This is a genomic window from Burkholderia sp. Nafp2/4-1b, from assembly GCF_003635165.1.
Taxonomy (GTDB): Bacteria; Pseudomonadota; Gammaproteobacteria; order Burkholderiales; family Burkholderiaceae; genus Burkholderia.
Genome location: NZ_ML058619.1, coordinates 227,738 through 330,654, shown reverse-complemented (window position 1 = coordinate 330,654; position 102,917 = coordinate 227,738). Strand labels below are relative to the sequence as shown.

At 67.5% G+C, this 102,917-nt stretch carries 86 protein-coding genes and 1 pseudogene (1 of these 87 cut by a window edge); 50 read left to right on the top strand and 37 right to left on the bottom strand.

Annotated features, from left to right (window positions below; translation table 11 throughout):
- From C7H84_RS28150 to C7H84_RS28130, 5 genes are all read left to right on the top strand, one after another.
- Nucleotides 1-506 (top strand): 4Fe-4S dicluster domain-containing protein (locus tag C7H84_RS28150; RefSeq protein WP_205611468.1); only part of this gene is annotated, 506 nt, incomplete at its 5' end.
- Between the two features lie 48 nt (nt 507-554).
- Nucleotides 555-1,748, top strand: a complete 1,194-nt coding sequence (gene bktB, locus C7H84_RS28145) for a beta-ketothiolase BktB (protein ID WP_121861836.1) — start codon at nt 555-557, stop codon at nt 1,746-1,748.
- A gap of 37 nt (nt 1,749-1,785) precedes the next feature.
- A complete protein-coding gene (locus C7H84_RS28140) occupies nt 1,786-2,637 on the top strand; it encodes a 3-hydroxybutyryl-CoA dehydrogenase (RefSeq protein ID WP_121861835.1) in 852 nt (283 codons plus the stop codon).
- Between the two features lie 459 nt (nt 2,638-3,096).
- The gene (locus C7H84_RS28135) at nt 3,097-4,416 is read left to right on the top strand and encodes a hypothetical protein (RefSeq protein WP_162999381.1); all 1,320 of its coding nucleotides are present in this window, start codon (nt 3,097-3,099) and stop codon (nt 4,414-4,416) included.
- Nucleotides 4,413-7,277 (top strand): tetratricopeptide repeat protein, encoded by a 2,865-nt coding sequence (locus tag C7H84_RS28130; RefSeq protein WP_121861833.1) that lies wholly within the window; start codon nt 4,413-4,415, stop codon nt 7,275-7,277. The genes C7H84_RS28135 and C7H84_RS28130 overlap by 4 nt, the downstream gene beginning before the upstream one ends.
- A 161-nt stretch (nt 7,278-7,438) precedes the next feature.
- Here C7H84_RS28130 and C7H84_RS28125 read toward each other — a convergent pair whose 3' ends face one another.
- The 5 genes from C7H84_RS28125 to C7H84_RS28105 all read right to left on the bottom strand — a co-directional run bounded on the left by C7H84_RS28125 (nt 7,439) and on the right by C7H84_RS28105 (nt 13,525).
- On the bottom strand, nt 7,439-9,046 hold the full coding sequence (locus tag C7H84_RS28125) for an efflux transporter outer membrane subunit (protein ID WP_121861832.1): 1,608 nt from the start codon (nt 9,044-9,046) through the stop codon (nt 7,439-7,441).
- The gene (locus C7H84_RS28120; protein WP_121861831.1) at nt 9,043-10,119 is read right to left on the bottom strand and encodes an HlyD family secretion protein; all 1,077 of its coding nucleotides are present in this window, start codon (nt 10,117-10,119) and stop codon (nt 9,043-9,045) included. The genes C7H84_RS28125 and C7H84_RS28120 overlap by 4 nt, the downstream gene beginning before the upstream one ends.
- A gap of 12 nt (nt 10,120-10,131) precedes the next feature.
- Nucleotides 10,132-11,718 (bottom strand): MFS transporter, encoded by a 1,587-nt coding sequence (locus C7H84_RS28115; protein WP_121861861.1) that lies wholly within the window; start codon nt 11,716-11,718, stop codon nt 10,132-10,134.
- A 284-nt stretch (nt 11,719-12,002) separates the two neighbouring features.
- The gene (locus C7H84_RS28110) at nt 12,003-12,302 is read right to left on the bottom strand and encodes a helix-turn-helix domain-containing protein (RefSeq protein WP_121861830.1); all 300 of its coding nucleotides are present in this window, start codon (nt 12,300-12,302) and stop codon (nt 12,003-12,005) included.
- A gap of 11 nt (nt 12,303-12,313) precedes the next feature.
- Nucleotides 12,314-13,525: an MFS transporter gene (locus C7H84_RS28105; RefSeq protein WP_205611467.1), complete on the bottom strand. Its 1,212-nt coding sequence runs from the start codon at nt 13,523-13,525 to the stop codon at nt 12,314-12,316.
- Between the two features lie 134 nt (nt 13,526-13,659).
- On the opposite strand from C7H84_RS28105, the gene C7H84_RS28100 reads away from it, so the two are divergent.
- Complete coding sequence (locus tag C7H84_RS28100; protein WP_121861829.1) at nt 13,660-14,583, top strand: LysR family transcriptional regulator; 924 nt, start codon at nt 13,660-13,662, stop codon at nt 14,581-14,583.
- Between the two features lie 59 nt (nt 14,584-14,642).
- On the opposite strand, the gene C7H84_RS37235 is transcribed toward C7H84_RS28100, so the two are convergent.
- The gene (locus C7H84_RS37235) at nt 14,643-14,792 is read right to left on the bottom strand and encodes a hypothetical protein (RefSeq protein ID WP_240462114.1); all 150 of its coding nucleotides are present in this window, start codon (nt 14,790-14,792) and stop codon (nt 14,643-14,645) included.
- A gap of 103 nt (nt 14,793-14,895) precedes the next feature.
- Here C7H84_RS37235 and C7H84_RS28090 point away from each other — a divergent pair, with 103 nt between their 5' ends.
- The gene (locus C7H84_RS28090) at nt 14,896-16,059 is read left to right on the top strand and encodes an aldose epimerase family protein (RefSeq protein WP_121861828.1); all 1,164 of its coding nucleotides are present in this window, start codon (nt 14,896-14,898) and stop codon (nt 16,057-16,059) included.
- A 96-nt stretch (nt 16,060-16,155) separates the two neighbouring features.
- Here C7H84_RS28090 and C7H84_RS28085 read toward each other — a convergent pair.
- Nucleotides 16,156-16,560, bottom strand: a pseudogene (locus C7H84_RS28085) (PhzF family phenazine biosynthesis protein); the annotation flags it as partial.
- 127 nt (nt 16,561-16,687) lie between these two features.
- Nucleotides 16,688-17,659, bottom strand: coding sequence for an AraC family transcriptional regulator (locus tag C7H84_RS28080; protein WP_121861827.1), 972 nt, complete (start codon nt 17,657-17,659; stop codon nt 16,688-16,690).
- Nucleotides 17,660-17,752: 93 nt separating this feature from the next.
- Here C7H84_RS28080 and C7H84_RS28075 point away from each other — a divergent pair, with 93 nt between their 5' ends.
- Together C7H84_RS28075 and C7H84_RS28070 are read left to right on the top strand one after the other, a co-directional pair.
- Nucleotides 17,753-18,586: an oxidoreductase gene (locus C7H84_RS28075; RefSeq protein WP_121861826.1), complete on the top strand. Its 834-nt coding sequence runs from the start codon at nt 17,753-17,755 to the stop codon at nt 18,584-18,586.
- Nucleotides 18,587-18,785: 199 nt separating this feature from the next.
- Nucleotides 18,786-19,622, top strand: coding sequence for an alpha/beta hydrolase (locus C7H84_RS28070; RefSeq protein ID WP_121861825.1), 837 nt, complete (start codon nt 18,786-18,788; stop codon nt 19,620-19,622).
- 87 nt (nt 19,623-19,709) lie between these two features.
- Here C7H84_RS28070 and C7H84_RS28065 read toward each other — a convergent pair whose 3' ends face one another.
- Together C7H84_RS28065 and C7H84_RS28060 are read right to left on the bottom strand one after the other, a co-directional pair.
- Nucleotides 19,710-20,417: a DUF3142 domain-containing protein gene (locus C7H84_RS28065; RefSeq protein ID WP_121861824.1), complete on the bottom strand. Its 708-nt coding sequence runs from the start codon at nt 20,415-20,417 to the stop codon at nt 19,710-19,712.
- Between the two features lie 7 nt (nt 20,418-20,424).
- The gene (locus C7H84_RS28060; protein ID WP_121861823.1) at nt 20,425-22,596 is read right to left on the bottom strand and encodes a hypothetical protein; all 2,172 of its coding nucleotides are present in this window, start codon (nt 22,594-22,596) and stop codon (nt 20,425-20,427) included.
- 446 nt (nt 22,597-23,042) lie between these two features.
- On the opposite strand from C7H84_RS28060, the gene C7H84_RS28055 reads away from it, so the two are divergent.
- The 3 genes from C7H84_RS28055 (at nt 23,043) to C7H84_RS28045 (ending at nt 26,094) form a co-directional block, all read left to right on the top strand.
- On the top strand, nt 23,043-24,545 hold the full coding sequence (locus tag C7H84_RS28055) for a hypothetical protein (RefSeq protein WP_121861859.1): 1,503 nt from the start codon (nt 23,043-23,045) through the stop codon (nt 24,543-24,545).
- A 31-nt stretch (nt 24,546-24,576) separates the two neighbouring features.
- Nucleotides 24,577-24,903, top strand: a complete 327-nt coding sequence (locus C7H84_RS28050; RefSeq protein ID WP_121861822.1) for a hypothetical protein — start codon at nt 24,577-24,579, stop codon at nt 24,901-24,903.
- A gap of 135 nt (nt 24,904-25,038) precedes the next feature.
- Entirely contained in the window at nt 25,039-26,094 is a 1,056-nt protein-coding gene (locus C7H84_RS28045) for an AraC family transcriptional regulator (protein WP_121861821.1), read from the top strand.
- Between the two features lie 53 nt (nt 26,095-26,147).
- Here C7H84_RS28045 and C7H84_RS28040 read toward each other — a convergent pair whose 3' ends face one another.
- Both C7H84_RS28040 and C7H84_RS28035 read right to left on the bottom strand, forming a co-directional pair.
- The gene (locus C7H84_RS28040; RefSeq protein ID WP_121861820.1) at nt 26,148-27,554 is read right to left on the bottom strand and encodes a 3-deoxy-D-arabino-heptulosonate 7-phosphate synthase; all 1,407 of its coding nucleotides are present in this window, start codon (nt 27,552-27,554) and stop codon (nt 26,148-26,150) included.
- Nucleotides 27,555-27,749: 195 nt separating this feature from the next.
- The gene (locus C7H84_RS28035; RefSeq protein WP_121861819.1) at nt 27,750-28,511 is read right to left on the bottom strand and encodes a fumarylacetoacetate hydrolase family protein; all 762 of its coding nucleotides are present in this window, start codon (nt 28,509-28,511) and stop codon (nt 27,750-27,752) included.
- 262 nt (nt 28,512-28,773) lie between these two features.
- Here C7H84_RS28035 and C7H84_RS28030 point away from each other — a divergent pair, with 262 nt between their 5' ends.
- From C7H84_RS28030 to C7H84_RS28015, 4 genes are all read left to right on the top strand, one after another.
- Nucleotides 28,774-29,250, top strand: a complete 477-nt coding sequence (locus tag C7H84_RS28030; protein WP_121861818.1) for a universal stress protein — start codon at nt 28,774-28,776, stop codon at nt 29,248-29,250.
- A 13-nt stretch (nt 29,251-29,263) separates the two neighbouring features.
- Nucleotides 29,264-29,455 (top strand): DUF2964 family protein, encoded by a 192-nt coding sequence (locus C7H84_RS28025; RefSeq protein WP_121861817.1) that lies wholly within the window; start codon nt 29,264-29,266, stop codon nt 29,453-29,455.
- A 344-nt stretch (nt 29,456-29,799) separates the two neighbouring features.
- A complete protein-coding gene (locus C7H84_RS28020; RefSeq protein WP_121861858.1) occupies nt 29,800-31,536 on the top strand; it encodes a site-specific integrase in 1,737 nt (578 codons plus the stop codon).
- 142 nt (nt 31,537-31,678) lie between these two features.
- Nucleotides 31,679-32,590: a hypothetical protein gene (locus C7H84_RS28015; RefSeq protein WP_121861816.1), complete on the top strand. Its 912-nt coding sequence runs from the start codon at nt 31,679-31,681 to the stop codon at nt 32,588-32,590.
- A gap of 30 nt (nt 32,591-32,620) precedes the next feature.
- Here the strand turns inward: C7H84_RS28015 and C7H84_RS28010 are convergent, their stop codons facing one another.
- Both C7H84_RS28010 and C7H84_RS28005 read right to left on the bottom strand, forming a co-directional pair.
- Nucleotides 32,621-33,772, bottom strand: coding sequence for a branched-chain amino acid ABC transporter substrate-binding protein (locus C7H84_RS28010; RefSeq protein ID WP_121861815.1), 1,152 nt, complete (start codon nt 33,770-33,772; stop codon nt 32,621-32,623).
- Nucleotides 33,773-33,808: 36 nt separating this feature from the next.
- Nucleotides 33,809-35,038 carry an FAD-dependent oxidoreductase gene (locus C7H84_RS28005; protein WP_121861814.1) on the bottom strand — a complete coding sequence of 410 codons (1,230 nt, stop codon included), beginning with the start codon at nt 35,036-35,038 and terminating at the stop codon, nt 33,809-33,811.
- A 231-nt stretch (nt 35,039-35,269) separates the two neighbouring features.
- Between C7H84_RS28005 and C7H84_RS28000 the strand changes: the two genes are divergently transcribed.
- Both C7H84_RS28000 and C7H84_RS27990 read left to right on the top strand, forming a co-directional pair.
- Entirely contained in the window at nt 35,270-36,682 is a 1,413-nt protein-coding gene (locus C7H84_RS28000) for a PLP-dependent aminotransferase family protein (RefSeq protein WP_121861813.1), read from the top strand.
- 764 nt (nt 36,683-37,446) lie between these two features.
- Nucleotides 37,447-38,871 carry a PLP-dependent aminotransferase family protein gene (locus C7H84_RS27990; RefSeq protein ID WP_121861811.1) on the top strand — a complete coding sequence of 475 codons (1,425 nt, stop codon included), beginning with the start codon at nt 37,447-37,449 and terminating at the stop codon, nt 38,869-38,871.
- A gap of 66 nt (nt 38,872-38,937) precedes the next feature.
- On the opposite strand, the gene C7H84_RS27985 is transcribed toward C7H84_RS27990, so the two are convergent.
- Complete coding sequence (locus C7H84_RS27985; protein WP_121861810.1) at nt 38,938-39,555, bottom strand: LysE family transporter; 618 nt, start codon at nt 39,553-39,555, stop codon at nt 38,938-38,940.
- A 67-nt stretch (nt 39,556-39,622) separates the two neighbouring features.
- Here C7H84_RS27985 and C7H84_RS27980 point away from each other — a divergent pair, with 67 nt between their 5' ends.
- A complete protein-coding gene (locus C7H84_RS27980; protein WP_121861809.1) occupies nt 39,623-40,552 on the top strand; it encodes a LysR family transcriptional regulator in 930 nt (309 codons plus the stop codon).
- 119 nt (nt 40,553-40,671) lie between these two features.
- Here the strand turns inward: C7H84_RS27980 and acnB are convergent, their stop codons facing one another.
- On the bottom strand, nt 40,672-43,257 hold the full coding sequence (acnB, locus tag C7H84_RS27975) for a bifunctional aconitate hydratase 2/2-methylisocitrate dehydratase (protein ID WP_121861808.1): 2,586 nt from the start codon (nt 43,255-43,257) through the stop codon (nt 40,672-40,674).
- Between the two features lie 629 nt (nt 43,258-43,886).
- On the opposite strand from acnB, the gene C7H84_RS27970 reads away from it, so the two are divergent.
- Nucleotides 43,887-44,978, top strand: a complete 1,092-nt coding sequence (locus C7H84_RS27970) for a branched-chain amino acid ABC transporter substrate-binding protein (protein WP_240462115.1) — start codon at nt 43,887-43,889, stop codon at nt 44,976-44,978.
- Nucleotides 44,979-45,189: 211 nt separating this feature from the next.
- On the opposite strand, the gene C7H84_RS27965 is transcribed toward C7H84_RS27970, so the two are convergent.
- From C7H84_RS27965 to fdhD, 8 genes are all read right to left on the bottom strand, one after another.
- Nucleotides 45,190-46,119, bottom strand: coding sequence for an asparaginase domain-containing protein (locus C7H84_RS27965; protein WP_121861806.1), 930 nt, complete (start codon nt 46,117-46,119; stop codon nt 45,190-45,192).
- A gap of 12 nt (nt 46,120-46,131) precedes the next feature.
- Nucleotides 46,132-47,277: a threonine synthase gene (locus tag C7H84_RS27960; protein WP_121861805.1), complete on the bottom strand. Its 1,146-nt coding sequence runs from the start codon at nt 47,275-47,277 to the stop codon at nt 46,132-46,134.
- A 138-nt stretch (nt 47,278-47,415) separates the two neighbouring features.
- The gene (locus C7H84_RS27955; RefSeq protein WP_121861804.1) at nt 47,416-48,045 is read right to left on the bottom strand and encodes a PAS domain-containing protein; all 630 of its coding nucleotides are present in this window, start codon (nt 48,043-48,045) and stop codon (nt 47,416-47,418) included.
- Between the two features lie 214 nt (nt 48,046-48,259).
- Nucleotides 48,260-48,517 carry a MoaD/ThiS family protein gene (locus C7H84_RS27950; RefSeq protein WP_121861803.1) on the bottom strand — a complete coding sequence of 86 codons (258 nt, stop codon included), beginning with the start codon at nt 48,515-48,517 and terminating at the stop codon, nt 48,260-48,262.
- Between the two features lie 51 nt (nt 48,518-48,568).
- Nucleotides 48,569-49,132, bottom strand: coding sequence for a molybdenum cofactor biosynthesis protein MoaE (locus C7H84_RS27945; protein WP_121861802.1), 564 nt, complete (start codon nt 49,130-49,132; stop codon nt 48,569-48,571).
- A gap of 45 nt (nt 49,133-49,177) precedes the next feature.
- On the bottom strand, nt 49,178-50,299 hold the full coding sequence (moaA, locus tag C7H84_RS27940; protein ID WP_121861801.1) for a GTP 3',8-cyclase MoaA: 1,122 nt from the start codon (nt 50,297-50,299) through the stop codon (nt 49,178-49,180).
- A 193-nt stretch (nt 50,300-50,492) separates the two neighbouring features.
- Nucleotides 50,493-51,707: a gephyrin-like molybdotransferase Glp gene (glp, locus tag C7H84_RS27930; RefSeq protein WP_121861800.1), complete on the bottom strand. Its 1,215-nt coding sequence runs from the start codon at nt 51,705-51,707 to the stop codon at nt 50,493-50,495.
- Nucleotides 51,707-52,576 carry a formate dehydrogenase accessory sulfurtransferase FdhD gene (gene fdhD, locus C7H84_RS27925; RefSeq protein ID WP_121861799.1) on the bottom strand — a complete coding sequence of 290 codons (870 nt, stop codon included), beginning with the start codon at nt 52,574-52,576 and terminating at the stop codon, nt 51,707-51,709. The genes glp and fdhD overlap by 1 nt, the downstream gene beginning before the upstream one ends.
- Nucleotides 52,577-52,985: 409 nt before the next feature.
- Here fdhD and C7H84_RS27920 point away from each other — a divergent pair, with 409 nt between their 5' ends.
- From C7H84_RS27920 to C7H84_RS27880, 8 genes are all read left to right on the top strand, one after another.
- Nucleotides 52,986-54,386 (top strand): cytochrome ubiquinol oxidase subunit I, encoded by a 1,401-nt coding sequence (locus C7H84_RS27920; protein WP_121861798.1) that lies wholly within the window; start codon nt 52,986-52,988, stop codon nt 54,384-54,386.
- Nucleotides 54,387-54,389: 3 nt separating this feature from the next.
- Nucleotides 54,390-55,397: a cytochrome d ubiquinol oxidase subunit II gene (gene cydB, locus C7H84_RS27915; protein ID WP_121861797.1), complete on the top strand. Its 1,008-nt coding sequence runs from the start codon at nt 54,390-54,392 to the stop codon at nt 55,395-55,397.
- A 160-nt stretch (nt 55,398-55,557) separates the two neighbouring features.
- Nucleotides 55,558-56,478: a bestrophin family ion channel gene (locus C7H84_RS27910; protein ID WP_121861796.1), complete on the top strand. Its 921-nt coding sequence runs from the start codon at nt 55,558-55,560 to the stop codon at nt 56,476-56,478.
- 158 nt (nt 56,479-56,636) lie between these two features.
- A complete protein-coding gene (locus C7H84_RS27905; protein WP_121861795.1) occupies nt 56,637-57,239 on the top strand; it encodes a DnaJ domain-containing protein in 603 nt (200 codons plus the stop codon).
- A gap of 213 nt (nt 57,240-57,452) precedes the next feature.
- Complete coding sequence (locus tag C7H84_RS27900; protein ID WP_162999380.1) at nt 57,453-57,947, top strand: hypothetical protein; 495 nt, start codon at nt 57,453-57,455, stop codon at nt 57,945-57,947.
- Nucleotides 57,948-58,635: 688 nt separating this feature from the next.
- Nucleotides 58,636-60,024 (top strand): MFS transporter, encoded by a 1,389-nt coding sequence (locus C7H84_RS27890; protein ID WP_121861793.1) that lies wholly within the window; start codon nt 58,636-58,638, stop codon nt 60,022-60,024.
- 28 nt (nt 60,025-60,052) lie between these two features.
- Nucleotides 60,053-60,886 carry a ThiF family adenylyltransferase gene (locus C7H84_RS27885; RefSeq protein WP_121861792.1) on the top strand — a complete coding sequence of 278 codons (834 nt, stop codon included), beginning with the start codon at nt 60,053-60,055 and terminating at the stop codon, nt 60,884-60,886.
- A gap of 106 nt (nt 60,887-60,992) precedes the next feature.
- Nucleotides 60,993-62,216, top strand: a complete 1,224-nt coding sequence (locus C7H84_RS27880) for a multidrug effflux MFS transporter (RefSeq protein WP_121861791.1) — start codon at nt 60,993-60,995, stop codon at nt 62,214-62,216.
- A gap of 64 nt (nt 62,217-62,280) precedes the next feature.
- Here C7H84_RS27880 and trpS read toward each other — a convergent pair whose 3' ends face one another.
- The 3 genes from trpS to C7H84_RS27870 form a co-directional block, all read right to left on the bottom strand.
- Nucleotides 62,281-63,294 (bottom strand): tryptophan--tRNA ligase, encoded by a 1,014-nt coding sequence (gene trpS / locus C7H84_RS27875; RefSeq protein WP_121861790.1) that lies wholly within the window; start codon nt 63,292-63,294, stop codon nt 62,281-62,283.
- A gap of 207 nt (nt 63,295-63,501) precedes the next feature.
- Nucleotides 63,502-63,657: a hypothetical protein gene (locus C7H84_RS36575; RefSeq protein ID WP_162999379.1), complete on the bottom strand. Its 156-nt coding sequence runs from the start codon at nt 63,655-63,657 to the stop codon at nt 63,502-63,504.
- A gap of 530 nt (nt 63,658-64,187) precedes the next feature.
- Entirely contained in the window at nt 64,188-64,472 is a 285-nt protein-coding gene (locus C7H84_RS27870; RefSeq protein WP_121861856.1) for a hypothetical protein, read from the bottom strand.
- 501 nt (nt 64,473-64,973) lie between these two features.
- Between C7H84_RS27870 and C7H84_RS27865 the strand changes: the two genes are divergently transcribed.
- The 4 genes from C7H84_RS27865 to argE all read left to right on the top strand — a co-directional run bounded on the left by C7H84_RS27865 (nt 64,974) and on the right by argE (nt 68,736).
- The gene (locus C7H84_RS27865; protein WP_121861789.1) at nt 64,974-66,320 is read left to right on the top strand and encodes an NAD(P)/FAD-dependent oxidoreductase; all 1,347 of its coding nucleotides are present in this window, start codon (nt 64,974-64,976) and stop codon (nt 66,318-66,320) included.
- A gap of 136 nt (nt 66,321-66,456) precedes the next feature.
- Nucleotides 66,457-66,894, top strand: coding sequence for a RidA family protein (locus tag C7H84_RS27860; protein WP_012337533.1), 438 nt, complete (start codon nt 66,457-66,459; stop codon nt 66,892-66,894).
- A gap of 8 nt (nt 66,895-66,902) precedes the next feature.
- Nucleotides 66,903-67,580 (top strand): DUF1028 domain-containing protein, encoded by a 678-nt coding sequence (locus tag C7H84_RS27855; protein WP_121861788.1) that lies wholly within the window; start codon nt 66,903-66,905, stop codon nt 67,578-67,580.
- On the top strand, nt 67,573-68,736 hold the full coding sequence (argE, locus tag C7H84_RS27850) for an acetylornithine deacetylase (protein ID WP_121861787.1): 1,164 nt from the start codon (nt 67,573-67,575) through the stop codon (nt 68,734-68,736). The genes C7H84_RS27855 and argE overlap by 8 nt, the downstream gene beginning before the upstream one ends.
- Before the next feature lie 73 nt (nt 68,737-68,809).
- Here the strand turns inward: argE and C7H84_RS27845 are convergent, their stop codons facing one another.
- A complete protein-coding gene (locus tag C7H84_RS27845) occupies nt 68,810-69,733 on the bottom strand; it encodes a LysR substrate-binding domain-containing protein (RefSeq protein WP_121861855.1) in 924 nt (307 codons plus the stop codon).
- Nucleotides 69,734-70,121: 388 nt separating this feature from the next.
- Here C7H84_RS27845 and C7H84_RS27840 point away from each other — a divergent pair, with 388 nt between their 5' ends.
- The gene (locus C7H84_RS27840; RefSeq protein ID WP_121861786.1) at nt 70,122-71,543 is read left to right on the top strand and encodes a cytosine permease; all 1,422 of its coding nucleotides are present in this window, start codon (nt 70,122-70,124) and stop codon (nt 71,541-71,543) included.
- 152 nt (nt 71,544-71,695) lie between these two features.
- Here C7H84_RS27840 and C7H84_RS27835 read toward each other — a convergent pair whose 3' ends face one another.
- The 5 genes from C7H84_RS27835 to C7H84_RS27815 form a co-directional block, all read right to left on the bottom strand.
- Nucleotides 71,696-73,975, bottom strand: coding sequence for an FdhF/YdeP family oxidoreductase (locus C7H84_RS27835; protein ID WP_121861785.1), 2,280 nt, complete (start codon nt 73,973-73,975; stop codon nt 71,696-71,698).
- A gap of 124 nt (nt 73,976-74,099) precedes the next feature.
- Nucleotides 74,100-76,928 carry an AAA family ATPase gene (locus C7H84_RS27830; RefSeq protein WP_121861784.1) on the bottom strand — a complete coding sequence of 943 codons (2,829 nt, stop codon included), beginning with the start codon at nt 76,926-76,928 and terminating at the stop codon, nt 74,100-74,102.
- Nucleotides 76,929-77,531: 603 nt separating this feature from the next.
- On the bottom strand, nt 77,532-77,801 hold the full coding sequence (locus tag C7H84_RS27825; RefSeq protein WP_121861783.1) for a hypothetical protein: 270 nt from the start codon (nt 77,799-77,801) through the stop codon (nt 77,532-77,534).
- A 102-nt stretch (nt 77,802-77,903) separates the two neighbouring features.
- On the bottom strand, nt 77,904-78,719 hold the full coding sequence (locus tag C7H84_RS27820) for a family 1 encapsulin nanocompartment shell protein (RefSeq protein ID WP_121861782.1): 816 nt from the start codon (nt 78,717-78,719) through the stop codon (nt 77,904-77,906).
- Nucleotides 78,712-79,797, bottom strand: coding sequence for a Dyp-type peroxidase (locus C7H84_RS27815; protein ID WP_121861781.1), 1,086 nt, complete (start codon nt 79,795-79,797; stop codon nt 78,712-78,714). Before C7H84_RS27815 ends, C7H84_RS27820 begins: the two co-directional genes overlap by 8 nt.
- Before the next feature lie 416 nt (nt 79,798-80,213).
- Between C7H84_RS27815 and C7H84_RS27810 the strand changes: the two genes are divergently transcribed.
- The 3 genes from C7H84_RS27810 to C7H84_RS27800 all read left to right on the top strand — a co-directional run bounded on the left by C7H84_RS27810 (nt 80,214) and on the right by C7H84_RS27800 (nt 82,961).
- Complete coding sequence (locus C7H84_RS27810; RefSeq protein WP_240462113.1) at nt 80,214-80,630, top strand: LysR family transcriptional regulator; 417 nt, start codon at nt 80,214-80,216, stop codon at nt 80,628-80,630.
- Entirely contained in the window at nt 80,627-81,100 is a 474-nt protein-coding gene (locus C7H84_RS27805) for a phosphate-starvation-inducible PsiE family protein (RefSeq protein WP_121861780.1), read from the top strand. The genes C7H84_RS27810 and C7H84_RS27805 overlap by 4 nt, the downstream gene beginning before the upstream one ends.
- 325 nt (nt 81,101-81,425) lie before the next feature.
- Nucleotides 81,426-82,961 carry an FAD-dependent oxidoreductase gene (locus C7H84_RS27800; RefSeq protein ID WP_121861779.1) on the top strand — a complete coding sequence of 512 codons (1,536 nt, stop codon included), beginning with the start codon at nt 81,426-81,428 and terminating at the stop codon, nt 82,959-82,961.
- Nucleotides 82,962-83,126: 165 nt separating this feature from the next.
- On the opposite strand, the gene C7H84_RS27795 is transcribed toward C7H84_RS27800, so the two are convergent.
- The gene (locus tag C7H84_RS27795; RefSeq protein WP_121861778.1) at nt 83,127-83,345 is read right to left on the bottom strand and encodes a DUF6566 family protein; all 219 of its coding nucleotides are present in this window, start codon (nt 83,343-83,345) and stop codon (nt 83,127-83,129) included.
- A 337-nt stretch (nt 83,346-83,682) separates the two neighbouring features.
- Between C7H84_RS27795 and C7H84_RS27790 the strand changes: the two genes are divergently transcribed.
- Nucleotides 83,683-84,888: a zinc-dependent alcohol dehydrogenase gene (locus C7H84_RS27790; protein WP_121861777.1), complete on the top strand. Its 1,206-nt coding sequence runs from the start codon at nt 83,683-83,685 to the stop codon at nt 84,886-84,888.
- 29 nt (nt 84,889-84,917) lie between these two features.
- The gene (locus tag C7H84_RS27785) at nt 84,918-85,250 is read left to right on the top strand and encodes a four-helix bundle copper-binding protein (protein ID WP_121861776.1); all 333 of its coding nucleotides are present in this window, start codon (nt 84,918-84,920) and stop codon (nt 85,248-85,250) included.
- Between the two features lie 4 nt (nt 85,251-85,254).
- On the opposite strand, the gene C7H84_RS27780 is transcribed toward C7H84_RS27785, so the two are convergent.
- Nucleotides 85,255-86,844: an ATP-binding protein gene (locus C7H84_RS27780; protein WP_121861775.1), complete on the bottom strand. Its 1,590-nt coding sequence runs from the start codon at nt 86,842-86,844 to the stop codon at nt 85,255-85,257.
- A gap of 299 nt (nt 86,845-87,143) precedes the next feature.
- Here C7H84_RS27780 and C7H84_RS36570 point away from each other — a divergent pair, with 299 nt between their 5' ends.
- The 11 genes from C7H84_RS36570 to C7H84_RS27725 all read left to right on the top strand — a co-directional run bounded on the left by C7H84_RS36570 (nt 87,144) and on the right by C7H84_RS27725 (nt 99,588).
- On the top strand, nt 87,144-87,509 hold the full coding sequence (locus tag C7H84_RS36570) for a chemotaxis protein (RefSeq protein WP_162999378.1): 366 nt from the start codon (nt 87,144-87,146) through the stop codon (nt 87,507-87,509).
- Between the two features lie 241 nt (nt 87,510-87,750).
- Complete coding sequence (locus tag C7H84_RS27770) at nt 87,751-88,719, top strand: BON domain-containing protein (protein ID WP_121861774.1); 969 nt, start codon at nt 87,751-87,753, stop codon at nt 88,717-88,719.
- A 181-nt stretch (nt 88,720-88,900) separates the two neighbouring features.
- Nucleotides 88,901-91,624, top strand: a complete 2,724-nt coding sequence (locus C7H84_RS27765; RefSeq protein WP_162999383.1) for an ABC transporter transmembrane domain-containing protein — start codon at nt 88,901-88,903, stop codon at nt 91,622-91,624.
- Nucleotides 91,566-92,093 carry a hypothetical protein gene (locus C7H84_RS27760; protein ID WP_121861773.1) on the top strand — a complete coding sequence of 176 codons (528 nt, stop codon included), beginning with the start codon at nt 91,566-91,568 and terminating at the stop codon, nt 92,091-92,093. The genes C7H84_RS27765 and C7H84_RS27760 overlap by 59 nt, the downstream gene beginning before the upstream one ends.
- A gap of 178 nt (nt 92,094-92,271) precedes the next feature.
- The gene (locus C7H84_RS27755) at nt 92,272-93,021 is read left to right on the top strand and encodes an SDR family oxidoreductase (protein WP_121861772.1); all 750 of its coding nucleotides are present in this window, start codon (nt 92,272-92,274) and stop codon (nt 93,019-93,021) included.
- Nucleotides 93,012-93,623 (top strand): HAD-IIIA family hydrolase, encoded by a 612-nt coding sequence (locus tag C7H84_RS27750; protein WP_121861771.1) that lies wholly within the window; start codon nt 93,012-93,014, stop codon nt 93,621-93,623. Before C7H84_RS27755 ends, C7H84_RS27750 begins: the two co-directional genes overlap by 10 nt.
- Complete coding sequence (locus C7H84_RS27745; protein WP_121861770.1) at nt 93,620-94,828, top strand: glycosyltransferase family 9 protein; 1,209 nt, start codon at nt 93,620-93,622, stop codon at nt 94,826-94,828. Before C7H84_RS27750 ends, C7H84_RS27745 begins: the two co-directional genes overlap by 4 nt.
- Before the next feature lie 3 nt (nt 94,829-94,831).
- Entirely contained in the window at nt 94,832-96,577 is a 1,746-nt protein-coding gene (locus tag C7H84_RS27740; RefSeq protein WP_121861769.1) for a carbamoyltransferase C-terminal domain-containing protein, read from the top strand.
- A complete protein-coding gene (locus C7H84_RS27735; protein ID WP_121861768.1) occupies nt 96,574-97,575 on the top strand; it encodes a glycosyltransferase in 1,002 nt (333 codons plus the stop codon). The genes C7H84_RS27740 and C7H84_RS27735 overlap by 4 nt, the downstream gene beginning before the upstream one ends.
- A complete protein-coding gene (locus tag C7H84_RS27730) occupies nt 97,572-98,648 on the top strand; it encodes a glycosyltransferase family 9 protein (RefSeq protein ID WP_121861767.1) in 1,077 nt (358 codons plus the stop codon). Before C7H84_RS27735 ends, C7H84_RS27730 begins: the two co-directional genes overlap by 4 nt.
- A complete protein-coding gene (locus C7H84_RS27725) occupies nt 98,638-99,588 on the top strand; it encodes a glycosyltransferase family 4 protein (protein ID WP_121861766.1) in 951 nt (316 codons plus the stop codon). The genes C7H84_RS27730 and C7H84_RS27725 overlap by 11 nt, the downstream gene beginning before the upstream one ends.
- 53 nt (nt 99,589-99,641) lie before the next feature.
- On the opposite strand, the gene C7H84_RS27720 is transcribed toward C7H84_RS27725, so the two are convergent.
- Entirely contained in the window at nt 99,642-100,712 is a 1,071-nt protein-coding gene (locus tag C7H84_RS27720; RefSeq protein ID WP_121861765.1) for a sigma-54 dependent transcriptional regulator, read from the bottom strand.
- 355 nt (nt 100,713-101,067) lie between these two features.
- Here C7H84_RS27720 and C7H84_RS27715 point away from each other — a divergent pair, with 355 nt between their 5' ends.
- Nucleotides 101,068-102,444, top strand: coding sequence for a sigma-54 dependent transcriptional regulator (locus tag C7H84_RS27715; RefSeq protein WP_121861764.1), 1,377 nt, complete (start codon nt 101,068-101,070; stop codon nt 102,442-102,444).
- A 16-nt stretch (nt 102,445-102,460) separates the two neighbouring features.
- Here the strand turns inward: C7H84_RS27715 and C7H84_RS27710 are convergent, their stop codons facing one another.
- Nucleotides 102,461-102,917: the final stretch of a glycosyltransferase family 2 protein gene (locus C7H84_RS27710; protein WP_121861763.1), read on the bottom strand. 467 nt of this gene lie beyond the right edge of the window; the window shows 457 of its 924 coding nt (coding positions 468-924); its start codon lies off the right edge, out of view — the gene reads right to left on this strand; it ends in the stop codon at nt 102,461-102,463.

The window sequence follows — 102,917 nt, the reverse complement described above, 5'->3', positions numbered from 1 at the left end:
AGCTGTATCGCGCACGCAACTTCAAGCAGTGGATGGCCAAGGGCCTGTACTTGGGCACGCTGATGGTCGGCCTCGAGCAAAAGGTAATGGGCGGCAACGTGCCGTGGACGCTGCATCACAAGCATGCGGATCACGAGATGCTGAAGCCGGCGTCGCAATGCACGCCGATCGAGTATCCGAAGCCGGACGGCAAGCTGACGTTCGACCGGCTGTCGTCGGTGTTCATCTCGAACACGAACCACGAGGAGCACCAGCCGGCGCACCTGACGCTGAAGGATGCGAGCGTGCCGGTAAACGTGAACCTGCGCACCTACGCGGGCCCGGAAGCGCGCTTCTGTCCGGCCGGCGTCTACGAGTTCATCAAGAACGACAGCAACGAAGATCGCTTGCAGATCAACGCGCAGAACTGCGTGCACTGCAAGACCTGCGATATCAAGGACCCGACGCAGAACATCGTGTGGGTCACGCCGGAAGGCGGCGGCGGGCCGAATTACCCGAACATGTAACGCAAACGCACCCCGCGCCCGCGGGCGCGAACGAACCGGAGTGAGACGATGAGCAATGCAGCGAAGGAAGTCGTGGTGGTGAGCGGTGTCCGTACCGCGATTGGCGATTTCGGCGGGAGCCTGAAGGATTTCTCGCCGACCGATCTCGGCGCGAAGGTCGTGAGCGAAGTGCTGTCGCGCGCGAACGTGCCGGGCGATGCGGTCGGGCATGTCGTGTTCGGCCATGTCGTGAACACCGAGCCGAAGGACATGTATCTCGCGCGTGTCGCGGCGATCAACGGCGGCGTCGCGCAGCATGCGCCCGCGCTGACCGTGAACCGTCTGTGCGGCTCGGGCCTGCAGGCGATCGTGTCCGCCGCGCAGACGATCATGCTCGGCGATGCCGACGTCGCGATCGGCGGCGGGGCGGAGAACATGAGCCGTGCGCCGTTCAGCGTGCCGTCCGCGCGTTTCGGCCAGCGCATGGGCGACGCGAAGCTCGTGGACATGATGCTCGGCGCGCTGCACGACCCGTTCGAGGCGATCCACATGGGCGTGACGGCCGAGAACGTCGCAAAGAAATACGGCATTTCGCGTGACGCGCAGGATGCGCTCGCGCTCGAATCGCATCGTCGCGCGGCGCGCGCGATCGCCGAAGGCCGCTTCAAGGATCAGATCCTGCCGATCTCGATCCGCTCGAAGAAGGGCGAGGTCGCGTTCGACACCGACGAGCACGTGCGTCACGACGCGGGCTCCGACGATTTCACGAAGCTCAAGCCCGTGTTCGTGAAGGAGAACGGCACGGTGACGGCCGGCAATGCGTCGGGGATCAACGATGCGGCCGCCGCGGTGCTGATGATGAGCGCGGATGCCGCGCGTGCGCAGGGCGTGAAGCCGCTCGCGCGTCTCGTCGCGTATGCGCATGCGGGCGTCGATCCGGCGTACATGGGCATCGGCCCCGTCCCGGCCACGCAGAAGGCGCTCGAGCGCGCGGGCCTGAAGATCACCGATCTCGACGTGATCGAGGCGAACGAGGCGTTCGCGGCGCAGGCTTGCGCCGTCACGCAGGAACTCGGCCTCGACCCGGCCAAGGTCAACCCGAACGGCTCCGGCATTTCGCTCGGCCACCCGATCGGCGCCACGGGCGCGTTGATCACGGTCAAGGCGCTGTACGAGCTCAAGCGCATCGGCGGGCGTTACGCGCTCGTGACGATGTGCATCGGCGGCGGCCAGGGCATTGCGGCGATCTTCGAGAACATCTGATAATCGACGGCTCAGCACCGGAACACACAGGAATCGTATGGCTATCGAAACCGTCGGCGTCGTAGGCGCCGGAACCATGGGCAACGGCATTGCGCAGACCGCCGCCGTTGCAGGACTCAACGTCGTGCTGATCGACGTCACCGATGCGGCGCTCGACAAGGGCGTCGCCGCATTGAAGGGCAGCCTCGAGCGGCTCGTGTCGAAGGACAAGCTCGACGCCGGCGCGCGTGACGCGGCGCTCGCGCGCATCACGACGTCGACTGATTACGCGAAGCTCGCCGCGGTCGACATCGTGATCGAAGCCGCGACCGAGAACGTCGAACTCAAGGGCCGCATCCTGAAGCAGATCGAGTCGGTCGCGCGGCCCGACGCGATCATCGCGACCAACACGTCGTCGATCTCGATCACGTCGCTCGCGGCGCTGCTCGCCGATCCGTCGCGCTTCGTCGGCATGCACTTCTTCAACCCGGTGCCGCTGATGCCGCTCGTCGAGATCATCCGTGGTCTGCAGACGAGCGACGCGACCGCGTCGGCCGTGCGTGCGCTGACCGAGCGTTTCGACAAGTCGCCGATCGGCGTGCGCAACGCGCCGGGCTTCGTCGTGAACCGGATCCTCGTGCCGATGATCAACGAAGCGTTCTTCGTGCTGGCCGAAGGCATCGCGTCGGCCGAGGAGATCGACGCGGGGATGAAGCTCGGCGCGAACCATCCGATCGGGCCGCTCGCGCTGGCCGATCTCGTCGGGCTCGACGTGTGCCTCGCGGTGATGGACGTGTTCCTGAAGGACTTCGGCGACACGAAATATCGTGCTTGCCCGCTGTTGCGCGAGATGGTGTCGGCCGGGCGGCTCGGGCGCAAGACGGGGCGTGGGGTGTACGACTACAGCTGACGTACTGCAAGGTACGCCGGTTTTCAACGCGGATGACGAGCCGCGCCGGATGTTGCATCCGGCGTGGGTTTGTCATCCGCGTTTTCTATTTGGAGTCGGCCGAATACGCATTGCTGAATTTTTGACGCGACTACCTCTGGCGTTGTTTTATCGGCTGGATCGTGGGTGGTGTGTACGGAAAGAGACACGCGGACGCAATTCGGCGCGAGTATCGGCTTTCAGCGCGGGGCTGCAAACAAGCACGAACGATATTGACAACGCGATCGCGAACCGCGAAGCTGCGGCCGACCGGTCGCACGTGCACCGTCCCGCGGTGCGCGTCTGGGGCTCCGGTCGATTGTCCGCGGCAGCATCGTAGCCGACTGATCCACACGATCGAATTTCGACAAAATGAAAATAAAGACTGGCCTTTTTGGGGTGGTGTTGTCCGTTGCGGCCGCAACAGCTTACGGATTGGGCGTGCAGAGCGCCCCTGCGGAGCCGCCGGTCTCCGCGTCGCTAGCGAACCCGGTGATCAACCTGTCGCCGGCACAAATCAACGAACGGGCGCGCGCATTTGTCGCGCAAGCCGGTGTGGATCCCGATTCGGAAAACGGCCAGATCATGGTCGCCTGGTTCGCCCAGGTTGCGCAGAATCCTGGCTATCTCGCACGAATAATCAGCTTGCGCGGCAAATCGGCCGTGGGCACGGACATGATGTTGTCCCCGGCCGACCGGCTGCAGTTCCTGCGGCTGATGAAGGACATCGCGGGCGAATCGCACGATGGTTGCGAGATGTCGAAGCTGACCGGCCGCGACTTGGTGTCGTTGGCGAAGACATCGTCACCGAAGATGCTGCGCAGCATCTTCGCGTTGATGGATCTGATCAGCGAGCGCAATGGGCCGTCGCCCGGCAACGACGAGCATTACACCGTTGCCGAATTGCTCGACCTCGACGCGCGCCTCGATGCGATCGACGTGCCGCCATCGCTGCAGGAGGAGGCCAAGCCGACCATGTGCGCGCAGCTTCAGTTTGCAATCGACGCGCTCGAAAAGTTGCCGGAGCCGGACCAGCGGCGCGCCACCTACGAGCTTTTCAAGGTGATCGCCAACGGCAAGCCGGCGGCCGAGACGGTTCTCGCCGATCCGTACGCGTATCTGGACGAAGTGTTTGACGAGCGCCGCCTGCCGGAGCCGCTTCGCAACCAGTTGCCGCCCGACGGCAGCCGGCCGCTTCCGTATGCGCGTCTGGTCGTGGACGGCGAATGGGTGAACAAGACGACACCGAAGGACTCGGGGCCGTACGTCGACACCTACGTCAATCGACGCAACAACGGCGTGGTCATCGAGTTGATGACCACGAAGGACGCATCGGGGAACCCGCACTTTTCGTATTTCGACATGGGCTACGGGCTGGCTGACCTGATGAGTCAGAGCGTCAGAGCGCCCCGCCACGCGACGATGCTTCGCATGCAAAAGGACGCGGCGGCGATCGCGATGGCGAACGAACCGATGACGGCAGGCAGGCGGTTCGAGATTGCGCTGCCGCAACCGTCGAGCGACGGTCAACTGACTCGTCGCTGCGAAATCGGCAAGACGGAGCCGGCATCGTCGATCTTCGGCACGTTGACGGGCAATGCGATCAACCTGGATTGCAGCGAGGTGCACAAGGACGGGAAGACGGTGCGCGTCCGATCCGTATGGCTCGTCGACTACGGAATCGAACTGAGCAAGTCGATCGACGATGAGGATGGCCGGACCGACGTCATCATCAAGAACGTCACGATCACGAAGTCATGAAGCCGAGCGGTGAACATCGGCAGCGCGGTTACGTCGGCCCCGCGCTGAAATCATCCATCGGAGCCGCGGCGCTGATGGCGGTGCTGTCCGCTGCATCCGGCAGCGCCGCCGCGCCGCTGCCCGGGTCGCCGCCGGTCGCGGTGCCGGCCATTGACCGCGGCATGACCGTTCCGGTCCTCGATGACACGACGCCATGCGTGCTGGCGCTGAACGCGCAATTCGGCAGCATTCCGCTGAAGGACAAGCCCGCGCGGATCCGCAGCCTGTGCAGGCAGGACGCCGGAACCGGCAACCTCACGGCGCGCGCACTCTACGGGCAAATGGTGCTGCATGGCTACGCGGCGCGTCCGGACCCCCAGCGCGGGATGATGATTCTCGAATCGGCGGCGAGCGACGGTTCGACGGTGGCCAAGCGCGCGCTGGGCTATCTCTACTACGATGGTGTCGCGCAGCCGCGCGACCTGGCAGCGGCACACGCGTGGTTCGTGTCGGCGGCACGCGACGGCGATGCGGCGTCAGCGAACCAGCTCGGCGGGATGAGCGCGGACGGCGACGGCCGACCTGCCGACGATGTGGCGGCCTACCGCTACTTCGTGATGGCCGCCGAAGCTGGATCGCCGGCGGGCGCGACCAACGCGGGGAAATTTGCGCTGGCCGGCCGCGGCGTGGCGCGCGATCCGGTCGTCGCGGCGGCATGGCTGTCGCGCGCGGCAGCGGATGGCGAGCCGAACGGACAGTTCATCCTGGGCCTGATGCTCGTCCGGGGCGACGGGGTGCCGCGCGATGTCAGCGAGGGAACGAAGTGGCTGCGCGCCGCGGCGGACCAGAACCATGCCGAAGCGCAGGCGGTGCTGGCCAGTCTCTATCTGGCGGGCATCGGCATGCCACAGGACGCGCGTCGTGGCTTCAGCCTGATGTCGACCGCGGCCCTCGCCGGCTCGCGCTACGCGCAGCGCCGGCTCGGCGATCTGTACAACAGCGGGACGGGCGTACCGCGCGATGCTGCGAAGGCGCGTGATTGGTACCGGAAGGCCGCGCTCGCCGGCGATGCGCAGGCACGTTACGCGTTGGCGAACCTCTATCTGTTCGGCCGGGGCGGCCCGGTCGACAAGGAAGCGGCACTGGGATGGATGCAGGGCGCGGCGGATGCGGGTCTGGCCGTTGCCCAGAACGATCTCGGCGCGATGCTGCAGGACGGCCTCGGGACGCAGCCGAATCCGGCCGCCGCCAAGCCGTGGTTCGAAAAGGCCGACGCGCAGGGCAATGGCGCCGCGGCAGCCAACCTGTCCCGCTACGCGGCGCGCGGTGACGGTGAGCCGGTGGACATGCGCAAGGCGTTTCGGCTGGCGAAGCGCGGTGCGGATCGCGGCGACGGCGCGGCCGCGCTGATGGCCGCCGGCATGGCGTGGCGCGGCGAAGGCACGAACGTCGACCGGGCGCAGGCGATGCAATGGTCCCGGTACGCGGCGGATCACGGCAACGTCGAGGCGGCGCGCTGGGTCGGCTATCAATATCTGTCGGGTACCGCCGGTGTGCCACGCGACGAACAAACGGGCTTGCGCTACCTGGCGCAGGCGGCCGACGCAGGCGATCATGCCGCCGGTGTAGCGGTCGGCTTCTACCTCAACGAACACCATATGTCGTTCGCGGGCAGGACGGGGCTCCAATGGCTGGAGGATCTCGCGAACCGCAAGGTTCCCGCCGCGTATTCGGTACTGGGCGCGGCCTATTGGCGCGCGCAGCCGGCGATCGCATTCAACTGGTTCACACGCGGCGCAATGCTGGGCGATGCCGGCTCGCAAGCGATGCTGTGCTCGATGTATCTGGACGGCAATGGTACGCCGCGCAATCCGGTCGATGCCGCGCGCTGGTGCCGCGTAGCGGCTGCCCGCGACAATATCGGCGCGATGCGCGTGCTCGCGTCGGTCGACAGCGGCTTCGTGTCTGCCAACGAGCGAGCGTACTGGCAGTGGAAACTCGCGGATCGCGGCGAAGCGACGTATCAGTCGACACTCGGCGATGCGTACGACCTCGGGGACGGCGTACCGGTGGACTTCGATGCGGCGACGTACTGGTTTCGCCGCGCGGCAGAGCAGGGCAACGTGTCGGCACAGGGCTCGCTCGCGTGGCACCTGTCGACCGGGCTCGGCGGACGCGCCGACGACTACGAGGCGTTCGCATGGGCGCTCCGTGCGGCGCCGTCGAGCGCGGAGGCGAAGCGGATGGTGGGCGTCGCGTATCTGCACGGACGCGGCGTCGCGCGCGATCCCAAAGCAGCGTCGACGTGGCTCCAAAGCGCGGCCGCAGCCGGTTCGCAATGGGCGGAAAGCGATCTTGCGCTGATGTACGAAACGGGCGACGGCGTGACAGTGAACGAAGCCGCCGCCCTCGATCTTCATCGCCGCGCCGCGCGACGAGGCTCGGCGGTGTCCGAGATCGCACTGGCGCTGCGCAGTATCGTGGCGGGAACGGAGGCGGGGCTGTCCGCCGGCGAGCAGCGCTGGCTGGTACCGGCCGACCCGGTCGCCACGTTGTGGAGCGATCCGCCTGTGAACGCAGCCGCGGCGGCCAATCGCCAATGGGAAGGCCTGTCCAGCCTGAACGAGGCATTGCTCGGCGATCCGTTCATGCAATATGCGGTCGGCATCCGGTTTCTGACTGGCAACGGACTGCCCAGAGACCGGGCGCTCGGCGCGGCATGGATCGAGCGTTCGCGCGCGAGCTTCGATGCCGTAGCCGGTTTTCGGCAATACGGTGCCGGTGCGGCGCGCGTCGCGGCGAGAGTTGCCGGGCGGCTGGACGACGCGGAAAAGACGCGTGCCGCCGATATCGCCGGGAACCTGAACGCGACACTACATTGAGCATGGCCTACGGCCGGATGCAGCCAGCTCGATCGCGCATCCGGAAGCACGGAGCCGCTCGCCATCTCGTCGAATGGCTGCGGGCGGACGTCGCGCCGCGCTGGCCGAGTGGGCCGCGTCGGCGCGGCCGACCGCGCACAGGGATTGACGATAGTGATCGATCAATTGGTTGCGTTCTGTCCAGCGTCGGTCTGCTCGATCGCGCCATGAGCCGCCACCGTCGCCGTACCCGCGTGTGCGCCGTTCGTGAGGCCTCCGAAGCGGCTTTCCCAGCCGCCGCCGAGCGCCTTGCACAACATCACGAGATGCGTGGCCGCCTCGGCCTCGCTGGTCTCCTGTTGACCCTGCGCGTCGAACAATTGCCGCTGCGCGTTGAGCACGTCGAGATAGTCGGCCGTGCCCGCACGGTACCGTTGCCGCGCAATGGCCAGCGCGCGCTGGTTCAATGCGACGATCGCGACGAGCCGATCGTGGCGCTGCTGTTCGGCGTGGTAGATCACCAGTGCATCGTCGACCTCGCGCCAGGCCTCGAGCACGGTGCGCTGATAGACGAGCGCGGCTTCCTGCTGCTGCGCCCGACGCAGGTCCAGCATGCCCGTCAGGCGGCCGCCCTGGAAAATCGGCAGCGAGATCGACGGCCCGGCCACGAACTGCCCCGACGCCCAACTGGCGAGACTCGAGAGTTGCAGGCTCTGGAAACCGGCGCTGCCGTTCAGCGTGATGCGCGGATAGAAGTCGGCCTGCGCGACGCCGATCGCGGCGGTGGCAGCATGCAGCTGCGCGTCGGCCTGGCGGATGTCCGGCCGGCCCTGCGCGAGTTCCGACGGAAAGCCGATCGGGACACGTGCGGGAAGCGCCGGGACCGCGCGCGGTGCGGCGAGTAGCGGATCCAGCGCGCCCGGCGGTTGGGTGAGCAGCACGCCGATCGCATTGATGCGCGTGTCGCGGCGCGATTCCAGCATCGGCAGCCGGCTTTCGATCGACGCGACTTGTGCGGCCGCGTTGGCGACATCGAGGTCGGTCGTCACGCCATCCCTGCGGCGGATTTGCGTGAGCTTTTCCAGGTCGTGCGCAATCGCGAGGTTTTGCCGGGCGATGCCCACCTGCGCCTGCGCGTCGCGCAGCTCGAGATAGTCGCGCGCCAGCTCGGCGCGCGCCGACAGCAATACCGCATTGCGTGCTTCGGACGAGGCCAGGGTCAGCGCATCGGCCGCCTCGACGCCGCGCCGCACGCGCCCCCACAGGTCGAGTTCCCACGAAGCGTCGAAGCCGGCCTGGTAAACGTTGTAGGCCGGCGAGCCGGATGAGCCGGGCATGGCGGCGACGCCGAGCGGCGCGTCGCCCGAGGCCGACTGCGTGGGCGTCGCGCTCGGCGTGACGCCAAGCAGCGACAGGATGCCGTTCTCGCTGCCGCGCTCGCGTTCGTACGAGCCGGCGGCGGCTACGGTCGGCAGCGCGGCGGCGCCGGCCACGCGCCGCGCGGCGCGGCTCTGCCGCAATCGCGCCGACGCGGCGGCCACGTCGAGGTTGGCGTCGGCCAGACGCTGCTCGAGTGTATTCAGTACGGGATCGTCGAACAGTGTCCACCAGTCTGCGTTGAAAGCGGCCTCGACCGGCTGGCTCGCGTCCTGCAGTGTCCGCGTGCGTTCGAACACGGGCGGCACCGCGCTGGCCGGCGTCGCGAAGTTCGGCCCCACCGTGCAGCCCGTCAGCGCGGCGCTGGCGAGCAGCATCAGCATCGACGCACGCAGCAAACGGTTCGTTTTCATCGTTGTGCCTCCGCTGCGTTCGCGCCGTCGCGATGCGCGCCGGTATCGACGCTCGCTTCCACGGACAGCCCCACGCTGAGTGCGGCAGCTTGCTCCCGAGACCCATCGATCGCGATCTTGACCGGCACGCGCTGCACGATCTTCGTGAAATTGCCGGTGGCGTTGTCCGGTGCGATCGGCGCAAAACTCACGCCGGTGGCCGGAGCAAGACTGTCGACATGGCCCGCGATGTCGACGTTCGGCTGACTGTCGATGCGGATGCGCACGCGGTCGCCCGGCCGCATCGCACCGATCTGGTTCTCCTGGAAATTCGCGACCACGTAGGCTTTCGCGAGCGGCACGATCGCGAGCAGCGGCGCGCCAGGCGTGACGAACGCGCCGACGCGGGCGCTGCGCCGCCCCACCTTGCCGTCGACGGGTGCCCGCACTTCGGTATAGGACAGATTCAGCTTCGCCTGTTCGAACGCGGCCTCGGCGCGTGCCAGCGCACCGTTCGCCTTGTCGCGCTGGGTGCCGAGCACGGCGAGATTCTGGCTGATCGACGCCAGTGCGGCTGCGTCGCCCGCGCGTTTGGCAAGCTGTCCGGCGAGCGCGCTGGCGGCGCGCTGCTGATCCTGTGCGGTGCCGGCGCCGTTGTCGGCCAGGTCGCGAAAGCGTGCGTCGTTGGCCTGCGCGAATTGCAGCGCCGCGTCGTCGGCGCGCAACGCGGCGCGCGCCTGTTCGACCTGCGCGGGCTGGCGCGCGATTTCCGCCTCGTCGTGGGCGACCGCGGCGCGCGCGGCTTCCACGTCGGCCTGCGCGCTCTTCAGCGCCGCGCGGAAGTCGCGGTCGTCGATGCGCAACAGCAGCTGGCCGGCATGCACGATCTGGTTGTCGTCGACCAGCACCTCGACGAGCGGCCCGGCGACGCGCGGCGCCACCAGGGTGAAGTCGGCCGCGACGTACGCGTCGTTGGTCGTTTCGGTATGCGAATCGATCAAGCGGTGCGTGCCGGCGCAGGCCGCAACGCCCAGGGCGATCACCAGCGCGGCTGCCGCAAGCGCCTTGTGTTTGGAGGGAATGGCGAATGACATGACTATCGTCTCTCAGTGCGAGGAAGGAGGTTGGGGTGCCCACGGCGGTGCGATGCGCACCGGCAGCAGCGGCACGAGCAGCAGCAGCGCGACGGCGACGCACGCGGCGAGCAGGTACAGGTCGGCCGAGGCCAGCACGAGTGCCTGCTCGTGCAGCCGGTGCGCGAGCGGCGCGAGGCCGGACGCCGTATCGAATCCGCCGCCCGCCACGAGTTGCGCGCGGTTGCCGAGCTGGTCCACCAGCCGGTCCGAATGCAGGTGCTCGCGAGACGTGCCGAGCGCGTCGAGCAGCCCGGTGGCGAGTGCCGCCGCAAATGTCTTCAGCGAATTGAACATCGCCGAAGCGAACGGCCCTTCGGCGGGCGGCAGTCCGGTGGTGACGCCCATCAGGATCGGCAGGATCATCATCGGTTGCGCGATGATTTGCAGCGACTGCAGCCAGTAGAAATCGTCACGGATCCACTCGGCAGTCAGCCGGCTTCCGGCCACGCAGGTGAGCGCCATCAACAGGCAGCCGGTGGCCAGCACCCAGCGCGAGTCCACCCGCAGCAGGTTCAGGAGCGCGGCCGTCAGCGGGAGGCTCAGCAGCAGCGGCAGCGCCACCAGCAGCGACAGCGGTGCGGTCTGCAACGGCCGGTAGCCGTGCACGCCCGCGAGGTAGTGGCCCGGGATCGCGGCCACCGCGGTCAGCAGCATCACGGCGCCCGCCAGCGTGAGCAGGCCGTGCGTGAAGTTGCGGCGCGCCAGCAACTGCAGCCGGAAGAACGGCAGCGGATGAAGCCACTCGTTGACGAGGAAGGCCGCGAGCAACGGCAAGCCGCCGGCGACCAGCGCACGGATCGTCGCCGATTCGAACCAGTCGAGGCGATCGCCCTGCAGCAACGCGACGACGAGCATCGCCACGGCAGGGAAACCGGTCAGGAACCCGATCCAGTTGAACGCGCGCAGCCGTTCCGGCTTGGGCGTATCGGCGGGCAACCCGTAGCCGATTGCCGCGCAGCACGCGAGGCCGAGCGGCACGATCTGCCAGAACGCCAGGCGCCAGTCGACGAACTCGGTCCACAGCGCGGCGAGCGGCGTGCCGAGCGCGGGGCCGAAGGTGGCCGTCATCGCATAGCCGGCGAGCCCGTACAGCTTCGCCTTCGGCGGCAGGTAGCGCAGTGCCACGATGATCAGCATCGGTGGCAGGCAGCCGCCGGCCACGCCCTGCAGCACGCGCAGCACGGTCAGCGCGGTGACGCCGGGCGCGAACGGACACAGCATGCCCAGCAGCAACGTCGCCAGCACCGCGCCGATCGTGAAGCGCTTCAGCGTGAACGTGATGCCGAACCACGGCGCGAACACCATGGTGGCCACGTTGGCCGCTTCGAACAGCGCAGTGAGCCAGCTGCCGTCGTCGCGTCCGATCGACAGCGCGCCGCGAATGTCGGTCATCGCGGCGGCCGTGACCTGTTCGTTGAGGATCGCGAGCAACGACGCGAGCAGCATGCCGACGAGCCCGGTCACGAGCCGCGGCGTAAGGACGGACGCCGCGGCGGTACCGGCCTGCGGCGAGGGTGTCGCGATCGCCGGGATGGCCGGCAAGGAGACGGGATTCATGATGTCGAGCGGCTCCAATGGGTTCGGACGAAACGGAATCGATGCGGATGGCGGGGTGCCGGCGTGTCGCCGTCACACTGCTGCCGTCGTGAAAGCACGATACATCCTTCATGATTTGCCGATAATTGCGCTTTATCGGGAATCATGTTCTCTAAAAATGAGAGGGTGGGTCGTTAAAAAGCCGACGGAGCAGCCGTCGGCGTACGTATCCGATGAGCGCGCGACGCCCGTTTCACGAAGGCGCGTGCCGCGGCCCGCCCCGCGACGGGGCGCCGTCGACCGCGTCACAGCTCGCTGGCGACCCGGGCGACGAACGTGGCGATGGCAGCGTCGTCGCGCGCAACGAAGATCCACTGGCCGACGGGTGTCGCGACGATCAGGCCGGCATCGCGCAGCAGCGCGATATGGGCCGACACGGTCGATTGGGACAGCCCGCTGCGCGCCACGATCGACGACAGCGGTGCACCGTGACACGAGTGGAGGCGCGCTGCATCGGGAAAGGTCTCCGGCGACTTCAGCCAGCGCAGCACGTCGCGCCGGAACGGATGCGCGAGCGCCTTGTGGGCGCGATCGAGATCGATCATTGCGCGCGGTCTCAGCGCCGCCCGACGCAACGGTGCACGACGGCGGCGGCGACGGCGGCCGCGATGCCGAATGCGACCACGCCGTGCCAGCCGAAGCGGGCCATCAGCGCGCCGCTGACGGTTGCGCCGAGCGCGCCGCCGATGAACGTGGCGGTCATGTAGAGGCTGTTGATGCGGCCCTGTGCTTTCGGATCGGCGGCGAACGCGCGCGTCTGGTTCGCGACCAGGCCGGCCTGCACGCCGATGTCGAGTACGACCACGCCGACCACGAGCAATGTGAGTGAGCTGCCGGCGCCGATCAGGATCAGGTACGCGAGCATGACGATCGCGATGCCCAGACCGATCACGCGCCGCGTGCCGATCCGGTCCGACGCCCGGCCGCCGATCGTGGCAGCCAGTGCGCCCGCCGCGCCGATGAGGCCGAATCCGCCGGCCCACGCGCTGCCGAGGCGCCAGGGGCCGTCGGCGAGCAGCGTCGCGAGATTGACCCAGAACGCATTGAACGCGGCCCACAACAGCGCCTGCACGATCATCGATTCGCGGATCGGGCGATGCGTGCGCGCCAGCGTCCACAGCGACACGAGCAGCCGGCCATAGGACAGCGTGGTGCTCGGCACGCCACGCGGCAGCAGTGCGGCGGCGGCGATGCCGACCGGCACCATCGCGGCGGCCTCGACGCCATACACCGCGCGCCAGCCGTAGTGCGCGGCGATCAGGCCGCTGACCGCGCGGCCGAGCAGGATGCCGACCATGATGCCGGTGACGACCGTGCCGACATTGCGGCCACGTTCGTCGGGCGTCGACATCACGGCCGCGAACGGCACCAGCTGCTGCGGGACGCAACTCACCACACCGAGCGCGAACGCGGCACCGATCAGTGTCCAGACACCCGGCGCCAGCGCCGCGGCGACCGCGAACGCGAAGGCGAGCGCGATCTGGCCCAGCACCAGGGCCCGCCGGTCGTAGCGGTCGCCGAGCGGCAGCAGCAGCGCCAGCCCGGTCGCGAAGCCGAACAGCGCCGCGCCGGCCACCAGCGCGGCGGTCGCCGGGGCGGCATGCATGCCTTCGGCGATTAACGGCAGGATCGGTTGCGTGCAATAGATGTTGGTCACCACCGCGCCGGCGATGGCGGCCATCGCGACGATCCTGCCGCGCGACGCGGCGGCATGCGGTACGGCCGCCGCAGTGTGCGGCATGCCCGAGGCGGCGGGTAATTCGTTCATGGCGGACTCCTTTCGTGGCGGTCGGGCATCGCAGGTGGCGGTTGCCGTGATCGTCGAAAGGAGCGTATCGCCTTGCTCGTAGAAAGATAATCCAGCAGAATCTGGAATCATCTTTCCGAAATTCGAGAGGACGCATGAACCGTCTGGAGGCGATGTCGCTGCTGGTGGCCGTGATCGATGCCGGAAGCATGTCGGCCGCCGCGCGGCAGCTCGGCATTCCGCTGGCGACCGTCAGCCGCAAGATCCAGGATCTCGAGTCCTACCTGAACACGCGGCTGTTGCATCGCACCACACGGCAGCTGTCGTTGACCGAGGCGGGCGAATCGTATGTGGCCAATTGCCGGCGCATTCTCGACGACATCGCGGAAACCGAACGCGCGGCTACCGGCGAGTACGCGGCGCCGCGCGGCGAGCTGATCGTCACCGCGCCGATCGTGTTCGGACGCCTGCACATCGTGCCGGTGGTGGCTGCGTTTCTCGCCCACTATCCAGCGATCGACGTGCGGCTGGTGCTGACGGATCGCGTCACGCATCTGATGGAAGAGCAGATCGACGTTGCGCTGCGGATCGGGGAACTGCCCGACAGCAGCTTCATGGCGACGCGAGTCGGCAGCGTGCGTCGCGTGATCTGCGCAAGTCCCGCGTACCTCGCGGCGCATGGTGTGCCCGCCGAGCCCGCCGATCTGGCGCGGCATCAATGCATCACGTTCGAAGTGCTGGCCTCGCGGCGCGCGTGGGTGTTCGACGGCGAGAAGGGCGAACTCACGGTGCCCGTCCATTCGCGCTTCGCCGTCAACACGGCCGAGGCGGCCATCGATGCGGCGGTGCTTGGCGTGGGGCTGATCCGCGTGCTGTCGTACCAGGTCGCGCAGGCGTTGCGCGATCGCACGCTCGACGTGGTGCTCGATGCGTTCGAATCGCAGCCGCTGCCGGTCAGCCTCGTCCACAAGGGGCAGGCGCCGATGCCGTTGAAGCTGCGCGCGTTCCTCGATTTCGTCGCACCGCGGTTGCGCGAACGCATCGCGGCGCTGACTCCGGGTGCGAGCGGGGCGCAATAGGCGGGCCGCCGCGCGTCATTGAGCGAATCGGAGAGCTGCGCGGCACGACCCGATGTGGGTCAGTACGCGCCTTCGTTCATGTGCTGACCGGTCACGATCGCCATCCCCGAGCGCGTCCCTAGCCGCGTCGCGCCGGACTCCAGCATCGCGAGCGCGATCACGCACGCACTCTCGATCGATCGAGCGATCGAGCGATCGCGTCGACGCACCGAGCATCGATATCCCCAAGCCGTTTGCTCGACGTTTCGCCGCGCATCGCGCAGGCATACAGATTGCGCGTCGCCACGAACGAACCCGCTTCCGAGGCTTCCCATGAACCGACTCAGGCTGTGGCACCCGGTGCTCGCATTGTGTGCATGCACAACGTTCTGCGCGCTCGCGCGTGCCGCATCTGCATCACCCGACGTATCGATCAGCCGCGCGGATTACGGCACGACCGCGGCCGGGCAAGCGGTGAGTCAGTACACGCTGGCCAATGCGCGCGGCGTGACGCTGAAGGTCATCACGTACGGCGGCATCGTAACGACACTCGAGGTACCGGATCGCACGGGCAAGGTCGCGGACATCGTGCTCGGCTTCGATCCGCTGCGCGACTACGAAGCGCACAACGGCAACATCCATTTCGGCGCATTGATCGGCCGCTATGCGAACCGCATCGCACATGGGCGCTTCACGCTCGACGACAACACATGGACGTTGCCCGTCAACGATCCGCCGAATACGCTGCATGGCGGCCCCGACAGTTTCGACGCGAAGGTGTGGACGGTGACCGGCACACACCGGGACGGCAACGGTGCGAGCGTGACGCTGCGCTACACGAGCCCGGACGGCGAGAACGGCTTCCCCGGCACGTTGACGACGGACGTGACGTACACGCTCACCCGCGACAACCTGATCCGCATCGACTACCGTGCGACCACGGACAAGGACACGGTGGTCAACCTCACGAACCACAGCTATTTCAACCTGGCGGGGCAGGGCGCCGGCAGTATCGAGCGGCAGTTGATCGAGATCGCCGCGTCGCGCTTCACGCCGACCGACGCCGCGTCGATTCCGACGGGGCAACTGGCGAGCGTGACGGGCACGCCGATGGACTTGCGCGAGTTGACGCCGATCGGCGCACATCTGCGCGACGGTTATGCGCAGCTCGTCAGCGCGCACGGCTACGACCAGAACTGGGTGCTCGACCAGGGCGGCCAAGCGGCGCCCGCGTTTGCCGCGCGTGCGTACGATCCGGCGTCGGGGCGGCTTCTCGAGGTGTACACGACGCAGCCGGGGCTGCAGTTCTATACGTCAAACGGGCTGAACGGCAGCGTCGCGGGCAAGGGCGGGACGGTTTACCGGCAGACCGACGCGTTCGCGCTGGAAGCCGAGCATTTCCCGGATTCGCCGAATCATCCGTCGTTCCCGACGACCGTGCTCAAGCCGGGGCAGACGCTGCACGAGGTGACGGTGTGGAAGGTCGGCGCGCGGTGAAACGACGGCCGCCCGGATTGCGCATGTCGCGCGGGTAGTCGCGTACCGCGTGTCGCGAGACGCGGGTACCGCGCCCGGCGCGGCGAACACCTCCCGCTACACGTTGATCACGCCGCGCCCGAGCTCCACCACGCGACCGCCGACGCTGATCGCGCCCCGCTCGCTGACCGACAACCGCAGCAGGCAAGGCCGGCCGACGGCTTCCCCCTGTTCGATCCGAAACGTGGCGGGTAGCGTATGACCGGCGGCAAGCAGCCAGCCGCCGAGGTTCGCGCAGGCCGACCCGGTGCCCGGGTCTTCCGACATGCCGCCATCCTGCTTCGCAAAGAAATAGCGGGCCACGACGGTATCGGGACGATGCCTGTCGAAAGCGAACACATAGGCGGTCTTGCGACCGAGGCTGCTGGTCGGCCAGATATCGAGGAGGGCGCTATTGGGCTGGGCACGGCGTGCGGCCGCGGGGTTCTTGACGGCGACCAGCAGTTGGTCCACGCCTGTATCGCATCCGTCGCGTATCGGGATGCGTCGGCACGATCCTCCATTCTGCCGGACACATTGCGTCGAATACGCGTCTGGGCAGCAGGCATCGGGCCGGCGACGGACACACCGGTGGCTCGCGGCTTGCCGCTCAATGCGACGACACGAACACCGCACCCTCGAACGCCGCCGGAATCGCGAACTGCGCGCGCATGCGCTTTGTCTCCTGCGCGGGCGTGAGCCCGAACAGCCGCTTGAATTCCCGGCTGAACTGCGACGGGCTTGTATAACCGACCGCATACGCGGCCGCTTCGGCCGTCAGGTCCTGACGCACCATCAACAGGCGCGCCTGATGCAGCCGCGTCGACTTCAGGTACTGCATCGGCGATACCTGCGTGACCGCCTTGAAGTGGCTGTAGAAGCTCGGTGCGCTCATGCCGGCTTCCGCCGCCAGTCGCGCGATGTCGAGCGCTTTCGCGTAGTCGGCGTGGATCAGGCGCAACGCGCGGCCGATCCGGCCGAACTGGCCGCGCATCGCCAGCGCGCTGCGCATCGCGCTGCCCTGCGCGCCGGTGAGCACGCGGAAATAGAGTTCGCGCAGCAGCCCGGGGCCGAGCACCGTCGCCTCGAGCGGCCGCTGCATCGCCTCGACGAAACGCAGCACGGTGGCCTGCATCGCGTCGTCCATCGGCGTCGACATCATGCTCTTCGGCGCCTGCACGGGCTCCGCACAGCCTGCCCTGTCGATCTGCGCGGCCAGTTCGGCGGCCAGCGAGAAGTCGAGGTGCAGATACAGTGCGAGCAGCGGGTGCTCCGCCGTGGCGTCGGTTTCCATGCTGAACGGCACGGGCACCGACACGGCCAGATAGTGATTCTCGTCGTACAGATAGCATTCGCCGCCGAAGTAGCCGCGCTTGCGGCCCTGGCAGACGATCACGATGCCCGGGTCGTACAGCACCGGCGTGCGCGACAGCGCGCGGTTCGACCGCAGCACGCGCACGCTCGGCAGCGCGGTCAGGTTGTAGCCCTCGTCCGGCGCCAGCGCGTGCAGCAGCGCGATCAGGCGTTCGCGCCGGCGCGCGGGCAGCGACTGCGCTCGTGACGGGGAAGGTACGGCGCTCATAGTTTTGTGCAAGGAAATCAGCGGAATCGGGCTTAATCGGCGTAGTTCGTCAGACTAGTATGCACCTTCGATCGACATTCGGGAGAAGTGCACATGGCATCCGGCAACATCATGCTCATCACCGGCGTCAGCAGCGGCTTCGGCCGGGCGCTTGCGCGGGAAGCGCTGGCCGCGGGTCATACGGTGGTCGGCACCGTGAGAAGCGAAGAAGCAATGCGCGCATTCGAAGCGCTGTCCGCGCAGGCGGCCATCGGGCGCGTGCTCGACGTGACCGACTTCGATCGCATCGACGGCGTCGTCGCGGACATCGAGGCGACCGTCGGCCCCGTCGACGTGCTGGTGAATAACGCGGGCTACGGGCACGAAGGCATCATGGAGGAGTCGCCGCTGGCGGAAATGCGCCGACAGTTCGACGTGAACGTGTTCGGCGCCGTCGCGATGATGAAGGCCGTCGTGCCGTTCATGCGCGAACGCCGGCGCGGCCGCATCCTGAACATCACGTCGATGGGCGGTCACATCACGATGCCGGGCATCGCGTACTACTGCGGCAGCAAGTTCGCGCTGGAAGGCATTTCCGAAACGCTCGGCAAGGAGCTCGCGCCATTCGGCATCGCGGTGACCGCGGTGGCGCCGGGCTCGTTCCGCACCGACTGGGCCGGCCGCTCGATGACGCGCACGCCGCGCTCGATCGCCGATTACGACGCGCTCTTCGATCCGATTCGCCGGGCGCGCGAGGAGAAGAGCGGCCGGCAGCCGGGCGACCCGGCCAAGGCCGCCCACGCGATGCTGGCGGTGATTGCGGCCGAGCATCCGCCGGCACATCTGTTGCTTGGCAGCGATGCGCTCGGGCTCGTGCGGGCCAAATGGTCGGCGCTCGAAGACGAGCTGGGTGCATGGGAGGCGGTGACCGTGTCCACGGACGGTTGACGCGTGTCCAACCGGTCATGCGCCGGGCCGCGAGCAAGCCCCCTCATCAACTTCATGACACCGTCGCGGTTTTCCGCTACAACGTGGGGTGCTGGATCGACCGACGCGGTGTGCCGCCGCGTCGCGGTTCGTCGCCGGCGCCCGTCCGGGCGGCCGGCCGGCACGCGATGTTCACCTACCTCAACAGGAGCCTGCAGCCATGCCGACCATCACCACGAAGGATAACGTCGAGATCTTCTACAAGGATTGGGGCTCGAAGGATGCACAGCCGATCATGTTCCATCATGGCTGGCCGCTGTCTTCCGACGACTGGGATGCCCAGATGCTGTTCTTCGTCCAGAAAGGCTATCGCGTGATCGCGCACGACCGCCGCGGCCACGGCCGGTCGTCACAGGTTTCGGACGGCCATGACATGGATCACTACGCAGCCGACGCATTCGCGGTGGTCGAGGCGCTCGACCTGCGCAATGCCGTCCACATCGGCCACTCGACCGGCGGCGGCGAAGTCGCACGCTACGTGGCTCGCCACGGCGAGCCGGCCGGCCGCGTCGCGAAGGCGGTGCTGGTCAGCGCGGTGCCGCCGCTGATGCTGAAGACGGACGCGAACCCGGAAGGCCTGCCGCTCGACGTGTTCGACGGCTTCCGCAAGGCGCTCGCCGACAATCGCGCGCAGTTCTTCCTCGACGTGCCGTCGGGCCCGTTCTACGGCTTCAACCGTCCGGGCGCGACGGTGCATCAGGGTGTGATCCAGAACTGGTGGCGCCAGGGCATGATCGGTAGCGCGAAGGCGCACTACGAGGGCATCAAGGCGTTCTCGGAAACCGATCAGACCGAAGACCTGCGTTCGATTTCGGTGCCGACGCTCGTGCTGCACGGCGAAGACGACCAGATCGTGCCGATCGCCGATGCGGCGCTGAAGTCGATCAAGCTGCTGAAGAACGGCACGCTGAAGACGTATCCGGGCTACTCGCACGGGATGCTGACCGTCAACGCGGACGTGCTGAACGCCGACCTGCTCGCGTTCGTTCAGTCGTAATGCCGTAACGCCGGGCGGCGCATGCCCGCTGCGGCGGGCTGCGTCGCCGTGGCGCGGGTGGGGGCGCGGTTGTTGCGATTCCGCCCGCTAGTCGTTGCGCAGGAACACGACGTAGCCGCGGAACCACGGATTCGCCGCGAGGTACGGCGGCGCGTTCCACTCGCCACCCTGGATCACGCCGATCCGAAACGGCAGTTGCAGCCGCGCGACGCGCGGCAGGTAGGCCGCATAGTCCGGGATCGTGCTGCGCCCCTGGTAGGTCTGCACGACCACTTCGTCGACAATCCCCCTGAGCGCGTTGACCTGGTCGGTATCGATACGGCTGCTCCAGTCCAGCAGCCCCGTGATGCTGAGCCGGCAGTCGGCGGGCAGCGTCTCGCGCAGCGTTCGCAGGAATGCAAGGTAGTCCTGCAGATGGCGGGTGCGCGCGTCGAAGTCGATCTGGATACCGGTGATCGTGCGGCCCGACGCGCGCCAGCGCTCGAGCTGCGCGAGCATGACCTGCGTGACGCGCGGCGTCCAGCGCAGCGTATGCGCACGATAGACGAGCCATACGCGGGCGTTCGGCGCGGGCGGCAGCGCGACGCCCTGCGCGATGATGCGTACCTGCGATTCGTCGCGCGGCGACGCTTCGATCTGCCCCTGCAATACGTAGACGGTACGCGCATCGCTGACCACCTGCTGCGGCTTCACGCCGGCCCACAGCCAGAACGCGTCGTAGCGCGCGGCATCGACGGTGCCGGCCAGCGCGACGCGGCTGGCCAGCAGCAGCGCGATACACGCGATGCGCTTCATGCGACGCTCACCAGTAGTAGCGCAGTTTCTGCGCCCACGGGCTGCCGGGATAGGCGGTCTTCAGCGTGTCGAACCAGCGCTTGCGGATGTTCTTCGGCACGTCCTTGCCGCCGCATTCGCTATAGCCGGACGGCTCATAGCATTTGATCGCGCGGTACAGCGCGTACGCGCGGTCGTTCGGGGTTGCCTGCGCATCGCCGATCACGGTCACGTAGCTCGACATCCGCTCGTACGGCTTGCCCGCGAACTGCGACGACGCGCCGCCGAGCGTCGGCGGCACGCGCGTAGCGGCCGCCGCCGACGCGTTGCGCATCCACGGCGGTACCGGGTCGCCTTCGACACCGGCCGCGGGCGGATGAAGGCGCACGAAATCGGCGAGGCAGTTCAGCCCTTTCGCATCGCCGGGATTCTGCTGCAGCGCCGCGGCGATGTCGCGCGCGGACGGGCACGCATAGCCATCTCCATTCCGGGCGCCGGACGCGATGAACGGTTTCAACGGATCGGCGGGCGTGCCGGACACCAGCGCGGTATCGGCGATGAAGTCGGCGTAGCGCGAGCGCGTGAGTTCCTTGTACAGCAGCGTGTACAGCGCGGTGTCGCGCAACGCGCCACCGGTTGCCGGGTTCTGCGCCTGCGTGCGCAGCAGCTCCGCATTGGCCGCGCGTTGCAGCAGCACGGCCCGGATCGCGGCGTTCTGCACGGGCGAATCGTCGGCGAACACGTCGTCGACGCGCCCGGCCTGCTCCAGGTTGATCGCCAGCGCGAGCTCGAGCGCTTCGCGCTGGAAGCGCAATTTCGCGAGCGGGATCAGGTCGCGCCACAGCTGGCGGGCATGGTCGCCCTGGCCGCTGTCCTCCAGCGCGAACGCGCGCAGTGCCTGCTGGCTCAGGCCGAAGTAATCGAGCGGCGCGGCGGGTGTCTGCGGCAGCAACGCGAGCGCGGCATCCGGCTGGTGCCCGATCTGCACGTACCAGGTCGCGAGCAGGTAGTCGTACAGCGCGGGCGCGTTCGCGAAGCGCGGCTTCTGCGCCTGCAGATCGTCCAGCGTCAGCGGCTTGCCGCGGCTCGAATCGGTGCTGTCCGACGTACGCATGCGCAGCAGGTCGACGGTCGCGAGCACGGTCGGCGACTGGATCTGGCTTGCGTCAAGTTCCGATCCGAACAGCAGCTTGCTGTCGAGTTCGTTCGCCAGTTGCATCAGCGGCACGTTCGACGTCGCCGGCGACCAGCGCGCGAGCGCGTGACCGTAGAGGTCGGCCTGCTGCGTGACGTTCCCGCCGAGCCACGCGACACGCCGCAACAGCCCCGTTGCGGAAACCGCATAGCGTCCCTGCGGATACACCTTCAGGTAGGTGCGAAACACGGTGTTCGCGGCATCGAGCGACACCTTCGTCACACGCGCGCGCGACGGCGTCGGGTTGTCGTTCTCGAATGCGTTGGCCTGCGCGGCGTTCAGTTGCGCACGCCCGGCCATGTAGAGGCCGGTTTCCTTCAGCCACGGGTTCGGGCTGTGCGATGCGCTCGCGAACGCCTGGGTCGCGGCGAGGAAGTCCGCGCGGTAGAAGGCGTTCGTGCCGTCGAGATACGCGGCGAACTGCTGGCCGAGCGGCGACTTGACCGGCGGCCTGGTCCATGCGGCGCGTGCGCCGCCCGCGGCACAGGTCTTCTGCGCGATGTCGGTGCGCGCCGCGCGCAGGCGCGCGGCTTCGTCGGCGGGAAGGCCGCCGGCACTGCCCAGCGCGTCGTTGAACGCGTCCGCGCCGGCGTCCATGCTGCGGCAGATGCTGCCTTCGCCGTCGGCGTACCGGTTCGACGACGCATCGCCATCCAGTGCACCGGCGGTCTTGTCCGGGGCCTTCTGGCCGATATCGATCCATCCGGAAAAGTCCATCGGAAACGGCACGATGATCTGGTTGATCCGCTCTTTCGCCGGGATGGTCTTCGGGTCCGGAAACAGCTGCGCGACCTTGCTGCTGTCGACCATCATCAGCATCGCGTTGACCCGCGTGTCGTTGGCGGGGCTCAGCATCGGCACGTTGCCGCACGAGTACGTACGCTGCCGGAGCGTAGGCGGCACGTTGCAGCTGTCGTCCGAGCTGGCGTGGGCGGCGGGGAGGCAAAGCAGGCTGGCCGCCAGCGCGGCGAACAGGTTGCGATGGTGCGTCGGGTTCTTCGGCATTTTTTCTTGTGCTGGGTAGGGCCGCGGGGGCCGGGTCTCTCAGGGGCGTGTCGGCCCGGCGCGTATCGTACCTCACGTGCCGCCGGGGCGGCTGTCGCGCGCAGGATGGCCCGTCGCGCCGAGCGCCGGCGCGGCGAAATGGAAGTCCACTCACTGTAGACGCAACGCCACCTTGAATCCGGCATGCGTGAATTAAGATGCAGCCGGCAGTGACGGACATCCGACGATAGACGACATGCCGTCGTCTGCGTCGTCCGACCGGGGGCTGGGGAAGGCGGTGTTCGCGTCGATCCGCACGGCGAGATCGATCCTGACGGGGCTTGAAACGGCGCCGGTTTCCATGCCTGTTGAATAGTTTTACTAACTAAATGGCCGATCGACATCATGCGTCGTTTCGGCGAACGGCAGACGAGAGCATGCCGGACCACGAAAACAAGAGGATTCCGATGAAACCCATTACATGGATCGTCATGTCGGCCGTTCTCGCGCTGACAGCCTGCGGCGGCGGCGACGTCACGACCAAGAGCCCGTCGCAGTCGACGCCGACCAATCCCGGATCGCCTTCCGGTCCGTCGTCGCCCGGCGGCGGCTCGAGCGGCGGCCCGACGGGTGGCGGCCCGACGCAGACGCCGGCCGGCTGGTCGGCGGCCGTCGCGGTCGACGGCAAGGGACCGGAAGGCGATCCCAGCGTGACGATCGACGCGAGCGGCAATGCGCTCGCCACCTGGATGACCTACGGCCCGACCGGCGCAACCGGCAACGAAATGTGGGGCGCGCGCTATGTCGCGGGCTCCGGCTGGCAAAGCGCGACACGGCTCGACACGGGCGACGGGTCGCACTCGATGAACGGACTGACCGGCGTGACGCCGCAACTGGTCGGCAACGCGAGCGGGCAGGCGGTCGCGTTCTGGACCGAATGGATGCCGGGCCCCAACACGTATGCACTGTGGGCGCGTCCGTACAGCCCCGCTACCGGATGGGGCACGGCGTCCGAACTCGCGCCGGACATGAGCGGCTCGTCCTATACGGCCGGGATCGACGGCCAGGGCAACGCGCTCGTCGCATGGACGCAGTCGATCAGCCTGCTCGACACGCGCATTGCATGGACGCGCTATACGCAGGCGGGGCAGTGGTCGCCGACGGCGCTCGTCCAGATGCCGGTGCAGACGGGGCCGGGCGCGGTCACTGGCGACACCGACAACGTGGGGCCGAGGCTGTCGGTCCTGTCGTCGGGCCGCGCGGTGCTCGCGTGGCGGCAGACCAACCACACGCAGTCGGCGCTGTGGACGGCCACGTACGACGCGACCAACGGCTGGACCGACGTCAACCAGGCCGTATCGGACACGAGCCTGTTCACGACCATCATCTCGCCGGTCGCCGGCATGGACGCGAAGGGCAACATCACGCTGGTGTGGGGCGAGCTCGACGTGACCGGCGGGAAGCTCACGACGACCACGATGGCGCAACGCTTCGTCGCCGGAACCGGGTGGCAGGCGGCCGTGCCGGTGGCGCCGGCGATCACCGAGCCGACCGGCTTCATCGCGGCGCCGATGCTGACCGTCAACGACAACGGCATCGCGGCCGTGATGTGGGCGGAGGGCGGTGCGGTGCTGCAGGCGAGCGTGGCCGATGCGAGCGGCAACTGGGGGCCGCTGCAACGGCTGACGGAGCACCTGAACGGGGCGGCCGCGCAGTACCCGCAACTGGTGATCGACGCGGCGGGCAATGCGACGGCTGCATGGCAGGACACGGGCTTGCCGGGCGCGTCGGCCGTCATCGCGGCCAGCTACCGGAACGGTGCGTGGAGCGCGTCGACCGTGGCTGCACAGAGCGCATCGTGGCCGGTGCTGGCCGTCAACGCGACGGGCTCGATGGCGCTCGTCTGGCAATCGTACGTGCCGAGTATCGGCAGCCAGCTGCAGTCCAGTTTCTATACCCCGGGCGCGTAATCGCGCGGCGCGGACAACCGAAGGAAAAGCGATGAAGAAGACCCTGCCATTCACGGTGCGGACCGCGCTCGGCCTGTCGTTCGCCGGCGTCGTGCTGGCCGGCTGCGGCACGACGCAGATGAACATGACGGACGTGCAGACGTCGACCGCGAAGACGATCGGCCTTGCGTCGTCGGACGAAATCACGATCGCCAACGTGCAGTACGGGAAGAAGAACGGGCTCGGCGGCCAGCAGGTGAGTTACGACGCGACCACCGGCAAGGGGCGGCGGTTCACCTGCACCGTGTTCATGATTCCCGGCCTCACGCCGATCGACCGGCCGACGTACAACGACTGGGAATGCCACCCGCGCCGCTGATGCGGGCGCTGCCCGCCGCACGTCGCTCGACGGCGCGGCGGGCGATCCGACGAACCCGCTGTGCGCCGCCGCGATTTGATCCGATAATCGACGAACCGATTCCTCCCTTCCCGTCGGCTCGAACAAGAAACTGTCATGGACCAAGCGGATGCCATCCCCGTCTTCAAGTTTCGCACCACCGACTATCCGGTGCGGGACCGATTCCACGTGTGGGTCAAGGACATGCTGTGCGACTACCGGCTCGACGATCCCGGCGGCCACGGCGCGTTCGACGCGGAGGCGACCGGCGCGGCGCTCGGCCCGCTGATCTTCTCGGGCCGGCGCTGGCGCTCGCGCGCGCCGACCTACTCGGTGCACCGGACGACACGGCGGATCCGGCTCGACGGCCAGGATTCGATCCGCTTCACGCTGCTGCTGGGCGGGCATCTGACGTGTCGCACCGGCGGGCCGGAACTGGTCAAGCGCGCGGGCGACCTGTTCGTGTACGACGTCGCGCAGGTCAACGACTGCCGGGTCGAGGCCGGCGACGTGATCAGTCTCGTGGTGCCGCGTCACCTGCTGCCGGCCCATGCGGCGAACGCGCATGGGCAGACGCTCGCGAGCGGGGTCGGGCGGCTGCTCGGCGACCAGATGCTGTCGTTGTTTCGCCATCTTCCGGACCTGCGCACGCACGAGGTGCCGAGCATCGTGCAATCGCTGCTGCTGCTTCTGGCTGCAGCGGTCGCGCCGAGTGCCCAGGCGTTCGACGATGCGCGCGGCCCGATCGACAATACGCTGGTCGAACGCGTGCGGCGCTACCTCGACGCGCACCTGCTGGAGCCCGACCTGTCGCCGGAGCGGATCTGCAGGGACATCGGCGTGTCGCGGGCGCGGCTCTATCAGCTGTTCAAGGAAGAGGGCGGCGTGATGCGGCAAATCACGCGCAGGCGGCTGCGTCATGCGTACCACGTGCTCGGCGATCCGCGGCGCCGGCATCAGCGCATCGCGGAGATCGCATGGGCGCACGGCTTTCCGGACGAGAAATACTTCCATCGGCTGTTCAAGGCCGAGTTCGGTCATACGCCGAAGGAAACGCTGGCCTGCGCGGCCGCGCCGATTCTGCTGCCTGTCGGCGCGGATGGCGAGAATCGATGGGGCGACGGCGCGCGGCTGACAGGCTGGACGCTGCCGTTCGGGGTGCTCAACAACTGAGCGGCCGGCGCGCGGTGATGCGACGTGGAAGCCGGCCGGTCCTCGCGTGCACGTCACGCATCGTTTGCCGCGCTGTCGCCCACATCGCCCTCGATCGCGGCAAGCAGATCGTCGACGCCCACCATCAGCGCCCGCACCTGCCGCAGCGATTCGTACTGATACAGCACCGCGCGCCATGACGGCAGTTCCAGCAGCGCCTGCCAGACAACCGCGAGGCGTTGCGGATCGGCGTCGATGCGCTGTGCCAGCGCGCTCGCGTACTCGAGGCTGGCCGGCGCCGACAGCAACTGCATGCGGCTCGCGGCGCCCAGCAGGCGCGGTGTCGGGTCGGCCGATGCATCGCAGCAGTACAGCACTTCGCGTTGCAATGCCGCGTCGTCGGTCGCCAGCGCGTGCAACGACGCACCGTGCAGGCGCACCGCGCCTTCGCGCGCGTCGAACGTGTAGACGGTGTCCGGATCCGCTTGCGCCAGCAGGCTCAGGCCGCGCAGCAGGCGCGGCAGATCGGTCGTCGCGGCATCCGCGGAGGCTTTCGCCTCGACCAGAAACCGGACGTGCCACGCGGCCGACGGGTCGTCGCCGCGTGCGCGCTCGAGCAGCACCGCATCCCATTCGGTTTTCGCGCGATCGTGCTTGCCGGGTATCGATGACGGCACGCGCATCGACGTGACCACGCGATACGTGCGGTGCGCGTCGCGCGCGTCGAGTTGCGCGGCCAATGCGTCGAGCGCCTGCGCGGCCAGCGCTTCGACGGCCGCGCCGCGCTGCTGCGACGTGACGCCCTGCGCGACGGCGAGCGCGCTGCCTTCGAGCGGACCCTGGCGTTCCCAGAGCGCGCGGTACCGCCGCACGTCCGGGTTCGGCGCCAGGGCGTCGAGACGCTGCAGCCGGGCGAGCGCCGGGCTGTCCTTCAGTCTGACGATGTCCTGTTCGAACGCGCTGTCGGTCGTCATCTCCGGCTGCGCGAGCAGGTGCTGCAGCGTCGCATCGAGCTCGCCCCACGACGCGCCGGCCGCGGCCGCATGCAGCCGCGCGAGCGGCTCGCGTTGCCAGGCCTGCGCATGGCGTTCGCGCCGCTCCGGATGCGCGATCGTGTTGACGGCCGAGCGCAGCGTGCGCCGATCCTGCTCGGCATGCGCGGCGAGTGATGCGTATTCGCGCACGGCCGCCGCGCCGTGTCGAAGCACCGCGGCCTGGAACGCCGGATCGCCGGATCGTGCGTCGATCGCATCGCCGATCATCCGCGCGAGTGCGTCGATGAAGCGGCGTTGCAAAGCCGGGTCGGGCGTGCGGCCGGCCGCCTGCATCCGGCGCGCTTCCTCGATCACGATCGCGATGACGGTGGCCGGGTTCGCGCCGTCGGTCAGCAACGCCGCGCGCCCGAGCGGCGGCAGCCGGTAGCGGCGATCGACGGTGCGCAGGACTTCGTCCAGCAGGGCGGGCAACGGTGTCGGCGGCATGGCGTGTGGCGGGAATGGACGCGGTTCACGTGCGTGACGGGCTAGGTGCAACGGTATCACGCAGTGCCCGAAGGCTGCAGCGCCTGCCGCCGAAGGTGCGCGCGGCCGTCGCCGCGCTCCTGAGTCGGCTGCCGGCGCGGCTGGCCGAGGTGGAGGCGCGGGCGTAGCGCGCCGCGCCGCCCCCACCCGTGACCGTCAGGCCGTCAGCGTCACCGAAAGACTGCCGAGTTCGCCGAAGCGCACCGTCAGCGCGTCGCCGAGCGGTACGTCGATCGCGCCCGCATACGAGCCGGTCGTCACGATCTGGCCGGCGCGCGCGCCTTCGCCGCGCGATGCGAGGAAATTCACCAGCCACACGAGCGGCTTGAGCGGATCGCCGTCCGGATGACGGCCGTCGATCGTGCGATTCAGCGCGCCTTCGAACGACAGCGCGAGCGTTTCGAGCGGCACGTTCAATCCGTCGGGCACGACGGGGCCCACGCACAGCCCCTGGTTGAACTGCCCGTCGGCGAGCAGTTCGAACTTCGACGCGCGCGCGGGCTCCGCATAGCGGCAACCGAGCACCTCGAGCACGATGCGCACTTCGCGAATCGCGCCGCGCACGTCGTTCTCGTCGTACGGCTGCGCGCGGGCCGGCAGGTCGCGATCGAGCACGAACGCGATTTCCGGCTCGATTCGCACGATCGGGCCGCCGACGACGCGGTACGGCGCATCGGCTTCGCGGATCGTCGACGCGAAGATCGGCGCGACGATCACGCGGTCGGGCGGCGGCAGCGCGCATTTCCATCCGCCGATGGTCTCGCCGAGCAAGTCGGCGACGCGATGCTGGATCGCGAGCGCGGTGTCGACGTTCTCGGGGCGGAAGGCGTCGGGCAGCAGCGGGCCGGGCACGCCGGCATGGCGGGCGGCGACGAGATGCTGGGCGGCGCCGTCCACGCGTTCGGTAGTCGTTGTCATGTCGGTTGAGCGAGTTGAAAGTGAGCCGGCAAAAAAGGGCCGGACGAAAGTCGCATCTCTGATGATAGCGCCTTCGGCGGCCCGGCCGCTCGTAACGGCGCGACGCGGCAGGTGCGATACCGCGATTGCCTCGCGCGGCGCTTTGCCGCACGCCCGGTTTCCGGCAACGCTTGATCGCCGTCAAGCTCCGAACCCGCCGTCGGCCGATGATGGGGACATGGCCGCGCGCTACCGCGCGGCAACTCACCCCAGCGAGGTTCGCATGTACAAGAAGATCATGGTGGCCGTCGACGGCAGCGCTTCGTCGCAACAGGCGCTTGCCGAGGCCGTGAAGGTGGCGCTGGCGGGCGACACGCACGTCAGCGTCGTGTATGTGGTCGACAAGTCGGTGCTGTTCACGTACGCGGGCCGCTTCGACCCGCACGCGCTCATCGAGGAAATCCGCGATGACGGCCGCAAGGTGCTGCGCGCAGCCGAACAGGTGATCGCGCTGGCCGGCGCGAAAGGCGAGGCCGAACTCGTCGAGACGGAGAGCATCGGCGAGGACATCGCGGAACGGCTGCAGCGTTACGTGAAGGAGCGCGGAATCGATCTCGCGGTGGTCGGCACGCACGGGCGGCGCGGGATCCAGCGCGTGCTGCTCGGCAGCGTCGCCGAACGCTTCGTGCGCGGCGCGACGTGCCCGGTGCTGCTGATTCGCGGCGACGACGCCAACGTGCCCGCCGCCGCGGCAGCCTGACGCGGCGGGCGAGATGATACGTCGCCAGTACCGAATCGTCGTCGCGGCGATCGCCGTGTTCGTGTCGCTTGCGGGGATGATGGCCGTCGTCACCGGGCTGCTGTTCGACGAAACGATCGCGCTGCGCGGCGGCGCGCTCGCATTGATTCTCGGCGTGGCCGGGTTCGTCGTGATGCTCAACCCGGGGCCGAAGGGCGAGGGGTGACGCGCGGCGATCCGGTTGCTCCGTTTTCCTCGGCTCGCCGTGCCCGGCGCATTCGCGGTGTAGTGCGCGAGCGCGCCGTCTCCGGCCGCGTCGCCGCGTCGTTCGGCACCGCGCACATTGCGTACATCGCGTACATGAGTCGCGCATGCTGCTCGACCTGCTGCGCGTGCGCACGACCTGCTTCATGTTCCTGTACGGGATCGGGCGCGTGTCGCTGATTCTCATCTACCTGTCCGAGGCGCGGCGCACGCCCGTCGCCGGCTGATCGCTGCCGCGCGATGCCGGTGCGCCCGGCATCGCGCGAGGCGTTTTCGAGCGTCCGCAGTTCTGTCAAACTGGCGCCCATGACTCCGCGCCTCGCCTTACCGCCTTCCTCCGATTCCGCGCCCGCGCTCGCGGGCTTTCCCGATGCAGATGAACTCGCCGCGCTGCGTGCGTGGTACGCAGGCATGACCGTGCGCCAGGCCGTCGAACGCTACCTGCCCGATCGCCTCGGCGACGGGCGCTCGGCGCGCGGCGTGCTCGGCGCGATTCGCCGCCGCCTCGTGCGCGTCGCGCGGCAGGGCGGGCGCCCCGATCTCGCGGAGCAGCTCGGTCATCCCGACAGTGAACGCCTGCGGATCGCGAAAGCGGCGACCGATGCGATCGGCGTGCTGCGCCACGCACGCCCGCCGGTGCCGCAGATCGGCGACGACGTCGGCCTGTGGCTGCCGGCGCGAGCGGTCGTCGCGCTACGTGCGCACGGGATCGCGACGCTCGCCGAACTGACCGTGCGGATTCCGCGCCGGCGTCAGTGGTGGCGCGCGATCGCGGGGCTCGGCATCGCGAGCGCGCGGCATGTCGAGGCATTCTTCTCCGCGCATCCGGACCTCACCGAGCGCGCGCGTGCGCTGATCGCCGCGACGCCGCGCAGCGGCATCGTGCCGTGGGAGCAGTTGAAGCTGCCGCACGAGGTCGACGGCTCGGCCGGCACGTTCCGCGCGCCGCGCGCGACCAGCACGCTCGATGCGGACAACGATTACGCGGCCGTGCATGCATGGCTGTCGCTGCACGAATCGGCCGCGACGCGCCGCGCGTACCGGAAGGAAGCCGAGCGGCTGATCCTGTGGGCGATCGTCGAACGCGGGCGCGCGCTGTCGTCGCTGACGACCGAGGATGCGGTCGCGTATCGCGCGTTCCTGCGCAACCCGTCGCCGCACGAACGCTGGGTCGGCCCCGTACGGCCGCGCGGCGCGCCGGACTGGCGGCCGTTTTCGGGCGGACTATCCGCGCGCTCGGCCGCGTATACGTTGTCGGTGCTCGGCGCGCTGTTCCGCTGGCTGATCGAGCAGCGCTATCTGCTCGCGAATCCGTTCGCGGGCGTCAAGGTGCGCGACACGCGCGGCGCGAATGCGCTCGACACGTCGCATGCATTCACCGAAGGCGAATGGCTGCTCGTGCGCACGATCGCGGACGGGCTCGAGTTTCGCAAGGAGAAGGCGCCCCGTGCGCCGCAATCCGGCTGGACGCCGGCCGCCGCGCAACGGTTGCGCTTCATTCTCGATTTCGGCTACGCGACCGGATTGCGCGCGAGCGAGCTGGTCGGCGCGACCCTCGGCGACATCGACACGGATGCGCACGGCGACACATGGCTGAAGGTGATCGGCAAAGGCAGCAAGGCCGCACGCGTCGCGCTGCCGCCGCTCGCGCGCACGGCGCTCGACCGGTATCTGGTCGCGCGGCGGCTGCCGGTGACGCCGGTGCGCTGGCGGCCGGACACGCCGCTGATTCCGAGTCTCGCGGAAGACGGCGCGGCCGGGATCACGAGCGTGCGGCTGTGGAAGGTGATGCAGCGCTTCTTCGCGCAGACGGCCGCGCTCGTGGACGACGACAACCCCGCGCTCGCGCAGAAGCTGCGGCAGGCGAGCCCGCACTGGATGCGTCACACGCATGCGACGCATGCGTTAGCACGCGGCGCGGAGCTGACGACGGTGCGCGACAACCTGCGGCACGCGTCGATCTCGACGACGTCGATCTATCTGCACGGGGACGATGTGAAGCGGGCGCGGCAGATGTCGAGTGCGTTTGCGGCGGATAAATAGGGACGCACAAAGGGTCGTTCGAAGGGACGCACGAACGGTTGCGTACGAATCGAACGGAACGACGCGTACTGATGGCGGTCAGACGGTTTATCCGGTAACGGCACGGGCCCGCCACTGCCGCGCACCCCGTTGGAGAATACGAATGGAGACATCCGCACCCCCGCGAGCACGGCAACGTGCCCGCCGCGCATGGCGCACGCTCATTGCGGCGTGTTGCGTGGGCTGGAGCGCACTGGCGTTCGGCGCGGACGGCGCCGCGGCGCTGCTCGACCGCTATCACAGCCTCGGCGAGCAGCTGAAGAACAACCCGTTCCACCGCCCGCTGTACCTCGAATCGGCCGAGGCCTCGTCGTCGCTGAAGGGCGATATCTACGCGGTCGTCGACTATCCGTTTGCCGTCGTGAACGGCAAGCTCAACGATCCGGCGCAAGGCCCCGCGAACTGGTGCGCGGTGCTGATCCTGCACCTGAACACGAAATACTGTCATGCGTCGACCGGCAGCGACGGCCCGGTGCTCGACGTGAATCTCGGCCGCAAGATCGAACAGAAGCTGACGGATACCTATCGCGTGCAGTTCCGCTATCGCGTGGCCGCCGCGACGCCCGACTACTTCCAGGTCGATCTGACCGCCGATAGCGGCCCGATGGGCACGAAGGACTACCGGATCGCGCTGGAGGCCGTGCCGGTCGGCGCGTCGCGCACGTTCCTGCACCTCACGTATTCGTATGGCTTCGGCACGGTCGGCCGGATGGCGATGAAGACCTACCTCGCGACGGCCGGCAGCGACAAGGTCGGGTTCACGGTGGAGAGCGGTGCATCGACCGCGCAGCCGCAATACGTCGGTGGCGTGCGCGGATTGCTGGAGCGCAACACGATGCGCTACTACCTTGCGATCGACACGTATCTCGCGACGCTCGACAAGCCCATCGACCAGCGCCTCGCGCGCTGGTTCGATGCGACCGAGCAGTATTCGCGGCAGTTGCACGAAGTGGAGCGGGGCGCGTATTTGCAGATGAAAGCGCAGGAGGTGCAGCGGCAGCAGACGGCGCGATAACGCCGCCGGCCGCCTGCCCCCCGGCGTCGATCAGTTCGACGCGCCGCCGACCGTGCGAATGCTGTGCCACTGTCCCTGTTCGACGCGGAACAGCGTGTAGGGCGGCTTGATCAGGTCGCCGCGCTCGTCGAACGAGATCTTCCCGGTCACGCCCGTGACCGACACGCCCGGCAGGCTCGCGACGACCTTGCCGCGATCGACCGAATCGGCCTTGCGGATCGCCCCGATCATCGCGAGCGCCGCGTCGTACGCGAACGGCGCATACAGCTCGACGTCCTGGTTGAAGCGGGCCTTGTAGCGCTGCGCGAACGCGACGGCGGACGGCAGCTTGTCGAGGGCCGGCCCCGGCTCGAGATCCTGCGTGCCTTCGCCCGCGTTGCCGGCGATCTTCAGGAACGCATTGCTTTTCAGCGCGCCCGCGCCGAACAGTTGCGCGCGGATGCCGAGCGAGCGCATCTGCTTGACGAGCATCGCGCCCTGTTCGTCGAGGCCGCCGAAGAACAGCAGGTCGACGTTGTTGCTCTTCATCGTCGTCAGGATGCCGCGGAAATCGACCGCCTTGTCGTTCGTGTATTCGCGGCCGACGATGCTGCCGTGCGCGTCCTTCACGCCTTTCTCGAATGCGTCCGCGAGGCCCTGGCCGAATGCGGTGCGGTCGTCGATGATGCCGATCCGCTTCGCCTTCAGCTGCTCGACCGCGAAGCGTCCGGCGACCACGCCGCCGACGCCGTCGTGTCCCATCGTGCGGAACACGTTCTTGAAGCCCTGCATCGTCAGTTGCGGATTGGTCGAGCCGGGCGTGATCATCGCGACGTTCGCCTGCTTGTAGACCGCCGACGCGGGAATGCTGCAGCCCGAATTGTAGTGACCGATCACGCCGACCACGCCGTCGTCGACGAGCTTCTGCGCGACCTGGATCGCGATACGCGGATCGGCCTGGTCGTCCTGCACGTCGAGCACGAAGCGCACGGGCTTGCCGCCGATGGTCGGATGCTTGGCGTTCTCCTCGTCGAGCGCGAGCTGCGCGCCGTATTGCAGGTCCTTGCCGACGCGCGCGACCGGCCCCGTCAGCGGGCCGGCGAAGCCGATCTTGATGGTTTCCGGGTCGGCCGCCTGCGCGGACGCCGCGGCCGTGCCGATCGAGCAGACGGCCAGCCATGCCAGCCAGTTACGACGATTCATGATGCCTCCTTGCAGGGATGAACGATGCCGCGCACGTCAGAAGCGCGCGGCCCGGTAGGGTGCGAGGTCGAGCGGCGGCGAGCGCTGCGCGACGAGATCGGCGACGAGCCGCCCGGTGATGCCGGCGAGCGTGACGCCCAGATGCTGGTGACCGAAAGCGTGAATCACGCGCTCGCTGTGCCGTGCGCGGCCGATCACGGGAACGCCGTCCGGCAGCGTGGGCCGAAAGCCGAGCCAGCTGCGCGTCGGCGTGCCGAGCGACGGCAGCGCCTCGCGTGCGGAACGCGTGAGCAGTGCGATCAGCGAGCGGTTCATGCCCGCATCGAAGCCGCCGAGCTCGACGGTGCCGGCCGCGCGCAATCCTTCGTCGAGCGGCGTCATGTAGAAACCGCGTTCGGCCCAGCCGACCGGCCGCGTGACGCTCTCCTCGAGCGCGGCGAATTGCACGTGGTAGCCGCGTTCGGTATCGAGCGGCACGGTGTCGCCGCACGCGGCGGCGAATGCGCGCGAGCGAGCGCCGGCGGCGATCACCACCTGATCGAAGGTGCGCACCGCGCCACCCGCATGCAGGTTCACGCCGTCGCCGGCGGGCTCGATCCGTTCGACCTGCGTGCGCTCGAGCGTCGCGCCGCCGGATGCCAGATGCGCGAACAGTTCGCCGAGAAAACCGCACGGGTCGGAGAAATGCCAGCTTCCGTGGAACAGCACGCCGCGCGTAAAGATCGGCGCGAGAGCGGGTTCGAGCCGGCGGATTGCGTCGGCGTCGAGCGTGTCGAACGGCACGCCGAGCCGGCGCCGCAGCGCTAGCGACGGCTGCGCGGCGTCGAATGACGCCTGCCGTGCGTACAGGTACAGGCATTCGCGCGGCCGTACGAATGCCGCGAGTCGTGCGGTCGCGAGCAGCGGCGCATAGCCGTCGGCGGCGCGTGACAGCAGCGCGGCGAGCGCGCCCGCGCTGCGTACGTGCCGCGCCGGTGTCGACGCGGCAAGGAACCGCGCGAGCCACGGCGCGCCGCGCAGCAGGTACGGCCAGCGGATGCGAAGCGGGCTGTCGGCGGCGAACAGGAAGTGCGGCATGTCGCGGAACACGGACGGGCCGTTGACCGGTACGCAGCCATACGGCGCGAACGTCGCGGCGTTGCCGAACGACGCACCGCGGCCGACGCCGGCCGGATCGAACAGCGTGATGCGATGCCCGTCGCGCTGCAGCCATGCCGCTGCGCCGAGCCCGATGAAGCCTGCACCCACGATGGCGATGTTCGCCATGACCGTTCTCCTCCGGCAGACCGGATTCACACAAAGATGGGATTAAGAATCACACAGTAATTTTTTGTGTGCAATCAAAAAACAATTGTGTGGCGCTAGCGTTTACCCGCTTCCAGTCGGCTGATTCGGTAGACTTTTCGGCAGAGGTTTGACCGGAAGGGGATGTCGGATACAATCGCCGGGCAGGCCAAACCGGCAGACAAACGATTTTTGTGTGGGCACAGGCGATACATGGCAGCAGACAAACTTTCCGGCGAGCGCGATAGCGGTGCGCCAGCGCAGGCGAAGCGGCCGACCTATGTCGAGGTATCGAGCTCGATCGAGGCGGAAATCCGCAACGGCATGTACCCGCCGGGCAGTCGTCTGCCGCCGCAGCGCCAGCTCGCGACGGAGCTCGGCATCAACGTGTCGACCGTGTCGCGTGCCTACAAGGAGCTGCAGCTGCGCGGCCTCGTGATAGGCAGCAAGCGGCGCGGGTCGCTCGTCACCGGCGGCGCGATGCCGAGCATCGAGCCCGCCCGTGCGTCACTCGCGGCCGGCAACGGCGTGATCGACCTGACGGTGAACCGGCCTGCGACCGGCGAGTTTCTCGCGAGTCTCGCGCAGACGTTCGGCACGCTGCCGGCCGATCCGCGCTTCGCGTCGCTGCAGGAATACCAGCCGCCGCAGGGTCCCGACTGGGCGCGCGCGGCCGGTGCGCAGTGGCTCGCCGCGCCCGGCTTCACGCCGTCGCTCGACCAGGTGGTCGTGACGAGCGGCGCGCAGCACGGGCTTTACGCGGTGCTGAACAGCCTGATCGGCACCGACGGCGTGATCGTTGCCGACCGGCTCACGTATTACGGGCTGAAGGCGCTCGCGCCGGTGTTCCAGTTCGAGATCGTCAGCGCGCCGGCCGACGACGACGGCCTGCTGCCCGACGAGATCGAACGGATCTGTCAGCGCATGCCCGTCAAGGCCATCTTCGTCGTGCCGAACCTGCAGAACCCGACCGTGACGACGATGAGTCTCGCGCGCCGCATGGCGCTCGTCGACGTCGCGCGTCGCCACCACGTGACGATCATCGAGGACGATGTGTACGGGCCGCTCGTGCGCGACCGGCTGCCGGCGATCGCGGGCTTGTGTCCCGAGCTCACGTTCCATATCGGCGCGACGTCGAAGATCCTCGCGCCCGGGCTGCGCCTCGGCTACCTGAGCTGCCCGCGCGACAGCGTCGCGCTGTGCGCGGAAGCGGTGCGCACCACCGCATGGATGCCCGCGCCGACGTCGATGCTGATCGCGACGGTATGGATCGAGAACGGCACCGCCGAGCGGATCATGAACGCGCAGTTGTCGGAGATTCGAGCGCGCGTCGATCTTGCGCGGGAACTCCTGCCGGCCGGTCAGTTGAAGGCCGATCCCGCGTGCATGTTCGTGTGGCTGCGGCTGCCGCCACCGTGGCGCGCCGACGACTTCGCCGCGAACGCGAAAGCGCGCGGCGTGATCGTGATGCCGTCGTCGACGTTCGCAGTGGATCGCGCGGAACTCGAGCACGGCGTGCGCATCAACTTGGCGTGTCCCGCGACGCGCGACGAACTCGTGAACGGGCTGCGCATCCTGGCCGGCACGCTGAAGGACCGGCCGCGCGCACTGTTCGGGTCGATCTGACGTTCGACGTTCGCGTCGGGTTCTCCTCGACGATCTCGGCGGTCGGCCACAGCAAGGGGTTCGTCGTGAGACGGGCCATGCCACCCAGCGCACCGGCGGTGGTCACCGGTTCGCCGCTCGTGTCCGGCAGCGCCGGCATTTACTTTTCACACCTCGGGCGGCCAGCCGGAGCGCCATGCTCCAACGAACGGCGTCCGCGCGCGTCGCCCCCTTCATCGTCAACGCCCCTGACACCACGTGGCAGTGGACAGCTATCGCGCGATCGTCGCGCTGATCGGGGTCGCGCGCTCGCCGGCTCGGGCCGCAATGTCCGTCCGACGCCATTTTCATGGCCACGCGGATCGGCCGCCGCAGCCGATCTGATCCCTGGCGGGCCCGTGCACATGGGCTGACCGTTCCGCGGCCGCGCGCTGACTGCCTGCTGCCAGTCCATCGGCCGCCGGCCCGCCGCGCCCATTCCTAAGACGTACAGTTCGTCGAAACTCGCGAATCGGCGCCGAACTGTACTCTTTCGGGCGTCTCCGATGTGTGTACCCTTCTCGAACTGTTCTGCTTATAAGCTCCATCCATCAAGTGCACAGTGCCGCCGGCCCAGTCATCACGGGCCTCTCGGCGCATCTTTATAAGCGAGCCACTGCGATGGAAAAGGCAAAACCGGAGGGAGCAATCAGGCGATACGACAGCCCGGTCTGCGGGCAGACCACGCGCGCATCGGACGCGCACGGGGCGGCGGCGCGCATGCGCAGGCCGGCAGGGAGCGCGCGATGAAGCTCTACGAAAAACTCGCGGACGATATCGAGCGCCTGATCCGCCAGGGCGTGTACCGGCACGGCGACCGGATTCCGTCGGTGCGGCAGGCAAGCCAGCAGCACCGGATCAGCATCACGACCGTGCTGCATGCGTACCTGCTGCTCGAAAGCCGCGGGCTGCTGGAAAGCCGCCCGCAGTCGGGCTACTTCGTGAACCTGCGGCGCGACGACAACCACGCGCCGGTGCGCGAGCTGCGGCCGTCGAAGCCGATCGCGATCTCGACGTCGGTCGACATGAGCCGGCTCGTGCTGTCGACGCTGCGCTCGATCGGCACGGACGACGCGGTGCCGCTCGGCTCGCCGTATCCGGACCCGAGCCTGTTCCCGTTCGAGAAGCTGAACCGCTACGCGTATGCGGCCGGCCGCGACAAGGCGCTGTGGGGCGTGACCGACGGGCTGCCGCCCGGCCATCCGCGCCTGATCCGGCAGATCGCGCGTCGTTACCTCGAAAACGGGATGTCGGTCGATCCGAACGAGATCATCGTGACGGTCGGCGCGACGGAGGCGATGAACCTGTGCCTGCAGGCGGTCGCGAAACCGGGCGACACGATCGCGGTGGAATCGCCGACGTTCTACGCGATGCTGCACGCGATCGAGCGGATGGGGATGAAGGCGATCGAAGTCGCGACGCATCCGGAATACGGGATCGACATCGCGGCGTTGGCCGCGATCGCGAAATCGCAGCCGATCGCCGCATGCATGGTGATGCCGAACTTCCAGAACCCGTTGGGCTTTCAGATGCCCGACGAGCGCAAGCGGGAACTGGTGGAATTCGCGACGCGCGTCGACATGCCGATCATCGAAAACGGTGTGTATAACGAACTGTATTTCGGCGAGTCGCATCCGAGCACGCTGAAGTCCCAGGACCGTAACGGCATCGTGCTGCACTGCGCATCGTTCTCGAAGAGCCTGACGGCGGCTTACCGGATCGGCTGGGCGTTGCCGGGCCGCTATCGCGATCAGGTCGAGAAGCTGAAGTTCCTGAACACGCTGGCGACGCCGTCGCTGCCGCAGCTCGCGATCGCCGAATTTCTCGAACGCGACGGTTACGAGCATCACCTGCGGCGCTTGCGCAAGGCGTATGCGCAGCAGGCGAACCTGATGCGCGCGATGGTGTCGCGGTTCTTTCCGGAGGGCACGCGCATTTCGAGCCCGGCGGGCGGCTACGTGCTGTGGGTCGAGCTGCCGGCGCAGGTCGATGCGATGCGGCTGTACCAGCTCGCGCTGGAGCAGGGGATCACGATCGGGCCCGGCTACATGTTTTCGATCACCGACAACTACCGGAACTTCATCCGGCTGAACTACAGCAGCCCGTGGTCGCCGGAGATCGAGCAGGCGGTGATTGCGGTCGGCAAGCTCGCGGCGTCGTGCATGCGGTGAAGCAAGGATAGCGACGGGATGAGCGGGGCGTTGCCGCCGGACCGATGCCGGCCGGCAACGCATCGCTCAGCGACCGCCACGCGCAATGGCCAGCATCACGCCGAAGCCGACGAGCAGTGCGCCGAACGTGCGGTCGATCCAGTGACGCAACGACAACAAGCGATCGCGGACGGCGTCGGCGGAGAAACACAGCGCCACGAGACTGAACCAGCCCGCATGGGCCAGCGCGATGAACGCGCCGTAGCCGATCTGCACGATCAACGGCGTGTCGGGGCGGACCGCCTGCATGAACAGGCTGACGATAAACACGGTGGTTTTCGGATTCAGCGCATTCGTCAGAAAGCCGGTGCGGAGCGCGGCGAGATCCGACAGCGGCGCCGCCGCAGTCGCGGGGCGGCCGTCCTCGGGTTTGGCCGCGAGCATCTTCGCGCCGAGGTAGATGAGATACAGCGCGCCGACGAGCTTCACCGCATTGAAGAGCCACAGCGACTGGCGGACCAGCAGACCGACGCCGAGCAGCGTGTAGCTGACGTGAATCGTCACGCCGAGTCCGATTCCGCACGCGGTGAGCAAGCCTGCGCGGCGCGACAGCATCAGGCTGTTGCGGGTGACCATCGCGAAATCCGGCCCGGGGCTGATGACGGCCAGTAAAGTGATGGTGACTACGACTATCCATTCGGTCATTGCATCGTCCTTTTGATTTTCGTCGTGATGAGCGAATATTACGGACCATGATTCGCCAGGAAAAACGATGATTTCTGACCAGAATGGTGAGCCTGACTCACATGAGATGCGTGCCAGTATGCCGTCGTTGATGGCGCTGCGCTGCTTCGAGGCGGCGGCGCGCCATGAGCATTTCAGCCGGGCGGCCGACGAATTGCATCTGACGCACGGCGCCGTCAGTCGCGCGGTGCGTCTGCTCGAGGACGAGCTGGGTGTGGCGTTGTTCGAGCGGCGCAGCCGTCGTGTGTTCCTGACCGATGCGGGGCGCAAGCTGGCGCGGGCCGTCCACGACGGCCTGCATTTGATGAAACAGGCCGCAAACGAGTTGCGGGCCGACGCGGCCCGTGCGCAGCGCTGGATGCTGTCGTGCGAGCCCACGTTGCTGATGCGCTGGCTGATTCCGCGCTGGCCGGACTTCCAGGCGACTCATGCGGGCGTCGATATCCATCTCGCGGCGGCGGGCGGCCCGTTCTCCTTCGACAACGGCATCGACATGGCGATCCGGCGCAACGATTTTGCGTGGCCGGCCGGCTATCACGCGGAGAGACTGTTCGCGGAGAGGGTGGGGCCGGTGTGCCGGCCCGACAAAGTGGCGACGTGGTTTGCCGACGGTCGGAATGGCCACGCGCTGAAGCGCGGTGCGCCGCGACTGCATACGCGCACACGCCCGCACGCATGGACGGAGTGGGCGACGGCCGCGCGGCAGTCGCCGGGAAGCGGAAGCGGGCGCGGGCAGACGTTCGATCATTTCTATTTCAGCCTCCAGGCGGCCGTCGCGGGGCTCGGTGTCGCGATCGGCCCGTGGCATCTCGTTCGCGACGATCTCGAAAGCGGTGTGCTGGCCGCGCCGATGGGCTTCATCGAGGACGGTTCGCACTACTGTCTGTTGACGCCGGAGCCCGTGACGGCCGGCAGTGCGCAGTCGAGTCTGCTCGACTGGCTGAGGAAGATGGCTTGATGCGTAAGCCGGCTCGTTGCGCGCGGCCGGCGACATAAAAAAGCGCCGCAGGCATTCAGCCTGCGGCGCCATTGTGTGTCGCCACGACGGATACGATCCGCCGCAGCGCGACAGCCTGCTTAGACCTGCACGGTGTCGGCGACTTCCTTGAAGTCTTCGATCTGGTCGAAGTTCATGTACTGGTAGATCTTGTCGCCGTTCGCGGTGAGCACGCCCATGTCGGCCATGTACTCTTCCTTGGTCGGGATCTTGCCGAGACGCGAGCAGATCGCCGCCAGTTCCGCCGAGCCGAGATACACGTTCGTGTTCTTGCCCAGGCGGTTCGGGAAGTTGCGGGTCGACGTCGACATCACCGTCGCGCCTTCGCGCACCTGTGCCTGGTTACCCATGCACAGCGAGCAGCCCGGCATTTCGGTGCGTGCGCCGGCCGTGCCGAACACGCCGTAGTGGCCTTCTTCCGTCAGCTGCTTCTGGTCCATCTTGGTCGGCGGCGCGACCCACAGCTTGACCGGAATGTCGCGCTTGCCTTCCAGCAGCTTCGACGCGGCACGGAAGTGACCGATGTTCGTCATGCACGAGCCGATGAACACTTCGTCGATCGCAGCGCCTGCGACGTCCGACAGCGTCTTCACGTCGTCCGGGTCGTTCGGGCATGCGACGATCGGCTCGTGGATGTCGGCGAGGTCGATCTCGATGACCGCCGCGTATTCGGCGTCGGCATCCGGCAACAGCAGTTGCGGGTCGGCCAGCCACTGCTCCATCGCCGCGATCCGGCGCTGCAGGCTGCGCGGATCCTGATAGCCCTGCGCGATCATCCACTTGAGCAGCGTGACGTTGCTGTTCAGGTACTCGATGATCGGTTCCTTGTTGAGATGCACCGTGCAACCGGCAGCCGAACGCTCGGCCGACGCATCCGACAGTTCGAACGCTTGCTCGACCTTCAGATCCGGCAGGCCTTCGATCTCGAGGATGCGGCCCGAGAAGATGTTCTTCTTGCCTTGCTTCGCGACGGTCAGCATGCCCTGCTTGATCGCGTACAGCGGAATCGCGTTGACGAGGTCACGCAGCGTGACGCCCGGCTGCATCTTGCCCTTGAAGCGAACCAGCACCGATTCCGGCATGTCGAGCGGCATCGTGCCGGTGGCGGCTGCGAAGGCGACCAGGCCCGAGCCTGCCGGGAAGCTGATGCCGATCGGGAAGCGCGTGTGCGAGTCGCCGCCGGTGCCGACGGTGTCGGGCAGCAGCATGCGGTTCAGCCACGAGTGGATCACGCCGTCGCCCGGGCGCAGCGCGATACCGCCGCGCGTGCTGATGAAGTTCGGCAGCGTCTGGTGCGTCTTCACGTCGACCGGCTTCGGATAAGCGGCGGTGTGGCAGAACGACTGCATCACGAGGTCGGCCGAGAAGCCGAGGCACGCCAGGTCCTTCAGTTCGTCGCGGGTCATCGGGCCCGTGGTGTCCTGCGAGCCGACCGAGGTCATCTTCGGTTCGCAGTACGTGCCCGGGCGCACGCCCTGGCCTTCCGGCAGACCGCACGCGCGGCCGACCATCTTCTGCGCGAGCGAGAAACCCTTGCCGCTGTCGGCCGGCTGATGCGGCAGGCGGAACAGCGTCGACGGTGCGAGGCCCAGCGCTTCACGCGCCTTCGCGGTCAGGCCGCGGCCGATGATCAGCGGAATGCGGCCGCCGGCGCGCACTTCGTCGAACAGCACGTCGGACTTCACCTGGAATTCGGCGATGACCTTGCCGTCCTTCAGCGCCTTGCCTTCGTACGGGCGCAGTTCGACCACGTCGCCCATTTCCATCTGCGACACGTCGAGCTCGATCGGCAGCGCGCCGGCATCTTCCATCGTGTTGTAGAAGATCGGGGCGATCTTGCCGCCGAGGCACACGCCGCCGAAGCGCTTGTTCGGGACGAACGGGATGTCTTCGCCGGTGAACCACAGCACCGAGTTGGTGGCCGACTTGCGCGAGGAGCCGGTGCCGACCACGTCGCCCACGTACGCGACCAGGTGACCCTTTTCCTTCAGCGACTCGATGAACTTGACCGGGCCGCGCTTGCCGTCTTCTTCCGGCGTGATGCCGGGGCGTGCGTTCTTCAGCATCGCCAGCGCGTGCATCGGGATGTCCGGGCGGGTGGTGGCGTCCGGTGCCGGCGACAGGTCGTCGGTGTTGGTTTCGCCCGTGACCTTGAACACGGTGATGGTCAGGCTTTCCGGCACTTCCGGGCGGCTCGTGAACCACTCGGCGTCGGCCCAGCTCTGCAGCACGGCCTTCGCGTGTGCGTTGCCCTTGTCGGCGAGTTCCTTCACGTCATGGAACTGGTCGAACATCAGCAGGGTTTTCTTCAGCGCGTCGGCGGCGACGGCCGCGACTGCGTCGTCGGAGAGCAGCTCGATCAGCGGCTGGATGTTGTAGCCGCCGAGCATCGTGCCGAGGAGTTCGGTCGCGCGTTCGCGCGAGATCAGCGGGCAGGCCGTCTCGCCCTTCGCGACGGCGGCCAGGAAGCCGGCCTTCACGCGAGCGGCTTCGTCGACGCCGGCCGGGACGCGGTGGGTGATCAGCTCGAGCAGCGTCTGCTCTTCGCCGGCGGGCGGGTTCGCCAGCAGTTCCACCAGTTCGGCGGTTTGCTGAGCCGTCAGCGGCAGGGGAGGGATACCGAGCGCGGCGCGGGCGGCCACGTGAGCACGAAAGTTTTCAAGCATGGGGGGACCTGCTGAGATTGCGTTTCAGGGGAAGGGCTTTCCAGGCACGCCGAGGCTGCTGTTCCGGACACTGCTTCACTGCTTGAGCGGGATTCTAGTCGCAATATGGTCAGGCGTCAAATGTCTTATGTCTTATATAAGAGTTGGGCGTTACGAATGCAGTGGATGGTAGCTCGTCTCGCGTTGGCCGAGCCGGCGTGTCGTTGGGCAAGGGTGGGCGGGAATCGCGGGAAGCATGCGGAGGCGAGGCGAGGCCATGCGGTTTGAGCGCGGAATCGCCGGTTCGGCCGTGGTCGAAAGTCGGGTCGATACTACGCGTTTACCCCTACAATACATTTTATTTAATTCTAGATAATCTTTCTAGAACCGAGGTCCTGATGGAGCACGAGGACCCCGACAACCTCAGTGTGCCAATTGCCACGCTAAGGACTGCGAACCGGGTTATCCGCTTCCTCGGTTGATGGGCTGCTCTGACGAATAACTGCCTTCGAAATATCGCCAACGTCCATAACGTCGACAGGAGACGCCGTCCGCGTTTTTCAACAGCAACCCAGCTCAACAAGAGGCTCGAACATATGAAATTTCAACTCAAACCCAGCAACGCCGCGCTGCCTCTCGCCTGCATCGCGATGGCCTGCGGTCAAGCCGCTCTCGCCGACGTGATCGTGAAGATCGGCAGCGCCGAACCGCTGACCGGCAACATTGCACACATGGGCCAGGATGCGGCCGACGGCGCCAAGCTCGCCGTCCAGCAAATCAACAAGGCCGGCAATCTGGTCATCGGTGGCCAGAAGGTCGTCCTGGAAGTCGAATCGCTGGATGACCAGGCCGATCCCCGGATTGGTACGAACGTCGCGCAGAAGCTGGCCGACGACGGCGTCGTGGCCGTGATCGGCCACCTGAACTCCGGCGTGTCGATTCCGGCGTCCAAGATCTACCGCGACAACGGCGTCACCCAGATCACCCCGGGCTCGACGAATCCGCAGTACACGCTGCAAGGCTACAAGACCGCCTTCCGCGTGATCGGCACCGACGCGCAGCAGGGCCCCGCGCTGGCCAAGTACGCTCAAAGCCAGAAGGTCAAGACGGTCGCCATCGTCGACGACGCCACGGCATACGGGCAAGGCCTGGCGGACCAGTTCGAGAAGACTGCCAAGGCCGCGGGCATCCAGGTGCTGTCGCGCGACGCGACGAACGACAAGGCGACCGACTTCAAGGCCATCCTGACCAAGATCAAGGCCGAACGCCCCGACGCCATCATGTATGGCGGCGAGGACGCCACCGGCGGCCCGTTCGCCAAGCAGGCCATGCAGCTTGCAGTCTCCGCCAGGATTCTGGCAGGTGATGGTGTCTGCACCACCGACCTGGCCAGGCTCGCCGGCAGCGCCGCCGACAACCTGGTGTGCTCGGTCGCGGGCGGCGACCTGGCTGCAATGGCCGGCAGCGCCGAGTTCGGCAAGGAACTGAAGGCGGCGTACGGTCACGATCCGGTGGTCTACTCGCCGGTTGCGTACAGCGCCGTCTACGTGATCGTCGATGCCATGAAACGCTCGAACTCGATCACGCGCGCCGGTATCCTGTCCGCCATGCCCTCGACGAATCTCAACACCCTGATTGGCAATATCCGGTTCGACGAGCACGGCGACCTGAAGGACAGCTCCATCTCACTCTACAAGTATGTGAAGGGGAAGCGGACGCTGATCCAGGTCGAGAAAATGTAATGGAAGCGAGGCTGGCGCGGGAGCCGAGAAGTCCCGCGCCCGCACGCGATCGAGTGGATTTTTGCTGAAATCCTGGAATGGCCGCCGCCCCCTTGGGCGGCGTTTTTCCTTGTGCGCTCGGCATGAGGGCGCTGCAAGCGGGGCATCGCGATCGCGACCGTGATCGACAGAGAAAGATGCTCAAACGGGCCGGAAGGGGACGAGGCGCCGATCAGCGCCCTGCCTTGTCGCTGCGATTTGCGCGACCCAACTCGGCTATGAGCCGAATGCGTGCCTTCGATGCATTCAGACCGTCATAGCCCGCCGTGATCAACCCGAGCTCATGGGCGTGATCATAGGCATATTTGGTTACGGCTGGATTGACCTGGAAGCCGTGAGGGCAGCGCGTCGACAGCACCACCGGGATGCGCCGTGCGGCTTCGCTCAGAAGTATCTGCGACTGCGCGGACAAACCGCCTGCGCCCTTGCCTGCCACGACGATGCCGTCGAGTTCGGAGATATCCGGGAAGCCGACGAGTAACCCGAAGGTCTCCATGACGATCGCAACGCGGGCACCGAGATCGGATACATCAAGTTCGGCGTAACCCTCGCCAACGAGTCCCGATCCTGACAGCGTGACGATATCGGCGTCTATCGAGCCGCGGATCGCTGTTTCCGGTCCGAACGGCTGAATGGCCTGCGGCCATATCTTGACGATCGAGACCGGATCGAAAATCCGTCCCGCGAAGGCGACGAGGGCGCTCGTGCCCTTCGGCATGACCCGTGCGAGATTCGAGGAATCCGCCAGATTGCGCGGACCATCGGCATTGGCATTGCCGCCGGGGATCGCCGCGCCGGTCAACACGACCGGTCGGTCACGATCGAACAGCAGGGCGGCGGCATAGGCGACATCTTCCATGGCGTCGGTGCCGCAGCAGATGACAAAAGCGTCGCTCTCTCGATCCTGCCGCATGACGTCACGCGCCCGGCATAGCGACGCGAACGTCAGGTCGCAGCTGTCGACAGGATCGATGTCATGCCCGATCCAGTCTGCTTGCCCGCTCAATGCGATCAGATCGCGAGCCAATAGGCGCTTTATCTTGCCGTCAGGCTGATAGTCTTCCGTGATCGTGCCGCCGCAATTCAGGAGTCCGATTTTCATTGGGGTTCGCCTCTAGGCACGATCTTCGTGAGTTACCGAGTACATATCCGCGATGGCTTCGGCGTTCTTGATACCCGTGCCCGTCAGGAGCACAACGGTCTCCTCTTGCGCCCGAATCGCCCCTGTCCGTGCAAGCCGATCGAATCCTGCTACCGCGGTCGCCGAAGTCAGTTCAGGCAGAAGGCCCAATCGCGCGATCCGCCTGAGCGCTGCAACGATTGCTTCTTCTTCCACGGCCACGGTCGTGCCGCCCGTCTCCCTGACAGCATTGACCACTTGCGCGAGCCGCAGAGGATGCGAGATCGCCGTCCCCTCGGAGACTGTCTTTCGAACCTCACGCGGAACGGGACTCGTGACGCCCGCCTGAAAGCTGGCATCGATCGGAGAGCAGTTCAATGGCTGGCAAACGAAGAGCTTGGGCATTTTATGAATCTGACCCGCGCGCATCAGTTCCGAGAACGCCAGGTAGCAGCCGAGTACGTTGCTGCCCGCGCCTGCCGGCATGACGATGTTGTCCGGCGCCTGGAAATTGAAGTCCTCCCAGATCTCGTAGCCGATCGACTTGGTCCCTTCGAGGAAGAAGGGCTGCCAATTGTGGCTGGCGTAGAAGATGCTCGCGGACTGCCGTACTGCCTCGTCCTCACACGCCTGTCGTGGCCCGTCGACCAGTTGTACCTCGGCCCCGTAGGCGCGCATCTGGGCGATTTTCGCGGGTGACGCGTATGCGGGCGCCAGAATCTTCACGCGCATGGCGCCTGCCGCGCCATACGCCGCCACCGACGCGCCGCCGTTGCCGGAGCTGTCCTCCAGGACGGAAGTGACACCTTGTTGCCGCAGCATCGACAGCATCACCGTGGTGCCGCGATCCTTGAAGCTGCTCGTGGGGCTGAACCACTCCAGCTTGAAATGCGGCCGATGGTCGTCCCAGGTCTTCTGGACCAGCGGCGTGCAACCTTCGCCCATGGAGATGGGAGAGACGATCTCGACCGGGAGCGATGCGCGATAGCGCCATTGGGAGCGCAGGTGTCGGTCGATGTCATCCCGGGAAATTCCGGCCTGCGGCGAGATCAGGAGCGGTCTGCCGTCGTCCGAACACCACCGAGGCGTGTCCAGGGGGTACGTGGCGCCGCTGAGCGGCTCGACATAGTGCGATTTCACGTTTCAGACTCCTCGTTCGCGCACAGCGCGACCCGCGCGCAGCCGGTGTAATTCGGAAGCGTCCGCACGGCCACGATGACGCCATCCGGAACGGGGAATGGTGCGCCGACGTGCTGGTCGACGCGGACGAGCGCGGCGTCACTTGGCATCGCTGTATACCGTTGCGCGTGAGACGCCCAGGTGGACGGCAATGGTGTCCATCGCGCGACGGACCTCGAGCAGGCCAGCCGCCTTGAGCTCCTTCAGAAGCGAGCGACGTTCCTCCGGCTTGAGCGAGCGCGGTGTCGACGCCATGCGTGCGGCGAACTCGTCGATACGGGTGCGAAGGAGGTCGGTGCTGGCAGGGTCCAGCGATTCCCTGGCTGGCGTGGTGCCCTCGACCGCCATGAACCCGCTCAGCATGTTCTGAAACCCTCGGAACAGGGTGAGGTCGACGTTCATGCATAGCGCGGCGATGTAGTCGCCCTTCGCGTCCTTGATGCCGATGGAAGTGCTCTTTACCTGTCGGCCATCCGCAAGCTGGTTCGGATAGTTGGCGATGATCTGCTCGTAGGCCGGGTCCATGATTCGCGCAAGCCCGAGTTCGGTCGCCGGCTGTCCGACTTTTCGGCCGGACAAATTGTTGTGAATCGCGAGCACCGCGTGCTCGGGGTCCAGCAGGTCATGGACCACGACCTCGGTAAATGGCGCGAAGGTCTGTGCCAGCCCTTCGGCAACCTGTTTGATCTGACTGAGCAGGAGTTGCTGGTCGGAAGTCTTCTTCGGCATGTCGGGGGCAATGGTTTGCTTTGGGATGCCGGAAAGTTTGGCTAATGTTGGATATTTTGTCAAATACCAACAAATAGTCCAGGTGGAGATCCGGGGCGCTCTTCGGCGAGGCGTTGCCCACGCTTATCCGATGCTTCCGTGAATGGGTCTGACATGACACCCGCCGGAACCCGTCCTCGTCATGCCCGGCCGCCGACGCGCCGATCCCTGCGGATTACCCGCCCGTCACCGGCGGAAAGAACGCGACCTCGCTGTCCTCCCGCACGACGAAGCCGCCCGTCACCATCTCGAGATTGACGGCCGCGCGCACGGGCCGGTCCATCCGAAGCGCTTCGCCGCTGAGCGCGTCGCGCGCAGCGAGCATGCCGCGCAGTGCGTCGATGGTGATCTCGTTCGCATCGACATCGACGACTTCCGTGTCGATGTGCAGCTGTTCGCGAATGCTCGCAAAGTATTTGATCGTCAGTTTCATTGCGTTATCCAGAGCGAAATCGCCGGAATCGAAACGGCATGTCGGGCACATTCACCCCCAGCGCCGCATCGCCTGATCGTCGAGCGCCTTCGGCTCGACCCACCCGGCCATGCCGTCGTGGCGGATTTCCTTCTTCCAGAACGGCGCATGCGTCTTCAGGAAGTCCATGATGAACTCGCACGCATCGAACGCCGACGCCCGATGCGCGGCAGCCACCACGACGATCACGACTGCGTGGCCGAGCGGAATGTGCCCGACCCGATGCACGATCTTCACCGCTTCGAGCTGCCAGCGCGCGCTGGCTTCTTCGACGATGCTCCATAGCGCCTGCTCGGTCATCGTCGGGTAGTGCTCGACTTCGAGCGCGATCACATCGTCGACGTCGCCTTCGTTGCGCACGACGCCGAGGAAATTCACGACCGCACCGACCTTCGGATTGCGAATGATCGGCGCTATCTCTGCGCCCGCGTCGATCGCCGCATACTGCACACGCACCTCGAAGCCGGCGACAATCGCCGGCGGCGGTTCGGCATGGGGTTCGGCGGGTTCCGCATGATTGACGTCACGCGACGGATCGTCGGGTGACGCGGCGCGGGATTCGGTGAAACTCGTCATGACGATTCTCCAGTAAGCGATGCGCGACGCTTCGCACGGCAGCCGTCAGCCGCCGACGAGCGACATGCGCACGGTCGGATAGGTCTTGCCCGACGGCCGGGCCGCACGCGTGGCCCGCCGCTCGGAATAGCGATCGTCGCGCCGCGCCCATCGCGCGCGCACGGCGTCGGCGAGGCGGTCGATCGCGGCATGCTCGTCGAGCCACGAGCGAAGATCGGTGCCTTGCGTCGCGAACAGGCACGTATAGAGCTGGCCATCGGCCGACACGCGGGCGCGCGAACACGTGCCGCAAAACGGGTGCGACACGCTCGCGATGAACCCGACTTCGCCCGCGCCGTCGATGTGCCGGCAGCGGATCGCGGTGGCGTCGTGCGCCGGTTCGCCGACGAGCACGAGCGGATAGCTGGCCTCGATGCGTTCGCGCATCTGCGCAGCCGGCACGACCTTGTCGCCGGACCACGCGCTCGCGCCGCCGACGTCCATGTATTCGATGAAGCGCACGGCCACGCCGCTATGACGGAAGTGACGCACGAGCGGAAGAATCTGGTCGTCGTTCACGCCGCGCTCGATCACCGCGTTGACCTTCAGCGGTGCGAGCCCGGCCGCCTGCGCGGCCTCGATGCCGGCCAGCACGCGCGCGACGGGCACGTCGGTGTCGGTCATCCGGCGGAACACGGCGTCGTCGATCGCGTCGAGGCTCACGGTCACGCGCGACAGCCCCGCGTCGCGCAGCGAACGAGCTTTTGCCGCAAGCAGCGAACCGTTGGTCGTCAGTGCGATTTCGACGGGTTTGCCGTCGACCGTCGTCAGTGTCGCGAGTCGTTCGATCAGCGCTTCGAGATTGCGGCGCAGCAGCGGCTCGCCGCCGGTGAGGCGGATCTTCTCGACGCCGAGCGAGACGAACGCACGCGCGATTTTCTCGAGCTGCGCGAACGACAGCCGCTCGGACGACGGCATGAACGCGTAGTCGGGCCCGAAGCTGTCGCGCGGCATGCAGTAGCCGCAGCGGAAGTTGCACTGGTCGATGACGGACAGGCGCAGATCGCGCAGCGGCCGCGCGAGCGTGTCGAGCGGGCGGGAGAAGGCGTGGGGCGATACGCCGCCCGATGAGGCGACGGCCGGCGCGGCGGAAACGAGGGCATTCATGATCGGTTCGTCGACCTGCATGAAGTGAATGGAGCGGCGTCGCCGATTGGTCGCGCGTGCATCGACGTGTCGGCGCACCGGTCGTGACGAGCCTCATCGTGAGGATAGTTCGCCGGATTTTTTCGGCAGAGACACAATCGCACCCGAAATGCAGGAATACAGTTCGCGATCGTGCATGCACGAACGGCGGGCGCGCGCGTGTCCGTGTCGATGCTCACGCGAGCCACTGCGCGAATTCGTAATACGGGACCGCGTCGCCGCGCGCGATGCGCCGCCCGGCCGGCAGCCGCGCGAGCCCGCTCGCCTGCACGAGCGATTGCAGCGTGCCGGCGCCTTGCTGCCGCAGCGTATCGAGCACGGGCGCACCGTTCGCGTCGATGGTGCGGCGCACGCGCATGAACCGTTCGCGCTGCGCATCGGGCTCGACGTCGATATCGATCGGCAGCGACGGCACGACCGGCAGGCAGTCGTCGCGGCCCTGCAAGCGGCGGATCAGCGGCGCGACGAACAGCGCGAACGCGATCGTCGCGGCGCCCGGATTGCCGGGCAGCAATACCACGGGCCGTTCGTCGAGCCGCGCGAGCGCGACGGGCTTGCCCGGTTTCATCCGCACACCGGCGACGACGAACGACGCGCCGAGCGCACTCAGCACGGGGCGCAGCAGGTCCTTGTCGCCGACCGACGCGCCGCCGACGCAGACGACCAGATCGCAACGCGCGGTCATCGCGCGGAGTGCCTTGTCGACGGCGGCCGGCGTGTCGGCGGCGTGCTCGCTCGCCGCGACGCTGGCACCGGTTGCCGACACCAGCGCGGCGAGCATCGGCGCATTGCTGTTGTAGATTTGCTGGGGCGCACGCGACTGGCCGCACGGGACGAGCTCGTCGCCGGTCGTCAGGATGCCGACCCGCAGTGGCGGCCGCACGTCGATGTGCGCGCAACCCTGCGCGGCGGCAACGCCGACGTGCATCGCACCGAGTCGCACGCCGGCAGGCATCAGCGGGTCGCCTGCGCGTACTTCTTCACCGCGGCGGCGGATATGCGATCCGCTGCGCTGCGGTGCGTCGAACGCCACCCAGCCGTCCTGCTCGTGTGCGTGCTCCTGCATCACGACGGTGTCGGCGCCCGGTGGAATCAGGCTGCCGGTGAAGAGTCGCGCGGCCGTGCGCGGTGCGAGCGGCGCCGGCGCGTCGCCCGCATAGCACCGTTGCGCGACCAGCAGCGGCTCGCCGCGTTCGAGATCCGCGTAACGGATCGCATAGCCGTCCATCGCGCTCTGGTCGGCGGGCGGCTGGTCGAGCACGGCGGCGAGCGGTGTGGCGAGCACGTGGCCGGCCGCCTGCGCGACCGGAATGGAAACGCTCGTTTGCGTCGGCGCGAACGTGCCGGCGAACTGCCGTTGGGCGGTATCGAAATCGGTCAGGGGTTTCATCAAGCGGTGAGCGCATGGGCTTGCACATGCGTCGGTTCGGGTAACGGGGGCGCGTCGGGTGACACGTATTCGACGAAGCCGTCGTTGCGGCAGAAGCCGAGCAACCGCACGCCGGCTTCACGCGCGACGTCGATCGCGAGCGACGTCGGCGCCGAGATCGTCGCGATCATCGGAATGCCGACGCGTGCCGCCTTGCGCACGAGCTCGTAGCTCGCACGGCTGGACAGGAACACGAAGCCCGCACTCGGGTCGATGCGGCGCCGTGCGAGGCGGCCGATCAGTTTGTCGAGCGCGTTGTGGCGGCCGACGTCCTCGAAGACTTCCAGCACGGTGCCGTCGCGGTCGCACCATGCGGCTGCGTGGATGCCGCCGGTCGCGCGCATCAGCGGTTGCCGCGCCGGCAACGCGCGGGCGGCGCGCGAGACGGCGTCGGCGCCGATGCCGGCCGCCGCGCCCGCGGCCGCGATGCGCGGCGGATGCAGGTCGAGCTGCGCGATGCTTTCGATTCCGCACACGCCGCAGCCGGTGCGGCCGGCCAGCGCGCGCCGGTGCGCCTTCAGCGCCATGAACGCCTGTTGCGACACGGTGAGCCGCACTTCGGCGCTGCCGGGCCGGCATTCGGTTTCGATGTCGAAGACATCCGACGCACGCTCGACGATCCCTTCGCTCAGCGCAAAGCCGAGGCCGAACGCGTCGAGGTCGATCGGCGTCGCCATCATCACCGTGTGCGCGATGCCGTTGAACACGAGTGCAACCGGCGTCTCGTCGACCACGCGATCGTCGGTGTCCCGCGCTTCGCCGGCGCGATGACGCGTGACCTGACACATGCGCGTGCCGGCCGGATCGTCAGTGCGGTCGCTGGGCTTCATGCGGGTTTCTCCAGAGGCTCGGCCGGCGCGACGGCCGGACGATGGGAACGGAATCTGCGAAGGGCGGCGCGCGGTGCCGCGCTCGCTCGCCTCGGGCAGGCTGCGAGCCGATGGTAAGGGCGTTCGCACGCTCGGCGGATACACAGCGTTGCCGCGCGGAAAGCAGTACAGCTGGCGGCCTCGCGAGCACGAAACGGGTTTTCCGTACACACATCTTCGGCCCCCGGGAAAGCACAGTTTCAGCGCACGTTTGCGCGATTGCGGGTATCGTCGGAAACGCGATATCGTCATTCACGCTTCGTTGCCGTGCGCCGTGCGATCCGTCCATGTTTGCACGTGCCGTCGCGAAGCCGTCGCGCGATTTCCCGCTTCGAGCCGACGTCCTCACAACCACGAGCAAATTACGGTCATGGAAATCTTCGATGCGTTCCATCTCGCCCGATTGCAGTTCGCGTTCACGGTGTCGTTTCACATCGTGTTTCCGGCGATCAGCATCGGCATGGCGAGCTTCCTGGCGGTGCTGGAGTGGCGTTATCTCGTCACCGGCGACGCAGCCTATAAATCCATGTTCCAGTTCTGGTCGAAGATCTTCGCGATCGGCTTCGGGATGGGCGTCGTCTCCGGCGTCGTGATGGCCTACGAGTTCGGCACGAACTGGGCAGGTTTCTCGCGCGTCGCGGGCAACATCACGGGCCCGCTGCTGACGTACGAGGTCCTGACGGCTTTCTTCCTCGAGGCCGGCTTTCTCGGCGTGATGCTGTTCGGCTGGCAGCGCGTGAGCCCGCGCGCGCACTTCTTCGCGACGCTGATGGTCGCGGTCGGCACGCTGATCTCGACGTTCTGGATCCTCGCGTCGAACAGCTTCATGCAGACGCCGCAGGGCTACCGGATCGAGAACGGGCTCGTTGTGCCGGTCGACTGGTTCAAGATCATCTTCAACCCGTCGTTCCCGTATCGACTCGTGCACATGACGATCGCCGCGTTCATCGTCGCGGGCTTCATCGTCGCCGCGTGCGGCGCGTGGCACCTGCTGAACGGGCGCCGCGACGAACCGGTGAAGCGCAGCTTCTCGATGGCGTTGTGGATGCTGTTGCTGCTCGCGCCGATCCAGATCGTCGTCGGCGATGCGCACGGGCTGAACACGCGCGAATACCAGCCGGCGAAGATCGCGGCGATCGAGGGGCTGTGGGACACAGAGAAGGGTGGCACAGCGCTGAACCTCGTCGGCCTGCCCGACATGCAGGCCGAGACGACGCGCTATGCGATCCAGGTGCCTCATCTCGGCAGCCTGATCCTCACGCACAGCTGGAGCGGCGAGATTCGCGGCCTGAAGGAATTCCCGCCGCAGGACCGCCCGTATTCGCCGATCGTGTTCTGGACCTTCCGGATCATGGCCGGCCTCGGGATGCTGATGCTGCTCACCGCGTTGCTCGGCCTGCTGCTGCGAAAGGGCGGACGCCTGTACGAAGCGCGCTGGTTCCAGTGGTTCGTCGTATGCATGGGGCCGTCGGGCATCGTCGCGCTGCTGGCCGGGTGGATCACGACCGAAGTCGGCCGCCAGCCGTGGACCGTGTACGGCGTGCTGCGCACCGTCGATTCCGTCGCGCCGGTCAGTGCGCAGCAGGTCGGCGTGTCGCTGCTGATCTTCGTCGTCGTGTATTTCCTCGTGTTCGGAACGGGTGTCTATTACATGCTGAAACTGATGAAGCGCGGGCCGGCCGCGCATGCCGGCTATATCGAACTGCACCGGCATCCGGGGCTGCGCAAGAGCGCGCTGTCCACGCCGCTGAACGTCACCGAAGCGGAGTAAGCCATGCACATCGATCTTCCTGTCGTGTGGGCCGCGATCATCGGCCTCGGCGTGTTCATCTACGTGATGCTGGACGGCTTCGATCTCGGCATCGGCCTGCTGTTTCCGTTCTTCGACGCGAAGGCCGAACGCGACGTCATGCTGAACACCGTCGCGCCGGTGTGGGACGGCAACGAGACCTTTCTCGTGCTCGGCGGTGCGGGGCTGTACGGCGCGTTTCCGGTTGTCTACTCGACGCTGCTGCCGGCCAACTATCTGCCGCTGATCCTGATGGTGGTCGGGCTGATCTTCCGCGGTGCCGCGTTCGAGTTGCGCGCGAAGGCCAACCGCACGCAGCATCTGTGGGATCTCGCGTTCATCGGCGGCTCCGCGCTTGCGGCGTTTTGCCAGGGAATCACGCTCGGCTCGCTGCTGCAAGGCATCCATATCGTGAACAACCAGTTCGCGGGCGGGCCGTTCGACTGGCTGTCGCCGTTCAGCCTGTTCTGCGGAATCGGCGTGCTCGTCACCTATGCGACGCTCGGCTGCGGCTGGCTGATCCTGAAGGTCGACGGCGAGCTGCAACGCAAGATGCGCGTGCTGATGAAGCCGCTCACGGGCGTGCTGCTCGCCGTGATGGGCGTGGTCAGCCTGTGGACCGTGATCGGGCTGCCGGCCGTCGCGCATCGCTGGTTCGGCAGCGGCAACCTCGGCTGGTTCCTGCCGGTGCCGATCCTCGTCGTCGCATGCGTGTGGGGCATCTTCCGCACGGTGAAGCGCCAGCACGAGGCCACGCCGTTCCTGCTGACGCTCGCGCTCGTGTTCCTCGGCTACACCGGGCTCGTGATCAGCATCTGGCCGAACATCGTGCCACCGTCGCTGACGATCTGGGATGCGTCGTCAAGCCATTCGAGCCAGTTGTTCGCGCTCGTCGGCACCGTGATCGTGCTGCCGGTCATCCTCGTGTACAACGCGATGCAGTATCGCGTGTTCCGCGGCAAGGTGCGCGAGGGCGACGCCGGCTATCACTGAGCGTTGCGCGAGGTGGCGGGGCGCAGCGGGCGCGTATCATCACGCGTAGCGCGGCGCCCGGCACGGCACCCGACGGAAAGCGGCCCGCCACGCGCGGGCCGCTGCGCATCGGGTGCGGGCGCAACGGGTTGCGCATTCCTTTGGTAGTCGAGAAAACATCATGATCGTCAGACCACGACAAAACTGGCTCAGGATGCTGTTCGTATGGAACGGCTCCGTGCTGCAATCGATCATTCCGCAACTCACGTTCATGGCGGTCGTCAGCACGCTGGCGGTCTTTACGAACGGACGCATCTTCGGCGAGAAGATTCCGCTGAACACCGCGCCGTTCACGCTGTTCGGGCTGGCGCTCGCGATCTTCCTCGGGTTTCGCAACAACGCGAGCTTCGAGCGCTTCAAGGAAGCGCGGCATCTGTGGGGTAGCCTGCTGATTGCCGCACGCGCCGTGACGTCGCAACTGCATCGCTACCTGCCGGATGGTGTGAGCGATGCCGAGCGCAACCGGCTCGCCGATCTGCTGATCGCGCTCGCGTATGCACTAAAGCACCAGCTGCGCCATACCGATCCGACCGAAGATCTGCTGCGCATTCTCGGGGCGGAGCGCACGGCCGCGCTCGGCGGCAAATGCTACAAGCCGGTCGCGATCCTCGACGAACTGCGCGGCGGCATCGTCCCTGCGCTGGGACGCGCGCCCGGCGGTGATACGACCTGCTGGATGTTCGAGACGCAACTCGACGAGCTCGGCAAGTCGGTCGGTGGCTGCGAGCGCATCCTGTCGACGCCGATCCCGTTCTCGTACAGCGTGCTGCTGCATCGCACCGTGTATGCGTATTGTGTGCTGCTGCCGTTCGGTCTCGTCGATTCGACGGAATTCTTCACGCCGCTGATCTGCGTGTTCATTTCCTACACGCTGATCGCGCTCGAGGCGATCGCGAACGAAGTGGCCGAGCCGTTCGGTCTTGCACCGAATGCGCTCGCGCTCGATGCGATGTCGCGCACGATCGAACGGTCGGTGCTGGAACTTGGCGATCGGCCGCTGCCGGAGGAGTTCCTGCCGGTGTCGACTTATCAGATCACGTAGGGGCCGCGGCTCGCACGGCGGCTTGCATTTTCCGGAGGCGACGACACGCGCATCTCCAGCACCGGGGTGTTCAGACCCTGATGAATCCTCAACCCGACGGATTGGCGCTGCGGCGACATGCTACGATCAACGCGATACGACTTTCATCCCGACGCACGATGACGACAATGTATGAATTGCTCGGTGTGCGCGAGAACGCCACCGACGAGGAAATCAAGCGCGGCTACCGAAAGGCAGCGATGAAAGCGCATCCCGACCGCAACGTCGGGTGCGAAGCGGACGCGCATGCGCGATTTCAGGAGATCAAGGAGGCATACGCGATTCTCTCGGACCCGAAGCTGCGCCGCGTGTATGACACCGCTTACGCAGAGGAAATGCTCCGTCAAGCACAGCTTCGCGAAGAAGAGGAGCGCTTGAAGGCGGAGCGCGAAGCGGAATATGCGCGGTTCGTGGCATTGGCAATGCGCTTCGCCGAGCAAGGGCACAACCGCGACGTCGTGTTCGGTGTTCTGCTCGGCCGTGATTGCGATGTTCAACTCGCAGAGCGCATTTCCGGCAGCGTGGTCGAGCTGCATGCGTCGCGCCAGCCGGCTGCATCGCGGGACGGGCAGCGTGATGAGCAGATGCCGCAAAGCGACGAGAGGGCGACACAGGCGGCATCGGCGCAGGCGCCAAAGAGCGACGCGCGAAGGAGTGACGAACACGCGCATACGGACTTTTTCAGCGCTCTGTGGCACGGCGTGTTCGGGATGCGCCCGTGAGTTTTGGTGCCATCTTCGGGCAAGATTCTTCGATCGACTGCTTCATGAATTGACGGCTAATTGGGCAGTATTCGGCCAGAAGCGGTCGGTCGACATGGGCGCGCAAATCGTCGACAATCCGCTCCAACAAGGTGATGTTTCGACGCATCTCACGAAACAAGACTCGCCAGCGAAGTGCTTCCATCTCTAATGAATCAAACAACGCGACATATCTTGGGCACCGTTGCCTTGGTTGGCTTTGTGATTTCACTTCTTGTCCATGTAACGGCGCTAATGGGCGTGAACCTCGCGGCGCGTGTTCCAGACATCTGGCTGCTCCATATCGGCATCTTTATTGTCTTTATGCCTTTTGTGCTTGTATCCCGGAAGGAGTTGGGACGCGAACGCACACTCTGGCGCCTTAGGAAAGGTTTGCCGAACTGGGTCGCCGTAGTGGGCACGATGCTTTTCATCTACGCGATCACGAATTTTTTTCTTTTCATGTTGCATACCGAAGGCGGAAATCCTGCGGTGCAGGATGGTAGATACGTCCTCTTGAACCACGGCAAACTTATTCGAGAATTGGCACCGTCCGAATTCACCGCATTCAAGGCCAACGAATTGAGAGGATTATCGGGCCACTGGCTACTGTTCTACTTTGTTTCCGCTGCTTACTTTCTGTTCTGGAAACCGGCCAGGGTGGAAAACTTGACGGGTATGCCGACGTAGCATCATGAACTCAGAGGAGTAGCCGCTTTAGGGAAGCGCGTACGTCCACTTCGGGTCGGCAGTCGCCCCGTGATGAAGTGACGGCGAGGCAATATCAGGCCTGATCTGACGCCTGACCGACAGATCAGGATTCGACTTATGCGTCTCAGCGATCAGCCGCCTTTCCCCGGGCCGGGATTCAATCCGGTGGCACTTCACTTCCACAACAAACAGTTTGTGGCTCCCCAGCCTCCGCGTTAAACGCCGGTCCAAGGGCGAAGAACGACGACCTTTCCACAGGCTGCCGCCTGCAGCGTTGCGACTTCGACTTCCTGACGCAGTGTTTTATTGATCGAGACGAGCCCAGCGACGTCGGCCGGTGCGGCGTCTCGCTCCGCGCGCAGGAATTTTCAGCTGTTCGGAGCGCACAAGGTTCGTGATCAAACGCTGGAGAGCATGAACGCTGACCGCGTCCATACACCATGAAGCGTCTCTGACTACGAGCCGCCCGGGACCCCCATCACTCAACGACGCCGACCCATGCCAGCGCCCGGAGAAACCCTCAAAACGTTCGATAATCGCACGCACATGCGCGATGATCGAACGCTCACGGGCGTGTCGCCATTGTGTCACGTCGTTGCATGGGACTACTCTGCGATCCATCAGGCGGCACCGTTCAGTCGCCCGACCACATAATCCGGAGACATCCATGAAGGCAGACACGATCCACGAGCCTCAAGGCCGGCATCAGTCGAAGAAAGCCGCAGCGAGCGGCTGGATCGGCTCGGCGCTCGAATACTACGATTTCTTCATCTACGCCACGGCGTCTGCGCTCATCTTTCCGCAGATCTTTTTTCCAAAGGGCAACGCGACGACCGCCATCGTCGCTTCACTCGCGACCTACGGTGTCGGTTATGTCGCGCGGCCGATCGGCGCCTTCGTACTCGGGCACCTCGGCGATACGCACGGGCGCAAGAAAGTGCTGCTCTCGTGCATGTTCCTCATGGGTTTTTCGACGATCGCCGTCGGCCTGCTGCCGACTTACGAACAGGTCGGCCTGCTCGCGCCCGTACTGCTGGTGATCCTGCGTCTGCTTCAGGGCTTCGCCGTGGCCGGCGAGATCTCCGGCGCCAGCTCGATGATCCTGGAGCACGCGCCCTTCGGCCGTCGTGGCTTCTACTCCAGCTTCACGCTGCAAGGCGTGCAGGCGGGGCAGATCCTGGCGGCAGCCGTATTCCTGCCGCTCGCGCACTACATGCCCGCCGAGCAGTTCAACGTCTGGGGCTGGCGCATTCCTTTCCTGCTCAGCTTCGTGGTGATCATCGCGGGCTATATCATTCGGCGCAAGGTCGACGAGACGCCCGCCTTCAAAGAAGAAGGGCAACGGGCAATTCCTCGCTCGCCAGTGGTCGACGCCTTCAAGTACAGCTGGGCGAACATGCTGCGCGTGGTATGCATGGCGCTGATGAACGTGATTCCGGTGGTGGCGACCATCTTCGGCGCGGCATACGCAGTGCAGCCGGCCTACGGCATCGGGTTCGCCAAGGACGTCTATCTGTGGATTCCTGTCGTGGGCAACATCGTCGCGGTGCTGGTGATTCCGTATGTCGGCAACCTGTCCGACAAGATCGGCCGCAAGCCGCCGATCATCGTCGGGGCGTTGCTGTCGGGCCTGCTCGCGTTCGCTTATCTGTACGCGATCAGCATCCATAATGTTCCGTTCGCTTTCGTGATGTCGCTGCTGATGTGGGGCGTCGTCTATCAGGGTTACAACGCGGTGTTCCCGAGCTTCTACCCCGAACTGTTCCCGACGCGCTCGCGTGTTTCTGCAATGGCGATCGCGCAGAACGTCGGCACGGCCATCACGGCGATGCTGCCGGCGCTCTTCACGGCCGTCGCGCCGCCTGGATCCGCCAACATCTGGCTCACCGTCGGCGCGCTCGCATTCGGCGTCACGGTGATCGCCGCGCTGGCCGCGCTCAGCGCCCGCGAGACGTATCGGGTCCATATGAGCGAACTGGGCCAGTCCGATGCGCATGCGGTGGACAAGGCCGAGTACGACCGCCTGCGCGCACTGGCCTTTACCGCGCGCGCCTGACTGTCGCCTGAGAGAGCAAATACCAGCCATGATTTCCGGAAAGACCACCCTGATTGCGCACATCGGCTATCCGACCGAGAGCTTCAAGTCGCCGATGATCTACAACCCCTGGTTCGATCAGAAGGGCATCGATGCGGTGGTCGTGCCGATGGGCGTCAAGGCGGAAGACTACGAGCAGAGCTTCAAGTCGATCTTCCGCTTCACGAACCTGCGCGGCGCGCTCATCACGATGCCGCACAAGGTCACGACGGTCGGCCTCGTCGATGAAGTCACACCCGCTGTGCGCATCGCCGGCGCGTGCAACGCAGTGCTCAGGCGTCCGGATGGCACGTTGCTCGGCGACCAGTTCGACGGCGCGGGTTTCGTGCGCGGTGTGTTGCGCAAAGGCCGGCGGCTGGAGGGGGCGCGCGTGCTGATGTCGGGCGCGGGCGGCGTCGGTTCGGCAATTGCCGCGTCGCTGGCGGCGGCGGGCGTCGGCGAACTCGCGCTTTACGATACGCGGCCCGGGTCGGCCGACGGACTCGCGCAGCGGCTGCGCGAGCACTATCCGGCTCTGAAGGTCAGCACCGGCTCGAACGATCCGGATGGCTTCGACGTCGTGGTGAATGCGACACCGCTAGGCATGAACGCGGATGATCCGTTGCCTTTCGATGTTGCGCGCATCGCGCCTGGCTGCTTCGTGGGCGAGGTGGTGATGAAATCGGAGTACACGCCGTTCCTGCATGCAGCACGTGAGAAGGGCTGCGAAGTGCAGGTGGGCACCGACATGCTGTTCGAAATGATTCCGGCCTATCTGGAGTTCTTCGGTTTCGGCACTGCGACTGCCGAAGAACTGCGACGCACGTCGACCATTGCGTACTGAGTCGCGTTGATACTGTTGTTTCGAATGCTTCGCGTGCCGGCCGCGGTTTTTACGACATCGTCGCGATGGCTGGCCGCGTGAAGGATCTGCTTCAGGACATACCTGCATGAGCCGCCGCGGCCCGCTGAGTTTTGCACTACTCCTTCCGTTTCTGCTGGCTGCGCAGCCAGTCGCGACCGACAGTTATCTGCCGGCGCTGCCTGCGATCGCGAAGGCACTCGGTTCAGCCAGCACCAGCCTCACGGTGTTCGCGCTCGTGTTCGGCATGGGGCAGTTGCCGATGGGTAGCCTGGCCGACCGCTATGGGCGTCGGCCGGTGCTGCTGGCGGGTCTCGCGGGCTACACCATCGCGGCGCTGGCCGGTGCGCTTGCGCCGACTGCGTCGATGCTGACGGTGGCGCGCGCGTTCCAGGGGCTGGCGATGGCCGCCATTCTCGTGTGTGCGCGCGCGGCCGTGCGCGACCTTTATCCCGCCAGCGAAGGGCCACATGTGATGGCTCGCGGCCTCACGGGGCTGGGTGCGACGGCACTGACCGCGCCGATTCTCGGCGCCTATATTGCGCAGCATGTCGGCTGGCGCTGGGTGCTCGCGGTCATGAGCCTGTACGCGCTCGTGCTGTGCGTGGCGTGCTGGCGGGGCTTCGAGGAAACCGCTCAGCGCACGGACGGGAAGCAGACACCGACCGGTGGCGTCCGCGAGATCTTCCGTAGTCCAGAATTCCGCGCGTGGGCGCTGCTGGCTGCCGTCACCTACTGCGGCATGTTCTGCTTCCTGTTGCTTTCACCGATGGTCTATATCGGGTACCTTGGCCTGTCGCCCGAGCTATATGGCTGGATACCCGCTGGCGGCTCGCTCGTCTACATGCTGAGCACAATGGGTTGCAGGCGTCTGCTGTATCGCCAAGGCGTGTTGCGAACCGTGCGCCAGGGCGCCGTGCTGAGCCTTTCAGGGGCGGTCATTCAGGGGCTCGGCTGCTGGCTGCTGCCCGGCAGCGCGTGGCCGCTGCTGCTGGGACACGGGGTTTATTGCCTGGGACACGGCATCCACCAGCCGTGCGGACAGGCCGGTGCGGTGGGGGGACTCCCGCACCTGGCGGGACGTGCGGTGTCGTGGTCCGGCTTCATCATGATGTGCGCCGCTTTCTGTGTGGGACAGACCGCATCGGCCTTCGTCGATCCGCATTACCGGCTTGGTGCGTGGCCTATGGTCGTCCCGATGCTCGTCGCCGGATCGGCGCTGATGGCCATCGCATTCGCCTGGTTGCCCAGGCTCGGGGATCCTGGCCGGTTGAGTTCGCGGTCTGGGGCTGTTCCGGTCAGGTCAGAGTAGGCGCGAGCGCGGCTCGGACATGACGCCGCGCATCGTCGCCCGGTCGCGTGTGCTGTGCTGGCGCTCAATCGAAATACGTGAGCCCCATCGCCCCCTTCACCTCCGCCAGCGTCGCGCCGGCCACCTCGCGCGCATGCAGGGTGCCGCGCTTCAGGATCGCCATCACTTCCGCCTTGTCCGCTTCGAATTCGCGGCGCCGCGCGCGGATCGGCTCGATCAGCGCCTGCAGCCGCTCGTTGAGCACGCGCTTCACGACGCTGTCGCCGAGGCCGCCGCGGCGATAGTGCGCCTTCAGTTCGTCGACCTTCTGCACGTCGGGCTCGAACGCATCGAGGAACGTGAACACCACGTTGCCTTCGACCTGACCGGGATCGCTGACGCGCAGATGGTTCGGGTCCGTGTACATATCCTTCACGGCCTGCGCGATCTCGTCGGGCGTCGAGCCGAGCGTGATCGCGTTGCCGAGCGACTTGCTCATCTTCGCCTTGCCGTCGATGCCGGGCAGCCGCGTGACCGCCGACAGCACGGCCTCGCATTCGACCAGCACCGGTTTGTCGACCGTCGCGTTGAAGCGGCGCACGAGTTCGTTGGTCTGCTCGATCATCGGCAACTGATCGTCGCCGACCGGCACGTGCGTCGCCTTGAATGCGGTGATGTCGGCGGCCTGGCTCACCGGGTAGGTCAGGAAGCCGGCCGGGATATCACGCTCGAAGCCGCGCAGGCGGATCTCCTCCTTGATGGTCGGATTGCGCTCGAGGCGCGCGACCGTGACGAGGTTCAGCAGGTATTGCGATAGCTCGGCCAGCTCGGGCACCTGCGACTGGACGACGATCGTCGAGATCGCCGGGTCGATGCCGACGGCCAGATAGTCGAGCGCGACCTCGATCACGTTCTCGGTGACGCGCTGGCGGCGACCCATGTTGTCGGTCAGCGCCTGTGTGTCGGCGAGCAGCAGGAACTGCGTCGCCTCGTGCTGCATCTGCACGCGCGCGCGCAGCGAGCCGATGTAGTGGCCGAGATGCAGCGGGCCGGTGGTGCGGTCGCCGGTGAGGATGGTCGGTCGGGTCGGGTGCGTCATGGTAGCGATGGGCTCCGGGTTATCGAAGCCGCCAGCCATGATTTCAGCGCAGAAACGCAAATGCCGCCATGGCTGGCGGCATCACGTTTGGGACATGCAAAAGGAAACGGGCCGCCTGGGTCAGGCGCGCCACCAGCGATGCACGTTCGGCGAGGCAGGTTTGGTTTCCATTGCGCGAGTATAGCGCAGCGCGGGGCGCGGCATGCGTCAGCGCACGACCGATTCCAGCGCGAGGCGCGCGACTTCGGCGGACGGCCACAGCAGATACAGCAGGGCGGCCATCAACAGCAGCGCGCAGGCTCTTACCACGGGCGTACGGTCTTTGTCGCGCAGGGTGAGGATGTGCTGCTTCAGATTCTTCATGCTTGCTGGCGCAACGTGCGCCACTCCAACGGTTGCTGCAACGGGGCCGCGGTGCGGGGCGCCCGGGTGTTGCGGTTTTACGGGGCTTGGGTGCCGTTCGGCGCGCCGTATCGCTCCGGTGCGGCAGCTGCGGCCGGCGGGCGGGGCACCAAAAAAGGGGGACGATCGAAGGTCCATTGCCAGCGGTCGATGCCGAGGCGACAGGCATCCTATCAGGTTGGCGGGGCCGGCACAGTCAAAAATTGTGGGGGCATGGCGGCGGAACGGGGAAGCGCTCTGTATGAACGGGCGCTGCTGGCTCGAATGGCTTTTTTCGAAACATTGGGTCGCAGGCCCACTCGTGCGCCTCCTCAGGACGGGCATCCAGAGGCTGGATGCCCGTCCAGTCCATGCGTCGGTATTTTTTCAACCGAAGCAACGAGGCCATCCCCCCAGTTTGAAATGGTCCGAAGAATCAGGCCGGGTAGTGCGAAAGTACGCCAATTTTTTTGAGCAGGAGTGCTTCCCGAATGTCGGGAGGCGGGTTGTCACTATTCGCTATGTTCGTGCTCGCGCTCGTGTTCATGCTCGCGCCACGGATCGCGGTCACGCGGATGACGATGCCTCCACGCGTCGTGTTCCCAATAACGATGTCCGTCCCAGTAGCGATCGCCGTGCATGCCGACCGTGACCGACACATCCGGCGCCGGCGCGCGCTCTTCGTACCTGGGTTGCGGCGCGTACACTTGCGCAAACACGGCGCTAGCCGCCGCCAGTGCGCTGCCGGCCACCAATGTCGTCAGACCTCGACGTATTGCGGGTGTCATGGGCTTCATTGAGTTGTCCTCCATTAAAGTCCTGAGCATGGACGAGCACGATTCGTTCCCATGCGGAGCGGCAGACTCTTCGTTCGCTATTTCAACCACGCGGCAGCTTCCCTTCACAGCCGGTGCCGGCCTGGTGTCGGAACCTGTAATGTCTGCGTAGCCACAAGGTTGCACGCACAAGCGCCTCGACGCAAAGCGATGGCGCGGTAGACGTATCGCGGTGCCGTCGTGTGACGCACCGGAGATGACAGTCGAAAGGACGAGGTGAGTCAGGCAGCCGTCATGCCGCTACCCGACGCGGGCGACGCTCGCTGGCAGCGCACGTTCAACGATCCACTGAAAGAGCAACGCTTTACCCCAGCCCGGAGACCTCCAGCTTTTTTCTCGTCAACAACGACAAAAAACATCATTTCGCCCACGCCGGCCTGTCAGCAGAATGTCTCCATTCCCACTCGCGCGACGACACGAACACTCGAGCCTCGCAGCGAGCCGCACTTCAAGGAGACAGCCGTGGCAGTGGAAACAACCTCAATCGATACGCTGGTCGTCGGCGCGGGCCAAGCCGGCGTCGCCATGAGCGAGCATCTGGGCAAGCTCGGCGTGCCCCATCTCGTGCTCGAGCGCGACCGCATCGCCGAACGCTGGCGCACCGGGCGCTGGGATTCGCTGGTCGCGAACGGCCCCGCGTGGCACGACCGCTTTCCGGGCCTCGAATTCGACGGCCTCGATCCCGATGCGTTCGCAACGAAAGACCAGGTCGCCGACTACTTCGAAGCGTATGCGCGCAAGTTCGCCGCGCCGATTCGCACCGGGGTCGAAGTGAAGAACGTCGTGCGCAACACGGGCAAGCCGGGCTTCGTCGTCGAAACCTCGGACGGCACGATCGAAGCGAACCGCGTGGTTGTCGCGACGGGGCCGTTCCAGCGCCCGGTCATCCCGCCGATCGCACCGGCCGGCGCAAACCTCGTGCAGATCCACTCCGCCGACTATCGCAACCCGGCGCAATTGCCGGATGGCGCGGTGCTGGTGGTCGGCGCCGGCTCGTCGGGCGTGCAGATCGCCGACGAGCTGCAGCGCGCGGGCCGGCAGGTCTATCTGTCGGTCGGCCCGCATGACCGCCCGCCGCGCGCGTATCGCGGCCGCGACTTCTGCTGGTGGCTCGGCGTGCTCGGCGAATGGGACAAGGAAGTCGCGACACCCGGCCGCGAACACGTGACGATCGCGGTGAGCGGCGCGCGTGGCGGTCATACGGTCGACTTCCGCGCGCTCGCGCACCAGGGCGTGACGCTCGTCGGGCTGACGAAGTCGTTCGACGGCGGTGTCGCGGTATTCGAACCCGACCTCGCGATCAATCTCGCGCGTGGCGACGAGAACTACCTGGCGCTGCTCGACGCGGCCGACGCGTACGCGGCGCGCAACGGTCTCGACCTCCCCGAAGAACCGGAAGCGCGCCGCATTCTGCCGAACCCGCGGTGCGTCGCCGAGCCGATCCTCGCGCTCGACCTCGCCGGCGCCGGCGTCACGTCGATCGTATGGGCGACGGGCTATGCGGTCGACTACGGCTGGCTGAACGTCGACGCATTCGCCGCGAACGGCAAGCCGCAGCATCAGCGTGGCGTGTCGAAGGAGCCGGGCATCTATTTCCTCGGGTTGCCGTGGCTGTCGCGACGCGGCTCCAGCTTCATCTGGGGCGTGTGGCACGACGCGAAACACATCGCCGATCACATCGTCACGCAGCGCAAGTACCTCGACTATCACGACGCGTCGCAGCGCCGCGCGCAAACACGGAACGCGCGCTGCGACACGCAGCACGATGCGCAGGCCGATGCGCGCCCGCTCGTCGACGCGGTCGGCTGACCCGGCTGATCTACATTCAAGCCGCGGCGCGCGCTCCGCACGAAACCCGCACGTGCCGCCGCGCCAACCCGAACCCCACCGCGCCGCGACCGCTTCCGGCGCGGCGGGCGAACCCACCGACATTCGAAGGACCTCGATGAGCCAGCCTACCCACACTCGTATCCGCATGTTCAACACGAAGGATACCTACCCGAACCAGACGCTCGACAACGACCTGTGCCAGGCCGTGCGGGCCGGCAATACCGTCTACGTGCGCGGCCAGGTCGGCACCGATTTCGACGGCAACCTGATTGGCCTGGGCGACCCGCGCGCACAGGCCGAGCAGGCGATGAAGAACGTGAAGCAGCTGCTCGAGGAAGCCGGCAGCGACATCACGCATATCGTGAAGACGACGACCTATCTGATCGATCCGCGCTATCGCGAACCGGTGTACCAGGAAGTCGGCAAATGGCTGAAGGGCGTCTATCCGATCTCGACGGGGCTCGTCGTCTCGGCGCTCGGCCAGCCGCAGTGGTTGATGGAGATCGACGTGATCGCGGTGATCCCGGACAACTGGCAGCCGAACCGCGCATAGGAGGCGACATGACTTTCTCCATCGTCGGGCGCTGCCCGGAGACGGGCCAGCTCGGAATCGCGATCAGTTCGTCGAGCATCGCGGTGGGCGCGCGCTGCCCGTGGGTGCGTGCGGGCGTCGGTGCGGTCGCGACGCAGAACATCACGCTGCCGGCGCTCGGCCCGCAGATCCTCGATCTCATCGAGCACGAGCAGCTCGCGCCGGCCGCCGCGCTCGATCGCGCGCTCAGCGCGAACGGCTGGAGCCAGTACCGGCAGGTCACGGTGATCGACGGGCAGGGGCAAACCGCAAGCTTTACCGGCAAGGAAGCGCTCGGCACGCATCACGCGGTGCAGGGCGAGCAATGCGTGGCGGCCGGCAATCTGCTGGCGGCGCCGGCCGTGATCGATGCGATGGCGCGCGCGTTCGAGCAGTCGCACGGTCTGCTCGCCGATCGCCTGCTGGCCGCGATGCATGCGGCGATCGCGGCAGGCGGCGAGGCCGGGCCGGTACATTCGGCCGCGCTGAAGGTGGCCGGCGACGTGACCTGGCCGATCGTCGATCTGCGCGTCGACTGGGCAGACGCCGATCCGATCGGGCAACTGGATGCACTGTGGCAGGCCTATCGCCCGCAGATGCAGGATTACCAGACGCGCGCGCTGAATCCGACCGCGGCGCCGAGCTACGGGGTGCCTGGCGATGAATGACACATCGAGCCGCGCGCTGCTCGAGCGCTTGATCGGCTTCGCGACGGTCAGCCGCGATTCGAACCTCGCGTTGATCGGGTTCATTCGCGACTATCTCGACGGGTTCGGCATCGCGAGCGAGCTGTTCTACAACGCGGAGGGAACGAAGGCCAGCCTGTATGCGACGATCGGGCCACGCGATCGCGGCGGCATCGTGCTGTCGGGCCATACCGACGTGGTGCCGGTCGACGGGCAGGCGTGGACGGTCGAGCCGTTCCGGCTGACCGAGCGCGACGGCCGGTTGTACGGGCGCGGCACGGCCGACATGAAGGGCTTCATCGCGTCGGTGCTGGCGGCCGTGCCGGCGTTCGTGGCGCGGCCGTTGCGCGTGCCGGTGCATCTCGCGTTTTCCTATGACGAAGAAGTCGGTTGCCTCGGCGTGCGGCCGATGCTCGACGCGCTGGCCGCGCGCGAACACCGGCCGCGGCTGTGCCTGATCGGCGAGCCGACCGGGCTGAAGCCGGTGCTCGGGCACAAGGGCAAGCTCGCGATGCGCTGTCACGTGAAGGGTGCCGCGTGTCATTCCGCGTACGCGCCGCTCGGCGTCAACGCGATCGACTATGCGGCGAAGCTGATCGGTCGCCTGGGCGAAATCGGTGCGGCGCTCGCGCGGCCCGAGCATCACGACAGTCGTTTCGATCCGCCGTTCTCGACCGTGCAGACCGGGCTGATCAGAGGCGGCCGGGCGCTGAACATCGTGCCGGCCGAATGCGAGTTCGATTTCGAGGTGCGCGCGCTGCCGGCCTTCGATGCGAACGACGTACCGCGCAAGCTGCAGGACTATGCGGAATCCGAACTGTTGCCGAAGATGCGTGCGGTGCAGCCCGACACCGACATTCGGCTGCAGCCGCTCGGCGCGTATCCGGGGCTCGCGACGTCGCCGGACAGCGAAGCCGCGCGGCTGCTCGCGATGCTGAGCGGCTCCGACGCATTCGGCACGGTCGCGTTCGGCACCGAGGGCGGGTTGTTCGGACAGGCCGGCATTCCGACCGTGGTATGCGGGCCGGGCAGCATGGATCAGGGGCACAAGCCCGACGAATTCGTCACGGTCGAACAGCTGCACGGGTGCGATGCGATGCTGGGCAGGCTCGCGGCGTATCTCGCCGCGGCGGGCTGATCCGGCGGATCAGCTCGCGTCGGGCATGAAAAACCGCACGCTGCCGCTGCGCGGCGCGTGCGGTTTCCCCGTTCTATTGCGCCGATTCCGCGACGATCTGCGCGAGCCGCTCGCGGCAGAATTCGACGAACGACTGCGCCTGCTTCGTGAGCTGGCCGCGCTTCAGCCGTGCGCTGACGAGCCCTGACGGGCTCACCGTTTCGCTGAGGCCTAGCGTCACGACGCGCCGGCCGTCGTACGTGTATTCGGAATGCGGCCGCGTGACGAGCAGCGAGAAGCCGAACCCCTGGCCGACCATTCCGCGCACCATCTCGATCGACGGCGACGCGAACACGATGTTCGGCGTCAATCCGAGCTCATGAAACAGGCTGACGAAGTACGTGCGGCTCGGCAGCACGTCGAGCAGGATCATCGGCTCGACGCTGAGCTCGCGCAGCGATACGTGCGTCTGGCCCGCGAAGCGGTGGTTATCCGGCAGCAGCACGTATGGCTGCTGCGCGGGCATCAGCGGTTCCGTCTCGATGGTGCCGTCGAGGTCGTGGTCGTACATGAACGCAAGATCGAACGTGCCTGCCGTCAGGCCCTGCACGAGCTCCTGCTGATCGCCGTCGCGCAGCCGGATGTTGACGCCCGGGTAACGCTCGCGAAAACCCGCGATCAACTGCGGCAGGTAAAGCGGTGCGACGGTCTCGAAGCAACCGATGTCGATCTGCCCGGTGATCACGTCGTTGTCGGCGAGCGCGTTCTGTTCGAACTCGTGCGCGATGCGCAGCAGCTCCTGCGCCTTGCGGTAGAAACGCGTGCCGCTCGGCGTGAGCGACACGCCCTGCGCGTGATGGCGGATGAACAGCTTCACGCCGAAGCTCTCCTCGAGCCCCTTGATCGCGCTGGAAATCGACGGCTGCGCGATGAACAGCTGGCGCGACGCTTCGGCGACGCTGCCCGATTCCACCGTCGTCACGAAATACTTCAGTTGCCGCAAAGTGTAGTGAGCCACGAGCACCTCTGATACCGGCCCCGCTGCATGCCGCCGCGGAGCGCAATCTGTCCATTGTGTTGCGTAGCACCTTACCCGAAGACGCGCCGCGCCGACATTTCCGCTGCAGAGCTTTTTCGTATGTCTCGGAAATATTTTTAGTATTTTCCGGTCGCCACGTGCGTGGCGCACCATCGTCTGCAATCCGGATCGCGTCAAAAGCGCGCACGTGCCGGCGGGGCAGTTCATCCGTCCCGCACACGACGCGTGTCGGCGCTTCGATCGACATCGCCGCGCGTGCACGCGGCGGACCGTCGCCCGCGCATCCGGACCCGATTGCAGGCGCGCATCGCCGCGCGCCGGTTCAGAAGGCAAGCGCGCCTCGCCGCGCACGACAGGAGACATCGCCATGACGACCGCGGATCGCAACGCGTCCCCCATGATAGAGAAACACACGATCGGCTACGTGCCGCCCGCAGACCGCCACGGCAAGGTGCGCGACCTGTTCACGCTCTGGTTCGGCGGCAACATCGCGCCGCTGCCGATCGTGACCGGCGCGCTCGGCGTGCAGATCTTTCACCTGAATCTGATGTGGGGCATCGTCGCTATCGTCGTCGGCCAGGCGGTCGGTGGCGTGCTGATGGCGCTGCATTCGGCGCAGGGCCCGCAGATGGGCATCCCGCAGATGATCCAGAGCCGCGCGCAGTTCGGCTCGTGGGGCGCGCTGCTGGTCACGCTCATCGCGGCGGTGATGTACGTGGGCTTCTTCGCGTCGAACATCGTGCTGGCCGGCAAGTCGGTGCACGGCATCGCGTCGTCGGTGCCGGTGCCGGTGGGCATCGTGATCGGCGCGGTGGGCTCGGGGCTGATCGGGATCGTCGGCTACCGGTTCATCCACATCCTGAACCGGATCGGCACGTGGGTGCTCGGCATCGGCATCCTCGTCGGCTTCTGGATGATCCTGTCGCACGTGAGCACCGCCGATTTCCTCACGCGTGGCGGCTTCGACTTCGCGGGCTGGCTCGCGACGGTGTCGCTTTCCGCGCTGTGGCAGATCGCGTTCGCACCGTATGTATCGGACTATTCGCGCTATCTGCCGGAAGACGTCGGCGTCGCATCGACGTTCTGGGCGACCTATCTCGGCTGCACGATCGGGTCGACGCTCGCGTTCATCTTCGGCGCGGTGGCGGTGCTCGCGGTGCCGGCCGGCGCGGACACGATGGATGCGGTCAAGCAGGCAACCGGCCCGCTCGGCCCGCTGATGCTGGTGCTGTTCCTGTTGAGCGTGATCAGCCACAACGCGCTGAACCTGTACGGCGCGGTGCTCGCGGTGATCACGTCGGTGCAGACCTTCGCGTACAAGTGGATTCCGACCGCGAAGACGCGCGCGGTGGTGTCGGTGGTGATCTTCGTCGCGTGCTGCTATGCGGCGATCGGCGCGTCGACGAACTTCGTCGGCAATCTCGTCGATCTCGTGCTCGCGCTGCTCGTCGTGCTGGTGCCGTGGACGGCAATCAACCTGATCGACTTCTACGTGATCCACAAGGGCAAGTACGACATCCAGTCGATCTTCATGGCGGACGGCGGCGTGTACGGCCGCTTCAATCCGCAGGCACTGCTCGCGTATGCGATCGGGATCGTCGTGCAGGTTCCGTTCATGAACACGCCGATGTATGCGGGCCCGATTCCCGCGCATCTCGGCGGTGCGGACCTGTCATGGGTTGTCGGGCTGGTGCTGACTTCGCCGCTGTACTACTGGCTCGCGACGCGCGACAGCGCGTACCGGCGCCGGCAGACAGGCGCGCAGCTGCCGTCGTCGGCGGCGCGGTAAGCCGCGCGTCGTTCGACGCGATGAAACGAAGCGGCCGCCGCATCGAGGGCGATGCAGCGGCCGGAGGGCAGCGAAGAGCGGGGCGGCGGGGCAGGTTCAGGTGCGAAGCATGCCGTAGCATGCCGTGCGTCGCGAACCTGCCGGACCGCGGATCAGACGCTCGCCGAGCGCGCAACCCGCACCGGCACCGACTTGTACGACGGCGTGCCGCTTTCCTTGTCGATGTAGTCGAGCGGCACGAGCACGTTTGCTTCCGGGTAATACGCGCCGACCGATCCCGGCGCGATGTCGTACTCGATCGCGGTGATCTTCTCGAGGCGCAGCGTGCGGCCCGACCCGGTAACGGTCTCGATGTCGACGAGGTCGCCGTGTTCGAGCCCGTACTTCGCGAGGTCGGCCGCGTTCATGAACAGCACATCGCGTCGTCCGAACACGCCGCGATAGCGGTCGTCGAGCCCGTAGATCGTCGTGTTGTACTGATCGTGGCTGCGCAGCGTGATCAGCCGCAGCACCTGCTCGGCGCCGAGCACGTCCGCGTCTTCCTTCACGCCCTTGTAGACGGAGAACATCGCCTTGCCGGTCGGCGTGGGCCACACGCGCTCGGTGGGCGGCAGCGGCAGGCGGAAGCCGCCCGGCGTGCGGATGCGCTCGTTGAACGCCTCGAAGCCGGCCACCGTGCGGTCGATCAGGTCGCGGATGCGGTCGTAGTCTTCGATCAGGTCGAGCCACGCGACCTTGCTGGCCGGCAGCGTCGCATGCGCGATCCCCGCGATGATCGCGGGCTCGGAACGCAACTGGTCGGACGCGGGCTTGAGCTTGCCGGCCGACGCATGGACCATCGACATCGAATCCTCGACGGTGATCGACTGCCGGCCGCTCGCCTGCATGTCGAGCTCGGTGCGGCCGAGCACGGGCAGGATGAAGGTTTCCTTCGCGACGAGCAGGTGCGAGCGGTTCAGTTTCGTGCCGAGATGCACGCTGAGATCGAGCTTCGCCATCGCAGGGAACGACAGCTCAGGATCGGGCAGCGCGACCGCGAAGTTGCCGCCGAGACACAGCAGCGCCTTCGCCTGACCGTCGATCATCGCCTGCATCGCCTGCACGGCATCGTGCCCGTGATGCGCGGGCGGTTTGAAACCGCACACGTCCTCGATCTTCTGCAGGAACTCGGCCGACGGCTTCTCGGTGATGCCGACCGTGCGATTGCCCTGCACGTTCGAGTGGCCGCGCAGCGGGCACACGCCCGCGCCGGGCTTGCCGATGTTGCCGCGCATCAGCAGCAGGTCGGCGATCAGGCGCACGGTTGCCGTGCCCTTGTTGTGCTGCGTGACGCCCATCCCGTAGGTGACGATGGTCGCATTCGACTTCGCATACGCGAGCGCGACCTGTTCGAGCTGTGCCTGGCTCAGGCCGCTCGCGCGCTCGATGTCGTCCCACGACGTGGCTTCGAGGTCAGCCGAGAACGCGTCGAAGCCGTTGGTGTGCTGCGCGATGAAGTCGCGGTCGAGCACGTTGCCGCGCTCGGCCTCGAGCTGCAGCAGCGCCTTCATGATGCCCTTCAGCGCGGCCGCGTCGCCGCCCGCGTCGACCTGGTAGTACGTCGATGCGATGCGCGTCGAGCCGAACGACGCCATTTCGATCATGTCCTGCGGATCCGCGAAGCGTTCGAGCGCGCGCTCGCGCAGCGGATTGAACACGATGATCGGCACGTTGCGGCGCGAACACTCGTGCAGCGTGCCCATCATCCGCGGATGGTTCGTGCCGGGGTTGTGCCCGATCGAGATGATCAACTCGCAATGGTCGAAGTCTTCCAGCGACACCGTGCCCTTGCCGATCCCGATCGATTGCGGCAGGCCGACGCTGGTCGGCTCGTGACACATGTTCGAGCAGTCGGGGAAGTTGTTGGTGCCGAGCTCGCGCGCGAACAGCTGATACAGGTACGCGGCTTCGTTCGACGCGCGGCCGGACGTATAGAACTCGACCTGGTCGGGCGGCAGCGCGCGCAGCACTTCGCCGATGCGCGCGAACGCGTCGTCCCATTCGATCGCGCGGAACGTGTCGGTCGCGCGGTCGTAAACGAGCGGGTGCGTGAGCCGGCCCATGTTTTCCAGCTCGTAGTCGGACATCCGCAGCAGCGACGACACGGTGTTCGCCGCGAAGAACTCGGGCGTCACGCGCTTGGTCGTCGCTTCCCACGTGACGGCCTTCGCACCGTTCTCGCAAAACTGGAACGTCGACTTGTGTTCCTTGTCGGGCCACGCGCAGCCAGGGCAGTCGAAACCGTCGGGCTGGTTGGTCCGCATCAGCACGATCGGCGCCTCGATGGTTTCCATCTGCGTGCGCACTGCGTCGGCTGTTGCGCGAAGCGCGCCCCAACCGCCGGCGGGCCCATCGTATTTCCTGATGCCTGGCACTTCGCGTCGAGTTGTCATGTGAATCTCCGTGAGCCGAGCCCGCTGCGGGGCGGCTCGAGTTGCGCCGCGTCGCGGCGTGGGGCGGCGCCGTCCGGCGGACGGCGCCGATCATGCGAGCCCGTGCGTCCGGGCCCGCTTGGTATCAATGCGCATCCTTCTTCGCACCCGACGACTTCTTGCCGGATCGACTTTTTGCCGGTGGCGGCACTTCCGGATTTGCTTCGTGATCCTTTGCATCGGCTGATGCGTTCGCTGCTTTCCCGTTCGGCTTCGCCTTGCCGTCGGCGTCCTTCGCGTCAGCCAGCGCGAGCTTGTTGAACGTCACTGAGTCGCCGGCCTTGTCGTAATCGACTTCGACGCGGTCGCCGGACTGCAGCTTGTCCGCGAGGATCTCCTTCGCGAGCTTCGTCTCGATGATCTGCCGCACCTGCCGCTTCAGTTCGCGCGCACCGAATTCAGGCTGGTAGCCGGCTTCGGTCAGATGTTCGACGAGCGAGTCGCCCATCACGAGCGTGATGTCCTGCGCGGCGGCGGTGCGCACCACGCGGTCGAGCTGGATCTGCACGATCGAACGGATGTTCTGCTTCGACAGCGCATGGAACACGATCACCTCGTCGATGCGGTTCAGGAACTCGGGCCGGAAATGGCCCTTCAGCACCTGCATCAGCTGCTCGCGGATCGCCTTGTCGGTCTTGCGCGCGGCCTCCGGCTGCGTGAGGTTGTCCATGATGATCGCGGCGCCGAGGTTGCTCGTCGCGATGATGATCGTGTTGCTGAAGTCGACCACGCGGCCCTTGCCGTCGGTGAGACGCCCGTCGTCGAACACCTGCAGCAGCACGTTGTACACGTCCGGATGAGCCTTCTCGATCTCGTCGAGCAGGATCACGCTGTACGGCCTGCGCCGCACGCGCTCGGTGAGCTGGCCGCCTTCGTCGTAGCCGACGTAGCCGGGCGGCGCGCCGATCAGCCGCGCGACCGCGTGCCGCTCCATGTACTCGGACATGTCGATGCGGATGATCGCCTGCTCGTCGCCGAACACGGTCTCGGCGAGCGCCTTCGCGAGCTCGGTCTTGCCAACGCCCGTCGGCCCGAGGAACAGGAACGTCGCGATCGGCCGGTGCGTCTGGCCGAGGCCGGCGCGCGACAGTCGCACCGCATCGCTGACGGCGACCACCGCATCGTTCTGGCCGACGACGCGCTCGCGCAGTTGCTCTTCCATTTTCAGCAGCTTCTGCCGCTCTTCCTGCGTGAGTTCGGATACCGGAATGCCGGTCAGCCGCGAGACGACTTCGGCGACCGATTCGACGGTCACCTCGAGCGTTTCGGAACCGGTCTTGCGCTGCCATGCTTCCATCTTCTCGTCGAGGGACTGCTGTTTCGCGTTGATCTGTTCCTCGAACTGCTTGGCTTCGTCGAAGCGCTTGCGCGACGTCGCGTAATCCTGCTCGCGCTTCAGCTGCACGATCTGCGCTTCGTCTTCCTGGATGTCGACCGGGCGCGACGTCGCGCCGATCCGTACGCGCGCGGCGGCCTGGTCGATCAGGTCGATCGCCTTGTCGGGCAGGAAGCGCGACGTGATGTAGCGGTCGGCGAACTCGGCGGCCGCGACGAACGCGTCGTCGGCGAACGTGACCTGGTGGTGCGCCTCGAGGCTGTCGCGCAGCCCGCGCAAGATCACGATCGTCTGCTCGACGCTCGGCTCCGGCACGAACACCGGCTGGAAGCGCCGCTCCAGCGCCGCATCCTTCTCGATGTGCTTCTGGTATTCGTTCAACGTGGTCGCGCCGATCAGGCTCAGTTCGCCGCGCGCGAGCGCCGGCTTCAGCACGTTCGCGATGTCGAGGCCGCCTTCGCCGCCGCCCTGGCCCGCGCCGACGATCGTATGCAGCTCGTCGATGAACAAGATCAGTTCGTCACGCTTCGCGGTCACTTCGTCGATCAGCTGCTTCGCGCGTTCCTCGAATTCGCCGCGATACTTGGCGCCCGCGACCATCGAGTTGATGTTGACTTCGACGAGGCGCTTGCCGCGCAGCACTTCGGGCACGTCGCCGTTCACGATCCGCTGCGCGAGGCCTTCGACGATCGCGGTCTTGCCGACGCCCGGCTCGCCGATCAGCACCGGGTTGTTCTTCTTGCGACGCGCGAGCACCTCGATCGTGCTTTCGATTTCCTGCGCGCGGCCGAGCACCGGGTCGAGCTTGCCCTGGCGCGCGATCGCGGTGAGGTCGCGGCCGAACTTGTCGAGATTCGGCGTGCCGGTCGGCGCGTCGACGCGACCGTCTTCCGCGCCCTTGCCGACGACCTTCACGACCTTCTGGCGCAGCGCTTCCGGCGTCACGCCGTATTTCTTCAGCAGCGTGCCGGCGATGCTGTCGGGCACCGCCGCGAGACCGATCAGCAGGTGCTCGGGACCGATGTACGAGTGGCCGAGATCGCGCGACGCCTGGAACGCGTACTGCACGGCCTTCTTCACGCGCGGCGAGATCGCGAGCTTCTCGAGCGATGCGTCGGGCGACGCGGTGCCGGTGTGCGCGTGCTCGTCGATGTAGGCCTTCAGGTCCTGCGGCGACAGCTTCAGTTCCTTCAGCAGCGCTGCGCATACGTCGGTGTCCACGAGCGCGTACAGCAGGTGTTCGGTATCGAGTTCGCCGCGGCGCAGCTCGTGCGCCTTTTCGGCCGCGCGCTGCAGCAGTTCGAGCGTCTGCTCGCTGAACGCGTCGGTCGGGTCGACCGACTCGCGCGGAATTTCGGCGGCGAGCGGCGACGCGTCGCCGGGCTCGCTCGATGCGCCGAACAGCGACGAAGCACCGCCGCCCAGCAGCGAATCGAACGGGTTCAGCATGCTCTGATGGCGCATCAGCTGGCGGAAGTGGTAGTCGCAGATCGAGATCGTCTTGCGCTCGCCGTCCTGCATCACGGTGGCGCGCGCGACGGCCGGCCGGGCGTGACAGATATCGCAAAGTGCGGGCATGGTGGTCTGGCTCCTGTCAATGAACGTGGATCGAAAGGGAAGTCCCGATGCGATATCGCGCACGGGGGGCCCGCTGCACGACGCGGCCGGCGGCGCGCGTGTCGCGCCGACGCCATCGTGCAGCGCCCGCCGGCATGAATCGCGCTCGTGCTCGACGCCGGCAACACGGGTGCTGCGTGGAGCCCGCGGCATCACTTCGACTGCGTTCAAAATAGCGAATCGGCCAGTGGCCTCCAAGACACAGTTCCGCCGCGGCGCGGCCGGGAATTGCACCCTCACACGCGCGGGTGCGTGATAGGCCAGGAGTACAGACGAGCGTGCAGGCCGGTGCCGCGAGCGGGAGAGCGATGCGCGCCGCTGCGCGGCACGCGCGAACGGCGGTGCGACATCGGCGCGCAGGATGCCGGGAAACGGCAGACGGGAAAGAGTGCGCGCCGAAACGCGGCGCGGGTGTATCCGCGCGAACGCGCAGGGCGGCCGTGTGTGTGATGGCGCCACGCCGCGTCGCTCGCGTACCGCAACGGACGCGCGGCGCGACGCCTCGGGCGAAGTGGACGGGTGGCACGGTGCGGCCCGAACGGGGCGCGACCGTTGCGACCGGCGTCAGTCGGTGAGTGTCATCGCGAGCCGCTGCCGCGCAATCTGCTTCACGTCGGCTGACAATGCCGCATTCTGCAGACCATTGGCCCACACGGAGAACGAATCCTCGATGAGGTTGCGGGTGTCGGGCGGCAGTTCGGCCAGCATCAGCGACACCACGGTGAACAACACGGCGGTGTCGCCGGCCTGGCGGGTCGCGTTCGCGTCGACGGCCTGCTTCAGGCTGTCGACCGACGCTTGCAGCGCCTGTAATGCGTCATTCGAATCGCTCATGTCACGCTCCATGCAGGATGGTTCGGGCGGCGACGAACGTGCGGTCGGTCATGCGGCCGGTGCGTGCGCGACGCCTCGCAAGCGTCGCGCACGGGCGGGACGTCAAATCACAGCGGCGGCCTGCGGCGCCACGGCCACCGATGCCTCGCTCGTCAGCATCAGGAACGTGAACGTTTCGCGCAGGTACAGGCGCACGACCTTGTCGGTATGGCTCGTGTAGCCGATCGACACGTCTTCGCCGAGGTGCAGTTCATAATCGCCGCCGCGGGTCGACAGCACGCAGCCGCCGCTGATCGCCGGCGCCCAGATGATTTCGCCGCTGACGATGCGCTTGATGTGGCCGAGCACCGGATAGCCCTGGTCGCGCGCCTCGCTGAGCGCCGTGTACGCGTCCGAGCCGAGCACGACGGTGTACGGGCCATCGACGCCGGCGAGCCGCAGCGCTTCGAGTGCGTCGCTGATCGCGTCCGGGTACGCGCTGACGTCGGTCGGCAGCGTGAGCTTGCGGTTCGACGTGCCTTCGCGGATGCCGACGATGCCGGCGGCCGGATAGCCGTCGAAGATCGCGCCGTCTTCCGCGAACGCGAGCCGTTGCGCGGCGTCCTTCGCCGGCTGCCAGTCGGCATCGCGCGCGCCGCGCTCCACGCTGTCGATCGCATCGCGGCTCAGTTCGAACGGCACCGTCAGCTCGACGATCGTGCGGACCTCGCGCAGTCGCGCGCTCACCAGCTCGCGCGGCGCGGTGACGTCGCTCAGATGCCCGGTGCCGACGGCCGACAGCTCGGGGCCGGCCGGCCCTTCGACGTCGACCACGCGGCGCCCGGCCACCGAGCGCTTGAAGGTGCGTGTGACTTCCTCCTCGATCTGCTCCCAGGCGGACGACGAAATGGGTGCGAGTTCGCGGTGCAGGTTATTCATAGACTTTGGCTCCTTTCAGCGATCCGATGTTCAATGAGCCGTCACGACGCGACTCGGTAGAAGAGGGTGCCGGCGGTGCGGCGGCGGGGGCCGCGGCGTCGGCGGCGGCCGGTGCGGGGCGGTCGGCGAGCGCTTCGAGCAGGTCGGCCGACGGCACGAAGAACAGCGAGCCGGTGACCGCGCGGCTGAAGTCGAGCAGCCGGTCGTAGTTGCCGGGCGGGCGGCCGACGAACATGTTCTCCAGCATCTGCTCGATCGGCGCCGGCGAGCGCGCGTAGCCGATGAAATAGGTGCCGAATTCGCCGGAACCGGGGCGCCCGAACGGCATGTTGTCGCGCAGGATCTTCACCTCCTGGCCGTTCTCGTCGAGCGTGGTCAGCGAGCTGTGCGAGCACGACGGCTTCACGTCCGGCGCGAGCTCGATGTCGGACAATTTGGTGCGCCCGATGATGCGCTCCTGCGTCTCGACCGCGAGCGCATTCCAGCCGGCCATGTCGTGCAGGTACTTCTGCACGATCACGTAGCTGCCGCCCGCGAATTCCGCGTCTTCGTCGCCGATCACCGTGAAGTCGACCGCGTCGCGGCCTTCCGGGTTCTCGGTGCCGTCGACGAAGCCGATCATCGCGCGCTGGTCGAAGTTGCGAAAGCCGTGCACCTCGTCGACCACGGTGACCGCATCGCCGAGCGCGGTGAGCAGCTGCGTCGCGAGCTCGAAGCACAGGTCCATCGCGTCGGCGCGGATGTGCAGCAGGATGTCGCCGGGCGTCGCGATCGCGACGCGCTGGCCGGCGCCGAATTCGCGAAACGGATGCAGCGACGCGGGGCGCGGGTCGCCGAACAGCGCATCCCACGCGTTGGAGCCGAAGCCGCACACGCACGACAGGTTGCCCTCGGGCACGCGCTTGCCGACCGAGCGCACGAGCGCGGCGATGTCGCCGCACCATCCGCGGATCGTGTCTGCGTGATCGGCGCCGGCGTTGACCGTGGCGACGAGGAAGATCGCGCTGCGCGTGATCGGGCTGTGAACGGCCTGGGAAAGCGGGGGACGGGTTTGCATCGCGGGCTGCCGGTCAGTCATGTCGGGACGGGCGGGCAGCGGCGGCCGCGGCGCGCGAAGGCGAACGGTTGGACTGTGTCATGCGACTGTTCTCTTTGTGACATGCGGATGAAGGACGTTGCGCGGGCAGCGCGCAACGGGCCGCAGCGGCGGCGGCCTGCCGCCCGGGCGCGAAAGGGGAGGCAGGCAGAATCGCCGCGCGTTCGCCCGGCGCGTGACTGTCCGCACCGCGTAACGTCGTCGAGCATGCAATCTAGCAGCTTCGGCGGGCCTTTGGAACACGTATCGGCGATCTGTCATTCGAATCGGTTGATCGCGGTCCGGTTTTGCGCGACGCGCGCGCAGCTGTGCTCCCGACGCCCGCGCCGCTGTGCTCTTGAGCGCCCCACGGCGCGTGCAGTAGATTAGGTTCGCTCCGGCCGACGACGAGGACCATCATGATGAACCTGCTGGAAGCGATGCGTATTTTCGTCGCGGTGGTCGAGCGTGGCGGGCTGTCCGGCGCGGCGTCCGAACTGTCGCTCGACGACGCGCGGCTGAGCGAGCGGCTCGATGGCCTCGAACGTTATCTCGGCTGCCGGTTGCTGATCGCCGCGGCCGGCGGCGACGTCGCGTGCACCGATGCCGGCGTCGCGTTTCTCGCGTGCTGCCGGCGCACGCTGTCCGCGGTCGCACAGGCGACTGGCGCGAGCGGTGCGGCTGGCGCGCCGGGCGCGATCGACCCGAGCGCGGCCGATGCGTGCGCAACCATTTCCGCGGTGCCCGTCTCGGGCTTCACGTTGCCCGACGCGATCGGCCGCGTCGCCCGCGCATCGAGCGCGTCACCTACATCCTTGCACCGACCATCGCCTTGAATACGTCCACTGCTTCCGCCGATACGGCCGCCGAGCGCATCCGCCGCTGCTTCGGCCATTTCCTCCACGCGGCCGAACTGGCCGGGTTGATCGTGATCGGGCTCGCGACCGCGTTCGCGATGACGCAGGAAGCGTGGAAGGTCGTGCTCGCGGGCGAGGTGTCGCTGACCGACCTGCTGCTGATGTTTCTCTATCTCGAGGTGCTCGCGATGGACGTGCGCTACCTGCGGCTCGGCCGGTTGCCGGTGCGCTTTCCGCTGTTCATCGCGATGACGTCGCTCGCGCGCGACCTGATCCTGCGCGGCGCGACCGACAGCCCGGAGCGGATGCTGATGACCACGTTCGGGATCGTGCTGCTCGCGGTGGGTGTGCTGATCCTCAGTTTCGGTCAGCATCGCTATCCGGCGGAAGTCGACGATGTCGAGGAGGATGCGCGCACGCGGCGGCAAGCGGGCAACCCGCGCGGGTGACGGAGGAACACGCGGGGTATCGAGCACCGGGACGGCGATGCGCAACGTGCGCGCGGTGTACGTCACGCGCTCGGCTGGACGCGCGCGAATCCCGCACCGGCCGGTGATCGATCCACGCGGCACGCGGCTTGCTTTGCATCGCGGGCCGCCGCTCGCAGGCGCATGCTGCGTGTTGCACCGCAACGTCGTCGACGTTCTACGCCGGTCGCGGATCGCGTCTTACCTACAGTTCGCATTTGCGTGCGCTGCGGGGTCGTCTGTACCTGTTCTTTTCGAGAACGACGCCGATAATCGAATCGTTGCCTCACACCCAGGGAGCCCCGCCATGTCCGCAAGCGACGCCTCGTCTTCACGTCCCGATCTCGCGCAGGGCATCGCGCTCGACGACCTCGCCGATGGCGCGATGATCGAGGGCCAGGTCGGCGATGCAGCGGTGCTGCTGGTGCGCCGCGCCGACGAACTGTTCGCCGTGAGCGCGCAATGCCCGCACTACGGCGGTCCGCTCGCCGAGGGGCTGCTGGTTGGCGACACGATTCGCTGCCCGTGGCATCACGCGGCGTTCTGCCTGCGCACCGGCGCAATGCTGCGCGCGCCGGCGCTCGACGGGCTGACGTGCTGGCGTGTCGAGCGCCGCGACGGCCGCGCGGTCGTGCTCGATGCGCGTCCCGCCGCAACGCCGCCGATACCGAACGCGGCCGCGCTGCCTGCATCGGTGGTGATCGTCGGCGGCGGCGCGGCCGCGATCGCAGGGGCGGTGACGCTGCGGCAACAGGGCTATCCGCATGCAATCACGCTGTTGAGTGCCGACGGCGAGCCGCCGTACGACCGGCCGAACCTGTCGAAGGATTATCTGGCCGGCACGGCCGAAGCCGACTGGTTGCCGCTGCGCGGCGCATCGTTCTATGCCGACCAGCGCATCGACGTGCGCTGCGGCACGCGTGTCGCGCGGATCGATCCCGCGCAGCACGCGGTCGAACTGGCGGACGGCAGCCGCGTGGGCTACGGCGCGCTGCTGCTCGCCACCGGCGCCGAGCCGAACCGGCTGAGCGTGCCGGGTGCCGATCTGCCGCACGTGTGCGTGCTGCGCTCGCGCGCCGATTGCGATGCGTTGATCGGCAAGCTGAAGACGGCGCAGCGCTGCGTCGTGGTTGGCGCGAGCTTCATCGGTCTGGAAGCGGCCGCCGCGCTGCGCACGCGCGGGCTCGACGTGCAGGTGGTCGCGCCCGATGCGCATCCGATGGCGCGCGTGCTCGGCGACGCGCTCGGCGACACGATCCGCGCGCTGCACGAGTCGCATGGCGTGCGGTTCCATCTCGGCGCGACGCTCACGCAGATCGCGCCGGACTGCGTGACGCTGTCGAACGGCGACGTACTGCCCGCCGACGTCGTGGTGGTCGGCATCGGCGTGCATCCGGACGTCGCGCTTGCGCAGGAGGCGGGGTTGGCCGTCGATCGCGGCGTGACGGTCGATCGTTTCCTTCGGACGAGCGCGCCCGACATTTACGCGGCCGGCGACATCGCGCGCTGGCCGGATCCGTTGACGGGCGAGCGCATCCGCGTCGAGCACTGGGTTGTCGCGGAGCGGCAGGGCATCGCCGCGGCGCGCAACATGCTCGGCCAGCAACGGCCGTTCGACGCCGTGCCGTTCTTCTGGAGCCAGCACTACGACCTGGCGGTGCGTTACGCGGGCCATGCCGAGCAATGGGATCGTGTCGAGATCGACGGCGACCTGCGCGCGCATGACGGTTCGGTGACGTACTGGCGCGGCAACAAGCGGCTCGCGGTCGCGACGATCGGCCGCGATCTCGACTGCCTGCGCGCGGAAGCGGCGCTCGAGCAGCAGGACGCGCCGCACGCGTGAATGCGGGCTGTCTTGCGACTCGGCCCCGCCCCTCATTCCGCCGTTCACGCTCACGCGATCGCTCGCCTTTGCGCAGGTTGCCGATTGGTAACGTGCAGCGCCATCGGGTGCGCGGCGCACGCAGCCGTGCACCGCTTATAACGCCCGGCGCCACATGGGACGCGGCTAGCGGTCGTGCGTGCGGATCATCACGCGGCCCTGGTCGATGCCGCCGCGCAGCGCTTCGTCGCAGGTGAGCCATTCGGGTGTGACGAGTTCGGGCGCGGGCAGGTCGATCGGTGCGCCGTCGCGGAAGATCCGCACGTGCGCGACCCACGCGCCGTTCGCATTGCGCGTCGCTTCGACGCGAATCTCGTGATCCATGTACGTGTCGCTTGCTTGCATCGGTCGGTACCTCCATCGCCGGCGAACGAGGACGCGGCGGCCATACGGTGCGCGAGCACAACCGCATCGTCGCGCGGGCCGCCGCCAGTGGTGAGTCGATCGTAGCAGCATCGCGCGGCGCGCGTACCGGCCCGAGGTGCGGGCGCGCCGCGAAGAAGCGCGTGCGTCGCCCGTCGTGACGCGGCCCGGCGAATGCGGGACTTAACGGTGCGACCGGCGCGCGCGGCATGAGCGGCATGAGCGCCTCCGCCGACCCCGCACACCGACAGGCGCGCACCTTGCTCGAACAGCACGACGGTATCTGCACCGTTTCCGCTTTCGACAAGGAGGGCCTCACATGAAAGCAGTCGTATTTCACGGCATCGGCGACATTCGCATCGATACGGTACCCGACCCGGAAGTCGCGCAGGCGACCGACGCGGTCGTGCGCCTGACGGCCAGCGCGATCTGCGGCACCGATCTGCACATGGTGCGCGGCACGCTCGGCGGGATGAAGCCCGGCACGATTCTCGGTCACGAAGGCGTCGGCATCGTCGAGACGGTCGGACGCGACGTGCGCAACCTGAAGCGCGGCGATCGCGTGCTGATCCCATCGACGATCGCGTGCGGCAGCTGCGTGTACTGCCGCGCGGGCTACACGGCCCAATGCGACGTCGCGAACCCGGGCGGCCCGCGCGCCGGCACCGCGTTCTTCGGCGGCCCGGCCGACACGGGCCCGTTCGACGGGCTGCAGGCCGAATACGCGCGCACGCCGCTCGCGAATGCGAGCCTGATCCGGTTGCCCGACGCGATCGACGACGATCGCGCGATCCTGATGTCCGATATTTTCCCGACGGGCTATTTCGGTGCGCAGCTCGCGGAAGTGAAGCCGGGCGATACGGTTGCGGTGTTCGGCGCCGGGCCGGTCGGACAGTTCGCGATCGCGAGCGCGAAGCTGATGGGCGCGGGGCGCGTGATCGCGATCGACCGCATCGCGTCGCGGCTCGAGATGGCGTGCGCGCAAGGCGCGGAAACGATCGACTTCTCCGAGGAAGATCCGGTCGACACGATACTGCGGCTCACCGGCGGAATCGGCGTCGATCGCGTGATCGACGCGGTGGGCGTCGACGCGATGCGGGCGACGCACGGGCCGGCGGCAGCCGATCATGACGCCGCGCGCGCGTTCGATGCCGAAGTCGACGCGGTCGCGCCGCGCCGCAAGCCGGACGGGCGCAACTGGGTGCCGGGCGACGGGCCGTCGCAGGTGCTGCAATGGGCGGTGCGCGCGGTCGCGAAGGCGGGCACGGTCTCGGTGATCGGCGTGTATCCGCCGCAGGCGCGCGTATTTCCGATCGGCGAGGCGATGAACCGGAACCTGACGATCAAGATGGGCAACTGCAATCACCGGACCATCACGCCGCATCTGATCGAGCTGGTGCGCAGCGGTGCGTTCGATCCCGCGTCGGTGCTCACGCGCTGCGAGCCGCTGACCAACGCGATCGACGCGTATCGTGCATTCGACGTGCGCGAGCCCGGCTGGATGAAAGTGAAGTTGACGCCATGACGACCCGAACCGAAACCAGGAGCGCCGCGATGAACGAGACGAACGCCTGCTACGACAACTGCATGGCCGCTTGCGATGCGTGCGCGCATGCGTGCGACTCATGTACGGCCGGCTGTCTGGCCGAACCCGACGCGCACAAGCTGGCCGACTGCATCGCCCTCGACATCGAGTGCGCGCAGCTGTGCCGCTTCGCGTCGGGCGCGATGGCGCGGCGCAGCGCGCTCGCGCCGCACGTGTGCGCGTTGTGCGCGCATGCGTGCGACCTGTGCGCGAGCGAATGCCGGCGACATGCGCACGACCATTGCCGCCGCTGCGCGCTGGCCTGCGAAACCTGCGCGGCGATGTGCCGCGCGATGGCCTGAGCGCTCAGCGCGCGTCCCGCACCTTGCGCGCGACGCGCTGCAACAGCGCGTCGAGCACCGCCATTTCGACGGGCTTCACGAGGTGATCGTCGAAGCCTTCGCTTGCGGTGCGCGCGAGGTCGGTGGGGCTCGCATGACCCGACAGCGCGACGCACGTCATGCCGGCCAGCGTGTCGATCGCGCGCAGTTCGCGCAGCAGCGTGTAGCCGTCGATGTCGGGCATCGACAAGTCGATCAGCATCAGGTGCGGGACGGTTTCGCGCGCGAGCGCCAGCGCGGCGTCCGCGTCGTATGCGGCGCGCGGCGCGTGGCCCTTGACCTGCAGCAGCACGGCAAGCGTGTCGGCGGAGTCGCGGTTGTCGTCGACGACCAGGATGCGCAGCGGCGCGTCGGCACGCGGTTCGGCCGCACGCGGCGCGGGCGCTTCGGCGGGCGCGGTACGTGTCTCGGGCGCGATCGGCAGTCGCACCGTGAACGTCGCGCCGTGGCCGAGGCCGTCGCTTTCGGCGCTGATCATCCCGCCGTGCAGTTCGACGAACGAGCGGCAGATCGCGAGGCCGAGCCCGAAGCCGTCCGACGGGTGCAGGTCCGGTTTGCGTTCCTGTTCGAACAGTTCGAAGATCGATTCGAGCGAGCTCGGCGCGATCCCGACCCCGTGATCGGTCACACGAATCGCGACGACTGGCCCTTCGACTTGCGCACCGACGTCGATCCGCCCGCCCTGTGGCGAGAATTTCGACGCGTTGTCGAGCAGGTTGTGCAGCACTTGCACGAGCCGTGTGACGTCGCCGCGCACCGTGACCCCATCGGCCGGCAATTCCACGCGAATGTGCTGGCCGCGCGCGGCGAGTTTCGGCTGGACGCTTTCCACACCGCGGCACACGACGTCGCGCACCGTCACCGGTGCGTAGTCGAGCTCGACCTTGCCGGCCGTAATGCGTCCGACGTCGAGCAGATCGTCGACCAGCCGTGTCAGCTGGCCGATCTGACGGTGCACGGCGTCGCGGCACTGCGCGAGCGCGGGCGCGGGATCGGGCAGGCTCTGCAGCACGCCGACCGAATGGCGCAACGGCGCAAGATGGTTGCGCAGCTCGTGCGCGAGCATCGCGATGAACACGCTGAGCCGGTGCGTCGACGCTTCGAGTTCCGCGAGCCGCTTGCGCTCGGTCATGTCGCGCGTGATCTTGATGAAGCCGGCCAGTTGGCCGACGTGGTCGCGCACGGCGGTGATCGTCACATTGGCCCAGAACAGCGAACCATCCTTGCGCACGCGCCAGCCTTCGTCCTCGAAGTGGCCGTGCGCGACGGCCTCCTGGAGGCCGAGCGCGGGGCGGCCGGCCGCGATCGCTTCCGGCGGGTAGAAGCGCGAGAAGTGATGGCCGACGATCTCGGCGGTGCGGTAGCCCTTGATGCGCTCCGCGCCGCGGTTCCAGGTCGCCACGTTGCCGTGCGGATCCAGCATGAATACGGCGTAGTCGCTGATCGCGCCGACCACGGTCTCGAACCGGAACTCGGCGAAACGGTGAAGGAGGTCCTGCGCATCGGCAGGCTCGAGCGGCGGGGGCAGAGTGGTAATAGCGTCGTCTTTCTTCATTGGCACGGCATGTCGGTTGCGGGCGGACAGGAACTCCGCCCAGTCGCCAGCCGGTCTGACCGGCGGCGAACATTAAGACCCGATTGAATCCCGCGAAAGCATAAGGGAACTCAATTCACCTGATCAATGGGAGCGCATTGCGCGTGCCGCGCCGGCGCGTCCACTTGATCGGGGGCTTCCCGCGTCCGGCGGCGGCGATCCGGCATGCGGATTGCATCCCATGGCGACCCGCACGCCGCGGCTTGCCCGGCGAGAGACGCCCGGCGGGCGGCAGCCCGACGCTACACGAGGACACCGACATGAACAGCACCTTGAACCCCGACAACGAACCGGCCGGCCCGGACGACGACAATGCAACACGCGGCCGCGACGGTCGCGCGCTGGGGCCGAGCGACTCGTCCGACAGCGGCAGCGATACGGCTGGCGCGCGGCGTCATCCGTTCGACATCGATTCGCCGCTCGACGATCACGCGCTGGAACGCGGCGATGCGTCGCTCGACAGCGATACGGATCGCGCGGGTACCGGCGAGCGTGCGTCCGCGGATGGCGATTCGACGCTGGAGGAAGGCGCCGACATCGAGCCGGATCGCACCGAGCGGCTGAGCGACCCCGGCAGCACGGATGACCCCGATGCGCCGCCGGAACCGGGCGCGGGGCGTTGGTAAGGGCCTGGCACCACGCCTTGCGCAAAAACTGCAATGGCGTTGCAGATAGGCACGACCTTAGGCCGGCAGACCCACCCGATCGATACGTGACTGCGCTGACTCGCAATGTCGGCCGCGCGCCGGCTTTCCGGCGCGGGGGCCGGACGGTCGCGCGGCACGCGATTTGCAACGCCCGGATCGACGCGCGCCGCGTCGCGACAATGGGGCCGTGCGCGGCACAGGCGCGATCTAGGAGGACACGATGCAACGACGATATACCGGACGGCACGGCGAACGACGCGGCCCGCCGGACTGGCAGGAGCGCGGAGAACGCGCATACCGGGGCGCCGGCGAGCGGGATTTCCGCGGCGATGAATCGGAACGGCACGACGCCGACTATGAATCCGCGTACCGGCGCTTCGCAAGCGAAGACGTCGGCCCCGAGGACTGGGGCAGCGAGTGGAGCGAGCGCTCGGCGCGCTCTTCCGCCGAGCAGCGCCCGCGTGGCGGCGGCGAGTGGCGCGACATGCGCACCGGCTCGCGCGACGCGGCATGGGAGGCCGAACGCGGCTACGGCAATCGCGGTGGCGGACCAAGCGACGAAGGCCGCTATGGCAGCGACCGGCCGGGATTTCGCGGCCATCACCGGATGGGCTGGTACGGCGGCGAGCGCGATTACGATCCGCGCGATCCGCGTCGCGCGGACGCGCCCGACCTGTCGCGCTTCGGCAGCGATGCACAGCGCCAGGCGATGCGTGAGCGGCGCGGCCCGAAGGGCTATACGCGCTCGGATGAGCGGATTCGCGAGGATGTTTGCGAGCGGCTCGCGCATGCGCTCGATATCGACGTGAGCGACGTCACGGTGGAGGTGCGCGACGGTCGCGTCGAACTCGACGGCACCGTGCCGTCGCGCTGGATGAAGCACGACATCGAGGACATTGCCGACAGCTGCATGTGCGTGCGCGACGTCGAGAACCGCGTGCGGGTGCAGCGAGACGGCGAACACGATACCGGCATGGTGCTGCATCCGTCGCAACGCACCGTCACGCCGACCCAGCCGGCGGCGCGCGATCCGGAGCCCGGCACGGGGAGCAGCAGTGCGAGCACGAGCGGCGGCGCCGGCAGCGGCACCACGACGAGCGGCACCACGACGAGCGGGACCGTGACAAGCGGCACCACGACAAGCGGCACCATGACGAGCGGCACCCCCGGCGGCGAATCGCGCCACTGACGGCCGCTGAACGGAACCCCCTGATCCCGGACACTCCATCGAGCGCATGACGACCGGCACCGACGACCCGACGCGCGACGACCGTCATTCCCACGGCAACGGCGCGCGCCGCGCCGACGGCGGCCGCGCCGCGCCGCGCCACCCCCACGATCGCGATGACCACGACGGCCGCGGCCTGCGCATGCGCATCGCGGCCGAGCTGTGGCGTGCGATCTGGCGATACCGCGCGCGCGTGCTGGCCGCGATCGTCCTGCTGGTGCTCGCGAAGGCGGCGGCGGTATCGGTGCCGCTGCTGCTCAAGGAGATCGTCGACGGGCTGGGCCGCGCGGCCGGTCAACCGATCGCGCTGCCGGTGCTGCTGCTGTTCGCGTATGCGGTCGTGCGCTTCGCGGCGAATGCGCTGAACGAAGTGCGCGACATGACGTTCGTGCAGGTCACGCAGCACACGGTCGCGTCGTTCACGGTGCGCACGTTCGGCCATCTGCACCGGCTCGGCGCGCGCTTCCATTCGCAGCGCGAGACCGGCGCCGTCGTGCGCGATCTCGAGAAGGGCACGGCCGGGATCGGCTACCTGCTCGGCGTCGCGGTGTTCACGATCGTGCCGACCGCGCTCGAAATCGGTTCGGTGCTGTTGATCGTGATCAGCAAGTACGGCGGCGGCTTCACCGCGATCATCCTGATCACGTTCGCCGTGTATGCGGCGTATACGATCGTGTTCACGCGCCGGCGCATGCGCTACCAGCGCCGCGTGAACGCCCTCGAGGCCGAATCGAACTCGCGGGTGGTCGACAGCCTGCTCAACGTCGATACGGTCAAGTATTTCGCGCGGGAGGACGTCGAGCGCGACCGGCTCGACCGCGTGCTCGACGACTGGCGCGAGGCCGGCATCGACAACCAGTACGCGCTGTCGACGCTGCACATCGGGCAAAGCGCGTGCATCGGTGCGGGCATCGCGGCGGTGATGCTGCTCGCGGGCCAGTATGTCGCGCGCGGCACGATGACGGTCGGCGACCTCGTGCTGATCAACGCATACATCATCCAGATCAGCCTGCCGCTGAACGCGCTCGGGTTCGTGTTCCGCGAGGCGAACGACGCGATGACCAACATCGAGCGGCTGTTCAGGCTGCTCGACGCGCGCGGCAAGCCCGGCGAGGACGGTGATGCGCCGGGCGCGCACCCGCTTGCGGTGCGCGGCGGCGCGATCGAGTTTGAACATGTGGACTTCGGCTACGAGCCGAGCCGGCAGATCCTGTGGGACGTGTCGTTTCGCATCGAGCCCGGCCAGTCGGTTGCGGTCGTCGGCGGCAGCGGCTCGGGGAAATCGACGCTCGCGCGGCTCTTGTTCCGGCTCTACCAGCCCGACGCGGGGACGATCCGGATCGACGGCCAGGACCTGCGCCTCGTGACCGAACGCAGCCTGCGCGATGCGCTCGGCATCGTGCCGCAGGACACGATCCTGTTCAACGACACGCTCGCCTACAACATCGCGTACGGCAAGCGCGACGCGACGCGCGGCGAGGTGATCGCGGCCGCGCGTGGCGCGCAGCTGGACGCGTTCATCGAGCGGCTGCCCGATGCGTACGACACGCGCGTCGGCGAGCGCGGCGTGCGGCTGTCGGGCGGCGAGCGCCAGCGCGTCGCGATCGCGCGCGCGCTGCTGAAGGCGCCGCCGATCGTCGTGTTCGACGAGGCGACGTCGGCGCTCGACACGCGCTCGGAACGCGCGATCCAGCAGGAGCTGATGCGCGTCGCGCAGCAGCGCACGAGCCTCATCATCGCGCACCGGTTGTCGACGATCGTCGAAGCGGACCGGATCCTCGTGATGGAGCACGGCCGCCTCGTCGAGCAGGGGACGCACGACGAGCTGCTGCAGAGCGACGGCGTGTATGCGCAGATGTGGTCGCTGCAGGCGAAGCAGCGCGAACTGGAGCGCACCGAGGCGAAGTTCGCGCTGCAGCCGGTGCGGATCAACCCGCTGGTCGCGCACGTACTCGATTCGCTCGCGGACGCGGCCGTGCAGCGCGGCGTGCCGGTGTTTCGCGAGCTGTCGAGCGAGGATCTCGTCGTCAAGGCCGACCCGGCCGCGCTGCGGCGCTTCGTGTGGGAGTTGTGTCGCGGCGGGATCGATGCGAGCAGCGGCGGTCAGATCGAGGTGCGAACCGCGCGGCACGACCCGGAAGCGCGGATCACGATCACGTGCGCGGGCGTCGAGGCGCCGGAGCTGTCGCTGGTCGATCTCGAACGGCTGCAGAGCGCGATCGAGGACGCGGGCGGCTACGTCGTGCGCGAACGCAACGACATCGGTGTGACGTTGCACCTGTCGCTGCCGATGTGCGCGCTGGCGCCGGCGTCGGTGCAACCGGCCGAAGGCGGCGCGGCAAATGCCGCCGCGAGCGCCGGCGTCGCGACCCATGCAGACGCGAAACCGCTCGACGGCCTGCTCGTCGCGTGCGTCGACGATCACGACGAGGCGCGCGAAGCGCTCACCGCGCTGCTGAAGGTGGCCGGCGCGGACGTCCGCGCGTTCGAATCCGGCCACGCATTGCTCGACGACCTGTGGCGCACGCCCCGCACGGACTGGCCGGCGCTGCTCGTCTGCGACATCGACCTCGGCGACGACGAGGAAGACGGCTACGCGGTGATGCGCCGCGTGCGGCAGCTCGAAGCCGAACGCGGGCGCGACGGCCGCGCGCCGCTCGAGGCGCTCGCGTTGTCCGGCCACGCGCGCGACCGCGATCGCACGCGCGCGGTCGAAGCGGGTTTCCATGCTTACCTGACCAAGCCCGCGGTAGCGGCCGACCTGATCGCGGCGCTGCGTGCGCTCGCGTATTCCTCCGGAGAGATCCATGTCGAACCTTCTGAATCCGACGACCACCGCAGCGCTGACCGACCGTCGCGGCGGTAGCGCGTTCGCCGACCGCCAGGCGGCGGTCGCAGCCGTCGAGCTGCTGCTGCCGACGTTGTCGGCCGCGTTGCAGAGCGACTTCGTCGGCGACAGCGGCTGCCTGCACATCGTGATCATGGATCCGGCGCTCGGGCCGCACGACGCGGCGTTCGAGGACGCCATCCTGTACGAGTTCTCGCTGCCCGACCCGAAGGACTGGGATGCCGACTATCGCGCGTACGCGCGGGCGAAGGCGCGGCTGTCGTGGGAAACCGGCCGCGACGGGCACGTCGTGCAGGCGCTCGAGCCGTACCGGCTGCGCGCGGGCGACACGAACCTGTGGGGCGCGGTCGCGCTGCACGGGATCGTGGTGGGCGTATCGGGCGCGCAACCCTGGTTCGACGAGGCGTTCGCCGGCTGCATCGCGCACTGCCTGCGCGCGCTCGCGAAGCACCGCGCGCAGGCGACGCCGGACGGCCTCGCGATCTGAACGACGGCGCGCGGACACGTTTTTACAGCCGGTTATAAAAAAGCCAGCGCGCGCGCGCTCCAGCCCGATGCGGCGCGGCCGTCCGCCCAGTGGCACGCTTTTCGCTCTGCCTCTTGTACGACGCTTGTCACGACAAGTGTCATCGCCACGATTCTTCGGACGCCAACAGGAGGTGCATGTGAACGCGACTCACGATTCCGCCCGACCGCCGCTCGCCGGCCGTACCGCGCTCGTCACGGGCGGCGGCCGCGGCCTCGGCGAGGCCATCTGCGAGGAACTGGCGCAACACGGCGCCCACGTGATCGTCGCCGATCTCGACGGCGATCGCGCGGCGGCTGTCGCGCAGCGGCTCGAGCGGCATGGCGGAAAGGCGGTCGGACGGCCGCTCGACGTGCGCGACGAGACGTCGGTGCTGCAGGTGGTGCACGACGCGCGCGAGGCGCTCGGCGATCTCGACATCATCGTCAACAACGCCGCGATCGACGTGACCGCGCCGATCGACGACGTCAGCGTCGCCGCATGGCAGCAGGTGATGATGACGAACCTGTTCGGCCCTTACCTGATGTGCCATGCGGCCGTGCCGATGATGAAGGCGCGCGGCAGCGGACACATCGTGAACATCGCGTCGACGGCGGCCAAGCGCGCATGGCCGAACGCATCGGCCTACCACGCGACGAAGTGGGGGCTGCTCGGCCTGTCGCATGCGCTGCATGCGGAATTGCGGCCGGCCGGCGTCAGCGTGTCGGCGATCGTCGCGGGCGGGATGCGTACGCCGTTCCTGCTCGACCGCTTCCCCGACATCGACGAGGACACGCTGCAGCCGCCCGAGCACGTCGCGGCCGCCGTGCGTTTCGTGCTGACGCAGCCGCCCGGCACCGTCGTGCCCGAGGTGATGGTGCTGCCGATGAAGGAGACGTCATGGCCCTGAGACGCGACCGGCGGCTGCCCGGCGCGGTGCTGCTCGACAAGGACGGCACGCTGCTCGAGAACGTGCCGTACAACGTCGACCCCGCGCGGATGCGGCTCGCACCCGGCGCTGCGCGCGCGCTGCGCACGCTGGGCGCGACCGGCATGCCGATCGCGGTCGTATCGAACCAGCCGGGCGTCGCGCTCGGCTACTTCACCGAACGTGAGCTTGGCGCGGTCCGCCAGCGTCTCGCCGAATTGTTCGAAGCAAACGGCGCGGTGCTGGCGGACTTTTTTTACTGCCCGCATCACCCGGCGGGCAGCGTGCCGCGCTACACGTGCGACTGTCTGTGCCGCAAGCCGCGCCCCGGGATGGTGCGCCGCGCGTGCGCGATGCTCGGCGCCGTCGCCGAATGGAGCTGGATGATCGGCGACATCCTCGACGATATCGAGGCCGGTCGCGGCGCACGCTGCAGCACGATTCTCGTCGACTGCGGCAACGAGACCGAATGGCGGGTCGATGCGGCGCGCACGCCGCATCACGTGGTCGACCGCCTCGATTCGGCCGCCGACATCGTCGCGCGCGAGGCCGCACGCCGCCACGGCCTGTGGGGGCGGCGATGAGCGCCGCGTGGGATCGTGCACGCCGGATCCTGTGCGTGCGGCTCGACAGCCTCGGCGACGTGCTGATGACGACGCCCGCGATGCGCGCGCTCAAGGAGAGCGGTCACGGCCGCCGGCTCACGCTGCTGACGTCGCGCACCGGCGCGGCTCTCGCGAACCACCTGCCGATGGTCGACGACGTGTGGACCTACGATGCGCCGTGGGTCAAGCATCCGGATGCACGCGGCGATCCGGTTGCCGATCTCGACATGATCGACCAGTTGCTGGGCGGCCGGTTCGATGCCGCCGTGATCTTCACCGTGTACAGCCAGAGCCCGCTGCCGGCCGCGATGATGTGCTGGCTCGCGGGCATTCCGCTGCGGCTCGCGCATTGCCGCGAGAATCCGTATGAGCTCCTGACCGATCGCGTGCCCGAAACCGAGCCGGATTCGCACGTGCGCCACGAAGTCGCGCGCCAGCTTGCGCTGGTGCGCTCGGTGGGCGCGAAGACGTCGGACTGGCGGATGGCGTTCGACCCCGGCGACGCGGCGCGACGCGCATTGCACGCGCGGCTGCGCGGCGCGTTGCAGCGCATCGGCGGCCCGCGCCGGGCAGGCCCCGCGCATGGCCGGTGGCTGGTCGTGCATCCGGGCGCGAGCGCGGCGTCGCGGCGCTGGCCGGCGGAGCGCTTCGGCGCGGCTGCCGCGCAGCTCGCGCCGCTGTTCGACGGCATTGCGGTGACGGGCAGCGCCGGCGAGCGCGCGCTCGTCGATGCGGTGTGCGAACGCGTCGGGCCGCGCGCGGTGCCGCTGGCGGGCGCGCTGCCGCTCGGCGAACTCGGCGCGCTGATCGAGACGGCCGATCTGCTGCTGTCGAACAACAGCGGCCCTGTGCATCTCGCGGCCGCGCTCGGCACGCCGGTCGTCGACCTGTACGCCTTGACCAACCCCCAGCACACGCCGTGGCGTGTGCCGCACCGCGCGTTGAACGTCGATGTGCCGTGCCGGAACTGCTATCGCAGCGTGTGCAACCAGCCGGGCCATCCGTGCCTGCTCGGCGTCGGCGTCGACGAGGTCGTCGCGGCGACGCACGCGCTGCTGCGCGGCAACGAGCGCCATGCGCAGCGGGCGGCCGCACGGGCCGCCGCGCAGCACGACGGCAACGAGCCGGCCGCGGCGGACGCCTCGAACGTGATTCCGTTCGCGCACGTCATCACCAGGAGCTGACGCATGCAGGACCCGATTTATACCCTCGGCATCAACGCCGCCTTCCACGACAGCGCCGCGTGCCTCGTGCGCGATGGCGTCGTGCTCGCGGCCGCCGAAGACGAACGCTTCACGCACGTGAAGCACGCGAAGCGGCCGGTGCCGTTCTCGACGTGGGAGCTGCCGTATCACGCGATCGACTACTGTCTCGCGGAAGCCGGCATCACGCTCGCGGACGTGGACCATGTCGCGTATTCGTACGACCCGTGGCTCGAACTCGATCGTCACGGCGACACGCAGGAGCTCACGCTGCCGCTCGAGCCGTCCGCGCATGCGCCGCGCGCCGACGGCGCGTCGCCGTGGCATCCGCTGTTCCTGTCGTCGATCGTGAACGCGCCGCGCCAGCTCGCGGGCGGCGCGCCGCACCACCTGCAGCGGCGCTTTCGCGGCGTCGCGCACGACGGGCCGTTCCGCTGGCACTTCATCGAGCACCATCTCGCGCACGAGGCCAGCGCGTTTCTCGCGGCGCCGTACGAGCGCTGCGCGGTGATGACGATGGACGGCCGCGGCGAACGCGCGACGACCAGTTACGGCGTGTTCGACGGGCAGTCGTACCGGCGGCTCGGCCAGGTCAACCTGCCGCATTCGCTCGGGCTGCTGTACGAGCGCGTGACGCGCTACCTCGGTTTCCTGCACTCGTCCGACGAATACAAGGTGATGGCGCTCGCGTCGTACGGCAAGCCGGTGTTCGCCGACGAGATGCGCAAGCTGGTGCGCTACAACGGCGAAGGCCGCTACGAAATCGATGAAGGCGATCTCGCCGCGATGTTCGGCGCGCCGCGCGAACGCGGTGGCCCGATCGAGCCGCATCACTGCGACATCGCGCATGCACTGCAACTGGTGCTCGAGGAAACGACGCTGCAGGCGGTCGACTGGCTCGCGGCCGAGAGCGGCGAGCAGCAGCTCGCGATGGCGGGCGGCGTCGCGCTGAACTGCGTGATGAACGCGAAGATCCGCGATCGCGGCCCGTTCGACGACGTGTGGGTGCAACCGGCTGCCGGCGACGCGGGTACCGCGCTCGGCGCCGCGCTGTGGACCGATTTCCGGATGCGCGGCACGCGCGGCGACTGGCGGATGGACCATGCGTATCTCGGGCCGTCGTACAGCGACGACGCGATCGAGGCGTTCCTGAAGGAAGCGCAGCTGCCGTACCGGCGGCTGGCGGACGTCGCCGCGCAGACGGCCGCGCTGCTGGCCGCGAACCGCGTGATCGGCTGGTTCCAGGGCCGCATGGAGTTCGGGCCGCGTGCGCTCGGCGCCCGTTCGATCCTGGCGTCGCCGATCGATCCGGACATGCAGCGCAAGCTGAACAAGATCAAGGATCGCGAGGACTTCCGGCCGGTTGCGCCGGTCGTGCTCGAAAGCAAGGCCCATCACTGGTTCAACGGCGGCAAGCGCACGCCGCTGCGCGCGCCGTTCATGCTGTTCGTGTACGACGTCGCGCCCGGAACCGAAACGACGATTCCGGCGGTGCGCCATATCGACGGCACCGCGCGCGTGCAGACCGTCGACGAAAGCCAGCATCCGCTGCTGCATGCGCTCTTGTCCGAGTTCGACGCGCTGACCGGCGTGCCGGTGCTCGTCAACACGTCGTTCAACACACGTGGCGAGCCGATCGTCTGTTCGCCGCGCGATGCGATCGAATGCTTCTGGACGTCGCCGCTCGACGCGCTCGTGATCGGCCCGTTCCTGCTGGAGAAGCCGAGATGAACATGCGTGACACGCACCTGCCGCCCGTGGTGTCGGTGGTCGTGCCGACCTATCGGCGGCCCGACCTGCTCGAGCGCTGCCTCGATGCGCTGTGCGTGCAGGTACTGGATCCGACGACCTACGAGATCGTCGTCGTCGACGACGACCCGGCGGGCAGCGCGCGCGCCGTCGTCGATGCGTGCCGGGAGCGCGTGAGCGACGTGCCGGTGATCCGCTACATGACCGCGCCCGCCACGCAGGGGCCGGCCGGCGCGCGCAACGTCGGCTGGCGCAGCGCGCGCGGCGCGCTGATCGCGTTCACCGACGACGACACGATTCCCGATCCGACCTGGCTGCGGCACGGCGCGGCCGCGCTGCTGGCCGAGCCGACGGCGGTCGCGGCGGCCGGGCGCATCGACGTGCCGTTGCGGCCGCGCCCGACCGACTACGAACGCGACGCGGCCGGCCTCGCGCATGCGGAGTTCGCGACCGCGAACTGCTTCGTGCGGCGCACCGCGCTCGAGCGCGTCGGCGGGTTCGACGAGCGCTTCACGCGCGCGTGGCGCGAGGATGCGGACCTGATGTTCGCGCTGCGCGAGCATGCGGGGCCGATCGTCGAGGTCGACGCTGCGCGGATCGTGCATCCGGTGCGTCCCGCGCACTGGGGCGCGAGCATCGGCCAGCAGTCGAAGGTGTACTTCGACGCGCTGCTGTACAAGAAACATCGCGCGATCTACCGGCGTCACATCCGGCCGATGCCGCCCTGGAACTACTACGCGGCCGTGTTGTTCGCGCTCGGCGCGCTCGGCTGCTTCGCGGCCGGCTGGCGCGAGCCGGCGATCGCATGCGCGACCGCGTGGGCCGTGATCACGGCCGCGTTTTGCGTGAAGCGGCTGCGCGGCACGCGGCTCACGCCGTCGCATGTGGCCGAGATGATCGTCACGTCGATCGCAATTCCGCCCGTGTCGCTGTATTGGCGCATACGCGGCTCGCTTCACTTCCGGGTGCTCTTCCTATGATGCTCGATTCCGCTTCGTCGTCAGGCCCGATGCGCATCGCGGTATTCCGCGCGCTGCAGCTCGGCGACATGTTGTGCGCGGTGCCCGCGCTGCGCGCGCTGCGGCGCGGCGAACCGCATGCGCGCATCACGCTGATCGGGCTGCCGTGGGCGCGCGAATTCGCGTCGCGCTTTTCGGACTACATCGACAACTTCATCGCGTTTCCCGGCGCGCCGGGCCTCGGCGAGCAGCCGCCCGCCGAGCCGGCCGCGCGCGAGGCGTTCATCGCCGAATGCCGCGCGCGCGACTTCGATCTCGCGATCCAGCTGCACGGCAGCGGCGCGCAGACCAACGCGATCGTCGCATCGCTCGGCGCGACGCGCACGGCCGGCTTCGTGCCGCCCGACGGCGGCGCGACCGCGCTCGACTGCTCGATCGTCTGGCGCGATGGCGAGCCCGAGGTCACGCGCTACCTGGCGCTGATGCGCAAGCTCGGCTACCCCGACTGGGGCGACTACCTGGAATTTCCGCTCGGCGGCCTCGACTACGCACTGTGGCATGTGCTCTGCGACGAGCACGCGCTCGATCCGGGGCGCTACGTGATCGTCCATCCCGGTGCGCGGATGGCGTCGCGGCGCTGGCCGGTCGAGCGTTTCGCGAGCGCCGCGCGGCAGCTCGCGGACGACGGCTGGCAGATCGTGCTGACCGGCACGCGCGCGGAGATGGCGCTCGCCGGTGCGTTCGCCGAACATCTGGCGCGGCCGTGCGTGAACCTGTGCGGCCGCACGCCGCTCGGCGCGCTGGCCGCGCTGATCGGCCGTGCGCGGCTTCTGTTGTGCAACGACACGGGCGTGTCGCATGTCGCGGCGGCGCTCGGCACGCCGAGCATCGTCGTCGCATGCGGCAGCGATACGGCCCGCTGGGCGCCGCTCGACACCGAACGACATCGCGTGCTCGCGAGCTACCCGGCGTGCCGGCCCTGCATGTTCGATTCCTGCCCGTACGGGCACGAGTGCGCGACCGCGATCGGCGTCGACGCCGTGATCGACCGCGCGGGCGAACTGCTCGCCGAGGAGAGACGTCATGTCACGTAAGCGGTTGCGCGTGCTCACCTGGCACGTGCATGGCAACTATATGTACTACCTGTCGCAGGCGCCGCACGATTTCTACCTGGTGACGAAGCCCAAGAACCCGCCCGGTTATGCGGGGCGGGTCGGGCACCTGCCGTGGGGCGAGAACGTGCACGAAGTGGGCGCCGAATGCGTGCGCGACACGGAATTCGACTGCGTGCTGTACCAGCATCACAGTCATTACGAGCACGACCGGGTGCGGCTCCTGAGTGAAGCGCAGCGCGCGCTGCCGACGCTGTTCGTCGAGCACGACCCGCCGCGCGAGCATCCGACCGATACGCTGCATCCGGTGCAGGACCCGAACGTGTTGCTGGTGCACGTGACGCCGTTCAACGCGCTGATGTGGGACAACGGCGTCACGCCGACCCGCGTGATCGAGCACGGCGTGCTGATGCCCGACGGTGTCGAGTATCACGGCACGCTGCCGAAGGGCGTGACGGTGGTGAACAACCTCGCGAAGCGCGGCCGGCGGCTCGGCGCGGACCTGTTCGAGAACGTGCGTCGCAGCGTGCCGCTCGATCTGGTCGGGATGGGGTCGAGCGAACTCGGCGGGATCGGCGAGGTGCCGAACCCGGCGCTGCCGCAGTTCCTCGCGCACTACCGGTTCTTCTTCAATCCGATCCGCTACACGAGCCTCGGGCTCGCGGTGATCGAGGCGATGATGATCGGCATGCCGATCGTTGCGCTCGCAACGACGGAGATGGCGCAGCTCGTGCGCAGCGGTCGCAACGGCGTCGCCGATACGCGGCCCGAGGTGCTGATCGATGCGATGCGGATGCTGATCCGCGATGCGGACCTCGCGCGCGAATGGGGCGCGGCGGCCAAGCGCGACGCGTGCGAGCGGTTCGGGATCGAGCGGTTCGCGCGAGACTGGGACAGTGCGCTGCGCGACGTGACGTCGTAGACGGCGCGGCCGGCGCGGCCGACGATGAGGCCGTGCCGGGCTTGCTCACGGGGTTATGGGGTCGGTGCGCCTGACGTCGCGACCGCGCTCGCGGTGTTCGCGGAACCAGTCGCGTTGCCCGAGCCACCGCCTCCCGACGCCGACGCAGGCGCCGCGGTGCCGTTCGTCGCATTGCGCTCGTGTTCGGGCAGCAGTGCGAGACGGTTGTACAGCGTCTTCAGGCTGATGCCGAGCGCCTTCGCGGTGCGCGGCTTGTCGCCGTTGAAATGGCGCAGCGACGCGACGATGAAGCGCTGCTGCGTGTGCGCGAGCGTCGTGCCGATATGCAGCGTCATCGCGTTGTGGCGCACTTCCTCGCGCGGCGGCTGGCGGCGCGGCAACTGCAGTTCGATCTGTTCGTCCGCGAGAATGAACGCGCGTTCCAGCGTGTTGCGCAACTCGCGCACGTTGCCGGGCCACGAGTACGCGCGCAGCGCCTTCATCGCCTGCATCGACAAACGTTTGCGTGTGCGGTGCCGCGCATTCAACCGCTCGACGATCTGCAACGCGATGTCGCCGACGTCATCTTCACGCTGCCGCAGCGCGGGCACGTGCAGCGCGATCGTCGCGATCCGGTAGAACAGGTCTTCGCGCAGCCGGCCGCTGCGCACGGCTTCGACCGGATCGTGATGGGTTGCGGCGACGATCCGCACGTCGAGCGGAATCGCTTCGTGGCCGCCCACGCGCATGATCGTGTTCGATTCGAGCGTGCGCAGCAGTTTTACCTGCAATTCCGCGGGCATTTCAGCGATTTCGTCGAGGAACAGCGTGCCGCCGCGCGCCGCTTCGAACATGCCCACATGTTGTGCGACGGCGCCGGTAAAGCTGCCTTTTTCGTGACCGAAGAGATGTGACTCCGCGATGTCTTTTGGAATCGCACCACAATTGACCGGCACGAAAGGCCCGCGGCGACGCGGGCTCATGTCGTGAATGAGCCGTGCCACGATGTCCTTGCCGGCACCGCTTTCGCCGACCACGAGCACACTCACGCGCGTCGCGGCGACGCGCGATATTTTCAGCAGCAGCTCCTGGATTGTTCGCGAGCGGCCGAACAGTCGCGCGCCATCGTCGTCGGATTTCGACATGGATATGAAAAGGTTGGGAAGTATTGACCGAAATCGTCGAGACAAGATGGAAAAAATGACGCGGTGCGCGCGTCTTTTTCGTATAAACAGGATACCTTTTATGCCGTCGGCGCTAGATTGAATCTTGCAATGCAGTCATCGCGAACAGATAGATTTATTCGATGGACCGGGAATGCGCGAGACGCTTCTTCTATACTGCTAAGCACTCGTTTTGTCATGGCAGGACTGCTGGTCTGCCCCATTCATATGCAATGGTGGAATGCGTCGCCGAGTGCCCCGGCCCCGCATTCTCGCGCTGCATGCTCGCCGAGGTTCCGGCCGATAGGTGCGCCGGGCCGCATAACAAGGAGCTTCGATGCCTTACGTCCTGATCGTCGAAGACGATGCCGATACGCGTGCGATGCTCGCGGCGCTCGCGCAAGCGCAACAGCTCGCGTGCGACACCGCCGCGACGCTCGAGGAAGCGCGCACGCTCGTCTCGACGAATACCCCCGATCTCGTGCTGTGCGATCTCGTGCTGCCGGACGGTAACGGAATGGATCTGTTCGACGCATTGCCCAAGCGGGGGCATTGCGAAATGGTGCTGACCACCGGCCACGCGAGCCTCGAAACCGCGATCGATGCATTGCGGCGCGGCGCGACCGATTACCTGGTGAAACCGCTCAACATGCAGCGGCTGAACAGCATCTTCGCGCGCGTGCCGCGCACGACCGCACTGCACGAGGAAATCGCCGAGCTGCGTTCGGAACTGCAGCGCCTCGGCCGCTTCGGCCGGATGCTCGGCAGTTCGCCCGCGATGCAGGCCGTCTACGATGCGATCGGCCGCGTCGCACGCACCGAGGCGTCGGTGTTGCTAACCGGCGAATCGGGCACCGGCAAGGAGCTTGCCGCGCAAACGGTGCACGACCTGAGCCTGCGCCGCCGCGGCCCGTTCCTCGCGGTGAACTGCGGCGCGATCGCCGCGAACCTCGTCGAAAGCGAGATGTTCGGCCATGACCGCGGCAGCTTCACCGGCGCGGAGCGGCAGCACAAGGGCTTCTTCGAGCGCGCCGACGGCGGCACGCTGTTCCTCGACGAAATCACCGAGATGCCGGTCGAATCGCAGGTCAAGCTGCTGCGCGTGCTGGAAACCGGGCGGCTCACGCGGCTCGGCTCGACGCGCGAGATCGACGTCGACGTGCGCATCGTCGCGGCCACCAACCGCGATCCGGAAGCCGCGATGGCGGACGGCAAGTTGCGGCCCGATCTCTTTCACCGGATCAATGTGTTCCCGATCCCGTTGCCGTCGCTGCGCGAGCGCGGCGACGACATCCCGATGCTCGCCGATGCGTTCCTGCAGCGCTACAACGAGGAAAGCGGCCGCAACCTGCGGTTCGCGCCGGCCGCGCGCGAAGCGCTGAAAACCTACGCGTGGCCCGGCAACGTGCGCGAGCTGCGCAACTTCGTGCAGCGCGCGAGCATCTTCAGCGATGCCGACGTGATCGAAACGCTGCCGCCGCCGATCATGGACGAGCTGTCGAGCATGGTCGACTCGCATGAAGATCGCGTGACGGTGCCGTTCGGCACACCGCTCGAGGAAGTCGACCGCAAACTGATCCTCGGCACGATCGCGCAATGCGGCGGCGTGAAGGCGCAAGCCGCCGAAGTGCTCGACGTGAGCCTGAAGACGATCTACAACCGTCTCGCGCAACTGGAAGACGAAGCGGAAAAGACGGAAAAACCGGACGCCTGATGCCGCGCCGCCGCGGTCATGCACGCACGCCGTCGCGGCGGCGCGCGGCGGCGTCGAGCCGGCGGCGCATGCGTTCGACATGCGGCGGCAGCGTGCGCCGTTCGCGCAGGATCCACGGCAGCCCGGCGAACGTGCGCGTGACACCGCGATCGCGCCACAGGCGCGGCAGCATCCGCGCCGTGTGCGCGAGCGCCGCACCGGCCGGCCAGCGAAGCCACGCGGTCCATACCGCGTTGCGGGCCGACACGCTTCCGCGCGTCTGCACATCGCGCCGCATCGAAGGGTAATGATGAACCGTCAGGTGCGGTGCATAGACGAGCCACGCGCCCGCGCGACACAGGTCGAGCGCGAGCAGCGCTTCCTCGCCGCCGAGGAAGTAGCGCGGATGATAGCCGCCCGCGCGCAGGAACGCGTCGCGCCGGAACGCGGTCGCGCCGGCCAGCAGCCCGAGGATCGGGCGGCCCGGCAGCGCG

Coding starts and splice junctions, on each gene's coding strand:
- C7H84_RS27955 (WP_121861804.1), bottom strand. CDS start 48,045: ATGCCGAAGAAGACTTCCGACCAGCAACTCCTGCTCAGTCAGATCAAA.
- C7H84_RS27980 (WP_121861809.1), top strand. CDS start 39,623: ATGATTTCTGACCAGAATGGTGAGCCTGACTCACATGAGATGCGTGCC.
- C7H84_RS27740 (WP_121861769.1), top strand. CDS start 94,832: ATGCAGGACCCGATTTATACCCTCGGCATCAACGCCGCCTTCCACGAC.
- C7H84_RS27920 (WP_121861798.1), top strand. CDS start 52,986: ATGGAAATCTTCGATGCGTTCCATCTCGCCCGATTGCAGTTCGCGTTC.
- C7H84_RS27785 (WP_121861776.1), top strand. CDS start 84,918: ATGAACGAGACGAACGCCTGCTACGACAACTGCATGGCCGCTTGCGAT.
- acnB (WP_121861808.1), bottom strand. CDS start 43,257: ATGCTTGAAAACTTTCGTGCTCACGTGGCCGCCCGCGCCGCGCTCGGT.
- C7H84_RS27795 (WP_121861778.1), bottom strand. CDS start 83,345: ATGCAAGCAAGCGACACGTACATGGATCACGAGATTCGCGTCGAAGCG.
- C7H84_RS28125 (WP_121861832.1), bottom strand. CDS start 9,046: ATGAAAACGAACCGTTTGCTGCGTGCGTCGATGCTGATGCTGCTCGCC.
- C7H84_RS27790 (WP_121861777.1), top strand. CDS start 83,683: ATGAAAGCAGTCGTATTTCACGGCATCGGCGACATTCGCATCGATACG.
- C7H84_RS36575 (WP_162999379.1), bottom strand. CDS start 63,657: ATGAAGAATCTGAAGCAGCACATCCTCACCCTGCGCGACAAAGACCGT.
- C7H84_RS27815 (WP_121861781.1), bottom strand. CDS start 79,797: ATGACTGACCGGCAGCCCGCGATGCAAACCCGTCCCCCGCTTTCCCAG.
- C7H84_RS28075 (WP_121861826.1), top strand. CDS start 17,753: ATGGCATCCGGCAACATCATGCTCATCACCGGCGTCAGCAGCGGCTTC.
- C7H84_RS27990 (WP_121861811.1), top strand. CDS start 37,447: ATGAAGCTCTACGAAAAACTCGCGGACGATATCGAGCGCCTGATCCGC.
- C7H84_RS28140 (WP_121861835.1), top strand. CDS start 1,786: ATGGCTATCGAAACCGTCGGCGTCGTAGGCGCCGGAACCATGGGCAAC.
- C7H84_RS27860 (WP_012337533.1), top strand. CDS start 66,457: ATGAGCCAGCCTACCCACACTCGTATCCGCATGTTCAACACGAAGGAT.
- C7H84_RS27830 (WP_121861784.1), bottom strand. CDS start 76,928: ATGCCCGCACTTTGCGATATCTGTCACGCCCGGCCGGCCGTCGCGCGC.
- C7H84_RS27800 (WP_121861779.1), top strand. CDS start 81,426: ATGTCCGCAAGCGACGCCTCGTCTTCACGTCCCGATCTCGCGCAGGGC.
- C7H84_RS28100 (WP_121861829.1), top strand. CDS start 13,660: ATGAACCGTCTGGAGGCGATGTCGCTGCTGGTGGCCGTGATCGATGCC.
- C7H84_RS28035 (WP_121861819.1), bottom strand. CDS start 28,511: ATGACAACGACTACCGAACGCGTGGACGGCGCCGCCCAGCATCTCGTC.
- C7H84_RS28120 (WP_121861831.1), bottom strand. CDS start 10,119: ATGTCATTCGCCATTCCCTCCAAACACAAGGCGCTTGCGGCAGCCGCG.
- C7H84_RS28050 (WP_121861822.1), top strand. CDS start 24,577: ATGAAGAAGACCCTGCCATTCACGGTGCGGACCGCGCTCGGCCTGTCG.
- C7H84_RS27780 (WP_121861775.1), bottom strand. CDS start 86,844: ATGAAGAAAGACGACGCTATTACCACTCTGCCCCCGCCGCTCGAGCCT.
- C7H84_RS27725 (WP_121861766.1), top strand. CDS start 98,638: ATGTCACGTAAGCGGTTGCGCGTGCTCACCTGGCACGTGCATGGCAAC.
- C7H84_RS27945 (WP_121861802.1), bottom strand. CDS start 49,132: ATGACGAGTTTCACCGAATCCCGCGCCGCGTCACCCGACGATCCGTCG.
- C7H84_RS28090 (WP_121861828.1), top strand. CDS start 14,896: ATGAACCGACTCAGGCTGTGGCACCCGGTGCTCGCATTGTGTGCATGC.
- C7H84_RS27910 (WP_121861796.1), top strand. CDS start 55,558: ATGATCGTCAGACCACGACAAAACTGGCTCAGGATGCTGTTCGTATGG.
- C7H84_RS28030 (WP_121861818.1), top strand. CDS start 28,774: ATGTACAAGAAGATCATGGTGGCCGTCGACGGCAGCGCTTCGTCGCAA.
- cydB (WP_121861797.1), top strand. CDS start 54,390: ATGCACATCGATCTTCCTGTCGTGTGGGCCGCGATCATCGGCCTCGGC.
- C7H84_RS27905 (WP_121861795.1), top strand. CDS start 56,637: ATGACGACAATGTATGAATTGCTCGGTGTGCGCGAGAACGCCACCGAC.
- C7H84_RS28055 (WP_121861859.1), top strand. CDS start 23,043: ATGAAACCCATTACATGGATCGTCATGTCGGCCGTTCTCGCGCTGACA.
- C7H84_RS28000 (WP_121861813.1), top strand. CDS start 35,270: ATGGCAGCAGACAAACTTTCCGGCGAGCGCGATAGCGGTGCGCCAGCG.
- C7H84_RS27735 (WP_121861768.1), top strand. CDS start 96,574: ATGAACATGCGTGACACGCACCTGCCGCCCGTGGTGTCGGTGGTCGTG.
- C7H84_RS27720 (WP_121861765.1), bottom strand. CDS start 100,712: ATGTCGAAATCCGACGACGATGGCGCGCGACTGTTCGGCCGCTCGCGA.
- argE (WP_121861787.1), top strand. CDS start 67,573: ATGAATGACACATCGAGCCGCGCGCTGCTCGAGCGCTTGATCGGCTTC.
- C7H84_RS28020 (WP_121861858.1), top strand. CDS start 29,800: ATGACTCCGCGCCTCGCCTTACCGCCTTCCTCCGATTCCGCGCCCGCG.
- C7H84_RS27985 (WP_121861810.1), bottom strand. CDS start 39,555: ATGACCGAATGGATAGTCGTAGTCACCATCACTTTACTGGCCGTCATC.
- C7H84_RS27770 (WP_121861774.1), top strand. CDS start 87,751: ATGCAACGACGATATACCGGACGGCACGGCGAACGACGCGGCCCGCCG.
- C7H84_RS28010 (WP_121861815.1), bottom strand. CDS start 33,772: ATGAATCGTCGTAACTGGCTGGCATGGCTGGCCGTCTGCTCGATCGGC.
- glp (WP_121861800.1), bottom strand. CDS start 51,707: ATGAAACCCCTGACCGATTTCGATACCGCCCAACGGCAGTTCGCCGGC.
- fdhD (WP_121861799.1), bottom strand. CDS start 52,576: ATGAAGCCCAGCGACCGCACTGACGATCCGGCCGGCACGCGCATGTGT.
- C7H84_RS28130 (WP_121861833.1), top strand. CDS start 4,413: ATGAAGCCGAGCGGTGAACATCGGCAGCGCGGTTACGTCGGCCCCGCG.
- C7H84_RS28015 (WP_121861816.1), top strand. CDS start 31,679: ATGGAGACATCCGCACCCCCGCGAGCACGGCAACGTGCCCGCCGCGCA.
- C7H84_RS27745 (WP_121861770.1), top strand. CDS start 93,620: ATGAGCGCCGCGTGGGATCGTGCACGCCGGATCCTGTGCGTGCGGCTC.
- C7H84_RS27890 (WP_121861793.1), top strand. CDS start 58,636: ATGAAGGCAGACACGATCCACGAGCCTCAAGGCCGGCATCAGTCGAAG.
- C7H84_RS27855 (WP_121861788.1), top strand. CDS start 66,903: ATGACTTTCTCCATCGTCGGGCGCTGCCCGGAGACGGGCCAGCTCGGA.
- C7H84_RS27760 (WP_121861773.1), top strand. CDS start 91,566: ATGTCGAACCTTCTGAATCCGACGACCACCGCAGCGCTGACCGACCGT.
- C7H84_RS28115 (WP_121861861.1), bottom strand. CDS start 11,718: ATGAATCCCGTCTCCTTGCCGGCCATCCCGGCGATCGCGACACCCTCG.
- C7H84_RS27880 (WP_121861791.1), top strand. CDS start 60,993: ATGAGCCGCCGCGGCCCGCTGAGTTTTGCACTACTCCTTCCGTTTCTG.
- C7H84_RS27885 (WP_121861792.1), top strand. CDS start 60,053: ATGATTTCCGGAAAGACCACCCTGATTGCGCACATCGGCTATCCGACC.
- C7H84_RS28025 (WP_121861817.1), top strand. CDS start 29,264: ATGATACGTCGCCAGTACCGAATCGTCGTCGCGGCGATCGCCGTGTTC.
- C7H84_RS27810 (WP_240462113.1), top strand. CDS start 80,214: ATGATGAACCTGCTGGAAGCGATGCGTATTTTCGTCGCGGTGGTCGAG.
- C7H84_RS36570 (WP_162999378.1), top strand. CDS start 87,144: ATGAACAGCACCTTGAACCCCGACAACGAACCGGCCGGCCCGGACGAC.
- C7H84_RS27950 (WP_121861803.1), bottom strand. CDS start 48,517: ATGAAACTGACGATCAAATACTTTGCGAGCATTCGCGAACAGCTGCAC.
- C7H84_RS27965 (WP_121861806.1), bottom strand. CDS start 46,119: ATGAAAATCGGACTCCTGAATTGCGGCGGCACGATCACGGAAGACTAT.
- C7H84_RS28070 (WP_121861825.1), top strand. CDS start 18,786: ATGCCGACCATCACCACGAAGGATAACGTCGAGATCTTCTACAAGGAT.
- C7H84_RS27765 (WP_162999383.1), top strand. CDS start 88,901: ATGCGCATCGCGGCCGAGCTGTGGCGTGCGATCTGGCGATACCGCGCG.
- C7H84_RS28060 (WP_121861823.1), bottom strand. CDS start 22,596: ATGCCGAAGAACCCGACGCACCATCGCAACCTGTTCGCCGCGCTGGCG.
- C7H84_RS27840 (WP_121861786.1), top strand. CDS start 70,122: ATGACGACCGCGGATCGCAACGCGTCCCCCATGATAGAGAAACACACG.
- C7H84_RS28110 (WP_121861830.1), bottom strand. CDS start 12,302: ATGATCGATCTCGATCGCGCCCACAAGGCGCTCGCGCATCCGTTCCGG.
- C7H84_RS28045 (WP_121861821.1), top strand. CDS start 25,039: ATGGACCAAGCGGATGCCATCCCCGTCTTCAAGTTTCGCACCACCGAC.
- moaA (WP_121861801.1), bottom strand. CDS start 50,299: ATGCAGGTCGACGAACCGATCATGAATGCCCTCGTTTCCGCCGCGCCG.
- C7H84_RS27730 (WP_121861767.1), top strand. CDS start 97,572: ATGATGCTCGATTCCGCTTCGTCGTCAGGCCCGATGCGCATCGCGGTA.
- C7H84_RS28040 (WP_121861820.1), bottom strand. CDS start 27,554: ATGCCGCCGACACCGTTGCCCGCCCTGCTGGACGAAGTCCTGCGCACC.
- C7H84_RS28080 (WP_121861827.1), bottom strand. CDS start 17,659: ATGAGCGCCGTACCTTCCCCGTCACGAGCGCAGTCGCTGCCCGCGCGC.
- C7H84_RS27750 (WP_121861771.1), top strand. CDS start 93,012: ATGGCCCTGAGACGCGACCGGCGGCTGCCCGGCGCGGTGCTGCTCGAC.
- C7H84_RS27870 (WP_121861856.1), bottom strand. CDS start 64,472: ATGAAGCCCATGACACCCGCAATACGTCGAGGTCTGACGACATTGGTG.
- C7H84_RS27835 (WP_121861785.1), bottom strand. CDS start 73,975: ATGACAACTCGACGCGAAGTGCCAGGCATCAGGAAATACGATGGGCCC.
- C7H84_RS27825 (WP_121861783.1), bottom strand. CDS start 77,801: ATGAGCGATTCGAATGACGCATTACAGGCGCTGCAAGCGTCGGTCGAC.
- C7H84_RS27970 (WP_240462115.1), top strand. CDS start 43,887: ATGGCCTGCGGTCAAGCCGCTCTCGCCGACGTGATCGTGAAGATCGGC.
- trpS (WP_121861790.1), bottom strand. CDS start 63,294: ATGACGCACCCGACCCGACCGACCATCCTCACCGGCGACCGCACCACC.
- C7H84_RS28005 (WP_121861814.1), bottom strand. CDS start 35,038: ATGGCGAACATCGCCATCGTGGGTGCAGGCTTCATCGGGCTCGGCGCA.
- C7H84_RS28105 (WP_205611467.1), bottom strand. CDS start 13,525: ATGAACGAATTACCCGCCGCCTCGGGCATGCCGCACACTGCGGCGGCC.
- C7H84_RS27820 (WP_121861782.1), bottom strand. CDS start 78,719: ATGAATAACCTGCACCGCGAACTCGCACCCATTTCGTCGTCCGCCTGG.
- bktB (WP_121861836.1), top strand. CDS start 555: ATGAGCAATGCAGCGAAGGAAGTCGTGGTGGTGAGCGGTGTCCGTACC.
- C7H84_RS28065 (WP_121861824.1), bottom strand. CDS start 20,417: ATGAAGCGCATCGCGTGTATCGCGCTGCTGCTGGCCAGCCGCGTCGCG.
- C7H84_RS27715 (WP_121861764.1), top strand. CDS start 101,068: ATGCCTTACGTCCTGATCGTCGAAGACGATGCCGATACGCGTGCGATG.